Source organism: Curtobacterium flaccumfaciens pv. betae (genome assembly GCF_026241855.1).
Taxonomy (GTDB): domain Bacteria; phylum Actinomycetota; class Actinomycetes; order Actinomycetales; family Microbacteriaceae; genus Curtobacterium; species Curtobacterium flaccumfaciens.
The window spans coordinates 1,991,329-2,106,671 of the sequence record NZ_JAPJDC010000001.1; the positions used below are offsets into that span (position 1 = coordinate 1,991,329).

Genomic DNA, 115,343 nt, shown 5'->3' on the forward strand with positions numbered 1-115,343 from the left:
GGGCAGTGCGGGACCCCGATGCGCGCCCAGAGCAGACGCATGTAGTCGTAGACCTCGGTGATCGTGCCGACCGTCGACCGCGGGTTGCGGTTCGTCGACTTCTGGTCGATCGACACCGCCGGCGAGAGCCCCTCGATGAAGTCGACGTCCGGGCGGTCGACCTGGCCGAGGAACTGGCGCGCGTAGGCGGACAGCGACTCGACGTACCGGCGCTGCCCCTCGGCGAAGATCGTGTCGAACGCCAGCGAGGACTTGCCCGAGCCGGACAGGCCGGTGAAGACGACGAGCGAGTCGCGCGGGATCTCGAGGTCGACGTCACGCAGGTTGTGCACGCGCGCGCCGCGCACGCTGAGCGTGGAGGTGCTGTGCGGTGCGGTCCCGCCGGGGAGGTGGAGGTCAGCGGGCTCGCCGAAGGCGTTCCGGCCCGACGTCGAGGTACCGGGGTCAGAGGTGATGGTCATCGTCGTCGATTCTACGAAGCGGCACCGACATTCGGCCGGGATGGAGGGTCAGACGAGTGCGTCGAGAGCGAACGCGACACCGGATGCGCGCTCGCTCGCCGCCCAGAGCTGGGCTGCGACCGTCCGGTCGTGCGCCCGTGGTTCGGCCGCGACCACCGTGGCCGGGCCATGGAGCTGCATCCAGCCCGCCGGGCCCCAGTACTCCCCCGAGCGCACGTCCGCACCGACGGCAGCGTGCACGAGCGGCTGGGCGCCGACGTCCTTGCCCTGGGCGACGATGCGCTGCGCCGGGCGGATCCACTCGGGTTCGGGTCGCGTCGGGCTGACGTCCGGGCGGGCCGGGGACAGTCGGTCGAGCGACAGGCCGGGGTGTGCGACGACGCTCGACACGGACGACCCCGAGTCGGCCAGTCGTTGGGCGAGCTCGAAGCCGAACAGCATCACCGCGAGCTTGCTCCTGGCGTACTGGCGGTGACTCGAGTACCGACCGACCCCGAGCGGATCGGTCGCGTCGAGCTGTGCGAACCGGTGGGCGATCGACCCGAGGTGCACGACCCGGCCGGCTCGTCGTTCGAGCAGGGGCAGGACCAGGGCGGTCCACGCGAAGTGTCCGAGGTGGTTCGTGCCGATCTGCAGTTCGGTGCCCTGCGCCGTGCTCCCCTGCGTGGACGCCCCGACGACCCCGGCGTTGTTCACGACCGCGTCGACGCCGTCGGGTTCCAGCGCGGCGAGTTCGTGGGCGGCCGCGTCGACCGAGTCGAGGTCGGCGAGGTCGAGGTGGACGTGGGCGAGCGAGGCCCCGTCGACGTGCCGCCGGATGCTGCGCTCGGCGGCCTCCGCCCGGTGGCGGTCGCGCGTGGCCAGCACCACACGGTGCCCCGCCGCGGCGAGCTGCTCGGCGGCGTGGTACCCGAGCCCGGCACTCGCACCGGTCACGACGACCGTGCGGGCGCCGTCAGCTGACATGCCCGGCCGACTCCATCTGGCGCAGGGCCTTCTTCAGGTCCTGCACCTCGTCGCGCAGTCGCGCCGCGAGCTCGAACTTCAGCTCGGCCGCAGCCTGCAGCATCTGGTCGTTCAGGTCAGCGATGGTGGCACCGAGCTGCGTCGCGCCCTCGCCCGCGATGCCGCCGCGCTTGAGGTTCGGCGTGGGCGACCGACGGCCGTCACTGCCTGGGCGACCCTGCAGGAGGGCCTTCGTGTCGTCGTTCTCGCGCTGCAGGACCTCGGTGATGTCGGCGATCTTCTTGCGCAGCGGCTGGGGGTCGATACCCCGCTCCAGGTTGTAGGCGACCTGCTTCTCACGACGGCGATCGGTCTCCTCGATCGCGGTCTTCATCGAGTCGGTCATCTTGTCGGCGTACATGAGCACCTGGCCCGACACGTTGCGGGCAGCGCGACCGATCGTCTGGATGAGCGACGTCGACGAGCGGAGGAAGCCTTCCTTGTCGGCGTCGAGGATCGCCACGAGCGACACCTCGGGCAGGTCGAGGCCCTCGCGCAGCAGGTTGATGCCGACGAGCACGTCGTAGACACCCTGCCGCAGCTCGGTCAGCAGCTCGACGCGCTTGAGGGTGTCGACGTCGGAGTGCAGGTACCGGACGCGCACGCCCGCGTTCCCGAGGAAGTCGGTGAGTTCCTCGGCCATGCGCTTCGTCAGCGTGGTGACGAGGACGCGCTCGTCCTTCTCGACCCGCTGCTTGATCTCCTCGAGCAGGTCGTCGATCTGGCCGTCGCTCGGCTTGACCACGATCTCGGGGTCGATCAGGCCGGTCGGGCGGATGATCTGCTCGACCACGCTGTCGGTGACACCGAGCTCGTAGCGCCCGGGGGTGGCCGACAGGTAGACCTTCTGCCCGACGCGCTCGAGGAACTCCTCCCACTTCAGGGGGCGGTTGTCCATCGCGCTCGGCAGGCGGAACCCGTGCTCGACGAGGGTGCGCTTGCGCGAGGCGTCGCCTTCGTACATCGCGCCGATCTGCGGCACGGTGACGTGCGACTCGTCGATGACGATGAGGAAGTCGTCGGGGAAGTAGTCGATCAGGCAGTGCGGTGCTTCGCCCGGACCACGGCCGTCCATGTGCCTGGAGTAGTTCTCGATGCCCGAGCAGAACCCGATCTGCTCCATCATCTCGATGTCGAAGGTGGTGCGCATCCGGAGGCGCTGGGCCTCGAGCAGCTTGCCCTGGCCCTCGAGTTCGGCGAGCCGTTCCGCGAGTTCTTCCTTGATGGAGGCGATCGCCCGGTGCATCACGTCGGTGTCCGCGACGTAGTGCGAGGCCGGGAAGATCGACACGGCGGGCAGGTCGTCGATGACGTTGCCGGTGAGGGGGTGCAGCGACGAGAGCGCTTCGATCTCGTCGCCGAACATCTCGATGCGGATCGCGTGCTCTTCGTACATCGGGATGATCTCGATGGTGTCGCCGCGCACGCGGAACGTGCCCCGGGCGAAGTCGACGTCGTTGCGCTGGTACTGCATGGCGACGAACTTGCGGACGAGCTGGTCGCGCGAGATCGTCTGGCCGACGTGGAGCGCGACCGATGCGTTCATGTACTGCTCGGGGGTGCCGAGACCGTAGATGCAGGAGACGGTGGACACCACCACGGTGTCGCGCCGGCTGAGCAGCGAGTTCGTCGTGGAGTGCCGGAGCCGTTCGACCTCGGCGTTGACCGAGGAGTCCTTCTCGATGAAGGTGTCCGTCTGCGGGACGTACGCCTCGGGCTGGTAGTAGTCGTAGTACGAGACGAAGTACTCGACCGCGTTGTTCGGCATCAGGCTGCGGAACTCGTTGGCGAGCTGCGCCGCGAGGGTCTTGTTGTGCGCGAGCACCAGCGTCGGCCGCTGCACCTGCTCGATGAGCCACGCGGTCGTCGCCGACTTGCCGGTACCGGTCGCACCCAGCAGCACGACGTCGGTCTCACCGGCGTTGATCCGCCCGGCGAGTTCCGCGATGGCCGCGGGCTGGTCGCCACTCGGCGAGTACTCGCTGATGACCTCGAACGGACGCACCGCTCGGGTCGGTTCGATCGCAACACCCATGGGGACAACGGTAGTCGGCACCCCTGACACCGAGGCCCCCTGCTCGCCCTCGGCGTATTGTCCGCTGCAAGCAGGCTCCAAGGCGACTGATGGTGGCCGGGCATACCGTCCGATCCGTTCAGTCACCCGACTCCTTCCCGCTCCCCCGAAGAGGCCTCATGACCACGGCGACCCCGGCCGCACCGATCAAGGGCACCCCGTTCCGCGGACGCATCCGCGGGCGCGTGCTCGTCCTGCTCTGCTGCATGTACGCGATCTCGTACATCGACCGGACGAACATCTCGACCGCGCTGCCGCACATCACCGAGGAGTTCGGGTTCAACGAGGCGACCGCCGGCCTCATCGTCTCCGCGTTCTCGTTGCCGTACGCCCTGCTGCAGGTGTTCGGCGGCACGATCAGCGAGAAGTTCGGCCCGCGCAGGGCGCTCTTCGTCATCACGGTGATCTGGGGCGTCGCGACGCTCTGGACCGGGTTCGCGGTCGGCTTCTGGACCCTCTTCGCCGCACGTGCCCTGCTCGGGCTGAGCGAGGCCGCCGCGTTCCCGACGGCCACGCAGGCGATGAGCCGGTGGATCCCCCGCGACCGGAACGGCTTCGCGCAGGGCGTGGTGCACTCCGCGGCACGGCTCGGCAACGCCCTGGCGCCGCTCATCGTCGCCTGGGTGATCGGCGCGACGGGCAGCTGGCGCTGGGCGTTCTTCGCCACCGCGGTGCTGTCCCTGGCGTGGGCCGTCGTCTGGTTCGTCTGGTTCCGCGACAAGCCCGAGTCCGCGAAGGGCATCACGCAGGTCGAGCTCGCCGAGCTCCCGCCGGTCGAGACCCGCGCGACCCGTCCCCCGGTGCCGTGGCGGCAGATGGCGAAGCAGATCCTGCCGGTCACCTTCGTCGACTTCGGGTACGGCTGGACGCTGTGGGTGTTCCTCACGTGGCTCCCGACGTTCCTCAGCTCCATTTACGGCCTGGAGATCGGCGACTTCGCGCTGTTCACCACCCTCATCCTGCTGGCCGGTGTCGTCGGGGACACGGTCGGTGGGATGCTCAGCGACCGCATCATCCACCGCGGCGGGAACACCAGGAACGCCCGCCGGACCATCCTGGTGATCGGGCTCGGCGGCTCACTCCTCTGCCTCATCCCGCTCGTGATCGGGCAGGGCCTGCTCGTCGCGACGATCTCGCTGGCCCTGTCGTTCTTCTTCCTCGAACTCTGCAACGCCAACCTCTGGGCGATCCCGATGGACGTCGCGCCGCAGTGGTCCGGCACGGCCTCGGGCTTCATGAACACCGGGTTCGGCATCGCCGGTGTGGTCTCGCCCATCGTGTTCGGCCTGCTCATCGACGCCTCGGGCTGGCAGGTGCCCTTCGCGCTCTCCTGCGTCCTGCTCGGAGCCGCGGCCGTCGTCGCCTGGTTCATGAAGCCGCAGCGGCTGACCTCCACCGACGGCGTGCTCGAGATCGGCACCCCGAAGGCCGAGCAGCGCCCGGCCTGACGGGCGACGCGCGGAACGTGCGCCGGCCCTGGTGGTCCGCACGCGACGGCCGGGAGGCGCGGGTCGGGCCCGCCACGTGCCTCCAGGCCGCCCGCCCCGCGTCCACCGCCCCGCACGGCTGGTGCGAGGTTCCGGATTCCGTGGGACGGCGTCACCATCGCACCACGGACGGAACCTCGCACGAGAGCTGCGCGGTGCGCGCGGGCGCTCTGCGCGCGGGCGCTCAGCGCGCGGCGCGCCGCCCGACGTCGTCGGTCTCGCCGACGAGGGCGTCGTCCGGCTCAACCGGTTCCGGCGACCGCCGGGGCACCGTCGCTCCTGCGGAACGACGCGCCCGCGCCGCTCGCGACGCCCGCGAGGACAACGACGGCCGACCGGTCAGCGGCACGCTGAGCGGCGTCCACCGGAACAGCTCGGTCACCGCGACGGACAGCACCAGCACGAGCACGTAGGTGACGAGGGTGAGCCACGGCCGCGGCACGACCGCCTCGAGCCAGCTGTCGCCGTAGAGCAGGATCCAGATGACGAACGGGTGGCTCAGGAAGATGCCGAACGAGCGATCGGACGCGTAGTCGACGAACCGGGCGGTGCGGCTGCTGGGTCGCCGGCGGTCCGCCCAGGCGGCGCCGATCGCCAGGAACCCGACGAACACCGCGGTGCTCCAGACCACCTGGATCGGCTGCAGCGGTGTCCCCGCGGCGTAGAGGGACTGCCCGAGGCCGACCTGCAGCGCCCACACGCCGAGGGTGAGCCCACCGACGCCGGCGAAGGCCCACAGCACCGGACGCCGGTGGACCCGGATGAACCGCAGGAACGCGTCCGCGTGGTCGGCGGCGATCGCCCCTGAGACGATGAAGAAGACGTACGAGAAGAAGAACTGCTTCTGGTACCCCTGCATCCACGCGTCGCTCGCCGGGAAGTACTTGTACCCGGCGAACACCACCAGCTGGACCAGGAACGCCACGACCAGCACGGTGACGTGGTGCCCGCGGGTCCGGCGCACCAGCCAGACGATCACCGGCAGGAGCAGGTACACCTGCATCGTCACGAGCAGGAAGTACAGGTGGTACCACGAGGTGCCGGTGACGATGCCCTCGGCCGCGGTGCGCACCAGGTCCGGGACGTCGCCACGGCGGGTCGGGCTCAGCAGCCACGCCGCCGCGACGTAGACGAACGACCACGCCAGGTACGGCACGCCCACGAGCAGGAACCGCTTCGGCCAGAACTGCGCCATCGGCCGCGGCCGCAACGTGTAGCTGTACACGAGCACGAACGCGGTCAGCGAGAAGAAGACCAGCCGGGTGAAGTGCAGCAGGGCGAGCAGCGCGTTCAGCCCGACGTCGTCGGCGGCGGCGGTGTGGCTCGTGGTGTGCACCCCGATCACGCACGCGAACGTGAGGATGCGGAGCACGTCGACCTCGTACAGGTGCCGGGGCTTGCCCTCGGCCGTGCGCGTCGGCGTCTGCACCCCCGGCTCAGCGCCGATCGACGCCGGGGACACGCGTGCTGGTCGGTTCACGAGGGTCGGGCCATGGTCCGGACCTTCGCGCGCTGCACCTTGCCGGTGGGTGCACGCGGCAGGTCGGGCACGACGATGACCTCGACCGGTCGGCGGAACCGCGTCAGGTGCGCCTCGGCCCGGGCCACGAGGTCGGCCACGAGGGCTGCGTGGTCGACGGGTTCGTCGGGCTGCGGGATCACGTAGGCGATGGGGACCGCACCGAGCACGTCGTCGGGGCGGCCGACGACGACCGCCTCGAGCACACGTGGATCGCCGAGCAGGACGTCCTCGACCTCGGACGGGTAGACCTTCTCGCCACCGCGGTTGATGACGTCGTCGGAGCGCCCGGCCAGGGACACCCAGCCGTCGGCGCTCACGGAGCCGACGTCACCGGTGTGGAGCCAGCCGTCGGCGTCGAACCGCTCGGACGCACGGCCCCCGAGGTACCCGCGGACGATCCCCGCACCACGCACCCACAGGGCGCCGATCTCGTCGGCGGCCAGGAGCGAGCCGTCCTCGCCGCGGACCTGCACCTCGGACCCGACCGGCACCCCGACGGTCCCCGGCCGGGCCGGTTCGTCCAGCGGGGTCGCCGTGATCTGCGAGGCGCCCTCGGTCATGCCCCAGCTCACGACGAGCGGCACGTCGCCGAGGGCGGCGCGCACGGGATCGGGCAGCGGCGCCGACGCGCTGCGCACGAACCGCAGGCCCGACGGGAACTCGAGTGGCCCGGTCTTCGCCAGCACGGCCAGGACGGCCGGGACGGCGTTCAGCCAGGTGATCCGTCGTTCGGCGAGCAGGTCCCAGAAACCGGTGCGACGGAAGCGCCGGTCGAGCACCAGGGTCGCGCCGGCGACGAGCGTCGCGAGCAGCCCGACCACCTCGGCGTTGACGTGGAACAGCGGCAGCGAGTTGAACCCGCGGTCGTCCGGCACCAGCCGGTTGTGCCGCGCGACGGCCCGGGCGACGAACAGCAGCTGCGTCTCGGGCAGCTCGACGCCCTTCGGCGTGCCGGTCGACCCGGAGGTGAACAGCACGACGGACCCCTGACCCGGCGCGTGCGGGCTGTCGGCGGGCAGGTCGCCGTCACGGACGGCGGTCGGGAGGAACGTGGCGGGGTCGATCCCGCTGGCCGGCGCCCCGGGGACGGTCGCGTCCACCGCGCGGTCGGACACGACGATGGACGCGCCGCCGATCAGGTCGGCGAGACGGCCGGGCTCGGTGGCCGGCTGGCCGGTGTCGACGGGGATCGCCCGGAGACCTGCGGCGACGGCGCTCAGGTGCACGACCGCGAACGCGAGCGGGTCACCCACGTCGACCAGGACGGCACCCGACGGGGCGATGCCGATCGCGTCGAAGGTCCGCGACCAGGCGGTGACCGCGTCGTCCAGCGCACGGTACGTCAGGACGCGGTCGGAGCGAGCGTCCTCGAGGAAGTGGCGCTCGCCCCCGTCGGCCGCACGGGCCCGGATGAGCGAGCGCAGGTCGGGTTCATCGCGAACGGGCTGCACGCAGGAAGGCTATTGCGCGACCCTATGAGCGGTCGGAGGGAACAGCGGGATCTGTGGAGAACCGGTGCAGCATCCACTGCCAGAGCGGGAGCATCCGGGGAACGCCCTCACGGGTGAGCGGTGTCGAGTCCTTGATGATCAGGGAGTGCGCCTTGCCGTCGCCGCCGAGGTCGGTGAGGATCGCGTGCGGGTCCGCGCCGGCGAGGGGCGGGGTGGTGTCCGTCTCGAACGGCCCGGACACGCCACTCAGCCCGAGGACGTCCCACGAGCCGGTGATGCGGGGGCCGAACGTGTCACGGACGTCGTCGATGGCGTACATCCGGTCGACCGGTGTCCGGCCAGGGCGGTCCATCCACGCTGCGTGCGACGGCCCACGGGACTCGACGGGCGAGGAGAACATAAGCGCGCCGTGGACACTGCGGATGTGCGCGATGTACGCCGCCTCTCCGCCGCCCTGCGAGTGTCCGGCCACGACGACGTCGTTCCAGACGATGCGGTCGTCGCCCTGGACGAACCGCCCCCAGCCGCCGTCGGGGTCGTGGTCGTCGAGGTAGGCGACGGCGTCGCGGAAGCGCGAGACGATGGACCCGGCCGGACTGACCGCGCTGAACTCCGACGGCCGGGTGCCGTCGAAGCGGTTCCGCTGGACCATGCCGTAGCAGCGCGCGTCCGCCTCGCACGTGCCGGACAGCGTGCGACCGAGGTTCCAGTAGTCGAGGCCGAGCACGTGGTAGCCGTCGGCCAACGCGGCCCCGAGGAACCGCTGGTACTCGGCCGGACGGGCCCGGGTCGCGGGCAGGAACAACAGGAGCGGACCGTCGGCCGACGTGCGCGCGGCGAAGTCGTCGCGGTTCGGGGTGAGCCGCTCACCGTTCACCGTGCCGAGCCGGAACCGGTGGAACTCGCCGTCAGGACCGTGTTCGTCACCGGACGGCCGCTCGTGCGCCGCGACCCGGCCGTTGTCCGCCACACGCTGGGCACCGAGGACGTTCGCGGCGACGAGCGAACCGGCCCCGATCGCCACGAGGACGATCGCGGCGAGGACCAGCAGCAGACGGTGGCTCATGCCGTGATCCGCGCCCACACCTCGTCAGCGGAGCGGATCGTCTGCTCGAGCGTCCCGGTGGCGTCGACGACGTGGTCGGCGAGGGCGAGACGGTCGGCATCGCTCGCCTGGGCGGCGACGCGACGCTCGGCCTCGTCACGGGGCATCCCGCGGTGCTCGACGAGCCGTTCGATGCGCTGCGCCGCGGGGGCGTCGACCACCACGACCGCGTCGAACCGGAGCGGGCGCGAGCCGCGGGCCTCGGCGAGCAACGGCACGTCGTAGACCACCACGGCGTCGGGGTCGGCGGCCTCGGCGGCGTCGAACGCCTGCTGCGCGAGCCGCCAGACCTCGGGGTGCGTGATGGCTTCGAGGTCCTTCCGCGCCGCGGGGTCCGCGAACACGATCGACCCGAGCGCCGGCCGGTCGAGGGAACCGTCGGCGGCGATCACCGACGGCCCGAACCGCTCGGCGACCTGCGCCAGGCCCGGGCTGCCGGGTGCCACGGCGTCCCGCGCGAGTCGGTCGGCGTCGACCACGACGGCCCCCTGCTCGGTCCAGCGCCGGGAGACGGTCGACTTGCCCGCGGCGATGCCGCCCGTGAGTCCGATGATGTGCACGGCAACAGGGTAACGACCCCGATGCCCGGAAACGCCGGAAGCCCGGCACCCTGTCAGGGGTGCCGGGCTTCCGGTCGGGACGAACCGCTCGATCAGTTGTTGGTCGAGCTGAGCTTCTCGCGGAGTGCAGCGAGCGACGCGTCGTCGGCCAGGGGGCTTGCGCCACCCGTCTCGCCGGCGAACGACGAGGTCGACGACGACGAGGAAGCCGTGGCCGGGAGGTCGAAGCCACCCTGCGCCTCGTCGGCGATGGTCTTCGCGACCTGCGCCTTGTGGGCTTCCCAACGCGCCTGGGCGGCCGCGTACTGGCCCTCCCACTCGGTGCGCTGCGTGTCGTAGCCCTCGAGCCACTCGTTGGTCTCCGGGTCGAAGCCCTCGGGGTACTTGTAGTCACCCTTGTCGTCGTACTCGGTCGGCATGCCGTAGAGCGCCGGGTCGAACTCGTCGCTCTCCGGGTCCACGCCCTCGTTCGCCTGCTTGAGGCTGAGCGAGATGCGGCGACGGTCGAGGTCGATGTCGATGATCTTGACGAAGACCTCGTCGTTGACCGACACGACCTGCTCGGCGAGCTCGACGTGCTTGTTCGAGAGCTCCGAGATGTGCACGAGACCCTCGATGCCGTCGGCAACGCGGACGAAGGCACCGAACGGGACGAGCTTCGTGACCTTGCCCGGTGCGATCTGACCGATCGCGTGGGTGCGGGCGAAGACCTGCCACGGGTCCTCCTGCGTCGCCTTGAGCGAGAGCGACACGCGCTCGCGGTCCAGGTCGACCTCGAGGATCTCGACGGTGACTTCCTGACCGACCTCGACGACCTCGCTGGCGTGCTCGATGTGCTTCCAGCTGAGCTCGGAGACGTGGACGAGACCGTCGACGCCGCCGAGGTCCACGAACGCACCGAAGTTGACGATCGAGGACACGATGCCCTTGCGGACCTGGCCCTTGTGGAGGTTGTTGAGGAACGTCGTCCGGGACTCGGACTGCGTCTGCTCGAGGAGCGCACGGCGCGACAGGACCACGTTGTTGCGGTTCTTGTCGAGCTCGAGGATCTTGGCCTCGATCTCCTGGCCGAGGTACGGCGTGAGGTCGCGGACACGACGGAGCTCGATGAGCGAGGCGGGGAGGAAGCCACGGAGGCCGATGTCGACGATGAGACCGCCCTTGACGACCTCGATGACCGTCCCGGTCACGACGCCGTCGGACTCCTTGATCTTCTCGACGTCGCCCCACGCACGCTCGTACTGCGCGCGCTTCTTCGACAGGATGAGGCGGCCTTCCTTGTCCTCCTTCTGGAGAACCAGGGCCTCGACCTCGTCGCCGACCTCGACGACCTCGTTGGGGTCGACGTCGTGCTTGATCGAGAGCTCGCGCGAGGGGATGACGCCCTCGGTCTTGTAACCGACGTCGAGGAGGACCTCGTCGCGGTCGATCTTCACGACGGTGCCGGAGATGAGATCACCGTCGTTGAAGAACTTCAGGGTCTTCTCGACCTCGGCCAGGAAGTCATCAGCCGAACCGATGTCGTTGATGGCGACCTGCTTAGGAGCCTTGGTCGTAGTGGTTGTCATGTAGAGATTGCTCCGAACGGACATGAGTCGGGCCATGGCGTGCGGGGACTCGGCCCCCGTGGTGCACCGCCGTGGCGATTGATTGAGTGGCGCGGATTGCGCCGCACAAGTCTAACCGCACCGGCGGAGGCCCCACAACCGGGCGTGTCGACGGCGCGTCACCCGACCAGCGCGGTCCGGAGGGTGTCGAGGCCGATGCTGCCGAGCGAGAGCGCCCGGTGGTGGAACGCCTTCAGGTCGAAGTCGGCTCCCTCGCGCGCGGCGACCTCGTCGCGGATGGACTCCCAGACGCGCTGGCCGACCTTGTACGAGGGTGCCTGCCCCGGCCACCCGAAGTACCGGGCGACCTCGAACCGGACGAACGCCGGGTCCATGTTGACGTTCTGCCCCATGAAGTCGAGCGCGTACTCCCACGTCCAGCCGCCGCCGTCGGGGTTCGTCTTCTGCAGGTGCACGCCGATGTCGAGCACGACGCGGGCCGCACGCATCCGCTGCCCGTCGAGCATGCCGAGCCGGTCGCCGTCGTCGTCGAGGAACCCGAGCTGCTCCATCAGGCGCTCGGCGTACAGTGCCCAGCCCTCGACGTGTCCGGAGGACCCGGACAGCTGCCGGCGCCAGGTGTTCAGCTCACCGCGGTTGTAGACGCCCTGGCTGATCTGCAGGTGGTGTCCGGGGACGCCCTCGTGGTAGACCGTGGTCTTCTCGCGCCAGGTGCCGAACTCGGTGACGCCCTCGGGCACGGACCACCACATGCGTCCGGCACGGGAGAAGTCGTCGGAGGGGCCGCTGTAGTAGATGCCGCCCTCCTGCGTGGGGGCGATCCGGCACTCCAGGCGACGGATCGGGTCCGGGATGTCGAAGTAGGTCCCGGCCATCGCGGCGATCGACGCGTCACTCGTCTCCTGCATCCACCGCTGCAGCGCGTCGGTTCCGTGCAGGATCCGGGACGGGTCGGTGTCGAGCACCTCGATCGCCCGGGCGACGCTCGCGCCGGACTCGATGCGGTCGGCGATGCGCTCCTGCTCGTCCCGCATGCGCGCCAGTTCCTCGAGGCCCCACTCGTACGTCTCGTCGAGGTCGACGACCGCACCGAGGAACCGGCGCGAGTGCAGCTCGTAGGCTTCGCGACCGACGGCGTCCACCGGGGTGGCGAGCGGCAGCAGCTCGTGCTCCAGGAACTGCCCGAGCGAGCGGTACGCGGCCGAGGCGACCTGGGCTCCGCGGGTGAGCTCGGCGCGGAGCGTGTCCGGCACCGGCGAACCGTCGTCGAACGCGGCGCCGTCGGCGAGGCGCGCGAAGAAGCCGTCCTCGGCGCCGTTCCGGGCTGCCTGCTCGGCGACCAGGGCGACCTGGCGCTTGGCCGGGGTGACGTCTTCGCGGGTGCCCTCGAGCAGGGTCTCGCGGATGCCCTCGAGGGCGTCCGGCAGCGCGTGCAGCCGGCTCGCGATGTCCTGCCAGTCGCCCTCGGTCGCGGTCGGCATCAGGTCGATGATCTCGCGGACCGACTGCGCCGGGCTCGCGATGACGTTGAGGTCGCGGAGGTGCAGCTTGCGCTCGTACGACTCCTGCACCAGGTCCAGCTCGGCGCCGAGGTCGGCCTTCGTCACCTGGTCCACGGAGTCGACGGCGGGAGCGGCGTCGAGCGCACGCTTCGCACCGCGCGCGGCCTCGGCCATCGCGGCGGCACCGGCGGGCGAGGTGTCGCCGTACTCCCCCGTGCGCCCCGGGACGCCGATGTACGTGGCGGTCGTCGGGTCGAGGTCGACGAGGGTGGTGACCCAGTCCTCGGCGACGCGGTCGACGGCGGACGGCTGGCGGACAGGACGCTCTTCGCTCATGCCCCGACCCTACCGACCCGCGGGTCGGCAGGACCCCCGGGCCGCCCGGGTCAGTGGGCAGCGCTCTCCCAGTTCGGCCCCACGCCGACCGAGACGTCGAGCGGGACGCTCAGCTCGGCAGCGCTGCCCATTCGGGTGCGGAGGATCTCCTCCACACGCTCCTGCTCACCGGGTGCGACCTCGAGGATGAGCTCGTCGTGCACCTGGAGCAGCAGGTGGGACTGCAGCTCGCCCTCGCGCAGGTCGTCGGCGACCCCGAGCATCGCGATCTTGATGATGTCGGCGGCCGAACCCTGGATCGGGGCGTTCAGCGCGGCGCGTTCGGCGTTCTCACGCAGGACCCGGTTCGGGCTCTTCAGATCGGGGAACGGGCGACGACGACCGAAGATCGTCTCGGTGTAGCCGTCCTCGCGCGCCTGCTCGACGACGTTGCGCAGGTAGTCGCGCACCGCACCGAAGCGGGCGAAGTACTCGGTCATCAGGGTGCGGGCCTCGGACTGCTCGATGCGCAGCTGCTTCGACAGACCGAAGGCACTCAACCCGTAGGCCAGGCCGTAGGACATCGCCTTGACCTTGGTGCGCATCTCGTTGGAGACCTCGGACGGGTCGACGCCGAACACCCGGGCGCCGACGAAGCGGTGCAGGTCCTCGCCCTCGTTGAAGGCCTGGATGAGCCCCGGGTCGCCGGAGAGGTGCGCCATGATCCGCATCTCGATCTGCGAGTAGTCGGCGGTCACGAGCGTCGTGTACGGCTCGGCGACCGCGAACGCCGACCGGATCCGGCGTCCGACGGCCGTCTTCACCGGGATGTTCTGCAGGTTCGGGTCGGTCGACGAGACCCGGCCGGTGCTCGTTCCGGTCTGCTCGTAGCGGGTGTGGATGCGCCCGTCGACCACGGCGGCGTCGAGCGTGTCGACGATCTGCCGGAGCTTCGTGGCGTCGCGGTGCTGCAGCAGGAGCCCGAGGAACGGGTGCGGGTGCTGTTCCTGCAGGTCGGCCAGGCTCGCGGCGTCGGTCGAGAACCCGGTCTTGGTCTTGCGGGTCTTCGGCATCGCGAGCTCGGTGAACAGGACTTCCTGCAGCTGCTTCGGCGACCCGAGGTTGACCTCGTGCCCGATCTCGGCGAAGGCCTGCTGCGCGAGTTCGGCGGCGCGCTCCCCGAGTTCCTTCGACAGGCCGGTGAGCACCGGGCGGTCGATGCCGACACCGATGGTCTCCATGCCGGCCAGCACCGACACGAGCGGCAGCTCGATGTCGTCGAGGACCTGCAGCGAGGACGCGTCGATCCGGGCGCGCAGGGCCGTGGTGACGCGGAGCACGAACCACGCGTGCACCCCGACGTTGACCGGATCGGTCTCGGGGACCAGCTGGTTCGGGTCGGCCGTCGGCAGTTCTTCGCCGAGCTCCTGGTAGACGAGGTCGGACAGCGGCTGCCCCTGCTTGCCGGGCTGCGCGAGCCACCCCATGATCCGGGCGTCACCGGCGATGCCGTTCACGACGAAGCCGGCGGTGCCGAGCGCCTTGATGGCGGCCTTGGCGTCGTGGAAGTGCTTCGGGGCGTCGGAGGCGAACCAGGCCGAGAGCTGCTCGTAGTCCTTCGCGCCGCTGCCGCCCGGCACCAGCACGGCGTCGTCGTGGGTCGCGATGCCGATGGCGCTGAGGCGTCCGTCGATGACCTCGACCGCGACGCCGTAGCCGTTCGCCGCCTCGGTCGCGTTGCGGCGCTCGAGCCAGTAGCCGAGTTCTTCGTCGATCAGGGTCTTGACGGGCGGCGGGGTCGGCGCGCCGTCGGTGACGGTGCCCTCGGCCGCCGGCTCGGCGGGGTCGCCCGACCCGGCCACCTTGAAGACGCGGTCGAGCAGCGTGCGGAACTGCAGCTTGGCGAAGAGCTCGCGCACCGCGGTCTCGTCGACCGGGCGGAGCGCGACGTCGGCGGGACCGACGGGCAGCTCGACGTCGGTGACCAGGCGGTTGAGCCGGCGGTTCCGGATCGCCCGGTCCTGCTGCTCGCGCAGGTTGTTGCCGACGACGCCCTTGATCTCGTCGGCGTGCTCGAGGACGCCGTCGAGCGACCCGTACTGGGTCACCCACTTGACCGCGGTCTTCTCGCCGACCTTGTCGATGCCGATCAGGTTGTCGCTGGTCTCGCCGACCAGGGCCGCGATGTCCGGGTACTGGTGGGGCTCGATGCCGTACCGCTCGTAGACCTTGTCGCGGTCGTAGCGAGTGAGTTCGGAGACACCGCGGACCGACGGGTAGAGCAGCGTGACGTCGTCGTTGACGAGCTGGATCGAGTCGCGGTCACCGGAGACCACGTAGACCGTGAAGCCCTGGTCGGCGCCCTGCTTGGAGAGGGTCGCGAGGATGTCGTCGGCCTCGTAGTCCTCTTTCGTGACGGTGGTGATGCCCATCGCCTCGAGCGCCTGCTGCAGGAGCGGGATCTGTCCCTTGAACTCGGCCGGGGTCTCGGAGCGGGTGCCCTTGTACTCGGCGTACTCACGCGTGCGGAACGAGAACCGGGAGATGTCGAACGCCACCGCCAGGTGGGTGGGCTTCTCGCGCTGCAGGAGCATCAGCAGCATCGAGATGAAGCCGTGGATCGCGTTGGTGTGCTGCCCCTCGCGGTTCACGAAGCTGTCGACCGGCAGCGCGTAGAAGGCCCGGAAGGCGAGCGAGTGGCCGTCGATGACCATGAGGGTAGGCTTTGCGGAGTCCGACACCCGGACAGCCTACCGACGCCCGCTGACACGGAAGGTCGACGCAGACCGTGACCGACGACACCACATCGACCACGATCGATCCCCGCATCGACGAACGCGGCATTGGCGAGCTTGCCGAGAAGATGGGCATGGTCATCACCGAGCTCTCGGCCGAGCGCGCGGTCGGTTCGATCCCCGTCGAGGGCAACCGTCAGCCGGTCGGCCTGCTGCACGGCGGTGCCTACGTCGTCCTCGCGGAGAGCCTCGGTTCGATGGCCGCGAACGTGCACGCCGGGCCCGGCCGCTACGCCGTCGGCATCGAGCTCAGCGCCTCGCACTCCCGGAGCGCCACGAGCGGCATCGTCACGGGCACGTGCACCGCCATCCACCTGGGCGGCACGCTCACCACCCACGAGATCGTCCTGACCGACGACCAGGGTCGCCGGTGCTCCACCGTCCGGATCACGAACATGATCCGCGAGTCGCTGACCGACGGACCGACGGCTCAGTCCTCGGGCGGACGCTGCAGCAACAGGCGGGCGTCGCCGAACCCGAGCCTCCGGTAGAGCCGCTCGCCGTCCACGCTCGAGTGCACCGACGTCCGCTCCACGCCGAGTTCGTCGGCGAGCTCCAGCAGGGCCGTGACGAGCCGTCCGGCGACGCCGGAACCGCGCAGCTGCGGGTGCACGTAGACCGTCTGCAGCTCAGCGGCGAACCGGTCGCCGTCGACGTGCGGCGCCGGCGGTCGCGGGTTGACCGCCAGCCACGCCATGCCGAGCACCACACCGTCCCGCTCGGCGACGACGCACCGGTGCGACTCCCGGTGGTCGACCGCGAACTCCGTCATCGCACGGCGGTACTCGTCCGGCGTCTGCACCGGCGTGCGGCCGTCCTCGTCGACGCTCCACCGCCACCGCAGGTCGGCCACCGCCGGCATGTCGTCAGGCCGGGAGGCCCGGATCACCACGTCGTCCATGGCTCCAGCCTGCCAGGTGGTCGCGGCACACGCCCCGCCCCGGACGCAGGAACGCCGCCGACCCAGGGGGCCGGCGGCGTTCCGTGAGCGACGGTGGAGCGCTGGACTACTTCTTGGCGCTGAGCTGCTCGATGATCGCCTTCGCGACGTCGTGCATGGTCAGGCGGCGGTCCATCGAGGCCTTCTGGATCCAGCGGAACGCCTCGGGCTCGGTGAGGCCCATCTTCTCGTTCAGCAGGCCCTTGGCGCGGTCGACGAGCTTGCGGGTCTCGAAGCGTTCGACGAGGTCGGCGACCTCGGCTTCGAGCGTGATGATCTGCTGGTACCGCGAGAGGGCGATCTCGATCGCGGGGAGCAGGTCGTTCGGGGTGAAGGGCTTGACCACGTAGGCCAGCGCGCCGGCCTCGGTGGCACGCTCGACGAGGTCCTTCTGGCTAAACGCGGTCAGCAGGACGACGGGCGCGATGTGGTTCTTGGACAGCTTCTCGGCTGCGGAGATGCCGTCGAGCTGGGGCATCTTGACGTCCATCACGACGAGGTCGGGACGGAGGTCGGTCGCGAGCTGGACGGCGGTCTCACCGTCACCGGCTTCACCGACCACGTCGAACCCGTTGTCGCGGAGGATCTCCACGATGTCGAGGCGGATGAGCGACTCGTCCTCGGCGACGACGACGCGACGGGGTGCTGGTGCTGTTGCTTCTGTGTCACTCACGGACGAAAGCCTACTAGACGACGGAAGTGCCGTATCCCAGACCACGCAGATCGATCAGTCTGACGAGTGCTTGGTACGAGTGGCGGGACTTGAACCCGCACGCCGTGAGGCAGAGCATTTTGAGTGCCCCGTGTCTGCCGATTCCACCACACTCGCGAGGAGGCCAACACTACCAGCCCGACCCGCGCCTCCCGGCCCGTCGTCGACCGTCTCAGGAGCCCTCGAGCGCCTCGATCGCCGCCACGAGACCGGCCCGTCGCGGCGACCGCCGCGGCAGCACCGCGAGCAGCGCGCGGAGCACGAGCGCGTCGGTCGCACCGTCCGGGGTGCGCGCCCACGCGAGCAGGGCGTCGACGCCGCCGTCGGCGACGACCGACTCGCGGAACCGCAGCCGCACCAGGTCACGGACCGCGTCGACGCCGGGTGCGGCGGAACCCGGCAGGACCGGTCCGGCGTACCGGTCGACGGCCTGGAGGCGCGCCCCGCGTTCGAGCGCGGACAGCACGCCGTCGACGTCGGTCCGGACCCCGGTCACCCGGTACGGCCGCGACGTCACGGTCACGTCCGGCGCGTGCTGCGCGAGGAACCGTCGGAGCCGGACGACCTCGGCGCGCAGGGTGACGACCGAGCGCGGGTCTCCGTAGACCGCGGCAGCGAGGTCGGTCGCCGCGAGGCCGTCGGGGTGTGCGGCGAGCACGACGAGCAGTTCGGAGTGCCGGGCGGACAGCTCGACCCGGCGGTCGGCGATCCGGAGCACGGCGGTGTCGGTCCCGAGCACGGTCAGCTCGGCCGACGGCACGCGGGGCGTCCGCGCGCGTGGGCGGACCGCGGCCAGGGCCAGCTGGGCCTCGGCGGCGGCGACCGTGGCGGCGAGCAGCGACAGCGTGTGCCGCTCGACGGCGCGGTCGTCCCCCGTCAGGTCGAGCACCCCGACCGTGGCGCCGCTCGCGTCGTGCACCGGGACGGAGGTGCACGAGAACGGCTTGACGGCGTTCGCGTAGTGCTCGTCGGACCGGATCTGCACCGGGCGGTCCAGACGCAGTGCCGTGCCGGGCGCGCTGGTGCCGACGCGGTCCTCCGACCAGTCGGCTCCGGGGACGAAGCCCATGTCCTCGGCGGCGCGACGCGTGGAGCGGGCGCCGTCGACCCAGACGAGACGACCCGCGGCGTCCGCGACGGCGACGACGCACCCGGCCGAGCGGGAGTCTTCGAGCAGCAGCCGACGGACCACCGGCAGCAGGGTGGCGAAGGGGCCGTCGTGCCGTACGGCGTCGAGTTCGTCGTCGTCGAGGGCGAGGACCGGGGTGGCGTCGGGGTCGACCCGGGCGGACCGCTGCCACGACGCGGCGACGAGCGGGCGGAGCCGACCGGGTGCGCGCATGCGTCCTCCGATCGACCCACCCGCCGCTCCGTCGCGACGCGTGCGGTCAGCCTACGTCCGGGCCACCCGCGGGACCAGGCCGAGATCGGCGAGCTCGGCGTCGTCGATCATCCGCGACCGGGTGAGGAACCGTTTGCCCTCCGGGACCTCGACCGAGAACCCGCCGCCGCGACCGTCGACGACGTCGATCGTCAGGTGCGTGTACTTCCAGTACTCGAACTGCGACACCGACATGTAGACCTCGACCGGGTCCAGCCCGTCGACACGCAACGCGCCGAGCAGGACGTCCCCCGGGCCGGTCCGGAACATGCCGACGGGGTAGCACATCGGGCTCGAGCCGTCGCAGCAGCCGCCGGACTGGTGGAACATCAGCGGGCCGTGCCGGGCGGTGAGGGTGCCGAGGAGCTCCCCCGCCGCCGTCGTCACCGCGACGCGTGCGGTGTCGGGCATCAGAAGAAGCCCATCGGTCCGTCGGCGTAGGAGACGAGCAGGTTCTTCGTCTGCTGGTAGTGGTCGAGCATCATCTTGTGGTTCTCGCGCCCGATGCCGGACTGCTTGTAGCCGCCGAAGGCCGCGCCCGCCGGGTACTGGTGGTAGGTGTTCGACCACACCCGCCCGGCCTGGATGTCACGTCCGGCGCGGTAGAGGGTCGTGACGTCACGGCTCCACACCCCGGCGCCGAGCCCGTACAGGGTGTCGTTGGCCGTGGCGATCGCGTCGTCGTAGCCGCTGAAGGACGTCAGGGCGAGCACGGGTCCGAAGATCTCCTCCTGGAAGATCCGCATCGAGTTGTCGCCCTCGAACACGGTCGGGGTGACGTAGTAGCCGCCCGAGAGTTCGCCGCCCAGGTCCGCGCGTTCACCACCGGTCAGGAGCGTCGCACCCTCCTGCTTGCCGATGTCGATGTAGCTCAGGATCTTCTCGAGCTGGTCGTTCGACGCCTGGGCACCGATCATCGTCGACAGGTCGAGCGGGTGTCCCTGCTTGACGGCACGGACCCGTTCCAGGCCGTCGGCGACGAACCCGTCGTAGATCTCCTTCGCCACGAGTGCCCGGGACGGACACGTGCAGACCTCGCCCTGGTTCAGGTTGAAGAACGTGAAGCCCTCGAGTGCCTTGTCGTAGAACGAGTCCTTCTCGGCCGCCACGTCGGGGAAGAACACGTTCGGGCTCTTGCCGCCGAGCTCGAGCGTCACCGGGATGAGGCTCTGCGAGGCGTACTGCATGATCAGCCGCCCGGTGGTGGTCTCCCCCGTGAAGGCGATCTTCCGGATGTCCGGGTGCTGCGCGAGCGGTGCGCCGACCTCGATGCCGAAGCCGTTGACGACGTTGAGCACCCCGGCGGGCAGCAGGTCGCGGATGAGCTCGACGAGCACGTGGATGGACGCCGGGGTCTGCTCGGCGGGCTTCAGCACGACGCAGTTGCCGGCGGCGAGGGCCGGTGCGAGCTTCCACACCGCCATCAGGATCGGGAAGTTCCACGGGATGATCTGCCCGACGACGCCGAGCGGTTCGTGGAAGTGGTAGGCCACGGTGTCGTGGTCGATCTCGCCGGCGGAGCCCTCCTGCGCACGGATCGCCCCGGCGAAGTACCGGAAGTGGTCGATGGCGAGCGGGATGTCCGCACCGAGGGTCTCGCGGATCGGCTTGCCGTTCTCCCACGTCTCGGCGACGGCGAGCATCTCGAGGTGCTCCTCCATGCGGTCGGCGATCTTGTTGAGGATGACGGCGCGCTCGGCCGCGCTCGTCCGGCCCCAGGCCGGGAACGCCTTCCATCCGGCGGCGACGGCGCGGTCGACGTCCGTGGAGTCGCCGCGGGCGATCTCGGTGAAGACCTTGCCCGTGACGGGCGTCGGGTTCTCGAAGTACTGCCCACTGGCGGACGGCACGTACTCGCCGCCGATGAAGTGGTCGTACCGGGATCGGTACTCGACCAGGGAGCCGGGCTCGCCGGGTGCGGCGTAGCTGGTGGGCGAGGGTGCGATGGTCATGGTGGTGCCCTTTCGACGACGCTGTCGGGGCGCACGGGTCGCGCGCCTGCTCCGCACGGTACGACCGCGGGGGTTGCAGGTCGTTGCACGGTCCGGGGCTCCGACGGGTAGCGTGCTGGACACCAGCGCTGGCGATCAGGGAGGAGCGCTCGTGGATTCTCGTGCCGTCAGGACGTTCCGGGTGTTCGTCGTCGTCACCGCCGTCGTCGCCATCGCACTGGGCATCGTGGCCATCGTCTGGCCCCGCCCGTCGCTCGTGCTCGTGGCGCTGCTGTTCGGCGTGTACCTCGTCGTGGCCGGGGCACTGCGCGTCTTCGCCGCGGTGCGGGGCCACGGCACCCGCCCGGTGTGGCGGTGGACGTCCGGCATCGTCGGCGGCCTGGTCGCGGTGGCGGGGCTCGTGACGCTGCTCGACCCGGCGATCCCGCTCGTCGTCTACGCCGTGCTCGCCGGGGTCGGGTTCCTGATCGAGGGGGTCGCCGCGATCGTCGGCGGCTTCGTCGGCCACCCGGGATCATCTCGCGTCCCGACCGTCGTCAGCGGCGTGCTGTCGATCATCGGGGGCATCGTCGTGCTCGTCGCGCCCGGACTCGCGCTCACCGTCTTCATGGTCTTCGCGGGCATCGCGCTCATCGTCGTCGGGGCCGCGGCCCTGCTGCTCCTGCCGCCGCGGGCCGCCGTCCGCCGGTAGCCGCGGCGTGCCGCCGTCCGCCGCTAGGCCGACCCGGTGCCGAAGAGCAGCCCGAGTGCGTAGGTGACGATCGCCGCACCGAACCCGATGGCGAGCTGCCGGAAGGCACGCTTGCCGGGAGACGCTCCGCTCAGCACGCCGACGACGGCACCGGTGCCGAGCAGGGCGATGCCCACCAGCCCGCCGGCCACCGCGATCGCCGGCCACCCCTGCATGCCGAACAGGAACGGCAGCACCGGGATGATCGCGCCCGAGGCGAAGAAGCAGAAGCTCGACACCGCGGCGCTCAGGCCGGTGCCGACCGCCTCGTGGTCGTCCGTGACCGCGGTGGAACCGGTCGCCGGACGCCGCTCACCGATGCCGGACAGCACCTGTGCGGCGTGCTCGGTCGCCTCGGCCTCCGACATCCCGCGCGCCCGGTAGACCAGGGCGAGCTCGTTCGCGTCGACGTCGAGGTCCGACACCGCCCTGCCGGCCTCGGGGTGCGGCGCGGACGCCTCGAGCAGCTCGCGCTGCGACCGGACGGAGACGTACTCCCCCGCCCCCATCGACAAGGCGCCGGCCAGCAGGCCGGCGATGCCGCTCAGCAGCACGAAGTGCCGGTCCGCACCGGACGCGCTGATGCCGATGATGAGCGCCAGGTTGGACACCAGGCCGTCGTTCGCGCCGAACACCGCCGCCCGGAACGTGCCGGACAGCCGCATCCGGCCGCGGTTCGCGAGCCCGCGCACGACCTCGCCGTGGATCCGCTCGTCGGCGGCCATCCGCGCGGTCGCGTCCGAGTCGTCGGCGTACGGCGAGCGGTCCTCGGCGCGCTGCATGAGCGCGAGGACGAAGACCGACCCGAACCGCTTGGCCAGCACCGCGAGCACCCGGGTGCGCAGGCTCCCCCGCCGCGGCCGTCCGACGTCGTCGCCGAGCAGGTCGAGCCAGTGGTCGGCGTGCCGTCCCTCGGCCTCGGCCAGCGCGGCGAGGATCTCGCGCTCCTCGCCGGAACGGCGGGCGGCGAGGTTGCGGTACACGGCCGCCTCGGCACGTTCGTCGGCCAGGTAGCGACGCCAGCGGCGGACGTCGGCGCGCGGCGCCGGGGTGTCGGATCGGAGGCTCACAGCGACCATCCTGCCGCCTGCGGCCGACGTCCGGTCACCACCAGGGCCGTGGAGACGCGGCAGGGCGCGGACCGGAAGCGGTCGGTGCTGCTCGCACCGGGCCTCCAGTCCGCGCCCTGGTGGCGACGGATCCTCGGGATCAGTCCCGGACGTACGCCGGCGCGGCCTCGGCGTGGGCGTCGCCCACCCGGTGCACGCGCAGGTCGTTCGTCGAACCCTCGATGCCGGGAGGGGACCCGGCCGTCACGATGACGCGGTCGCCGGGGGCGGCCAGGCCGTTCTCGAGGAGGACGTCGTCCACCTGCGAGAAGAGCTCGTCGGTGTGGGTCTTCCGCTCCACCAGGAACGAACGGACACCCCACGTGAGGGCCATCCGGCGGCGCGTGGCCTCGTTCGGGGTGAAGGCGATGATCGGCAGACCGTGGCGCAGGCGCGACATGCGGCGGGCCGAGTCGCCGGACTCGGTGAAGACGCAGAGGTACGACGCCTCGGTGAACTCGGCGATCTCGACGGCGGCGAGGGTGATCGCTCCGCCGAGGGTGCGCGGCTTGGTGCCGAGCGGGGCGATGCGCTCGAGCCCGTGGTCCTCGGTGGACTCGACGATGCGCGCCATGGTGCGGACGGTCTGCACCGGGTACTCACCGACGCTCGTCTCACCGGACAGCATGACCGCGTCGGCACCGTCGAGGACGGCGTTGGCGACGTCGGACGTCTCGGCGCGGGTGGGGATCGGCGACGAGATCATCGACTCGAGCATCTGCGTCGCGACGATGACCGGCTTCGCCATGCGGCGGGACAGCTCGACGGCGCGCTTCTGCACGATCGGGACGGCCTCGAGCGGGAGCTCGACGCCGAGGTCACCGCGGGCGACCATGATGCTGTCGAAGGCGTCGATGATCTCCTCGAGGGCGTCGACGGCCTGGGGCTTCTCGACCTTGGCGATGACCGGCAGGCGCTTGCCCTCTTCGTCCATGATCTCGTGGGCACGCACGACGTCGCTCGCGTTGCGCACGAACGACAGCGCGATGAGGTCGGCACCCTGGCGGATGGCCCAGCGCAGGTCGGCCTCGTCCTTCTCGCTGAGCGCGGGGACGTTGACGGCGACACCGGGCAGGTTGATGCCCTTGTTGTTGGACACCGTGCCCGGGACGACCACCTCGGTGCGGACCCGCACGCCGTCGGTGTCGAGGACACGGAGGCGGACACGGCCGTCGTCGATGAGCAGCGGGTCACCGGGCTTGACGTCCTGCGGCAGGCCCTTGAACGTCGTGCCGCAGATCTCCTTCGAGCCGGGGACGTCCTCGGTCGTGATGGTGAAGATGTCACCGACCGCCAGGTCGTGCGGGCCGTCGGCGAACCGAGCCAGACGGATCTTCGGACCCTGCAGGTCGACGAGGATCGCGACGGGCTTGCCGAGTTCTTCGGCGGCACGACGGACGTTGACGTAGTTGGCCTCGTGGACGCTGTAGTCACCGTGGCTGAGGTTGAGGCGGGCGACGTCGACGCCCGCTTCGATAATCTCCTTGACGGTCTCGTAGTCCGACGTTGCCGGTCCGAGCGTCGAAACGATCTTTGCGCGTCTCAATGGATTCCTTCGTGGTGGTGGATGGAGCTTGGGTTTCCGCGCTGTGGGGCCGCGCGGAACGAAGCGAGGCCACCAGCACCCTACCGAGTGCTGGTGGCCTCGCGCTCACGGGAGCGTGAGCATCTGGTGGAGACGGTCCGCCGTCTGGCGGCGGCCCGACATCTGGTGCGCGTCCGACATCAGACGGAGATCGCCCGGTCGGTCGCCTTGACCGGTGCCGGCAGGATCGTGGAGCCCTCGAGGTACTCGTCGACCTGTGCGGCCGCGGCACGGCCCTCGGCGATCGCCCACACGATGAGCGACTGCCCACGACCCGCGTCGCCGGCGACGAACACGCCGGCCTCGTTGGTCGCGTAGTCGGCACGGCGGTCGAGCGCCCCGGAGACCGTGGTCGGCAGACCGAGCTGCGGCTCGATCGTGTCCGACTCGGGGCCGGTGAAGCCCATCGCGATGAGGACGAGGTCGGCCGGGATCTCCCGCTCGCTGCCCGCCTTCGGGACCCGTCGGCCGTCGAGGTACTCGGTCTCGGCGACCCGCAGTGCTCGGACCTCGCCGGCGTCGTTCGACAGGAACTCGACGGTGGAGGCGAGGAAGTGCCGCTCGCCGCCCTCTTCGTGGGCGCTCGTGATCTCGAACACGGTCGGGAACATCGGCCACGGCTGGTCGGACGGACGCTCGAGCGGCGGCTGCTTGCCGATCGCCAGGTTCGTCACGCTCAACGCGCCCTGGCGGTGGGCGGTACCGATGCAGTCCGCGCCGGTGTCGCCGCCGCCGATGACGACGACGTGCTTGCCCTCGGCCGTGATCTGGTTGTCGACCGTCGTGCCCGCGTTCGCCTTGTTCTGCTGGACCAGGTAGTCCATGGCGAAGTGCACGCCCTCGAGATCGCGCCCCGGGATCGGCAGGTCGCGCGGCACCGTGGCACCGGTGGCGACGACGACCGCGTCGTAGCGCGACTTCAGGTCGTCCCAGGTGATGTCCCTGCCGACCTCGACCCCGGCACGGAACCGGGTGCCCTCGGCCTGCATCTGGGCGAGGCGCGCGTCGATCTGGCGCTTCTCCATCTTGAAGTCCGGGATGCCGTAGCGGAGCAGGCCGCCGATGCGGTCGTCCCGCTCGTAGACGGCGACGGTGTGGCCGGCACGCGTGAGCTGCTGCGCGGCGGCGAGTCCGGCGGGGCCGGAGCCCACGACGGCGACGGTCTTGCCCGTCAGGCGCTCCGGCGGGTGCGGCGTGACCCAGCCGTTCTGGAACGCCTGGTCGATGATCGAGACCTCGACCTGCTTGATCGTCACAGGGGGCTGGTTGATGCCGAGCACGCACGACGACTCGCACGGGGCGGGGCAGAGCCGACCCGTGAACTCCGGGAAGTTGTTCGTCTCGTGCAGGCGCTCGATCGCCTGCCGGCCCTCACCGCGCCAGGTCAGGTCGTTCCACTCCGGGATCAGGTTGCCGAGCGGGCAGCCCTGGTGGCAGAACGGCACGCCGCAGTCCATGCAGCGGCCGGCCTGGCGCTTCAGGACACCGGACTCCTGCTGCTCGTAGACCTCTTTCCAGTCCATGAGCCGCACGGGCACGGGTCGCCGGGGCGGGAGTTCGCGTTCCTGGACCTTCAGGAATCCCTTGGGGTCAGCCACCGGTCACCTCCAGGGTTGTGATGAGCTCTGTCGATTCCGGACGTGCGTGACGGTCAGCCACCGGTCACCTCCATGATCCGATTCCAAACGATGTCACCGTCGGGGTCGAGCCCCTCGTCGACGGCCTGTCTGCGCGTCTCGAGCACCGCCGCGTAGTCGCGCGGCAGCACCTTGACGAAGTCGCTCAGGTCTCCGGACGCCAGCAGGTCGGACGCGAGCGTCGACCCCGTCTCGTCGGCGTGCCGGGTGAGCAGGTCGGTGACGATCTCGACGTCGGCGCTGTCGAGCGCCTCGAGCCGGAGTTCGCCGGACGCCAGGGCGTCGGTGTTGACGTGCTCCTCGCGGAGCCCACGGACGTACGCCGTCCCACCGGACATGCCGGCACCGAGGTTCCGGCCGGTCTCGCCGAGGATGAGCGCGAGCCCGCCCGTCATGTACTCGAGCGCGTGGTCGCCCACGCCCTCGACGACGGCCGTGGCACCGGAGTTCCGCACCAGGAACCGCTCGCCCACGATGCCGCGGATGAACATGCTGCCCTGGGTGGCGCCGTACCCGATGACGTTGCCGGCGATGACGTTCTCGGCGGGGTCGAAGCCCGAACCGGCGTCGGGGCGGACGACGATCTGGCCGCCGGAGAGCCCCTTGCCGACGTAGTCGTTGCTGTCGCCGATGAGTCGCAGCGTGATGCCCGCCGGCAGGAACGCGCCGAGCGACTGCCCGGCGGAACCGCGCAGCGTCACGTCGATCGAACCGTTCGGCAGACCGTGCTCGCCGTGTCGCAGGGTCACCTGGTGGCCGAGCATGGTGCCGACGGCGCGCTCGGTGTTGCGGATGGGCAGGTCGAGCGCGATCGAACCGCCGTGGTCGAGCACGTCCGCGGTCTGCTGGATGAGCTGCACGTCGAAGTGCTGGTCCAGCTCGTGGTCCTGCTCGCGGTGGTGGCGGCGCGGTTCGGCGTCGTCGAAGTGCGGTCCCTTGAGCACGGGCGCGAGGTCGAGCCCCGAGGCCTTCCAGTGCTCGACGGCACGGTCGACGTCGAGCGCGTCGGTCTGCCCGATGGCCTCGTCGAGGCTGCGGAAGCCGAGCTCGGCGAGGAGCTCGCGGACCTCCTGCGCGATGAACTCGAAGAAGTTCACGACGAACTCGGGCTTGCCGGAGAACCGCTTGCGGAGCTCGGGGTTCTGCGTGGCGACGCCGACCGGGCAGGTGTCCAGGTGGCAGACGCGCATCAGGATGCAGCCCTCGACCACGAGCGGCGCGGTCGCGAAGCCGTACTCCTCGGCACCGAGCAACGCGGCCACGACGACGTCGCGCCCGGTCTTCATCTGCCCGTCGACCTGCACGACGACGCGGTCGCGCATGCCGTTCAGCATGAGCGTCTGCTGGGTCTCGGCCAGGCCGATCTCCCACGGGGTGCCGGCGTGCTTGAGCGAGTTCAGCGGGCTCGCGCCGGTGCCGCCGTCGTGGCCGGACACGAGCACGACGTCGGCCAGGGCCTTCGTCACACCGGCTGCTACCGCACCGATGCCGGACTGGCTCACGAGCTTCACGTGGACGCGGGCGGCCGGGTTGGCGCGCTTGACGTCGAAGATCAGCTGCTTGAGGTCCTCGATGGAGTAGATGTCGTGGTGCGGCGGCGGCGAGATGAGGCCGACGCCCGCGGTGGCGTGCCGGGTGCGGGCCACCCACGGGTAGACCTTCGCCGGGGGCAGCTGACCGCCCTCGCCGGGCTTCGCGCCCTGCGCCATCTTGAGCTGGATGTCGGTGGCGTGCGTGAGGTACATGCTCGTCACGCCGAACCGGCCGGAGGCGACCTGCTTGATCGCGCTGCGGCGCTCGGGGTCGAGGAGCCGGTCGACGTCCTCGCCGCCCTCGCCCGTGTTCGATCGCCCACCGAGCCGGTTCATCGCGATGGCGAGCGTCTCGTGGGCCTCCTTCGAGATGGACCCGTAGGACATCGCACCGGTGTTGAACCGCTTGACGATCGACTCGATCGACTCGACCTCGTCGAGCGCGATGGGCTTCCGGGCGCCCTGCTTGAACCGGAACAGCCCGCGGAGCGTCATGAGCTGCTCGGACTGGTCGTCCACGGCGCTCGAGTACTCGCGGAAGATGTCGTACCGGCGGGCACGTGTGGCGTGCTGCAGGCGGAACACCGTGTCCGGGTTGAACAGGTGCGGCGGGCCCTGACGGCGCCACTGGTACTCGCCACCGATCTGCAGCCGCTCGTGCGAGAGCACGGCACCGTCCTGCGGGTACGCCTGGGCGTGCCGCTCGGCGTTCTCCTTGGCGATGACGTCGATGTCGACGCCGCCCAGGATCGACGAGGTGCCCGTGAAGTACTTGTCGACGAACTCCTGGCTGAGCCCGACGGCCTCGAACGCCTGCGCACCGGCGTAGCTGGACACCGTGGAGATGCCCATCTTCGACATGATCTTCAGCACGCCCTTGCCGAGCGCCTTGATGACGTTCTTGACGGCCTGCTCCGGGGTGATCCCGGGGATCATGCCGGCGCGGACCAGGTTCTCGCAGGTCTCCATCGCCAGGTACGGGTTGATCGCCGAGGCGCCGTACCCGATGAGGGTCGCCACGTGGTGGACCTCGCGCACGTCGCCGGCCTCGACGATGAGCCCGACCTTCATGCGCTGCTCGGTGCGGATCAGGTGGTGGTGGACCGCGGCGAGGAGCAGGAGGCTCGGCACCGGTGCCTGCTCGGAGTTGCCGTCGCGGTCGGACAGCACGATGAACTGCTTGCCGGACTCGATCGCGGCGTCGACCTCGTCGCACACGGCGGCGATGCGCTTCTGCATCGCCTTCTTGCCGGCGTCGACGCGGTACAGGCCCTTGATCGTGACGGTCAGGTGGCGACCCGACTCGGTCTCGAAGTGCTGGACCTTGGCGAGCTGGTCGTTGTCGATCACCGGGAAGTCGAGCGTAATCTGCTTCGCGTGCTCCGGACCGGCGGAAAGCAGGTTGCGCTCCGGACCGAGCCCCATCCCCATCGAGGTGATGACCTGCTCACGAATCGAGTCGAGCGGCGGGTTGGTCACCTGCGCGAACTGCTGCGTGAAGTAGTCGAAGAGCAGTCGCGGACGCTCCGACAGCACGGCGATCGGGGTGTCCGAGCCCATCGCGCCGAGGGGTTCGGCCCCCGCTGCCGCCATCGGGCGCAGCAGGATCCGGACCTCTTCTTCGGTGTACCCGAACGCGCGCTGCCGACGGGTGACCGAGGCCGGGGTGTGCACGATGTGCTCGCGCTCCGGCAGGTCGTTGAGGTTGATGCGGCCGGCTTCGAGCCAGTCACCCCAGGGACCCGAGGCGGCGAGTTCGCGCTTGACCTCGTCGTCCTCGATGATGCGGCCGGCCTCGGTGTCCACCAGGAACATCCGGCCCGGACGCAGGCGCCCCTTGCGCACGACCTTGGCGGCCGGCACGTCGATGACCCCGGTCTCGGAGCCCATCACGATGAGGCCGTCGTCCGTGACCAGGAAGCGTCCGGGGCGCAGGCCGTTGCGGTCGAGGGTGGCGCCGACGAGCGAGCCGTCGGTGAAGGTGATCGCAGCGGGGCCGTCCCACGGCTCCATGAGCATCGAGTGGTACTCGTAGAACGCGCGGAGGTCCGGGTCCATCCCGACCTGGTTCTCCCACGCCTCTGGCACCATCATCGACACGGCGTGCGGCAGGGTCCGGCCGGTCAGGGTCAGCAGCTCGAGGACCTCGTCGAACGAGGCCGAGTCGCTCGCCCCCGGGCTCACGATGGGCAGGAGCGGGGTCATGTCGCCGAGCAGTTCGCTCTCGAGCTGCGACTGGCGGGCGCGCATCCAGTTGCGGTTGCCGCGCACGGTGTTGATCTCACCGTTGTGGGCGATCGTCCGGAACGGCTGCGCGAGCGGCCACGACGGGAACGTGTTGGTGGAGTAGCGCGAGTGCACGATCGCGAGCTTCGACGCGAAGCGCTCGTCGCTGAGGTCCGGGTAGAACGGCTCGAGCTGGAGCGTCGTGACCATGCCCTTGTAGACCATGGTGCGGCTCGACAGCGACATGAAGTACAGGTCGTTGTCGTGCTCGGCGCGCTTGCGGAGCCGGAAGGCCTGGCGGTCGAGCGCGATGCCGCTCCACGAGGCACCGTGCACGTCGTGCCGGATGGAGGCGACGAACAGCTGCTCGAACGCCGGCATCGCGGCACGGGCGAGCGTGCCGAGGACCTCCGGACGCACCGGGACCTCGCGCCACCCGAGGACCTTCAGGCCCTCTTCGCGGGCGAGCCGCTCGACGGCACCCTTCACCGCGTGGCGCGCGTCGTCGTCCAGGGGCAGGTAGGCGGTACCGACGGCGTACTCCCCCGCGGCCGGCAGCTCGAAGGGCACGACGGCCCGGAGGAACTCGTCGGGCACCTGGCACAGGATGCCCGCGCCGTCACCGGTGCCCGCGTCGGAGCCCACGGCACCGCGGTGCTCGAGGTTCCGGAGCGCACCGAGTGCGGCGTCGACGATGTCGTGACCGGGTGTGCCGCGCAGGGTCGCGACCATCGCGAGTCCGCAGGCGTCCTTCTCGTTCGCCGGGTCGTACATGCCCGTGGCGTCCGGGATCGCGGAGAAGCGGCGGTGCGGCGGCACGAGGCTCGTCGGTGCCGAGGGCTGGGTTGGCTGGAGCGCCATGGGGAACCGTCCTCACGAGGAAGTGGAACAGGGACAGCGGTGGCCCGGTGGTGCGTTCCGCCCGAGCGGGCGGGACTGGTGCCCGTGCCCGCCGTCAGTGAGTTGCCCTGCCGGGCGGCGAGGTTGCTGGGCCCCGCTTGTGGCGGAGACCGTCTGGTGCTGCTGCTGGTGGTGCTGCACGTGACCGGTGGTCGTCGGGAGCGGGTGCTCCCACCACGGGATCAGCGAGTGGTCGTGACCGGTTCGTCGCTCGTGACGCCGTCTGCTGCGTCGTCGTCGTGCTCCGAGAAGGTGTCCTCGGAGTCTACAACGGAGGTCGGACGGGGCCCGCGACCCGGCAGGTACGGGCTCGGCTCCTTGCCGGTGTGCCGGCGGCTCTGCACCACGAAGATCAGGATGCCGATGACGACCGCGGTGAGGGCCACCCACACGTTGGTGCGGACCCCGAAGAAGGTCTCGCTCGTGTCGACGCGGATGGACTCGAGCACCGAGCGTCCGGCGCCGTACCAGATCAGGTACAGGCCGAGGACCTTGCCCCACTGCAGCGTGAACTTGCGCGCGAGGAACAGGATGACGACGACACCGAGGACGTTCCAGATGATCTCGTACAGGAACGTCGGGTGGAACAGCGTGCCCTCGGGCAGACCCTTCGGGAACGCGGCGTTGCTCGAGTCGATCTCGAGGCCCCAGGGCAGGCTCGTCGGCATGCCGAAGAGCTCCTGGTTGAAGTAGTTGCCCAGGCGGCCGAACGCCTGTGCGAGCAGGACGCCCGGCACCACGGCGTCGATGAACGACGTGAAGCGCAGGCCCACCTGGCGGCAGCCGATCCACGCGCCGACCGACCCGAGGATGAGCGCGCCGAAGATGGCGAGCCCGCCCTCCCAGATGTACAGGAAGGACAGCGGGTCGATGCCGGGGCCGAAGTAGTCGGACACGTGGGTGAACACGTGGAAGAGGCGACCGCCGATGATGCCGGCGGGCACGGCCCAGATCGCGATGTCGATGATGATCCAGCGCTCGACGCCGCGGGCGTTGAGTCGGCGGTTCGCCAGGACGACCGCGGCCACGATCCCGATCAGGATGCAGATCGCGTACGCGTGGATGCGGAAGTCGAGGGGCAGCGACCAGCCGAACGCGTCGCGCAGCCAGGCGGTCAGGTCGAAGTACTGCCAGGCGGTGCTCGGGCTCGGGATGCTCAGGAGGGGCATGGAGGTGCTGTCGCCTTTCGGAACTGACGGGGCGCGGTCGACGTGGCGTCGGCCTCGCTCACTGTAGCGCGGGTCGCGGGCCCGACAGGAACTGGACTAGCGGCGGCGGGCGCCGGTGGCGAGGTCGGCGGCACGGTCGGCCACACCCTGCACACCGAGGTCGGCCAGCGCGCGGACGAACGCGGACCCGACGATGGCGCCGTCGGCGTACTCGAGCACCTCGCCGACCTGCTCGGCCGTCGAGATCCCGAGACCCACGCAGGTGCGCTCGACCCCGGCGTCGCGCAGGCGCGACACCACCGTGCGTGCGGCGACGTCGACCCCGGCCCGGGCACCGGTCACACCCATCGTGGAGACGGCGTAGACGAACCCACGGCTGGCCTCGACCGCCTGGCGCATGCGCTCGTCCGACGAGGACGGTGCCGCGAGGAAGACCCGGTCGAGCCCGGTCCGCTCGGAGGCCTCGGTCCACGCGGAGGCCTCGTCGGGGATGAGGTCGGGCGTGATGAGGCCGGCGGCTCCGGCGGCGACGAGGTCGTCGGCGAAGCGGTCCACGCCGTAGCGCAGCACCGGGTTCCAGTACGTCATGACGAGCACCGGCACGTCGGCCCGCTCGGTGATCTGCTGCACGGCGTCGAAGACCTGTGCGACCCGGAAGCCGTTCGCCAGGCTCTCCTCGGCCGCCCGCTGGATCACGGGGCCGTCCATCACCGGGTCCGAGTACGGCAGGCCGAACTCGATGACGTCCACGCCGTTCTCGGCGAGGGCGACGGCTGCGTCGACGCTCGTCTGCAGGTTCGGGTACCCGGCGGGCAGGTAGCCGACGACGGCTCCGGCGCGCTCGGCGTTGGCGGTGTCGATCGTCGTGGCGACGGTCCGGTTCGTGGTCACAGCTGCACCGCGTTCTCGTCGAGGATGCCGAAGTAGCGACTGGCGGACGCGACGTCCTTGTCGCCCCGGCCGGACAGGTTCACGAGCACGACGCCCTCGGGGCCGAGCTCCTTGCCGAGCTTCATGGCACCGGCGAGGGCGTGGGACGACTCGATCGCCGGGATGATGCCCTCGGTCTGGCTCAGCAGGCGGAACGCCTCCATCGCCTCGGTGTCGGTGATCGGCTGGTACTTCGCGCGGCCGATCGACGCCAGGTACGCGTGCTCCGGTCCGACGCTCGGGTAGTCGAGTCCGGCGGAGATGCTGTGGCTCTCGATCGTCTGGCCGTCCTCGTCCTGCATCAGGTACGACTTCGCGCCCTGCAGCACGCCCTCGCGACCGAGCGTGATGCTCGCCGCGTGCCGACCGGTCTCGACGCCGTCGCCGCCGGCCTCGAAGCCGTGCAGCGCGACGGATTCGTCGTCGAGGAACGCCTCGAAGATACCCATCGCGTTCGATCCACCGCCCACGCAGGCCGCGACGGCGTCCGGCAGGCGTCCGACGCGGTCGAGGACCTGCTGGCGCGCTTCCTCGCCGATGACCTTGTGGAACTCGCGCACCATCTCGGGAAACGGGTGCGGACCGGCGACCGTGCCGAGCAGGTAGTGCGTCGACTCGACGTTGGCGACCCAGTCGCGCAGGGCGTCGTTGATGGCGTCCTTCAGGGTGCGCGAACCGGTCTCGACGGGGATGACCTCGGCGCCGAGCAGGCGCATCCGGGCCACGTTGAGGGCCTGTCGCTCGGTGTCCACGGCGCCCATGTAGACGACGCACTCCATGCCGAACAGTGCGGCAGCGGTCGCGGTGGCGACGCCGTGCTGGCCGGCACCGGTCTCGGCGATCAGGCGGGTCTTGCCGAGCCGACGGGCGACGAGGGCCTGGCCGAGGACGTTGTTGATCTTGTGGGAACCGGTGTGGTTCAGGTCCTCGCGCTTCAGGATCACCCGGGCACCACCGGCGTGCTTCGCGAACCGCGGCACCTCGGTGATGATCGAGGGGCGCCCGGTGTAGTCGCGCTGCAGCTCGTCGAGCTCCGCACGGAACGCCGGGTCGGCCCAGGCCTGGCGGAAGGCGGCCTCGAGCTCGTCGAGCGCGAGGACGAGGGACTCGGGGACGAAACGTCCGCCGAAGTCACCGAAGTAGGGGCCGTGCAGGTCGCGGAGTGAGGTCACGATGTGTCTCCCGGGACGAGTCCGACGCGGCCGGTGGGCCGCGTCGGACGGGTGGAACGTGCGGCCGCGGTCGGCGGCCTCGATGCGTGGGCGGTCCGGGCCGCCGGTCAGCGGCCCGGTGAGCCGGTCAGGCCTGGTCGGCGGCGTCGACGAACGACGCCAGGGTCGCGGCGGGGTCGTCACCCGTCACGAGCGCTTCGCCGACCAGCACGACGTCGGCGCCGGCTGCCCGGTAGTGGGCGACGTCGGCCGGACCGGAGACCGCGGACTCGGCGACCCGCACGACCCCGGTGGGGATGCGGTCGGCGAGCGACCCGAACAGGTCGCGGTCGAGCGAGAAGTCGGTCAGGTCACGGGCGTTGACGCCGAGGATGCGGGCGCCGGCGTCGAGGCCACGCGTGACCTCGTCACCGGAGTGCGCCTCGACCAGCACGCGCATGCCGAGTTCTTCGGCCAGGGTGTGCAGTTCGACCAGGCGGGCCTGGTCGAGCGCCGCCACGATGAGCAGCACGACGTCGGCTCCGGATGCCCGGGCCTCGATCACCTGGTACGGGTCGGCGATGAAGTCCTTGCGGAGCACGGGGACCCCGACGCGGGCCTTCACGGCTTCGAGGTCGGCGAGGCTGCCGAGGAACTTGCGGCCCTCGGTCAGGACGCTGATCGTCGAGGCCCCACCACGCTCGTAGTCGGCGGCGAGGGCAGCCGGGTCGGCGATCGCGGCCATCGACCCGCGGGACGGGCTGGCGCGCTTGACCTCGGCGATGATCTTCACCCGGCCACCCGGGCTCAGGAATGCGAGGGCGTCGAGCGGCGACGCCACCCGGTCGAGGTCGCGTTCGACGTCCGAGTACGGACGGTCGACACGACGGGCGGCGGCGTCCTCGAGCGCGCCCGCGACGAGGGTCTCGAGCACGTTCGGCATCGGGAGACCCCTACTCGCCGTGGTGCTTGGGGACGAACTTCGGACCGTCGACGCCGTAGCCGGCCTTCTTCATCACGCCACCGACGATGAGGCCGATGAGGACGACGCCAGCGGAGGCCCAGACGCCCCACGGCTGGTCGAACCAGAAGAACAGCGTGCCTGCCGCGAATCCGATCAGCATGATCACGACGGCGGTCCAGGCGGCCGGCGAGTGGCCTTCGCCGAGTTCTGCGGGCTCAGTGTTGCTCACGGTGCTCCTCGTTCTGCTCCGGCGTCGTCGGTCGAGCGACGCCCTGTCGATCCTACCGTGTCGTCACTCGGCGCCCCCGCGCCCGCGCCGTCGGCGGTGGTCGGGTCCACGCCCGCGCTCAGGTCGTCCCAGTCGACGACCGCGTCGCGCTGGACGGGTGCTGCTGCACGTGCTGCCGCGGCGGCTCCGGCGGTGGCGGCACCGTACTTCCGGCTCGGGCCGGGCCAGGCGCGCTGGACGACGATGACGACCACGCCGAGCAGCACGGCGAGCACGCCGCCCGCGATCCCGACGGCGGGCCACGGGCTCACGGAGACGCTCGACACGACACCGCGGACGGCGCCGAGGTCACTGACCCCGGCGACCTCGCCGACGGCACCGCGTGCGGCGGCGATGGGGTCGCCGAGGGCGGTGATGCCGCTGACGACCACGCCGAGGCCGAGCAGGATCTCGACGGCGGCGAGCACGATGCGCAGCACCCGTCCCGCGATGGTCATCGCCAGGAAGAGCGCGAGGCTCGCGATCGCCAGCGCGGTGTACTGCGGCACGACCGCCGCCCCGTCGGCCGAGACCGTCGAGGTGACGGCGGCACCCGCGTGCAGACGGACGGTGAACCAGGTCTGGGTCCAGGCGAGCATGATGACGCCGGCGACCAGCAGCCCGGCGACGACGACGATCGGACGCGAGCGCTTCACGAGCGGACCTCGCGCATCCGGTTGGCCGTGGCGACGGCACGCAGCGGGGCGGCGGCCTTGTTGACCGCCTCGACGTGCTCGGTCTCCGGGTCGGAGTCCGCGACGAGTCCGGCACCGGCCTGCACGCGGGCGACGCCGTCCTTGATCAGGGCGGTGCGGATCGCGATCGCCAGGTCGGCGTCACCGGCGAAGTCGAAGTACCCGACGACACCGGCGTACGTACCGCGCTTCGCCGGCTCGAGCTCGTCGATGATCTCGAGCGCACGCGGCTTCGGCGCGCCCGAGAGCGTGCCGGCCGGGAACGTCGCCCGGAACACGTCGATCGCCGAGGCGTCGGGACGCATCCGCCCCTCGACGCTCGAAACCAGGTGCATGATGTGGCTGAACCGCTCGACGGTCATGAACTCGGTGACGCTGACGGTGCCCGGCTCGCACACCTTCTGCAGGTCGTTGCGGGCGAGGTCGACGAGCATCAGGTGCTCGGCGCGCTCCTTCGGGTCGCCGAGCAGGTCCTCGCCGAGGTGGACGTCCGCTTCCGGGGTCGCACCACGCGGGCGGGACCCGGCGATCGGGTGCGTGATCGCGCGGTCGCCCTGCACCTTGACCAGCGCCTCCGGGGAAGCGCCGACGATCCAGAACCGCTCGTCGGCGGTGTCCGCGAGGGCGAGGAAGTACATGTACGGGCTCGGGTTCAGCGTCCGGAGCACCCGGTAGACGTCGAGCGGGTCGGCCGTGACCTCGTGGTCGAACCGCTGCGAGATGACGACCTGGAACACGTCACCGTCGCGGATGAAGCCCTTCGAGCGCTCGACGGCCGCCATGTAGTCGGCCGGGCTCGTGCGGTGGGTCGGGGTCGGCTCGGCGATCTCGAACGCCTCGGCGACGGTCGCGACGCTCGGCTGCACCAGGTCGCCCTGCATGCGGTCGAGGCGCTGCTGCGCGTCCGCCCAGAGGGTGTCCGCGTCGTCGGTGCCGTCGTTCAGCACGCTCGCGACCAGCAGCACGAGACCGGTGCGGTGGTCGAGCGCGGCGAGTTCGGAGACGAACGACAGGGCCTGTCCGGGGACGTCGAAGTCGGCCGGCGGCACGTTCGGCAGGTGCTCGAGCTGCCGCACGGCCTCCCACCCGATGAAGCCGACGGTGCCGCCGACGAGCGGCGGCGAGCCGGGCACCCGCGGTGTGGCCCAGCGCTCGTGCAACCGTGCGAGGACCTCGAGGGGGGCGCCGTCGAGCGACCCGACGGCGCGCTCGGCGTCGATGCCGGTGTCGATCCAGGCCGCACGGTCGCCCTCCTGCGTCAGGACGCCGAAGCTCCGCACGCCGACGAACGACCAGCGTGACCACAGGCCACCCTGACCGGCGGACTCGAGCAGGAAGGACCCGGGGCGGCCGTCGGCGAGTTTGCGGTAGACGCCGACCGGCGTCTCGCTGTCGCCGTACAGCGCGCGGACGACCGGCAGGACGCGGTGGTCGCCGAGCAGGCCGTCGAACTCCGGTCGGGAGGTCGTGTGCGGGGTCTCGGAGATCGTCGCGGTGGTCATCGGGTCGGCTCCACGGCCGTGTCCGCCGGCGCGGACATCGTCACGGGCGCGAGCGGGTCGACGTCGAAGCACCGGTGCGCACCGGTGTGGCACGCAGCCCCGACCTGCTGCACCGTGACGAGGAGCGTGTCGTCGTCGCAGTCCAGTGCAGCACCTCGGACGTACTGGGCGTGTCCCGACGTGTCGCCCTTGCGCCAGTACTCGTTCCGCGACCGCGACCAGAAGGTCACACGGCCTTCGGTGAGGGTGCGGCGGAGGGCTTCCCGGTCCATGTAGCCGAGCATGAGGACGTCCTTCGACGATTCCTCCTGCACGATGGCGGGGAGCAGGCCGTCCGCACCGAAGTGTGCGCGGTCGAGGACCGCCTCGGTGTCGGTGCTGGTGCTGTCGGTCATGAGGCTCCTAGCCTACGGCGGCGGATCAGCGGACGGTGTGGCCGGTCGCGCGGAGCGCGGCCTTCACGTCCCCCACGGTCATCTCGCCACGGTGGAAGACACTGGCGGCGAGGACTGCATCCGCTCCCGCGTCGACGGCCGGGGCGAAGTGCTCGACGCGACCCGCGCCTCCCGAGGCGATCACCGGGACGGACGAGACGGCGCGCACCGCGGCCACGAGTTCGAGGTCGAACCCGTTCTTCGTGCCGTCGGCGTCGATGGAGTTGACGAGCAGCTCCCCCGCGCCGCGCTCGACGGCCTCGCGTGCCCACGCGATGGCGTCGAGGTCGGACTCGGTCCGCCCGCCGTGGGTGGTGACCACGAAGCCCGACGGCATCCGGTCGGAGCGCTTGACGTCGAGCGACAGCACGACGGCCTGGGCACCGAACCGGTCGGCGATCTCGCCGATGAGCTCGTGCCGGGCGATGGCCGCGCTGTTCACGCCGATCTTGTCCGCGCCGCACTGCTGCAGCCGCGAGACGTCGTCGACGCTGCGGACCCCGCCGCCGACGGTGAGCGGGATGAAGACCTGCTCGGCCGTCCGGGTCACGGTGTCGTACATCGTCGCCCGGTTCTCGACCGTGGCGCCGACGTCGAGGAAGGTCAGCTCGTCGGCACCCTGCTCGTAGTACCGAGCCGCGAGTTCGACGGGGTCACCGGCGTCCTGCAGGTCGAGGAAGTTCACGCCCTTGACGACGCGGCCGCCCTTGACGTCGAGGCACGGGATGACCCGGACCGACACGCCACCGGGGGTCACAGGCGTGCGGCGTGGATCGGGCTGACGAGGATCGCCCGGGCGCCGAGGTCGTAGAGCGCGTCCATGATGAGGTTCGCGTCGTCGCGCGGGATCATCACGCGGACCGCGGCCCAGTCACGGTCGTGCAGCGGCGACACCGTGGGTGACTCGATGCCGGACGCCACCGCGGTCGCCTGCTCGAGCAGGGCCGTGGGGACGTCGTAGTCGAGCATCACGTAGCCACGGGCAACGAGGACGCCCTGCAGGCGTCGGCGGAGCACGTCGATGCCCGGGATGGTCTCGTCGGTGGAGACGAGCACCGCGGTCGACTCGAGGATCACCGGGCCGAAGATCTCGAGGCCCGCCTGCCGGAGCGTGCTGCCCGTCGACACGACGTCGGCCACGGCGTCGGCGACCCCGAGCCGCACGGCGCTCTCGACCGCGCCGTCGAGCTTCACGAGCGTCGAGCTGACCCCGTGCTCGGCGAGGAAGGCACCGACCAGGCCGGGGTAGCTCGTGGCCACGCGGACGCCGTCGAGGTCCTGCAGCGAGGCGAACCGACCGGGCGTGCCGGCGAACCGGAAGGTGGAGTCGGCGAAGCCGAGCGCGTCGACCTCGTGCGCCTCGGACCCGGAGTCGAGCAGCAGGTCGCGGCCGGTGATGCCGACGTCGAGCGCGCCGGACCCCACGTACGTGGCGATGTCCCGCGGGCGGAGGAAGAAGAACTCGACGCCGTTGCGCTCGTCGAGCAGGTGCAGCGCCTTCGGGTCGCGGCGGCCGGCGTACCCGGCCTCCCGCAGCATGTCGGACGCGGTCTCGGACAGGGAGCCCTTGTTGGGCACGGCGATGCGGAGCATCAGTGGGTCTGCTTTCTGTGGGGTCGTCGGCGGTCGTCGGTGCGCCGGGCGGCGCTTCCTACAGATGTCGCCAGACGTCCGCCGGGGTGAGCCCCTTGGCGACCATGAGGACCTGGAGGTGGTAGATCAGCTGCGAGATCTCCTCCGAGGTACGCTCGTCGCCCTCGTACTCGGCCGCCATCCAGACCTCGGCGGCTTCTTCCACGATCTTCTTGCCGATCTGGTGCACGCCGGCGTCCAGTTCGGCGACGGTGCCGGAGCCCTCGGGGCGCGTACGCGCCTTCTCGGTGAGCTCCTGGAACAGGTCGTCGAACGTCTTCACGGGGTCCAGGCTACCGGTCTCCGCCGACGCTGCCGACGCACCGTCCGGACGGGAGGCAGTGGTCGCCTCGGTGACGCCGGTGCGCTCCGGCGCTCCCCCGGTCACGAGCGCGCCCGAGCGGCGGCCTCGCGCAGGTCGGCGATGCGCGCGGCGGGTTCGCCGCCGTACACCGCGGAGCCCGCCACCAGGGTGTCGGCACCGCTCCGGACGGCCTCGGGCACGGTGTCGACCGCGATCCCGCCGTCCACCTCGAGCCAGACGTCGAGCCCGGACGCGTCGACGGCAGCGCGGGCGTCGGCGAGCTTCGGCATCACGGACGGCATGAAGGACTGGCCGCCGAACCCGGGCTCGACCGTCATCAGCAGGATCATGTCGTAGGCGTCGAGGTGGTGCAGCACCTGCGTGATCGGGGTGCCGGGCTTCACTGCGACGGCGGCCCGGGCACCGTTCGACCGGATCGCCGCGGCGGTCGCCACCGGGTCGTCGGCTGCCTCGAAGTGGAACGTGACGCTCGACGCGCCCGTCTCGGCGTACTTCGGCGCGTTGCGGTCGGCATCGGTGATCATCAGGTGCACGTCGAGCGGCACCGGCGACACCTGCTGCAGGCGCTGCACGATCGGCAGCCCGAGCGTCAGGTTCGGGACGAAGTGGTTGTCCATCACGTCGACGTGCACCAGGTCGGCGGTCTCGATGCGCTGGAGTTCGCGCTCGAGGTTCGCGAAGTCGGCGGACAGGATGCTCGGCGAGATGCGGATCGTCACCGGGCAAGCCTACCGGCGTGCCGTGGGCCGGGGCCTCAGTCGACGCGACGGAACAGCGCGATGAACATCGCGTCCGTCCCGATCCGGTGCGGCCACAGCTGCGCCGTGGCACCGTCCGCGATCTCGGGGTCGCGCGCGGCGACACCCCGGACGATCGTGGCGGTGTCGAGCTGCTCGAGCCGGTCCCCGTGCCGCCCCATCAGCGCGTCGACCTGGCCGCGGGTCTCGGCCAGGTGCGGCGAGCACGTCACGTACGCCAGGGTCCCACCCGGTGCGAGCACCCGGACGGCGGCGTCGAGCAGTTCGGTCTGCAGGGCAGCGAGCTCCTCGACGTCCTCGGGGAGCTTCCGCCAACGGGCCTCCGGCCGGCGACGCAGCGCGCCGAGCCCGGTGCACGGGGCGTCGAGCAGGATGCGGTCGAAGGTCATCCCGGTGCCGTCGCGGCCGTACCGACGGGCGTCGCCCTCGACGACCCGCACGTGGTCACCGAACACGCCGAGGGCGTTCCGCACGAGTCCGGCCCGGGCGGGCACGAGCTCGTTGGCGACCAGGGTCGCCCCGCCCTGCTGCGCCTCGGCGGCGAGCAGCGCGGCCTTGCCGCCGGGCCCGGCGCACATGTCGAGCCATCGCTCCCCCGCACGCACGTCCGACGAGCGGCTCAGCGCCAGCGCGGCGAGCTGCGACCCCTCGTCCTGCACGCGCAGGCGTCCGGCGGCGACGCCCGGCACGCGCGCCGGGTCGCCGCTGATGCCGCGGATGCCGACGGGCGACACCGGCGCGGCGTCCGCCTGCACGACGGGCTCGTCAGCCCGGACGGGAGGCACGGTGCCGGTCGCGCCGTCGGCCTCCGGTTCGTCGTCCGCGGGCACCAGGGCCGCGGGCACGTCGTCCGCACCGGTCGCGTCGGCGAACGCGGCGTCGGTGTCGTCGTCTGGGGAAGTGCGGGCGGTCGCGGTGGCGATGTCCTCGTCGGTGGCGAGTCCGGGCAGGGCCGCGAGCTGCACCCGGGGTGCGGCGTTGTCGGCGGCGAGCAGGGCGGCGAGCTCGTCGCGGGAGCGCTCGGCGGCCAGGGCGTCGCGGAGCGCCGAGACGACCCAGACGGGGTGCGACCAGCGGGTGGCGAGCAGGGCGTCCCCGGCGCGGCCCTCGGTGATCAGGGCGTCCCACTCCTGATCGGTGCGGGCGGCGATCTTGCGCATCACGGCGTTCACGAACCCGGTCGCGCGGCGGGCGCCGACCTCGCGGGCGAGTTCGACCGTGGCGTCGACGGCGGCGTGCGTCGGCGTGCGCATGGCGAGCAGCTGGTGCGCACCGAGGCGCATCACGTCGAGGACGTCCGCCTCGATGTTCTCGGCCCGGCGACCGGAGGCCAGCGCGATGATCACGTCGTAGCGGCCGAGCATCCGGATCGACCCGTAGGTGAGCTCGGTCGCGAACCCGGCGTCGCGGGCGGTGAGCCCGGCGCGGCGGATGCGCGTCGGCAGCAGCAGGTTCGCGTAGGCGTCGTCCACCTGCACGGCGCGGAGCACGTCGAACGCCACGCGGCGGGCACTCGCCGGACGCGGGCCGCGGCGGGCGCCCTGGGGCTTCGTCTGGGGGCTCATGCGAGGACCTTCCCGTCCAGTTCGCCGAGGCCACGGGCCCAGGCGGCGGCGTCCATCGCCTTCTTGCCGGCCGGCTGCACCTCGAGCAGCACCAGCGGGGTGTCGGCGGTCCCGACCAGCAGCCGACCGCCGTGGAGTGCGAGCGCACCCGGCGCGAGCGACGGGGCGGGGTCCTGCGTGCCTCCCGGCTCCGTCCTGCTGCGGAGCAGCTTCACGCGGGTCTCGCCCAGGTGGGCGTACGCGCCGGGCTCGGGCGTGACCCCGCGCAGCCGCGCGTGCACGACGGTGGCGGGCGCGGCGAAGTCGATGCGGCCGTCGTCGATCGTGAGCTTCGGGGCGACCGTGGGCTCGCCGGACTGCTCGGTCGCGACGGCGGTGCCGTCGGCGATGGCGTCCACGACGTCCGCCACCACGTCGGCGCCGACCTCGGCCATCGCCGCGAGGACCTCGCCCGAGGTCGCCTCGGGGTCGATCTCGAAGGGCGGCGCGGCGTAGACCGGGCCGGCGTCGAGCGCCTCGACCAGCTGGAAGACCGTGGCGGCGGTCCGGGTGTCGCCGGCCATCACCGCACGCTGCACGGGAGCAGCACCGCGGTACGCCGGCAGGTCGGAGAAGTGCAGGTTGATCCAGCCGTGCCTCGGGGCGTCGAGCGCCGGGCGGCGGAGCAGTGCACCGTAGGCGACGATCACGCCGAGGTCGACGTCGAGGTCCGCGATCCGGGCGGTGACGGCGTCGTCGACGCGCGAGGCCTCGATGACCGGCAGTCCGAGCTCCGCGGCCACGACGGCCACCGGGGTCGGGGTGAGGACACGCTTGCGGCCCTGCGGGGTGGCCGGCCGCGTGAGCACCGCGACGATCTCGTGGTCGGACGCCGCCAGACGGCGGAGGGTGGGGACGGCCGCAGCGGGGCTGCCGGCGACGACGAGACGCATGGGCTCGATCCTCCCACGCCGAGGGGCCCACCCGACCCCGACCGCCTGTCCGGAGCACGCGGTGCTCGGCACAGCCTGTGCACCAGCAGAGCGTGGGCTGCGTACGTTCTGGCGGTATCGACGGAAGGAGCACCATGACCGACCGAGACCTACCCATCCCGGACTTCGACCACGTCCCGCTCGGCAACCTGACGGAGCACCTGACGGCCCTCGACCGCGAGCAGCTCGAGGTGCTGCTCGACCACGAGAACGCCCACGGTGCACGGTTGCCGGTGCTGGAGCGGATCCGTCACCGGATCGAGGCCCTGGACGGTGGTGCGGAGCCGACCGGTTCCGTGCCGGAGCACCTCCCCGAGACGTCTGCGGGGGCTTCGGCACCAGCGGACGTCACGCCGGCCACCGCCGGTCCGACGATCAACCCGCCGTCCCACGGCGTGCCCACCAACCCCGCGCAGCCGCGCTGAGATCAGGAGACACCATGAGTGACGTCACCACCGCCACCAACCGGTACGCCGGTTCGTCCGTCCAGAAGGCCGCCCTCGTGGTCGGCATCGTGTTCCTGCTCGTCGGGATCGCCGGGTTCGTCCCCGGCATCACGACCGGTGACCTGGCCGGGGCCGGACACGAGTCGATGGGCATGCTGCTCGGCATCTTCCAGGTGTCCGTGCTGCACAACATCGTGCACCTGCTGTTCGGCGTCGTCGGACTGCTCGCCGCCAACCGTGCCTCCGGTTCGCGGATGTACCTGGTGATCGGCGGGATCGTCTACTTCGTGCTGTGGATCTACGGCCTGTTCACCGCCGGCCACAGCTCGGGTGCGAACTTCGTCCCGCTGAACAACGCCGACAACTGGCTGCACCTCGTCCTCGCCATCGGCATGGTCGCCCTCGGCGTCGTGCTGCCGCGGGAGCGTCGCCGGCCCGCCAACGCCTGACCGACCCGCACCAGCCGGTCGCCGCACGGCGGCAGACCCCGAACGACACCGCCGACGTCCCACGACGTCGACGGTGTCGTTCTGCGTCGTGCAGCAATCGGGCCCGCCCGGGCCCGACGGCGTCAGACCTCGGAGAACGGTTCGGCGTCGTCCAACCGCACCCGCAGCGTCGGAGCGGCCCGTCGGCGGTTGCCGCCCTTGAGCACCCGCCGGGTCGACGAGCGCCGGATGACCTCGGCCTTGAGCGTGGCGGCGACCTCGGCCCCGTGTGCGTACGGGAACCGCACGATCGCCCGGACCGTGCCGGGCAGGGCGTCGTCCTCGACCGGGACCGGGCCGAGCACCGGACCGACGACGGCGTCGCCGAGCGCTTCGACCGCCGCGGTGACGGCTTCGTCGGTACCGGTCATCGTCGCCACCCGGACCGCCGGCGGGAAGTGGAGTTCGCGGCGGTCCGTCAGCTCGTCGTGCGCGGGTCCGTCGAGTCGCCACAGGGCCATCGCCGAGGCCAGCCGCCCGCCGATCCCGACCAGGTACACCTCGGCCCCGGGAGACGACTTCGCCGCCGCGTTCGTCCAGAAGCGCAGGACGTCCTCCTGCACGCGCAGCCCCTCGCGGGCGAGCATCTTCTCACCGTCCAGCAGCAGCACGCAGGCGTAGCCCCCCGGCACCGACGGCTCGGCCCCACGGGTGGCGACGACGACGGACGGGCGGGCGGGGACCTCGTCGAGCGGGCGCGAGCCGTCGGCGACGACGATCCGGGTGCCGGGGAACGCCCGCCCGAGTTCGTCGGCGGTCCGTTGCGCTCCCTGACCGACCGGCTTCACGGTGCCGTTGCCGCACGTCGGGCAGCGGAACCCGACGGCCAGCGCGCCGCAGAAGCGGCACTGGGGCGTGGCGCCACGGTGCGGGCTGCCGAGCGGCCCGCCGCAGACCCGGCAGTGCGCGCGTTCGCCGCACTCGGCACAGACCAGCCCGGTGCCGAAGCCCGGGCTCGCGACCTGCACCAGGACGGCACCGTGCTGGCTGGCCTCGCGCGCGGCACGCCACGCAGAGCTCGGTATGCGCGCCTGCGCGGCGAACCCCTCGGCCCCGGTCTGCTGCACGGTGGGGATGACCTTCGGGGTCTTCACGCGGTACGGCGCGACGTCCTGCAGCCAGTGCAGCTCGACCAGGCGCTGCACATCGGTGCTGCGCGCGTGTGAGACGAACAGCAGCGCGGCACCGGACTGGGCGGCCCGCACCAGGGCGACGTCGCGCGTGTGCACGTAGGGCGCCCGCTGCTCGATGAACGAGGCGTCGCCGTCGTCCCACATGGCGATCAGGCCGAGCTCCGTCGCCGGTGCGTACATCGCCGTGCGGTTGCCGATCGCGACCACCGGGTGCGTGCGGGCCTGCAGCAGTGCCTTCGCGCGCTGCCCGTTCGTCTGCTTCGCGTCGAAGCGCACCACCCGCTCCGGCGGCAGCACGGCGAGCAGGGCACGCTCGAGGTCGATGACGTCGCGGAAGTCCGGAACGGCGATCACCGCGGACTGCTCGGCCGCCACCGTGTGCGCGGCCGCCTGGGCGAGCGTGGCGGCCCACCCCGGGACCCAGACCAGCGCGTCCGCGTCACCCATCGCCACGGGCTGGGGCACGGCGGCGACCGCAGCGCGTCCGTGCTCCGTCACCACGGCCTCCAGGACGCCGTCGGCGTAGCCGGTGACGGGCGGGGCGATCACCGGCGGCGGCGACCACGCGGTGTCACGGGCGAGCCAGGCCTTCTCGGCGCGCACCTGCCGCGGGGGCACGGCGAGGCGCAGGACGTCGGAGGCGACCCCCGCGGCCCGGTCGGCGACGGCACGCGCGAGGGTCCAGATCTCCGGCGCCAGGACGGGCACCGGGGACAGGACGGCCTCGATCTGGCTCAACTCACCTGGGTACTCACCCTCGGTGACGATCTCGACGACGTAGCCGTCGGACATCCGTGCCCCGGTGCGCAGCGGCACCTTGACGCGGACCCCCGCGACGCAGTCGTCCTCGAGCTCGGCCGGTACCCGGTAGTCGAACAGACGGTCCAACTGCGGGAGCGGCGAGTCGAGGACGACGCGCGCGACGGTGGTCACGCGGTGCTTCAGACGGTCGCGGCGACGAGTCCTGCGGCGGCGCGGAGTTCCTCGACACGGTCGAGCTGCTCCCACGTGAACCCGGGGAGCTCGCGGCCGAAGTGGCCGTAGGTCGCGGTCTGCGCGTAGATCGGTCGGAGCAGGTCGAGGTCGCGGATGATCGCGGCCGGACGCAGGTCGAACACCTGGCGGATGGCGGCCTCGATCGTGGCGTCGTCGACGTGTCCGGTGCCGAAGGTCTCGACGTAGAGCCCGACGGGCTTCGCACGGCCGATCGCGTACGCGACCTGCACCTCGAGCCGGTCGGCGAGCCCCGCGGCGACCGCGTTCTTGGCGACCCAGCGCAGCGCGTACGCCGCCGAACGGTCGACCTTCGACGGGTCCTTGCCGCTGAACGCGCCGCCACCGTGACGGGAGGCCCCGCCGTAGGTGTCGACGATCACCTTGCGGCCGGTGAGCCCGGCGTCGCCCTGGGGGCCGCCGATCTCGAAGCGGCCGGTCGGGTTCACGATGACGTCGACGTGCGACGAGTCGAGGTCGACCAGGTCGAGGACCGGACGGATCACGTGCTCGGTGATCGCGGCGGTGAGCTCGTCGAGCGTGACGCTCGGCGAGTGCTGCGTGGAGAGCACGACGGTCTCGACGGTCTTCGGCACGACGCCGTCGTACCCGATGGTGACCTGGGTCTTGCCGTCCGGGCGCAGGAACGACAGCTCGCCCGACTTCCGGACCGCGGCCAGGCGCTCGGCCAGGCGGTGCGCCAGCCAGATCGCGACCGGCATGTACTCGGGGGTCTCGTTCGTCGCGAAGCCGAACATGATGCCCTGGTCGCCGGCGCCCTGACGGTCGAGCGGGTCGACCGCACCGGTGCGGGAGTCGAGCGACTCGTCCACACCCTGCGCGATGTCCGGCGACTGCGCACCGATCGAGACCTCGACACCACAGGTGGCACCGTCGAACGAGACGTCCGACGAGTTGTAGCCGATCCCGGTGATGACGTCACGGACGAGCTTGGGGATCTCGACGTAGCCGGAGGTCGTGACCTCGCCGGCGACGTGCACGAGCCCGGTGGTCACCATTGTCTCGACGGCGACGCGCGCGTTCGGGTCGACCGTGAGCAGTGCGTCGAGGATGCTGTCCGAGATCTGGTCGCAGATCTTGTCGGGGTGCCCCTCGGTCACCGACTCGGACGTGAAGAGGCGGAGAGCAGCTGCAGTCACCGGGATCAGTCGGTGGGCTGCTGCTGCTTGGTGACGGTGAGCTTGTCCTCGTTGATCTCGTGGAGCGCGACGGACAGCGGCTTGTCGTCGATCGTCGAGTCGACGAGCGGTCCGACGTTGTCGAAGAGCGAGCCCTCGTGCAGGTCGGCGTAGTAGTCGTTGATCTGGCGGGCGCGCTTGGACGCGAAGATGACGAGCGCGTACTTCGACTCGACTTTGCTGAGCAGGTCGTCGATGGGCGGGTCGATGATGCCCTGGGGGTTGGCCATGGTGTCTCCTCGAAGTCAGTGCACCCGTCAGGGCGCAGAGAACAAGTCTACGACCTCACGTGCCGCGGTGCCGACATCGGAGTTCACGATCCGCACGTCGAACTCGTCCTGGGCGGCCAGCTCGACCTTCGCGGTCTCGAGGCGACGCGCTTGTTCCTCCGCGGATTCGGTCCCGCGGCCGATGAGCCGGCGCACCAGTTCCTCCCACGTCGGGGGCAGCAGGAACACGAGCACCGCCTCGGGCATGGCGTCGCGGACCTGCCGGGCGCCCTGCAGGTCGATCTCGAGCATGACCTTCTCGCCGGCGTCGAGCGCGCGGTCGATCGGCGGGCGCGGGGTGCCGTAGCGGTACGAGTTGTGAACGGTCGCCCACTCGAGCAGCTCGCGGTCGCGGATCATGCGGTCGAACTCGTCGTCGTCCACGAAGTAGTAGTGCACGCCGTCGACCTCGCCGGGGCGCGGCTTCCGGGTGGTGGCGGAGACGCTGAGGTTGACGTCCGGGTAGTGCTGTCGGATGTGCGCGCTGACCGTGCCCTTGCCGACCGCGGTGGGTCCGGCGAGCACGACGAGCTTCGAGGCACCACGCTTGCGACCGCGGGCGGCGAGCCAGTCGGCCAGGGCCGCGCGCTGCCGGGTCCCCAGGCCACCGAGGCGCTTCGACGGTGCGATCCGCAGGGACCCCATGATCGCCTCGGCTCGCGCGGGGCCGATGCCCGGCAGGCTCACCAGCAGGTCACGGACCCGCAGCGAGCGTTCCGCCGAGGTCGTCTCGACCAGCGAGTCGTCCCACGCAGCACGGGCGACGTCGAGCGCGGAGCGCTCCCCCGACGCGATCGCGGCCTTCACCGCGGCCCGGGCGCGTCGCGCGGCCACGGCGGCCTTCGCCGCGGCGACGCGGTCGACCTCTGGCGGGGTGCGGTGGGCGGGCAGGCCCTCGTGGTCGTCGGTCACGCTGCCGCCGCCAGTGCGCTGCGGATGCGATCGGCGCGGTCGGCGACGAGCGCCGCGGCACCGTCCGGACCGTCGGTCAGCAGGCCGCGCGACTCGCTCACGAGCACCTGCTCGGCACGCGCGCCGTACAGCGCACGGAGGTCCTCGATGCGAGCGCCCTGGGCACCGAAGCCCGGTGCGAGGACCGGCGCGGTGCCGATCGCGTCCGCGTCGATGCCGAAGTCGTCGAGGTGAAGGGTCGCGCCGAGCACGAGCCCGACGTCGCCGAGGGCCTGATCGCCCACGGACCGGTTGTCGTCTGCCACGTCCAAGACGATACCGGCCGCGACCGTCCGGCCGGTACGCGGTCCCTCGGCGAGCACCGCGGTCTGCAGCACCCGGGCCTCGGGGTTGCTCGTCGCCGCGAGCACGAAGACCCCGGCACCGTTCCGGCGCGCGACGTCGATCGTGCCCCGGAGCGAGCCGTACCCGAGGTACGGCGACACGGTCATCGCGTCGGCCGCGAACGGCCCGTCGCGGTCGAGCCACGCGAGCGCGTAGTCGTCACCGGTGGTCCCGATGTCGCCCCGCTTCACGTCGGCGACGACCAGGAGGCCCGCATCGCGTGCCCGGCGGATCGTCGCGTCGAGCGCACGGTAGCCCGCAACCCCCGCCGCCTCGAAGAAGGCGACCTGCGGCTTCACGATCGCCGCGCGGCCGGCGGCCGCGTCGACCAGCGTCGCGCCGAATGCCGTGAGGCCCTGCTCGTCGCGGGCGAGCCCCCACGCCGCCAGGGTGGCGGCGTGGGGGTCGATCCCGACGCAGAGCGGTGAACGCTCCCCCATGGCGGACGCGAGGCGGTCGCCGAAGGAGGCCGGGCCTCCCGACCGGGGCGTGTCCACGATGGCAGCCGTCACCAGGTCGCGCGCTCGCGCGCGTAGTCCTGCAGGCTGCGGACGTTGAGCGGCGAACCGATCGTCTCGATCGCCGCGACGGCCGCCCCGATCTGCGCGATCGTCGTGAACAGCGGCTTGTCCGCCGCCACCGTGGCGGCGCGGATCTCGTACCCGTCCGCACGACCGGCGGCACCCGACGGCGTGTTGATGACGATGTCGACCTCGCCCGTGGCGAGCAGGTCGACGACGCTCTCGCCGCCCTGGCTGTACTTGCCGACGATCCCGACCTCGATGCCGTTGCGGCGGAGGATCTCCGCCGTGCCCTCGGTCGCGATGATCGTGAAGCCGAGCTGCTGCAGGCGGTGCACCGGCAGCACGATCGCGCGCTTGTCGGTGTCGGCGACGCTCACGAAGACCGTGCCGCTGGTCGGCAGGCCGCCGTACGCGGCGTCCTGCGACTTGAGGAACGCCCGCGGGAAGTCGCGGTCGATGCCCATGACCTCGCCGGTGGAGCGCATCTCGGGGCTGAGCACCGAGTCGACGACCTGGCCCTCGCGGGTGCGGAAGCGACGGAACGGCAGCACGGCCTCCTTCACGGCGACCGGCGACTGCGCGGGCACGAACGCGCCGTCACGCTCGGGCAGCATGCCCTCGGCGACGAGCTCGGCGACCGTGGTGCCGGTCATGATGCGGGACGCGGCCTTGGCCAGCGGGATGCCGAGCGCCTTCGAGACGAAGGGCACCGTGCGGCTGGCGCGCGGATTCGCCTCGAGGACGTAGAGCACGCCGGCGCCGATGGCGAACTGCACGTTGAGCAGGCCCTGCACGCCGATGCCGCGGGCGATCTTCTCGGTCGCGTCGACCACGCCCTGGATCTCCGCGCGGCCGAGGCCGACCGGGGGCAGGGTGCACGCCGAGTCGCCGGAGTGGATGCCGGCCTCTTCGAGGTGCTCCATGATGCCGCCGATGTACAGCCGCTCGCCGTCGAAGAGCGCGTCCACGTCGATCTCGACGGCGTCGTCCAGGAACCGGTCGACCAGCAGCGGGAGCTCCGGGCCGATGATCGCCTGGTCGGCCATCCGGTCGAAGTAGTCCGCCAGCGACGGGGAGTCGTACAGGATCTCCATGCCGCGCCCGCCGAGCACGAACGACGGGCGGACGAGGACGGGGTACCCGATCTCCTCGGCCACCGTGGTCGCGCTCGCCAGGTCGTGGGCCGTGCCGTTCCGCGGTGCGAGCAGACCGGCGGCGTCGAGGATGGCGGAGAACTGTCCGCGCTCCTCGGCCGAGTCGATTGCGGTCGGGCTGGTGCCGAGGATCGGGATGCCCGCGGCCTCGAGCGGCTTCGCCAGGCCCAGGGCGGTCTGACCACCGAGCTGCACGACGACACCGACGAGCTCGCCGGACGCGGCCTCGGCCTCGATGACCTCGAGGACGTCCTCGGCGGTCAGGGGCTCGAAGTACAGGCGGTCCGAGGTGTCGTAGTCGGTCGACACGGTCTCGGGGTTGCAGTTGATCATGATCGTCTCGAACCCGGCGGCGCTCAGCGCGAAGGACGCGTGCACGCAGGAGTAGTCGAACTCGACGCCCTGCCCGATGCGGTTCGGGCCGGAGCCGAGGATGACGACCTTCTTGCGGTCGCTCGGGACGACCTCGGTCTCGGTGTCGTACGACGAGTAGTGGTACGGCGTCAGGGCCGGGAACTCGCCGGCGCAGGTGTCGACCGTCTTGAAGACGGGCCGGATGCCCTGGGCGTGCCGCTCGTCACGGACCTGCTGCTCGGAGACCGGTGCCGCGTCCGAGCTGCGCAGGCTCGCGATCTGGATGTCGCTGAAGCCGTGGTCCTTCGCCCAGCGCAGGGTGTCCGCGTCGAGGGACTCGGCGGCCCGGACCTCGTCCGCGACCTCGTTGATGAGCACGATCTGGTCGATGAACCAGGGGTCGATCTTGGTGGCCTCGAAGACCTCGTCCGCGGTGGCGCCCGCGACCAGGGCCTGCTGGACCGTCACGATGCGACCGTCGGTCGGGATCGACGACTTCGTCAGCAGGGCGTCCTTGTCGAGCTCGGCCGCCGGGGTGTCCCAGTGGAAGCTCGACCCGCGCTTCTCGAGCGAGCGCAGCGACTTCTGCAGTGCGGTGGCGTAGTTCCGGCCGATGGCCATCGCCTCGCCGACGCTCTTCATCGTCGTGGTGAGGGTGGCGTCGGCGGCCGGGAACTTCTCGAACGCGAACCGCGGGGTCTTCACGACCACGTAGTCGAGCGTCGGCTCGAAGCTCGCCGGGGTGACCTTCGTGATGTCGTTCTCGATCTCGTCGAGCCGGTAGCCGATGGCGAGCTTCGCCGCGATCTTGGCGATCGGGAAGCCCGTGGCCTTCGACGCGAGGGCCGACGAGCGGGACACGCGGGGGTTCATCTCGATGACGATGACGCGGCCGTTGGACGGGTCGACGGCGAACTGGATGTTGCAGCCGCCGGTGTCGACACCGACGCGACGGATGATGTCGATGCCGATGTTCCGCATGTTCTGGTACTCGCGGTCGGTCAGGGTCAGCGCGGGGGCGACCGTGATCGAGTCACCGGTGTGGACACCGACCGGGTCGACGTTCTCGATGGAGCAGATGACGACGGTGTTGTCGTAGTTGTCGCGCATCAGCTCGAGCTCGTACTCCTTCCAGCCGAGGATGGACTCCTCGAGCAGGACCTCGGTCGTCGGGCTGGACTGCAGCCCGTCGCCGACGAAGCGGACGAGTTCGGCCTCGTTGTAGGCGAAGCCCGAGCCGAGGCCGCCCATGGTGAAGGACGGGCGGACGACCAGCGGGTACCCGAGGTCCTTCGCGAACTCCTTCGCTTCTTCGAGCGTGTGCGCGATGTGGCTGCGGGCGACGTCGGCGCCCGATTCGAGCACGAGCTCCTTGAAGAGCTGGCGGTCCTCGCCGCGCTGGATCGCCTCGACCTTGGCACCGATGAGCTCGACGCCGTGCTTGGTGAGGATGCCGGCCTCGTCGAGCGCGATGGCCGCGTTCAGGGCCGTCTGGCCGCCGAGGGTCGGCAGGACGGCATCCGGCTTCTCGATGCGGATGATCTCCTCGAGCGACGCGTTCGTGATCGGCTCGATGTAGGTCGCGTCGGCGAAGTCGGGGTCGGTCATGATCGTCGCCGGGTTCGGGTTGACCAGGATGACCCGGACGCCCTCGGCCCGGAGGACGCGGCACGCCTGGGTGCCGGAGTAGTCGAACTCGGCGGCCTGACCGATGACGATCGGGCCGGAACCGATGACGAGGACGGAGTTGATGTCTGCGCGCTTGGGCATCAGTTCGCTTCCTTGGTGATGTCTGCTGCGGGGGTCGTGGCATCGGCGGTGGCCGCGTCGAGCGGCTCCCCGTCGCGACGCTCGCGCACCATGTCCGCGAACCGGTCGAAGAGGTACATGCTGTCGTGCGGTCCGGCGGCGGCCTCGGGGTGGTACTGCACGCTGAACGCCGGCACGTCGAGCGCGCGGAGGCCCTCGACCACGTTGTCGTTCAGCGAGTAGTGCGAGACCTCGACCCGACCGAACCCGGCCGGGGACTCGAGGACCTCGCCGAGGGGTGCGTCGACCGCGAAGCCGTGGTTCTGGCTCGTGATCTCGACCTTGCCCGTGGTCGTGTCGAGCACCGGCTGGTTGATGCCGCGGTGACCGAAGGGCAGCTTGTAGGTGCCGAAGCCGAGCGCGCGGCCGAGCAGCTGGTTGCCGAAGCAGATGCCGAAGAACGGCCGGCCGGTGCGCAGGCTGTCCTGCAGCAGTTCGACCTGCGCGTCCGACGCGGCGGGGTCGCCGGGGCCGTTCGAGTAGAACAGGGCGTCCGGTGCGAGGGCTTCCAGCTCCGGGGCGGAGATGTCCTGCGGCACCACGTGCACCTCGAAGCCGCGGGCGGCGAGGTACCGGGTGGTCGAGGCCTTCACGCCGAGGTCGAGCACGGCCAGGGTGCCGATCTGCTCGCCCTCGGCGGGGACGACGTAGGTCTCCGGGGTGGACACGACCGCCGAGAAGCTCGCGCCGGCCATCGTCGCCTGCGACACGACCGCGTCCAGCTGCTCCGACTCCGGCAGTGCCGCGTCCGCACCGCTGAAGACGCCGCCCTTCATGGCGCCGGCGTCACGGATGCGGCGGGTGAGCGCGCGGGTGTCGATGCCAGAGATACCGACGATGCCGTCGCGCACCAGGTGGTCGTCGAGCGTGGCGTTCGCACGGTGGTTCGACACCACGCGACTGGGGTCGCGCACGACGTACCCGGCCACCCAGATGCGACGGGACTCGGGGTCCTCGTCGTTCACGCCCGTGTTGCCGATGTGCGGCGCGGTCTGCACCACGATCTGTCCGGCGTAGGAGGGGTCGGTCAGCGTCTCCTGGTAGCCGGTCATGCCGGTCGCGAAGACCACCTCACCGAGCGTGCGCCCACGGGCGCCGTAGGCCCAGCCGTCGTACCGGGTGCCGTCTTCGAGGATCAGGACGGCCCGTTCGCGTGTCATGCTTTCTTCCCTTCGCCCGCGGTTCGCGGAGCATCGGCCGCAGTCGCCTGCGGCCCGGTCTCGGTCAGTCCCTGCAGGGCGTGCAGCGCGGCTGCGTCGCCCTCCGGGAACCGGAAGTAGGTGTCCAGGTCCGTCGCACCTGCGGCGCCGGTCGCCGTCCATCGCAGACGGACCAGTCCCCCGGGTTCGACCACTCGGTCGATCGCCCACGTGGAGCGGTCGGCGCCGCGGACCGCGTCGCGCACGATCCAGCGGTCGTCGGTGCCGGCGAGGCGCATCACCACGCCGGTCGCGTGGACCGTCACCCCGCCGCGGCCGCGGAACCCGAGGCCGCCTGCGGTGATGCGTTCCAACGGCTGGTCGGCACGGGTCGTCGCGACGGTGAACCCGTCCCACGACCCGACCAGAGGTGCCAGATCGGCCGGTACCCGGACCGGAGGCACGGCTTCCGCCTGCTTCCTGGTCCGCGTCCGCCAGGTGCGCGCCATCGCCACGAACAGGGCGGCGACCGCGAGCAGGATCACCGCGCCGAGGAGCCAGCGCTGGGCGTCGCCGCTCATGCGCGCGCCCCCGTCCGGAGCGCCGCGGCGTGCGCCGCGATCGTCTCCGCGTCGACGACCTGGCCGTCGAGCACCGTCGCGTACCCCTGGTGGAAGGTGGCGACGACCCGGCCCGGCAGCGTCATGCCGAGGTACGGCGAGTTCTGCGACTGCCCGGCGAGGTCGGTGACCGCGAACTCGCGACTGGCCGACGGGTCGTAGAGGGTGATTTCGGCGGGGGCGCCCGCGGCGATCCGCTGCCCGTGCCCCTCGACCTGGCCGATCCGCGCCGGTGCCTCGGACAGCACCCGCGCGACGTCGGCCCAGTCGAGCCGGCCGTCGTCGACCACCGCGGCCTGCACCACGCTCAGCGCGGACTCGAGGCCGACCATGCCGTTCGCAGCGGCGGGCCACTCGCAGCACTTCGCCTCGGCGGTGTGCGGTGCGTGGTCGGTCGCGACGATGTCGATGGTGCCGTCGGCCAGGGCCGCGCGGAGCGCCTCGACGTCCTCGCGGGCGCGGAGCGGCGGGTTCACCTTGTAGCGGGCGTCGTACCCGGGGGCACCGTCGTGGCCGGCGATGAGGTCCTCGGTGAGCACCAGGTGGTGCGGCGTGACCTCGGCCGTGACGTCGATGCCGCGGGACTTCGCCCACCGGATCACCTCGACGCTGCCGGCCGTCGAGACGTGGCAGACGTGCAGGCGTGCTCCGACGTGGTCGGCGAGCAGGACGTCGCGGGCGATGATCGCCTCTTCCGCGACGGCGGGCCAGCCGGCGAGGCCGAGCTCCGAGGACAGTCGGCCCTCGTTCATCTGCGCGCCGATGGTCAGCCGGGGCTCCTGGGCGTGCTGCGCGAGCACCCCGCCGAAGCCCTTGATGTACTCGAGTGCGCGGCGCATGAGCAGCGGGTCGGCCACGCAGGAGCCGTCGTCCGAGAAGACCCGGACCTTCGCCCTGGACGTCGCCATCGCGCCGATCTCGGACAGGTGCGTGCCCTGCAGCCCTTGTGACACGGCGCCGATCGGGCGGACCGTCACGTAGCCGGCGTCGTCCCCGAGGGCCTGGACCTGCTCGACGACCCCGGCGGTGTCCGCGACGGGGCTCGAGTTCGCCATGGCGTTGACGGCGGTGAACCCGCCGGCAGCCGCGGCACGCGACCCGGTGAGGACCGTCTCGGACTCCTCGTGGCCGGGCTCGCGCAGGTGCGTGTGGAGGTCCACGAGACCGGGCAGGGCGATGAGGCCGTCCGCGTCCACGGTGGTGGCGCCGGCCGTGTCGAGACCGGTCCCGACCGCGGTGATGCGCCCGCCCTCCAGACGGATGTCGGCACGCGAGCCGTCGACCAGCTGCGCGCCACGGATCAGGTGAGCGGTCATGCGGCGGACTCCTTCGCGTCGGTGCCGTTGCCGGCGCTGCCCGTCAGGGCGAGGTAGAGGACGGCCATCCGGACCGAGACGCCGTTCTCGACCTGCTCGACGACGGTCGAGCGGGGGTCGTCGGCGGCGACACCGGCGATCTCGAGCCCGCGGTTCATCGGACCGGGGTGCATGATCAGCGTGCGCTCGGACAGCCGCCCGAAGCGCGCCGCCGTCAGGCCCCAGTGCCGCGTGTACTCGCGCGGGTTCGGGAAGAAGGCGTCGTTCATGCGTTCCTGCTGGATGCGGAGCGTCATGACGACGTCCGGGTCCTCGGCCAGGGCGGTGTCGAGGTCGTGGTGCACCGCGGCGCCGAACGGGGTCGGGGTGGCGGGCAGCAGCGTCGGCGGCGCGGCGAAGGTCACGCTCGCCCCGAGGGTGCGGAGCAGCCACGCGTTCGACCGGGCGACCCGGCTGTGCAGCACGTCGCCGATGATCAGGACGCGCACGCCGTCGAGGCCCTGGCCGCGTGAGCCGGCGCCGTGCAGTCGGCGGCGCATGGTGAAGGCGTCGAGCAGCGCCTGCGTCGGGTGCTCGTGGGTCCCGTCACCGGCGTTGACCACGGGGACGTCGATCCAATCGGCGTCGGCGAGCACCCGCGGGGCGCCCGAGGCACCGTGGCGCATGACGATGCCGTCGATGCCCATCGCGCCGAGGGTCTGCACGGTGTCCTTCAGGGATTCGCCCTTCGAGACGCTCGAGCCCTTCGCGGCGAAGTTCAGGACGTCGGCGGACAGGCGCTTCGCGGCGGCCTCGAACGAGATGCGCGTGCGCGTGGAGTCCTCGAAGAACAGGTTCACCACGGTCTTGCCGCGCAGGGCCGGGAGCTTCCGGACCTCGCGTGTGTTGACCTCGGCCATCTCCTCGGCGACGTCGAGGATGTGGACGGCCTGGTCGCGGGACAGGTCGGCGGTGGAGAGCAGGTGCCGCATCACGCCACCCCCTGCTCGATGAACACGGTGTCGTCGCCGTCGGTCTCGGCCAGGTGCAGCGTGACCCGCTCGTCGGACGCGGTCGGCAGGTTCTTGCCCACGTGGTCCGCACGGATCGGCAGCTCGCGGTGGCCACGGTCGACGAGCACGGCGAGCCGGACGGCACGCGGCCGTCCGATGCCCTGCAGCGCGTCGAGCGCGGCACGGACGGTGCGGCCGGAGTAGAGCACGTCGTCGACGAGCACGACGACCTTGCCGTCGATGCCGCCGGCGGGGATGACCGTCCGGTGCGGCGCGCGACCGATGCCGTGGCCGAGGTCGTCCCGGTGCATGGTGACGTCGAGCGTGCCGACACGCTCCGTCCCGATGCCGCCGGCGGCCGAGGACCACTCCGGCTCGATGCCGGCCAGGATCCGGCCGAGGCGTTCCGCCAGGACGGCGCCGCGGGTCGGGATGCCGAGGAGCACGAGGTCCGAGCCCCCGTGGTTGGCTTCGAGGATCTCGTGCGCGATGCGTGTCAGGGCACGCGTGATGTCGGGCTGTTGCAGGACCGTTTTGGTTCCCACGTCGACCCCCTTCCCCGCCTCACTGGACGGCATTAAAGGATGCTGACGTGGTCAACCCTACCGGGACTCCTGGTCTCCTGCGACCGTCCGACCGGACGGTGCGCGACCGCCGGCGACGGCCCCGAGCACGCCGTTGACGAAGCCCGCCGAGTCCTCGGTGGACAGCGACTGCGCGAGCTCGACCGCCTCGGCGATGGCGACGGCGTCGGGGACCTCCGGGTTGAACCGGAGCTCCCAGACGGCCATCCGCAGGATGCAGCGGTCGAGGACCGGCATCCGGGCGATCGACCAGCCCTGGGCGTGGTCGACGATGACGGAGTCGATCTCGTGACGGGCGTCGTCGACGCCGGTGACGATCTGGCGCGCGTAGTCCCAGCTGGAGGCACGCTCCGGCTGGTCCAGGTGCCGGACCGTCTCGGTGGCGAGCACGTCCGCGATCGGCAGTTCGCGCACCTCGGCCACGTACAGCATGTCGAGGGCGCGCTTGCGGGCCTTCGAACGAGCACTCATACGGTCAGCGCCTAGGAGTTGACGCGGCCGAGGAAGCTGCCGTCGCGCGTGTCGATCTTCACCAGGGTGCCGCTCTCCAGGTACAGCGGGACCTGGATGCGGTGGCCGGTCGCGATGATGGTCGCGTCCTTGGTGCCACCGGAGGAACGGTCGCCCTGCAGGCCGGGCTCGGTCTCGACCTCGGTGACGATCGACGTCGGGAGCTCGACGTACAGCGGGTTGCCCTCGTTCATCGCGATGGTGACCATCGCGGACTCGAGCAGGTAGTTCTTGGCGTCGCCGACCACGGTCGCGGAGACCGGGATCTGGTCGTACGTGTCGGTGTCCATGAACACGTAGGAGTCGCCGTCCTCGTAGAGGAACTGGTAGTCACGACGGTCGACGGTCGCGGTGTCGATCTTCGCGCCGGCGTTGAACGTGCGGTCGACGACCTTGCCGGAGACGACGTTCTTGAGCTTCGTGCGGACGAACGCGCCGCCCTTGCCCGGCTTGACGTGTTGGAACTCGACGACCGACCACAGCTGGCCGTCGATGATGAGAACGGCGCCGTTCTTGATGTCTGTGGTACTGGCCATGAGTCGTCGGTGTCCCGTTCGGTCGTGTTGTGAAGTGTCCTCGGGCCGCGGACGGCCCCGGACGAGTGTAGCGGACGCCCGCCCGGCGGCCGGAGCGGTGCGCGCCGCGGTCAGCGTCGCCGTCGGGCGAGCCAGGCGTCGATCGCCGCCCAGCCGAGCAGCACCACCGCCGCTCCCCCGAGCAACCCGCCCGCGACCCCGGTGGACAGGGCCGCCGTCGGTCGCGCCGGCAACGACAGGTAGACGATCGCAAGGATCCCCGCCCCCGCGCCGAGCAGCACGAGCAGGATGCGCCGGATCATGCCGGACACGAGCTGCCGGTCGCGGCTGTCCGCGAAGAGCCGGATGTTCACCGTGAACCGTCCGGTCTCGATCGCCTCCCCGATGCGGTCCACCCGGCGGGGCAGGCGTCGGGCCGCCGACACGACGCCGAGCAGTTCCTTCGCCGCGAGGTCCCGGAGCTTGCCGGGCCGGAGCTGGTCGGTGATCTGCTCCCGGGCGAGTCCGCGGGACTCCTCGAGCAGGTCGAACGACGGTGCGAGCGTGCGGAGGGTGCCCTCGAAGATGGCCAGGGCGCGGGCCGCGGCGACGAAGTCCGGCGGCGGCTTCAACCGGTACCGCCCGAAGACCTCGACCGCGTCGTCCACGGTGTCGACACCGATGCGCGCACCCGGGCCGAGCTCGTCCGCGACGAAGCGGGCGATGTCCCGACGGAAGTCGGGCTCGTCGTGCGCATCGCGCACGGGTGCCATCCGCAGGACCGCATCGGCGATCCGCGACGTGTCGTCCTGCAGGTAGGCGGCCAACAGGTCCTGGACCGTGTCCCGGAGACCCGGGTCGAGCCTCCCGACCGATCCGAAGTCGATCAACGCGGGCCCGTCGGGCAGCACCAGGACGTTCCCCGGGTGCAGGTCCGCGTGGTACAGGCCGTCGAAGACGACCTGGCGCAGGAAGGCGCGGAGGATCGCGCGCATCGGCGCGTCGAGGTCGCGCTCGGAACGCTCGGCGCGGATCGCGCTGAGGGTGTCGCCCTCCAGGAACTCCATCACGAGCACACGCCGGCCGGACAGGTCCGGGTATGGGTCCGGGAACCGGACCTCGTCCGGACGCGCGCTGCGGGCCTGGGCCGCACGCAGCGCCGTGAGGTTCCGGAGCTCGGAGACGAAGTCGACCTGCCGGATCAGGTCGTCCGCGTACTGGCCGGCGATGTCCTCCACCCCGACCTGCCGCGCCTCGGTCGACCACCGGGCCATGAACCGGACGACCCGCAGCGCGATGTCGACGTCGCGGCGCACCGCGGCGTCGATCCCCGGCCGCTGCACCTTCACGGCGACCGCGGTGCCGTCGGGCAGCCGGGCGCGGTGCACCTGCGCGATGGACGCCGCTGCGACGGGCACCGGGTCGAAGGTCGCGAAGACCTGGTCGACCGGGGCACCGAGCTCCTGCTCGAGGAGCGCACGGACCTCGTCCGCCGGCGCCGCCGTGACGTTCCGCTGCAGGTGTGCGAGTCCCTCGGTCCACTCCTCGGGCAACAGGTCGTCGCGGGTGGAGAGCAGCTGGCCCATCTTCACGAACCCGCCGCCGGCTTCCTCGAGCGCCCGGCGCAGGTGCTCGGCCTGGTCGCGACGCAGGTCCGAGGTGGCCGGGTCGTGCGAGAAGTCGAGACGACGGAACGGCACCAGGTGGTGGCGGCGGGCGATCGAGAGGAGTTCGGTGAAGCGTCGACCACGGGAGCGCAGGGTGCCGGTGTCGGCATCGCGCGGGCCGGAGAGGTCGCTCAGTCGGGGTGGGGTGGGCACGCCCGCCAGTCTGCTCCCCGGTGCTGGGTCCGCAGCGTGCGGGTGGCCCGGTCCGTCGCGTCGCTCCGTCCTCCTCCACAGCCGGGAGGCCCGGCGCGGCTTCCACAGGTCGGCGCGGGCCCGGCGCGGGGCTCGGTCCTGGAGCGGACACTCGTGCCGTGGAGACAGCACTGATCGCGGCGTGCATCGCCGCCGGAGCGGCGATCGTCGCCGCCGTCGTCAGCTGGTTCGGGGCGTGGCCTGGCATCGGTTCGCCTGGGTCACCGTCTCGACGCCTGTCACCTGGTGGTGGCGCAGGACGCGACGGGTCCTGCGCTGACCGGCGTGGCTAGACGCCGACCTCCTGGTAGGCGGTGAAGAGCAGGTGGTCCTCGGGCCCCTCGAGCACGACGGGCTTGCCGACGCCGTCCAGGATGATGAACCGCAGCATGCCGGCACGGGCCTTCTTGTCGCGGCGCATCGTGGCGAGCAGCCCCTGCCACCGACCGACACCGTACGAGGTCGGCAGGTCGAGCGACTCGAGGATCGCCCGGTGCCGGTCGACCGTGGCGTCGTCCAGGTGGCCGGTGAGTCGGGCGAGTTCGGCGGCGAACACCATGCCGACCGACACCGCCGCCCCGTGGCGCCACTGGTACCGCTCGGCGTGCTCGATCGCGTGCCCGAGGGTGTGCCCGTAGTTCAGGATCTCGCGTCGGCCCTGCTCGGTGAAGTCGTCCGAGACGACCTCGGCCTTGAGCGCGATGGCGAGCTCGACGACCCGCCGGAACTCCGGCGTCGTCGGGTCGGTCACCCGGTCGACGTCGGCCTCGACGATGTCCAGGATCTCGGGCACGGCGATGAACCCGGCCTTCACGATCTCCGCGAAGCCCGTCAGGATCTCGTTGCGCGGCAGCGTGCGGGCGAGGTCGAGGTCCACGACGACGGCGCGCGGGGCGTAGAAGGCGCCGACCAGGTTCTTGCCCTCGTTCGTGTTGATGCCCGTCTTCCCGCCGACGCTGGCGTCCACCATGCCGAGCACGCTGGTCGGGACGGCCACGTACGGCACACCGCGCAGCCAGGTCGCGGCGACGAAGCCGGCCAGGTCGGTGACGGCACCGCCACCGAGGCCGATGACCGCGTCGGTGCGGGTGAAGTCGGCCTGCCCCATGATCTGCCAGCAGAACGCCGCGACCTCGACGCGCTTGGCGCCCTCGGCGTCGGGGACCTCGGCGATCAGGGCTTCGAGCCCGGCCTCGACCAGCAGCGCCCGGAGCTCGTTCGCCCGGGCACCGAGCGTCGGCGAGTGCACGATGAGGACCTTGGCGACACGCGGGCCCAGGATCGCGGGCAGGGCGCCGAGCAGGTCCGTGCCGACGGCCACCGTGTAGCCGTCGTCACCGCCGGCCCGGATCTCGGTGGTCCCGGCGGGCAGGGTCGACTCGGTCACGGTGCTCCTTCGGTGCTGGTGGTGCTGCTGGTCGTGCTGCCGGGCGCGGCGGTGGTGCCGCTGCGCTCGGTGGTGCCGGCGTCGCTGCGCTCGGTGGTGCCCGCGTCACTGCGCAGCCATGTGACGACCTCGTCGACCACGCGGGACATCGGCCGGCGGGACGTGTCGACCACGACGTGCGCGAGCTCGGCGTAGGTGGCGGCCCGCTCGTCCATGATCGTCTGCCAGGCGTCGATCCCGCCGTTCGCCAGCAGGGGCCGGTCGGACCCGGCGATGCGGTCGGCGACGGCCTCGGGCGACACGGTGAGCAGGACGATGCGCGCCCCGCCCAGGGCCTGCCGGGTGTCCGCGTGGGTGACGGCTCCCCCGCCCACGGCGATCACGCCGCCGGTGGCGAGCGCTGCCCGGACGGCCTCGGCTTCGAGGGCGCGGAACGCCGGCTCACCGCGGTCGGCGAAGATCCCGGGGATCGGTCCGTGCTCGCGCACGATGACCCGGTCGGTGTCCGTGAACGGGACGCCGAGGGCCTTCGCCACCCGCTTGCCGACGCTCGACTTGCCGGCACCCATCGGGCCGATGACGACCACGGGCGCGTCGGCGCGTCGGACGTCGGTGCTCACAGGTCGGTCGAGGTCGCCGATGGTTCGGTCCGGCGCGTCCGCAGGGTCTCCGGGATCGCCGCGAGGTAGGCGTCGAGGTTGCGCTTCGTCTCGACGACGTTGTCGCCGCCGAACTTCTCGAGCACCGCGTCGGCGAGCACCAGGGCCACCATCGCCTCGGCGACGACGCCCGCCGCGGGCACGGCACAGACGTCCGAGCGCTGGTGGTGCGCCGAGGCGTCCTCACCGGAGACGACGTCCACGGTGTGCAGGGCGTGCGGGACGGTCGCGATCGGCTTCATGCCGGCGCGGACCCGCAGCACGGTGCCCGTGGACATCCCACCCTCGGTCCCACCGGCGCGGTCGCTCGTGCGGTAGATCTCGCCGTCCTCGCGGTACAGCTCGTCGTGGGCGGCAGAGCCCCGGCGCCCGGCGGTCGCGAACCCGTCGCCGACCTCGACGCCCTTGATGGCCTGGATCCCCATGATCGCCGCGGCAAGGCGGGCATCGAGCCGGCGGTCCCAGTGCACGTGCGAGCCGAGGCCCGGCGGGACGCCGTAGAACAGCACCTCGACGACGCCGCCCAGGGTGTCGCCGTCCTTCTTCGCGGCCTCGACCTCGGTGACCATCCGTGCGGAGGTCTCGGGGTCGAAGCAGCGCAGCTGGTCCTCGTCGAGCCGGTCCACGTCGTCGGGCAGCGGCAGCTCCGTGCCGTCCGGGACCCGGACGGTCCCGACCTGCAGCGTGTGCGCCACCGAGCGGATGCCGAGTTCGGCCAGGAACGACTTCGCGACGGCGCCGAGCGCCACACGGGCAGCGGTCTCGCGGGCGCTCGCACGCTCCAGGATCGGGCGGGCCTCGTCGAAGCCGTACTTCTGCATGCCGACCAGGTCGGCGTGACCCGGACGCGGTCGGGTGAGCGGGGCGCTCCGCCCGCGGGACATCTCGGTCGACTCGATCGGCTCGGGGTTCATGACCTCGACCCACTTCGGCCACTCGGTGTTGCCGATGCGGATCGCGATGGGGCTGCCGAGCGAGTAGCCGTGCCGGACGCCGCCGGACACGTGCAGCTCGTCCTGCTCGAACTTCATCCGCGAGCCACGGCCGTAGCCGAGCTTGCGGCGCGCGAGATCGGCACGGATGGACTCGAACGACACCGGGACACCCGCGGGCAGGCCCTCGAGCATGGCGATCAGTTCGGGTCCGTGGGACTCACCAGCAGTCAACCAACGAAGCATGCGGCAATCCTCCCACAGCGCACCGCCGTGCGACGTCGCCGTCCTACTGGTAGTCGGGGTGCGCCCGGAGCCACGCTTGGAACTGCTTCACCGCGACGAGGTGCTCGTCGTAGGTGTTCGAGAACACCGTCTCGCCGGTTTCCAGGTTCACCGTCACGAAGTACAGCCACTTGCCCGGGGCCTCGTTCGTCACGGCCTTGATCGCGATGTCACCGGGGTTCGAGATCGGTGCCGGCGGCAGCCCCTCGTGCACGTACGTGTTGTACGCGTTCGACTCGTCGGCCCGTTCGGCGTCGGTCGTCGTCACGGTGTGCGTGTTGCCCGTGCCGTAGGCGACGGTGGCGTCGGACTGCAGGCGCATGCCCTGGTCGAGGCGGTTCTGGAACACCCGGGCGACCTTCGGGTAGTCGGCCGCGAGGCCGGCTTCCTTCTGCACCAGCGACGCGAAGACGATGGTGCGCTCCTGGTCGGCCTCCTTGACGCCGGCGGCGGACAGGCGCTCCTTCATGGTGTCGACCATCGACTTGAAGTACTGCTCGGCGGTCCAGCCCGGGTTGATCGGGTAGGTCGCGGGGAAGAGCCAGCCCTCGAGCGTCGTGACGCCGGACGGCAGGTCGTAGGCCGACAGGTCCTTCGCGGCCGCGTCGACCTCCTGCTTGGTCAGGCCGGCCTTCGAGACCATCCCGGCCTCGATGTCGGCGAGTGCGGTGCCCTCCGGGATGATGATCGACGCCTGCACGCGGTTCTTCGTGTCCTGCAGTGCCGCGAGCGCGGACTTCGAGCTCATCTGCTTCTTCAGCGCATACGAACCGGGCTGGAACTGCACGTCCGGCGAGGCCAGCAGGAGCTTGTAGAACACCTTCGAGTCCTTGACGACGCCGCTGCGCTGCAGCGTCGCGGCGACGTTCTCGCCGATGTCGCCCTGCTTGATGGTGATGGTCACCTTCGAGGTGCCGTCGCCGGTGTAGTCGTCGGGCTCCTGCGCGCCGCTGATCGCCGCGATGAGCTGCTGGAACTTGGGGGCGGCGAAGGTGTACGCCCCGACGCCGGCGGCGAGCACCACCGCGACGATGACGAGTCCGGCGACGAGCGGTCCGCGTCGGCGCTTCGGCCGTGGCTCCCGGGGCGGCCTGGAGGCGCGGCCTCCCCCGCCTCGTCCCCCGCGGCCACCGCCTCCCGCGGCGCCACCGCCGCCGGTCACGTCACCGTCGTCCGTCCCGCCGGCCCCGGATCCGCCGCCCGCAGCGGTCGCCGCGGGCTCGGTCGGCAGCTCGCCGGTCAGCAGTGCGGCGACCTCGGGGTGCAGGTCTTCAGGACGGGTGGCGATCGGCGCGTCGGCGGGTGACGCGGGGCGTTCGTCGCGTGCGGCTGGCGGGGAATCGGTGGTCCGCTCGGGGACCGGCGACTCGTCGGTCGCTGCGACGCGGGCTCGTTCGGCCTCGAGGGCTCGGGCTTCACGTCGGGACATCGGAGGCGGCGGCGGGGTCACCTGACCAGCGTCGTCGCGGTCATCGGTGCCTGTCGTGCGGTCGGAAGTCGCCTTCCGCCGCTCGGCGTCGTTGCCGGGCGCGATGATCGCGTTCCAGTCCAGATCGTCTGCCAACGTCCTCGGTCTCTCGGTCGGGAACTCCACCTGGGCACCGTCGTCCTCGCAGCTGACGACGAGAGCACCCATGTGCGGTACCGGGCAGCCCTGTCAGGGAAGCGTGGCGCCCGGAGGGGCACCGGCACTGCGCTCGTGGTCGAGCGCGTGTTGCAGAATGATAACAGCGGCTGCTTGGTCGATCACGGCCCGGGACTTCTTCGTGTTCTTGCCGGCCTGGTGCAGCCCCCGCTGGGCCGTCACGGTCGACAGTCGTTCGTCGACCAGGCGCACCGGCCGACGCGCCGCGATCCGGGCGGCGAAGACACGGGCGTCCTCGGTGGAGGCCGTGTCCCCACCCGACATCGACAGGGGCAGCCCGACGACGACCTCGAGCACGTCGTACTCGTCCGCGAGCTCGAGGATCCGCCGGAGGTCCGTCGAGTCGTCACGACGGACGGTCTCGACCGGCGTCGCCAGCAGCCCGTCGCGGTCGCACACGGCGACCCCGATCCGGGCGCGTCCGACGTCCACGCCGAGGCGATGCCCGGACCGGATGCCCACGGTCAGCCCGCGAGCCGTGCAGTCACGGCACGCAGCGCCGCGGGGAGCGCGGCCGCGTCGGTCCCGCCGCCCTGCGCCAGGTCCGGCTTGCCGCCGCCACCGCCACCGAGCACGCCGGCGGCCTCCTTCGCGAGGGGGCCCGCCTGCACGCCCGCAGCACGAGCGGCGTCGTTGGTCGCGACGATCACGATCGGCTTGCCACCGACGACCGCCCCGAGCACGACCACGGCCGCGCCGTCACCGAGCTGGCCCCGCACGCCGGTGGCGAGCGAGCGCAGGTCGTCGCCGGACTGCAGGCCGTCGACCGTCTCGGCGACCACGGTGGTGGCACCGACGGTCGTGGCGTTGCGGGCGATGGCCGGCACGCGCTGCTGCAGGTTCGCCGACTCGTACTCGGCGAGCTTCTTCTGGGCGGACCGGAGGTCCTCCATCAGGTTCTGGACGCGGGCCGGCAGGTCGGCACGGGGTGCCTTGAGCGCGCTGGAGAGCTGCGACACGATCGTGCGCTCGACGGCGAGGTCGCGGAACCCCTCGAGCCCGACCAGTGCCTCGACGCGGCGGTTCGTCGAACCGACGCTCGACTCCCCCACCAGGTTGACGAGCCCGATCTGCGCGCTCGAGGCGACGTGCGTGCCACCGCAGAGCTCGCGGGACCACGGGCCGCCGATGTCGACCATGCGGACCTCGGCGCCGTACTTCTCACCGAACAGGGCTTGTGCCCCGAGGGCCTTCGCCTCGTCGATGGGCAGGATGCGCGTGGAGACCTCGAGGTCGGTGCGGATCGCGGTGTTCACGACCTCCTCGATCTCGGAGCGCGTCTCGAGCGAGACCGGCTGCGACCACGAGAAGTCGAGGCGCATGTAGCCGGACTTGTTGTACGAACCGGCCTGCAGCGCCTCCGGCCCGAGGATGTCGCGGAGGGCCGCGTTGACCAGGTGCGTCGCGGAGTGCGCCTGGGTCGCACCGCGGCGGTACTCCGCGTCGACGACGGTGCTCGCGGCGTCGCCGACTCCGACCTCACCGGAGCGGACCTGCACGGTGTGGCTCCACAGTCCGGAGACCGGTCGCTGGACGTCGAGGACCTCGAGGTCGAACCCGTTGCCGACGATCGAGCCCTGGTCGGCGTCCTGGCCGCCCGACTCGGCGTACAGGGAGGTCTCGCCGAGGATGACCTCGGCGATGTCACCGGCGACCGCACGGTCGACGCTCACGCCGCCGACGATGATGCCGAGCACGCGCGTCTCGGCCTCGAGCGCGTCGTAGCCGAGGAACGTCGTCTCGCCCTTCGCCCGGAACGCGCTGTACACGCTCAGGTCGGCGATCGCGGTCTTCTTGCTCTTCGCGTCGGCCTTCGCCCGGGCACGCTGCTCGGACATCAGGGTCTCGAACGCCGTGCGGTCGACGTGGACGCCGGCTTCCTCGGCCATCTCCATCGTCAGGTCGATGGGGAACCCGAAGGTGTCGTGCAGCAGGAACGCCGTGTCGCCGCCGATCGACGGGGCGCCGTCCTGCTTCGCGCGCTCGACGGCGACGTCGAGGATGGTCGTGCCCTGTGCCAGGGTGCGGAGGAAGGTCTCCTCTTCCGCGTAGGCGATGCGGGAGATCCGGTCGTAGTCGGACGCCACCTCGGGGTAGGCGTCGCGCATGGCGTCGCGGGACGCCGGGAAGAGCTCTGGGAACGTGGGGGCCTCGACACCGAGCAGGCGCATCGCACGGACGGTGCGACGGAGCAGCCGACGGAGGATGTACCCGCGGCCCTCGTTCGACGGGCTCACGCCGTCGGCGATGAGCATCAGCGAGGAACGGACGTGGTCGGCGATGACGCGCATCCGCACGTCGTCCTCGTGCACGGCACCGTAGCGCCGGCCCGAGATATCGGCCGCACGGTCGAGCACCGGGCGCACCTGGTCGATCTCGTACATGTTGTCGACGCCCTGCTTGATGAAGGCGACGCGCTCGAGCCCCATGCCGGTGTCGATGTTCTTGTTCGGCAGCTCGCCGGTGATCTCGAAGTCGTACTTCGACCGCACGTCGGCGATCTGGTACTGCATGAAGACGAGGTTCCAGATCTCGACGTACCGGTCGTCGTCCGTCGCCGGGCCGCCGTCGATGCCGTACTCGGGGCCACGGTCGAAGAAGATCTCCGAGCAGGGACCCGCCGGTCCGGGCTGTCCGGTCGACCAGTAGTTGGTGTCCTTGCCGAGGCGCTGGATCCGCTCGTCGGGCAGCGAGGAGTGCTGCTTCCAGAAGCCGATCGCCTCGTCGTCCTCTTCGTAGACGGTGACCCAGAGGTCGTCCGGCGAGAAGCCGAGCCCGCCGTCGGTCTCCGGCTTGGTCAGGAACTCCCAGGCGAACTGGATCGCCTGCTCCTTGAAGTAGTCGCCGAACGAGAAGTTCCCGTTCATCTGGAAGAACGTGCCGTGGCGAGGGGTCTTGCCGACCTCTTCGATGTCGTTGGTGCGGATGCACTTCTGCACGCTCGTCGCCCGCGGGAACGGCGCCGGGATGAGACCGGTCAGGTACGGGATGAACGGCACCATGCCGGCGACCGTGAAGAGGAGCGACGGGTCGTCGGAGACGAGGGACGCGGACGGGACGACGGTGTGGCCGCGGTCACCGAAGTACTGGAGCCAACGGCGGCGGATCTCTGCGGTCTGCATGGTGCTTCCTGGGTTCAGGTCGTGGGTGGAGGAGGGTCGTGGCTGCTCGGTCGGGGCGCTCAGACGTCGGTACGGAGCTCGGCCTCGCGCGACCGGTAACCGTCCGCGACGGCTCCCGCGAAGGCCTTCGTCTTGGCGTTCACCTCGGCGAAGAGCCGGGCGCCACCGGAGGTCTGGGCGACCCGGTGTGCGACGGCGAACCCGATGACGATGCCGACGGCGACGAAGAACAGCTGCTTCACGGTGCCTCTCCCTCTGCACCCGGGCGGTGCATGCCCGGACAAGCTTAGTCGCCGGTGCCGGAACGCCGAACGGCGGGTCGCCCTCGAGAGGACGACCCGCCGTTCGGGTGTGATCAGTGGATCAGCGAGCTGCGTAGTACTCGACGACGAGCTGCACTTCACAGGTCACGGGGACCTCGGCGCGCTTCGGGCGACGCACGAGGCGGGCCTGGAGCTTCTCGATCTCGACCTCGAGGTAGCCCGGGACCTTCGGGAGGACTTCCTGGTGGCCACCGGCAGCGGCGACCTGGAAGGGCTCCATCGACTCGGACTTCGCCTTGACGTGGATCAGCTGGCCCTCCTTGACGCGGAAGGAGGGGCGGTCGACGAGCTTGCCGTCGACCAGGATGTGGCGGTGCACGATCAGCTGACGGGCCTGCGCGGTGGTGCGGGCGAAGCCGGCACGGACCACGAGGGCGTCGAGGCGCTGCTCGAGGAGCTCGACCAGGTTCTCACCGGTCAGGCCCTTCGTCTTGCGGGCCTCTTCGAAGACGATGCGGAGCTGCTTCTCGCGGATGCCGTACTGGGCGCGCAGACGCTGCTTCTCACGGAGGCGGACGGCGTAGTCGCTGTCCGCACGACGGCGCGTACGGCCGTGCTCACCGGGCCCGTAGGGGCGCTTCTCGAGGTAACGGGCAGCCTTCGGCGTCAGCGGGATGCCGAGTGCGCGCGACAGGCGGGTCTTGCTGCGGGTACGTGACTTGGTAGACACAGGGTCCTTTTCTCTGTTCGAACTGAATACTCACCGGAGGCCGGGCACGCGAGTGCCGGTGGCCCCGACGACGGGATCCAGAGGGATGAGCCTGTGGGATCGGACGGCTACAGTCCGAACCTCTGCCCCCGTACCACCGGAGTGGCACTCTGTCCTCGACGCAGCCGTGCTCGAGGACCAGGACGTAGGCCCGGCAATGCTAGCAGCATCGGGGCGGGCGCAGAAGCACCGGCGCTAGTGGCCGCGTGTGATCTTCCGGAGTCGTTCGAGCCGCGGCCCGACCTCGCGCTCGTAGCCGTTGGCCGTCGGCGTGTAGTACTCGGTGCCCTCGAGTGCGTCCGGCAGGTACTGCTGCTCGGCGACCCCGTGCTCGGCGTCGTGGGAGTAGACGTACCCCTTGCCGTGCCCGAGGCGCTTCGCCCCGGCGTAGTGCGCGTCGCGCAGGTGCATCGGGACCGTGCCCATGCGCCCCGCCTTGACGTCGGCCATCGCCTGGTTGACCCCGTTGTAGGCGGCGTTCGACTTCGGCGCCGTCGCCAGGTAGACGACCGCCTCGGCCAGCGGGATCCGCCCCTCGGGCATCCCGATGAGCTGGACGGCCTGGGCCGCCGCGACCGCGATGGGCAGCGCCTGGGGATCGGCCATGCCGATGTCCTCGGACGCGGAGATGATGATCCGGCGCGCGATGAACCGGGAGTCCTCGCCGGCCTCGATCATCCGGGCGAGGTAGTGCAGGGCGGCGTCGACGTCGCTCCCCCGCACCGACTTGATGAACGCGCTGATGACGTCATAGTGCTCGTCACCCTGTCGGTCGTAGCGCAGCAGGGCCCGGTCGACCGCAGCCGCGACGGTGTCGGCGTCGACGACGGGCACGGTGTCGTCGTCCTCGTCCTGCGCGGCGGTGGCCGACGCCGCCGCGGCCTCGAGCGCCGTGAGGGCACGTCGAGCGTCACCGGACGCGAGGCGGATGATCGCGCTGCGGGCTTCGTCGCCGAGGACGACGGCACCGCCGAGCCCGCGGGGGTCCTCCACAGCGCGGTCGACGAGCATGCCGAGGTCGGGATCGGTGAGCGGTTTGAGCGTCAGGAGCAGTGAGCGGGACAGCAGGGGCGAGATGACCGAGAACGACGGGTTCTCGGTGGTGGCGGCGATCAGGATGACCCACCCGTTCTCGACGCCGGGCAGCAGGGCGTCCTGCTGGGCCTTGCTGAACCGGTGGATCTCGTCGAGGAACAGCACCGTGGTCGACCCGTACAGGTCGCGGTGGGTCAGCGCCTTCTCCATGACCTCGCGCACGTCCTTCACGCCGGCGGTCACGGCGGAGAGCTCGACGAACTCGCGGCCGGACTGCCTGGCGATGGCCTGCGCCAGCGTGGTCTTGCCGGTGCCCGGCGGTCCCCACAGGATCACGGAGACCCCGCCGGGGTTCTCACGCGTGCCGGTGGCGAGCTGCACCAGGGGCGAACCCCGGCCGAGCAGGTGCTGTTGACCGGCGACCTCGTCGAGGCTGGTGGGGCGCATCCGGACGGCGAGCGGGACGGAACCCTGCGCGAGACCGGCGCGACCACCCGTGGTGGGCGCGTGCATTCCCGAACGATCCGCTGCCATCCTGCAATCGTAGGCCGGTCCACCGACGCAGGCCGCGCCTCCCGGCTGGTGACGGCGACCGTTCGGCTACGCTCGTTGCACACTGCGACGAGAGGGCAGACCAGCACCGTGGCACCGAAGAACCCAGCGCGTGACAACCGTGAGGCGCGCGAGCGCCTCCGCCTCTACCAGGCCCGCCAGGGCCTCCACGAGCGGCAGCGACGCCGCCGCGTGCGGGACAACCTGATCGGCGCCGGTGCCCTCGTCCTCGTCGCGGCCCTCGCCACCGGGTCGCAGCTCGCCTTCGCCGGATCGCGGGGGTCGGACGCCCCGGCCCCGAGCGCCTCCGCGTCGTCGACGGCCACGCCGTCGGCCAGTGCCACGGCCGGCAACACCGGCGACGTGCCGAGCAAGTCGATCGCGAAGGGCGCGACCTGGACCGGCACCCTCACGCTCAACAAGGACATCGACCTCGGCATCGAGCTGGACGGCGCGAAGGCGCCGCAGGCCACGAGTGCCGAGATCTCGTTGATCCGTGAGCAGTTCTACAACGGCACCACCTGCCACCGGCTCGCCGACAGCGACGGACTGAAGTTCCTGCAGTGCGGCTCCGCGAACGGCGACGGCACCGGCGACGCCGGCTTCGAGTACGGCCCGCTCGAGAACGTGCCGGAGGACGGCGTCTACGAGAAGGGCACGATCGCGATCGCACGGTCGGACTCCCCGTACTCGCAGTCGACGCAGTTCTTCATCGTCTACGGGGACACCACGCTCGACGGCTCGACTGGCGGCTACACGGTCGTTGGCAAGGTCACGAGCGGGCTGTCCGAGCTCGAGTCGAAGATCGCCGCGAAGGGCATCGCGTCGCCCGGCAGCGACGGCACCGGCGAGCCGAAGGTGGCGACGAAGATCACCGACGCGACCATCGCGGAGCAGAAGTAGTCCACAACCCGTCGCACCGGTCGGGCGGCGGAGCCCGTCCGTGCAATAGGCTGACGACCTGACCGTGCCGACGGTGACGTCGGCGATGCACGACCACGATCGAGGCGAGACCTGTGGGATCTGACGAAGCAACGACCTGGGGGCGGGTCGACGAGAACGGGACCGTGTACGTCCGGTACGAAGAGACCGAACGTGCTGTCGGTGAGTACCCGGACGCCACCCCCGAAGAAGCCCTCGCCTACTTCGCGCGGAAGTACGCCGACCTCGAGGGGCAGGTGAAGATCGCCGAGCAGCGCGTCCAGCGCGGTGCGTCGGCGAACGACGTCGCCCGGACGGTCGAGCACCTGACCGCCCTGGTCGCCGACGCGCGCGTGGTGGGTGACATCAAGTCGCTCGAGACCCGCGTGGGCGCGCTCACCGAGCAGCTCGGCTCGCTCACCAAGGAGCAGGCGGAACAGGCGCAGCAGGCGCTGCAGGACGCCCTGGCGCACCGCACCGCCCTGGTCGAGGAAGCCGAGGCACTCGCCGCGGTGGACCCCGCACGCGCGCAGTGGAAGCAGATCACGGCCCAGCTCGACGACGTGTTCGCGCGCTGGCAGCAGCACCAGCACGACGGGCCGCGGATCCCCAAGAACGAGGCCAACGACCTCTGGAAGCGGTTCCGCGCAGCACGGTCCACCGTCGACCAGCACCGTCGTGCGTTCTACTCCGAGCTGGACGCACAGCACCGTGACGCCCGGACCCGCAAGCAGGAGCTCGTGGCGCAGGCCGAGGCCCTCGCACCCCGCGGCTCCGATGCGATCCCGGACTACCGCCAGCTCCTCGACGACTGGAAGAACGCCGGGCGTGCAGGCAAGCGGCACGACGACGCACTCTGGGCGCGCTTCAAGGCCGCCGGAGACGTCCTGTTCGAGCAGCGCCACGCCGAGAGCGCAGCCGAGAACGAAGAGTTCTCCGCCAACCTCGAGGCGAAGCAGACCCTGCTGACCGAGGCCGAGCCGCTCCTGCAGGCGACCGACCGGGTCGCCGCGCGCAAGACCCTCACCGGCATCCAGCGCCGCTGGGACGAGATCGGCAAGGTGCCCCGCGGTGACGTCCGTCGGGTCGAGGACCGCCTGCGTGCCATCGAGGACCACGTCCGTGGGCTCGAGGACGCGCACTGGAAGGAATCGAACCCGGAGCGCAAGGCCCGTCAGAACGGCCTCGCGAGCCAGCTGGAAGACGCGATCGGCAAGCTCCAGTCCGAGCTCGCCGCGGCGCAGGCCACCGGCGACGCCCGGAAGATCAAGGACGCGCAGGAAGCCCTCGACGCCCGCAAGATCTGGCTCGACGCCCTGGGCGGCTGAGCCTCCGCACCACGAACGACGCCCCCGTGACCGAACGGTCACGGGGGCGTCGTCGTACCCGGGGGCACCAGCGGGCGAACCAGGCCAGCGTGCCGGCAGGTCAGACCGGAGCGGGCAGTCCGAGCAGCAGTCGGATGTCGAGGTCGTCCTGCCGCATCTGCGCGGCGAGCTCGTCCATCGACGAGAACTTCACCATGCCGCGCACGTACGACACGAACAGCACCGAGATCCGATCGCCGTACAGGTCGATGTCGACATCGAGCAGGTGCGCCTCGATCTGCTTCGCCGGCACGCCCTCGAACGTCGGGTTGTTGCCGACCGACACCGCTGCCGGGTAGACAGTGCCGTCGTGCAGCACCCGGGCGGCGTAGACGCCGTCGGCGGGGACGAAGCCCTCGCACGCCGGGTCGAGGTTCGCGGTGGGGTACCCCATCGCCCGGCCGCGCTGGTTGCCGTGCACCACGACGCTCCGCACGGCGTGCTCCCGCCCGAGGAGTCGTGCAGCCTCGGCGACGCGACCCTGGCCCAGGAGCTCCCGGATCCAGGTGGAGGACACCCGGCGCTCACCGTCGGGTCGGACGTCGTCGATCAGGTCCACGTCGTCGATGAGCTCGACCGTGAACCCGTGCTGCTCCCCCAGGGTACGCAGCAGCGCGACGTCACCGGCGCCCTTCGCGCCGAAGCGGAAGTCGCTGCCGACGAAGACGAGCCGGGCGTGCAGGGTGTCGACGAGGATCTCGGACACGAACGCCTCGGGCGACTTCGACTGCAGTTCCTGGTCGAAGCGGAGCAGCAGGGTGGCGTCGACCCCGGCGTCCTCGAGCAGTTCGCGGCGCTGCGCGGTGCTCGTCAGGGCCGGCGGGACGTGCGGCGGGTCGATGACGTTGAGTGGGTGGCGGTCGAACGTGACCACGGTGGCCACGAGGTCGTGCTCGCGGGCGGCACGCTCGAGGTGTGCGATGACGGCACGGTGCCCGACGTGCACGCCGTCGAACTTGCCGATGGTGACCGCACTCGGCCCGAACCCGTCCGCCACGTCGGCGGTGTCCTCGTAGAACTGCACGGTGGCGCCTACTCGCTCGCCGGGGCGGTGGACGAGGACGCAGCCGGTGCCGTCGACTCGGTGACGGCGGTGCGGTGGTGCTTGCGGAGCCACCAGAGCCCGGCGATCGGCAGGACGAGCGGCGCGAAGGCGTAGCCCATGCCGTAGTACGACCAGATGGTGTCGTCGGGGAACAGCTGGCGGTCGAACAGCGACAGGGTGCCGATGACGAGCACGCCGGTCATCTCGAACACGATCGTGACGCAGGCGACCCGGTACCAGAACCGACCGGGCACGATGAGGGCGATCATCGCGACGATGTAGACGATGGCAGCGATGGCACTGAGCGTGTAGGCGAACGGTGCGAACGAGAACTTCTCGATGATCTGCACGACGCTGCGTCCGGTCGCCGCCAGCGCGAGGATGCCGTACACGGCGATGAGGACGCGGCCGATGCCGGTCGCGAGTGAGGATCTGGTCGCCATTGCACCGATTCTACCGACGCGCGGCTCCGTGCATGACCTCCGGCGTCAGTTCAGCGCGAACCAGATCTGGTACATCCGGTAGACCATCACCGCGACGGTGAAGGCACCGGCACCGAGCACCACGGTGCTCCACTTCGTGCGGTCGATCAGTGCCCACACGACCGCGGCTGGTGGGACGAGCAGCACCGACACGGCGTACACCCCGAACTCGAGTGCGTTGCCGTCGGGCGGACTGCCCGTCGCCGGCAGCACGATCGAGATGACGCCCTGCACCAGGAGCAGCAGTTCGATGAGCACGAGGGCGCCGACGGTGTAGTCGTTCGGCTTCCAGCCGACGAACCCCACGACGACCGCGAAGAGCCCCACCACCACGGCGAGCACCAGCTGCACCCACATGTACCACTCGATCACGCGCGGGCTCCGGTCTGCGAGGAGGACGACGCACCGGGCGTCGGGAAGTTCGTGATGACCCGGAGCAGCCCACGGCGGACGGAGACGAGGCCGACCAGCCGGTCGTCGGACGCGGTGACCGCTGCCACCGGACCGTCCGAGTCGGGGTGCTCGGCCGCGACGCGCTTGCCGTCGGTGAGGTCCTTCGCCGAGGCTGCGTCGAGGGTCACGGACGAGAAGAGTCGCCGGGCGATGTCCGCCGGACGTGCGAGCGCGGCGCGGACGTCGACGGCGTCGTCCTCGAGGTCGATGGCGTCCTGCACGTCGAACGGTCCGACGCGGGTCCGCCGGAGCGCGACGAGGTGTGCCCCGGTGCCGAGGGCAGCGCCGACGTCACGGGCGAGCGCGCGGACGTAGGTGCCCGACGAGCAGGTCACGACGACGTCGAGGTCCACCACGGCGACGTTGGTGCCGTCGACGGCGACGGTCCGCTCGTTCCGCGTCGTCACGTCGAACTGCGAGACGGTCACCGTGCGGGACTTGAGCTCCACCGCCTCGCCCTTGCGCGCCAGGTCGTAGGCGCGGCGCCCGTCGACCTTGATCGCACTGACCGTGGACGGGACCTGGTCGATCACGCCCCGCTGTGCTGCGACGGCGGTCTCGACGGCGTCGTCCGAGACGTCGGCAGCGGCCACACCGACAGCAGCGGTCGGCGTGCCGTCGGCGTCGTCGGAGTCCGTCGAGACGCCGAGCCGGATGGTCGCGGTGTAGGTCTTGTCGAGGCCCACCAGGTGCGTCAGCAACCGGGTGGACGGCCCGATGCCGAGCAGCAGCAGCCCGGTGGCCATGGGGTCGAGGGTCCCGGCGTGGCCGACTTTCTTCAGGCCGAGGCGCCGTCGGGCGATGGAGACCACCCGGTGGCTGGAGATCCCCTGCGGTTTGTCGACGAGGAGGATGCCGTCCGGCGCGGTTTCGAGCACCAGGCGAGATTACCAGCGCCGGTCAGCAGGCGTCGTTCCACTCGCGGCGGGGGTGCTCGGGATCGGTGACGTCGAGCACGGCGGAGGCTGCGATCTTCACGTCGGCGCGGCGCTCGAGCCGACCGGACTCCTGCTCCACCCACAGCGACCAGCGCCACAGGGTGAGCACCCCGGGGGCCAGGACGCCCCGTCCGTGCACGATCAGGACACCGTCACCGGCTCCGGTCGTGCGGAAGGGCGTCACCAGGTCGGACCGCAGCGTGTCCTGGTCGGCGGACGGCGCGGCGGCCGCCATCGCGGAGACCCCGTGCTGCTCGAAACCGGTGACGAGCGCGGCCGCGACCCGTTCGAGGTCGGTGCCGTCCTGCCCGTCGACGCCGATGACGGTGCGGTTCGTGCCGACCTGCGCAATCGCCTCTGCGGCGATCGCAGCCATCGTGTCGGTCTCTTCGGGTGCCCAGCGTGCCATGCGTTCACCGTAGGCTGTCGAGGTGAACGCGAGTCGGGCCTCCAGACCGCATGTGGACAAACCGACCGCGCGACGCGGTGTGCAGGAGCCGGCCACGCCGGAACGGCCCGACATCGCGACCCAGCTGATCGCGTGGTTCCGGCAGCAGGCGCGGGACCTGCCGTGGCGCCGCCCCGGCTTCCCCGCGTGGGGGACGCTCGTCAGCGAGATCATGCTGCAGCAGACGCAGGTCGCGCGCGTGATCCCCCGTCTGGAGGCGTGGCTCACCCGGTGGCCAACGCCTCGCGACCTCGCGGACTCGCCGCCGTCCGAGGCGGTGCGCGCCTGGGACCGGCTCGGCTACCCGAGGCGCGCGCTCGCGCTCCACGCGGCGGCGACCGCGATCGCGACCCACCACGGCAACGTCGTGCCGCGCGACGTCGACGCGCTGCTCGCACTGCCGGGCATCGGCGACTACACCGCGCGGGCCGTCGCGGTCTTCGCGTACGGCGACCGGCACCCGGTCGTGGACGTCAACGTGCGCCGTGTGCTCGCTCGTGCGGTCCTCGGCCAGGGCGAACCCGGGCCGGCGAAGGCGAAGCAGGACCTCCCGCTGATGGAGTCCGTGCTGCCGGCGGACCGCGACGACGCAGCCGCCACGAACGCGGCCGTGATGGAGCTCGGCGCGCTCGTGTGCGTGTCCCGCTCCCCCGCGTGCGATGCGTGCCCGATCGCGGACCGCTGCGCGTGGCGTGCGGCCGGGTACCCGGAGCACGACGGGCCGCGGGCTCCGCGGCAGGCGAGGTTCGCCGGCAGTGACCGCCAGGTGCGTGGCCTGATCATGGCCGAGCTGCGCGCCAGCGACGTGCCGGTCACCCGGTCCGAGATCGAACCGGTGTGGCCGGACGCCGACCAGCGCGACCGGGCGCTCGCGTCGCTCCTGCGTGACGGACTGGCCGTCGGGGACGACGCGAGCGGCTACCAGCTGCCCGGGATCTAGGAACGCGGCTCGGCGGAGCCGTCGGTCTCGGCGGCGTCGTCGGTGTCGTCGTCCTCGTCGCGCTTGTACGGGTCGGCGTCGCCGGCGTACGTCGCGCCGACCGAGGCTGCCCGCACCTGCTCGTCGCGCACCTGGGCCTGCACGAGCAGGTCCTCCATGTGCGCCGAGGTCTCGGGCAGGGCGTCGGCGATGAACTCGAGCGACGGCGTGAGCCGGGCGGTGATGTTCTTGCCGACCTCGGACCGGAGCATGCCGGTCGCGGCCTTGAGCGCCGCGGCGGAGTCCGCACGCTCCTCGTCGGTGCCGTACACGGTGTAGAAGATCGACGCGTGCTGCAGGTCACCGGTCACACGGACGTCGGTGATCGTGACGAACCCGAGTCGCGGGTCCCGCAGACCCTTGTCGAGTCGACGTGCGACGACTTCCTTGATGCGGTCCGCCATCTTGCGTGCGCGCTGCGGATCGGCCATTGGGTGCCTCCTGAGGCAGTGGCGGGACACTTCCCGCCGGTGGTCCTGCGTGGGAAAGGGGTCGGGCCCCGGCCTCCCACACGGGGAGGCCGGGGCCCAGAGGAGTCACGCGATCAGTCGCGCGGCTTCTCGACGAGTTCGGTCGTCTCGACCTCGTCGCCGATCTGGATGTCGTTGAACTTGCCCAGACCGATACCGGCTTCGAAGTCCGTGCGGACCTCGGTCACGTCGTCCTTGAAGCGACGCAGCGACTCGATGGCCAGGCCATCGGCGATCACCACACCTTCGCGGATGACGCGCGCCTTGGCGTTGCGCGTGATCGTGCCGGAGCGGACGATGACACCCGCGATGTTGCCGAACTTCGAGGAACGGAACACCTCGCGGATCTCGGCGACGCCCGACTGGACCTCTTCGTACTCGGGCTTGAGCATGCCCTTGAGGGACTGCTCGATGTCGTCGAGTGCGTTGTAGATGACCGAGTAGAAGCGCACGTCGATGCCTTCACGCGCCGCACGTTCACGGGCCTTGACGTCCGGACGGACGTTGAAGCCGATGACGATGGCGTTGTCGATCGTGGCCAGGTCGATGTCCGACTCCGTGATCGCACCGACACCGCGGTGCAGGATGCGGAGCTGAACGCTGTCGTCGACCTCGATGTCCAGGAGCGACTGCTCGAGTGCCTCGACGGCACCGGAGACGTCACCCTTGATGATGAGGTTGAGCGACTCGACCTTGCCCTCTTCGAGCGCACGGGTGAAGTCCTCGAGCGAGATGCGCTTGCGCGACTTCGCCAGCAGGGCGTTGCGCTCGGCGGCTTCACGCTTCTCGGCGATCTGACGAGCCGTGCGGTCCTCTTCGGTGACGAGGAAGGTGTCACCGGCGCGGGGCACCGACGACAGACCCTGCACCTGGACCGGGCGGCTCGGCGTCGCGGCCTTGACCGCGACCCCGTTCTCGTCCGTCATCGCACGGACTCGGCCGTAGGCCGTGCCCGCCACGATGGCGTCACCGACGTGGAGCGTGCCGGACTGGATGAGGACCGTGGCGACTGCACCGCGACCCTTGTCGAGCCGGGCCTCGATCGCGACACCACGGGCGTCCTTGTCGGGGTTCGCACGCAGGTCGAGACCGGCGTCCGCGGTGAGCAGCACGGCGTCCAGGAGCTCCTGGATGCCGATGTTCTGCCGCGCCGACACGTCGACGAACATGACGTCGCCGCCGTACTCCTCGGCCACCAGGTTGTACTCGGTGAGCTGCTGGCGGACCTTGGCGGGGTTCGCGCCTTCCTTGTCGATCTTGTTGACCGCGACGACGATCGGCACACCGGCCGACTGCGCGTGGTTCAACGCCTCGATGGTCTGGGGCATGATGCCGTCGTCCGCCGCGACCACGAGGATCGCGATGTCCGTCACCTGGGCACCACGAGCACGCATGGCCGTGAAGGCCTCGTGACCCGGGGTGTCGATGAAGGTGATCGGGCGGTCGATGCCCTCGTGCTGCGCGACGATCTGGTACGCACCGATGTGCTGGGTGATGCCACCGGCCTCGCCCTCGACGACCTTCGAGTTGCGGATCGCGTCCAGGAGGCGGGTCTTGCCGTGGTCGACGTGACCCATGACGGTGACCACCGGCGGCCGCTGCTGCAGCACGTCGTCGTCTTCGTCCTCGAGTTCTGCGTCGAGGTCGATGTCGAAGCCCTCGAGGAGCTCCTTGTCCTCGTCCTCGGGCGAGACGATCTGGATCTTGTAGCCCAGCTCGTCACCGAGGACCTCGAACGTGGCCTCGTCCAGCGACTCGGTCGCGGTCGCCATCTCACCGAGGTGGAACAGCACCGTCACGAGGTTGCCGGGCATGGCGTCGATCTTGTCCGCGAAGTCCGAGATGCTCGCACCACGACGGAGTCGGACGACCGTGTTGCCGTCGCCGCGAGGGACCTGCACACCGCCGAGCGACGGTGCCTGACGCATCTCGTACTCGGCGCGCTTCGTCCGCTTCGACTTGCGGGCACGGCTCTTGCCGCCACCGCGACCGAACGCACCGGCGGTACCACCACCGGGGCCACGACCACGGCCACCGCCACCGGCGGGACGCGGGCCGCTGAAGGCCGGACGCGGGAAGCCGCCACCGGCACCGCCGCCGGCACCCGGACGGGCACCGGGGCCGCCACGGCCACCACCCTGGCCCGGGCGCTGCCCGAAGCCGTTGGGACGGTTGCCCTGACCGGGACCACCCGGACGCGGAGCACCCGGACGGGGCGTGCCCGGACGCGGGGGCTGCGGACGCGGGATGCCACCGCCACCGGCTGCGCCGGCGGCCGGCCGCTGGCCCATGCCCTGGTTGGACGAGTACGGGTTGTTGCCGGGGCGCGGCGGGCGCGAGCCCATGCCCTGGTTCGACGAGTACGGGTTGTTGCCCGGACGTGCACCGGGCTTGGGGCCACCCGGCTTCGGACCGGCGGCCGCGGGAGCCTTCGGGCTGGTGCCCGGCTTCACGGCGTCGGACTTCGGCGCCGCGTCGGTCGTCCCGCCAGCCTCGGCGGCCTGCTGCTCAGCGGCCTGCTTCTCGGCGCGGGCCTTCTGCGCTGCCTCGGCCTCGGCCTGTCGCTGGGCGACGGACTTCGGTGCGGCCGGCGCGGGCACGTCGGCAGCGGGTGCTGCCGGGGCCTCGGGCTCGGGAGCCGGTGCCGGACGGACCGGACCCGGACGGGGGCCGCCGGGCTTGGGTGCACTCGACTTCGGCGCGCTGGCCTTGGCGGGTGCGCTCGGCGCGGAGGCCGAGGCGGCGGGCTTCGCCGCGGGGGCGCCGTCTGCCTGGAGGGCGGCACGGAGCTTCCGTGCCACGGGGGGCTCGATGCTCGAGCTGGCACCCCGGACGAACTCGCCGAGCTCCTTGAGCTTCTCGAGTGCGGTCTTGCTGTCGACGCCGAGTTCGCTTGCGATCTCGTGTACGCGTGGTTTAGCCACTGTTCTCCTTCACGGGTCCCACCCCGTGAAGGGGCAGGACTCAATGGATGACGGGTCTCATTTCGAGCCGCTCATCAGTTGTCCATAAGCCGTTCAGCCTGTTCTGTCATGTCCGGGCGCTCGGCCGGTTCCTGTGGGAGACCGACGATGTGGTCGAGCACCGCGGACGTGTCGGGATCGCGATCCAACCGGAGCGCACGGCGGAAAGCCCTGCGCTTGACGGCCAGATCGTAGGCATCGACGGTCGGTGTGAGCCATGCTCCCCGCCCCGGCATGACTGCCTTCGGATCCGCCACGACACGACCGTCGCTCAGGGCGACGACTCGGAGGAGGGAGGATCGGGAAGCGCGACGACGACTGCCGATGCACGTTCTGACGGGAACCACTCTACTCCTTGCCTCGGACGTGCGCGATCCGGCGCGCCCTCGCAGGGCGCGCCGGGAGCGAAATCGTCCTAGTCCTCGCCGTCCAGGATGGAGTCCGGCTGGATGTCGATGCGGGCACCGGTGAGCTTCGCGGCCAGGCGGGCGTTCTGCCCTTCCTTGCCGATCGCGAGCGACAGCTGGTAGTCCGGCACGAGCGCGCGGACGGCCTTCGTCGAGGCATCGAGCACGAATGCGCTCGTCACCTTGGCGGGCGACAGGGCGCTCGCGACGAACGACGCCAGGTCGGACGAGTAGTCGACGATGTCGATCTTCTCGGCACCGAGCTCGTTCGTGACGGCCCGGACACGTGCGCCGAGCTCACCGATGCAGGCACCCTTCGCGTTCACACCGGGCTCGTTCGCCTTGACGGCGATCTTCGTGCGGTGTCCGGCCTCGCGGGCGAGCGAGGTGATCTCGACGACACCGGACGCGATCTCCGGGACCTCGAGCGCGAAGAGCTTCCGGACCAGGCCTGGGTGCGTGCGCGACACGATGATCTGCGGGCCCTTGTTGCCACGGGCCACGCTCGTCACGTAGACGCGGATGCGGGAGCCGTGCGTGTAGGGCTCCCCCGGCACCTGCTCTTCGGGCGGCAGGATCGCCTCGATCGTGCCGAGGTCGACGTGTACCATCTTCGGGTTCGGGCCCTGCTGGACCACGCCCGCGACGATGTCGCCTTCCTTGCCGCGGAACTCGCCGAGGATCTTGTCGTCGCCGATGTCGCGCAGGCGCTGGTTGATGACCTGCTTCGCCGCGAAGGCCGCGATGCGACCGAAGTCGCTCGGCTGGTCGACGGCTTCACCGATGACGGTGCCCTCGTCGTCGAGCTCGGGGACGTAGACGCTGACCTCGCCGGACTTGCGGTCGAGCTCCACACGCGACTGCGCGTGGGCCGGCTCGCCGTTCTCGTCGGCGTGCTTCTGGTAGGCGGTCAGGATGGCAGATTCGATGATCTGGACGAGCTCGTCGAACGGGATCTCCCGCTCGCGCTCCATGAGTCGCAGGACTGCGAGATCGATCTTCACCGAGGTGCCTCCGTATTCAGATGAGTCGCTCCTGCGGGGTGGAACTGCGCAGAAGTCGGCCACAAGCGTACCCCAGAACCAGGAGGCGGACAGGAGGCCCGTGGCGGCGTCGCCACGGGCCTCCTGTCCATCAAGGGTCGCGTCTAGATCGCGCGGACCGCGTCGAGCAGGTCGGCCACCGGCACGTCGCGGCGGTCGCCCGTCGCCCGGTCCCACAGCTCGACGACGCCCTCGGCGGCGCCGCGGCCGGCGACGACGACGATCGGTATGCCGAGCAGCTCGGCATCGCGGAGCTTCACGCCGGGCGACACCTTCGGGCGGTCGTCGTACAGCACGTCGAACCGCTCGCCCTCGAGCTCGGCGACGACGGAGGACGCCAGCTCGTAGGCGACCTGGTCACGGCCGGTGGCGACGATGTGCACGTCGAACGGCGCGACGTTCTTCGGCCAGACCAGGCCCTTCTCGTCGTTGTGGGACTCGGCCAGGATCGCGAGGATGCGGGTCACGCCGATGCCGTACGAGCCCATCGTGACCGTGGCGAGCTTGCCGTTCTCGTCCTGCACCTTGAGACCGAGCGCCTCGGCGTACTTCCGACCGAGCTGGAACACGTGCCCGATCTCCATGCCGCGCGCGGTCTCGAGCGGGCCGGAGCCGTCCGGGGACGGGTCACCGGCGCGGACGTCGGAGACCTCGACGACACCGTCGGCCACGAAGTCACGGCCGGCGACGAGGCCGGAGACGTGCACGCCGCGCTCGTTGGCGCCGGTGATCCAGCTCGTGCCGTCGACCACACGGGGGTCGACGAAGTAGCGGAGGCCGGTGGCGCTGTCGGCGCCGAGGACCTGCGGGCCGATGTAGCCCTTCACCAGGCCCCGGTGCTTCTTGAAGTCGTCGTCGCCGGCGGCCTCGACCTCGGCCGGGGCGAACGACACCTCGGCGCGCTTCAGGTCGACGTCGCGGTCACCGGGCAGGCCGACGACCACGACCTCACGAGTGCCGTCGAGGTGGGTGAGCGCGAGGACGACGTTCTTCAGCGTGTCGGCCGCGGTCCACGGGGCGCCCTCGCGCGGCGCGACCTGGTTCGCGTGGGCGACGAGCGTGTCGATCGTCGGGGTGTCCGACGCCGGCAGCAGCACGGGCTCGGGCTGACCCTCGATCGGCAGCGACTCGGGAACGGGGGTGACGTAGGCCTCGACGTTGGCCGCGTAGCCGCCGGCGCTGCGGACGAAGGTGTCCTCGCCGACGCCGATCGGGTGCAGGAACTCTTCCGACTTGGAGCCCCCCATCGCGCCGGCGTCGGCCTTGACGATGACGTAGTCGAGGCCGAGGCGGGCGAAGATCTTCTCGTACGCGTCGCGCATGACCTGGTAGCTGCGCTCGAGGCCCTCGTCGGTGAGGTCGAACGAGTACGCGTCCTTCATGGTGAACTCGCGGCCGCGCAGGAGTCCGGCGCGGGGCCGGGCCTCGTCGCGGTACTTGTCCTGGATCTGGAACAGCGTCACCGGCAGGTCCTTGTACGACGAGTACAGGTCCTTCACCAGGAGCGCGAACATCTCCTCGTGCGTGGGGGCGAGCAGGTAGTCGGAGCCCTTGCGGTCCTGCAGGCGGAACATGCCGTCGCCGTACTCGGTCCAGCGGTTCGTCGCCTCGTACGGCTCACGCGGCAGCAGCGCCGGCAGCAGGACCTCCTGCGCGCCGGCGGCGACCATCTCGTCGCGGATGATCGCCTCGATCTTGGCGCGCACCCGGAGTCCGAGCGGCAGCCAGGCGAAGATCCCCGGGGACTGGCGACGGACGTACCCGGCGCGGACGAGCAGCTTGTGGCTCGTCACCTCGGCGTCGGAGGGGTCGTCGCGGAGCGTACGGAGGAACAGATGCGAAAGCCGTGTGACCACGGGGCAAGCCTAGTGGCGGCGGACAGGGAGCGGTGGTCGCGCCTACGGCGCCATGATCACCTGGGGCGTGCCCGTGGCGGCGGCCGGACCCATCTCGTCCGCGATGCGGTTCGCCTCGTCGATGAGCGTCTGGACGATCTCGGCCTCCGGCACGGTCTTGACGACCTGGCCCTTGACGAAGATCTGCCCCTTGCCGTTGCCCGAGGCGACACCGAGGTCGGCCTCGCGCGCCTCGCCCGGGCCGTTCACGACGCAGCCCATGACGGCGACGCGGAGCGGGACGGTCATGCCCTCGAGCCCCTTCGTGACGTCGTTCGCGAGCTGGTAGACGTCCACCTGCGCGCGACCGCAGCTCGGGCAGGAGACGATCTCGAGCTTGCGCTCGCGCAGGTTGAGCGACTGCAGGATCTGCAGGCCGACCTTGACCTCTTGCGCAGGCGGGGCGGAGAGCGACACACGGATGGTGTCGCCGATGCCCTCGGCCAGCAGGATGCCGAACGCGGTGGCGCTCTTGATGGTGCCCTGGAACTCCGGGCCGGCCTCGGTCACGCCGAGGTGCAGCGGCCAGTCACCGGCGGCGGCGAGCTGCCGGTAGGCCTTGACCATCACGATCGGGTCGTTGTGCTTGACCGAGATCTTGAAGTCGTGGAAGTCGTGCTCCTCGAACAGGGAGGCTTCCCACACGGCGGACTCGACGAGCGCCTCGGGGGTGGCCTTGCCGTACTTCTGCAGCAGGCTCGGCTCGAGCGATCCCGCGTTCACGCCGATGCGGAGCGAGACGCCGGCGTCCTTGGCGGCCTTGGCGATCGCGCCGACCTGGTCGTCGAACTTGCGGATGTTGCCCGGGTTGACGCGGACGGCCGCACAGCCGGCGTCGATCGCCTGGAAGACGTACTTCGGCTGGAAGTGGATGTCGGCGATCACGGGGATCTGCGACTTCTTCGCGATGATCGCCAGCGCGTCGGCGTCGTCCTGCGTGGGCACGGCGACCCGGACGATGTCACAGCCCGAGGCCGTGAGTTCGGCGATCTGCTGCAGCGTCGCGTTGATGTTGGTGGTCTGCGTCGTGGTCATCGACTGCACGGACACCGGGGCGTCGCCGCCCACGAGCACCTTGCCGACCCGGATCTGCCGCGACTTGCGACGCGGAGCGAGGGTTTCGGGGGACTTGGGCATACCGAGGTTGACTGCGGGCACGTGAGCACTCTACGCGCTCGGTCTGACCGTGCCGGGTCCGGTCCCCGTGCGTCCGTTCAGAGCTCCCTGACCGAGTCCACGACCGTGATGAGCGGGGCGTAGAGCCGCATCACCGCGAGCGCATGGTCGTGGTCCTCGTCGGTCCCGCCGGCGCAGGCGTCGGCCACGACGGTCACCGTCGCACCGGCGTCGGCCGCCGCCAGCGCGGTCGACAGGACACAGCAGTCGGTCGAGACCCCCGTGAGCACCAGGTGCGGGTGGTCGCCCACGACGGCCTGGAGGCTCGTCCCCCACTTGCCGAAGGTCGGTTCCGTCACGACGGGGTCGTTCCGGTCCGCTGCCGCCGACGCGAACGGCTCGGTGAGCGCGTACAGCGGGTCGGCGTCCGGGACCAGTGCGAAGGGCCAGTCGCGGTAGTACGGCACCCACGCACCCTCGGGCTCCGCCGGAGCCACGAAGCGGGTGAACACCGTGCGGCCCGTGAACCGCGGCAGGAGTCGCTCGATGCCGGCACCGGCGTGGTCGTACCGCGGGGCGGCCCACGGGTTCTCGCCGGTGAAGACCTGCTGCATGTCGATCACGACAAGCCAGGCGTCGTCGGGGATCTCCGCGCTCATCGCAGGTCGTCCGGGGTGGCGAGTGCTTCTTGGCGGCGGATCGAGCCGCGCGCGAACAGCAGCGTGCCGAGGAACCCGACGACCAGGGCGACGAGGACGCCGAGGTTCGCGTAGGCCCAGGGCCCCTCGCGGCCGCCGAGGCCGAACGGGCCGAGCAGGTAGCCCTGCCACGTCAACCACGCGGGCGACGAGAGCGTCACGAGTCCCCAGCCCAGGGCCGTGCCGACCAGGACCAGCGCGATCGCGCCCCACCGGACGTCACCGTAGCGGCCGCGACGGTCGTCGAGCTCGGACTCCGCGTAGGCGCGTCGGCGCAGCAGGACATCCGCGACGAAGATGCCGGCCCACACCGCGATCGGCACGCCGAGGGTGATCAGGAACGCCTGGAAGGGCTTCGCGAAGCTGGTCGCGAAGAAGGCGATGTACACGGCGCCGGCAACCATGAACGCTCCGTCGACCCCGGCGGCGACCGGCCGCGGGATCTTCACGCCGACGCTCAGCAGCGCGAGGCCCGACGAGTAGATGTCGAGGACGGCTCCCCCGACGAGCCCGAGGATCGCCACGATCGCGAACGGGATGAGGAACCAGATCGGAAGGATGGTGGTGAGCGCGCCGATCGGGTCGTCCTGGATGGCAGCGTTCAGGTCCGGCGACGACCCGGCGAGCAGGACCCCGAACACCACGAGGATCGCCGGGGCCAGCGCGCCGCCGAAGGTCGTCCACCCGACGACCCCACCGGTGGACGCAGCCCGCGGCAGGTACCGCGAGTAGTCGGCAGCCGCGTTCACCCAGCCAAGGCCGAAGCCGGTCATCACCAGGACCAGGGCCCCGATGACCTGCTGACCGCTGCCGGCGGGCATCGCGGCGATCGCGGCGAAGTCGATGGAGGGCACCGCGAGCACGATGTAGACGACGGTGAGCACCCCCGTGATGACCGTGATCAAGGTCTGCAGGCGCATGATCACGTCGAAGCCCGCAACGCCGGCCCCGACCACGAGCGCGGCGACGACGACCAGCGCGACGACCTTCGTCAGCACCCCGCCGTCCCAGCCGAGCTCGGTGAAGACCGTCGAGGTCGCCAGGACCGCCAGGGCGGCGAGCGACGTCTCCCACCCGACGGTGAGGATCCAGCTGAGGAACGAGGGCACCCGGTTGCCCCGCACGCCGAACGCCGCACGGCTCAGCACCATCGTCGGCGCGGAGCCGCGTTTGCCGGCGATCGCGACGACGCCGCACAGCAGGAACGAGAACACCACCCCGATCACCGAGACGATCGTCGCCTGGGCCAGCGAGATGCCGAAGCCGAGGACGAAGGAGCCGTAACTCAGGCCGAGGACGGAGATGTTGGCGGCGAACCACGGCCAGAACAGCCCCCTCGGGGTGCCCTTCCGGTCGGACTCGGCGATCACGTCGAGCCCCTGGCGTTCGACGGCGCGAACCTCGGGCGGGTTCGTGGCGGCTGTGCTCATGCGCTGAGCGTAGTGGCTCGGCAGCCCTACCCGAAGAGGTTCACCGGACGAACGATGTCGGCGTAGATGAGCAGGGCGCTCATGCCCGCCAGCAGCACCACGACCACCATCGTCAGCGGCATCGTCTTCGCCAGGTCGATGGGCCCCGGGTCCGCCTTGCCGACGAGCTTGAACGACCGTCGCTTGATCGCCTCCCAGAGCGCACCGGCGATGTGTCCACCGTCGAGCGGCAGCAGCGGCACCATGTTCAGCACGAACAAGCCGATGTTGAGCGAGGCCAGCAGCCCGAGGATCGTGTACGCCTTGTCGACCACGGGGACACCGCTCATCGACGAGACCTCGCCGATCGCACGGCCGACGCCCACCACCGACACGGGGCTGTCCTGCGACCGCTCCTGGGCGCCGAACGCGGCGTTCCACACCGCGACCAGGCGCTGCGGCAGGTCGATGATCAGGTGCGCCGACGCCGCGATCTGGGCGCCGGTCGCGGGCAGCACCTCGGCCGGGGACTGCCGCACCAGGGACTGCCCGATGCTGACGCCGACCACGCCGACACGCTGGGTCTTCGTGGTGCCGTCGTCGTTCTTGACGACCTTGCCCTCGGCGTCGTAGACGTCGCGGGTGGCGGTCGTCGGGGTGATCTCGAGGGTCTTTCGGGCACCGTCGCGCTCGACCACCACGGTGACCTGCTCACCGGCGGACTCCTGGAAGACCTCGGAGACGCGGGTGATCGTGGGGTCCTGCTCGCCGTTCACCGAGAGCACGACGTCACCGGGCTCGATGCCGGCCTGCTTCGCCGGGGACACCGCGTCGCCGGGCGAGCACTCGGTCGTCTGGCTGTTCGGCAGCACGCACCCGACGCTCGACGTGAAGGTCGTGGTCGGCGCCCCGAACCCGCACAGCAGCACGCCGAACAGCACGATGCCGATCACCAGGTTCATGGCCGGGCCCGCGACCATGACGATGATCCGCTTCCACGGCGTCAGGCGGTAGAAGGCACGGGAGTCGTCGCCACCGGAGTCCGCGATCTGTTCGGCGCTGGCCTGGCGGGCGTCCTGCACGAACGCGCCGTACATGCCGGTGTTCGTGATGGCGTTCGCCCGGCCCGAGGCGCGCGGCTTGAGCATGCCGACCATCGAGATGTACCCACCGAGCAGGATCGGACGGATCCCGTACTCGGTCTCACCCCGCTTGAACGACCACATCGCCTTGCCGAAGCCCAGCGAGTACTGCGTCACCTTGACGTTGAAGAGCTTCGCGAAGGACAGGTGTCCCAGCTCGTGGAGTCCGATCGAGACCAGCAGGCCGATGATGAAGACGACCACGCCGAGGACGAAGAGCAGGACGGATTCGACGGTCACCGGGAAAGAGTACGGGACTGATTCCATGACGGAGCCGAGCGCCGTCTGAGAGGCGAGCTGGGCCTCCCGTCCGTCGCCGTCCGCGGTCTGCCGCCTCCGCGTCGGACGGGAGGCGCGTCTCGCGTCAGCGGGTCAGCGCGCGGTCCGCAGCGGTGCGCGCCCACTGCTCCGCCGCGAGCACGCCGTCGAGTGACGGCTCCCCCGCGGTGTGCTCCTCGACGATGCGCTCGACCGTGTCGACGATGTCCAGGAAACCGATCGCACCGGCGTGGAACGCGGAGACGGCCTGCTCGTTCGCGGCGTTGAACACGGCCGGGAACGTCCCACCCAGCTCGCCCACCCGCTTCGCGAGGGCGACGGCGCCGAAGGCGTCCTGGTCGAGGGGCTCGAACGTCCACGTGCTCGCGGTCGTCCAGTCGAGCGGCACGCCGACGCCGGGCACCCGGTCCGGCCAGGCCAGGCCGAGTGCGATCGGCAGGCGCATGTCCGGCGGCGACGCCTGGGCGATGGTGGAACCGTCGACGAACTCGACCATCGAGTGCACGATCGACTGCGCGTGCACGGTGACGTCGATGCGGTCGTACGGCACGTCGAAGAGCAGGTGGGCCTCGATGACCTCGAGCCCCTTGTTCACCAGGGTGGCGGAGTTCGTCGTGACGACGAGCCCCATGTCCCAGGTGGGGTGCGCCAGCGCCTGGGCAGGGGTGACGTCGCGGAGCTGCTCGCGGGTGCGCCCGCGGAACGGACCCCCGCTCGCGGTGAGGACGAGTCGCTGCACCTCGGTGTCGACGCCGGAGCGGAGCGCCTGCGCGATCGCGGAGTGCTCGCTGTCGACGGGCACGATCTGCCCGGGCGCCGCGGCCTGCTGCACGAGGGAGCCGCCGACGATCAGGCTCTCCTTGTTCGCCAGGGCGAGGGTGGCACCGCTCTCGAGTGCGGCCAGCGTCGGACCGAGCCCGACCGAACCGGTGATGCCGTTGAGCACGACGTCGGCCTCGACGCTCCGGACGAGCCGTTCCGAGTCGGCCGCGCCGAACGCGGTGTCGCGCACGCCGAAACGGGCGGCCTGCTCGGCGACGAGGTCGCGGTTGCTGCCCGCGGTGAGGCCGACGACCTCGAACCGGTCGGGGTTGCGGGCGACGACGTCGAGCGCCTGGGTGCCGATCGAACCGGTGCTGCCGAGGACGACGATGCGTCTGCGGGCCGGACCAGTGCTGCCGAGGCCGCCGTCCGTCACGATCAGCCCTTGGCGAGGATGTCGACCACGAAGACGAGCGTGGCGTTCTTCGGGATGCCCGAGCCCTCCTGCGGGTTGGCGCCGTAGGCGTCCTCCGGCGTGGCGACGATCAGGACCTGCGAGCCGACCTTCTGCCCGACGAGCCCGGTGACGAAGCCCTTGATGAGCGCGCTCTCCGACACGGTGAAGGTGGTGGGGACGCCCTTCGACCACGAGGAGTCGAACTCCTTGCCCGTGTCGTAGACGACGCCCTTGTACTGCACGAGTGCGGTGTCGCCGTCGGCGATCGCGGAGCCGTCGCCCTGCTTGAGCACCTCGACCGTGGTCTTCGTGGGCGCCTTCACGCCGTCGGGGATCGTGATCTCCGGCTCGCCGCTCGACTTGTCCGTGACCGTGGGCAGGGCCGGGTCTTGGTCCTTCGGGGTGCCGTTCGCCTTGGTGGGGGTCTGCGCGACGACGTCGGCGACGACCACGATCTCGCCGCCGGTGTTGAAACCGAGTGCCGAGGACTGTCCGACCGCGGCGATCCGGTCGCCCACCTTCGAGCAGGCGAGGAGTGCGCCGAAGCCCGACCCACCGACGGACAGGACCTGCGGGTTGCCCTCGTCGAAGCCGACGGTGCCGAGCTTCTTGGCGTCCGACGTCTTGTACACGCTGTAGGACACCTGCGCGTAGTCGCCCTCGTCGAGCGCCGCGCCCTTGCCCTTTACGAGCCGGGTGGCCTGCGGCGTCTTCGCGGACAGGCCAGAGGCGAACTTGACGGTCGGGGCCTTCGTCCCACCGAACGACCCGGTCGCCTCGACGGCGTCGGAGGCCTTGCCCGGGTCGGGGCAGGAGGTGATCGCCGAGGCCGTGGCGCTGGCCGACGGGGTCGGCGAGGCCGAGGACCCGTTCGAACCGGAGCCGGAGCAGGCGGCGAGTCCCAGCACGACGGCGGGGACGATGGCGATCGGGAGCAGGCGGAGACGCTTCACGAGGACCTAGTCTGCCCCACCAGTCGAAGAGTCCCCTGCCAATGACGCAGGTCGGACGACCAGCTGCGGCTCGTGGTGCACCGGGAACGCCACGGAGCGCGCGATGAAGCAGAGCTGGTTGGCGGTGACGTGTGCGGCTTCGGCGTCCGCGACGCGGTCGGCCTCGAGGATCGTGACGACCGGGTGCAGGGTCGCCTCGGTCAGTTCACCCGAACCGTCACGGTTCAGGCGGAGCGACGCGGTCGCGGTGTCCTGGTAGTCCACGACGGTGAAGCCCTTCGTGACCGCGACGTGCAGGTAGCTGAGCATGTGGCACTGGGCCAGCGCCGCGACCACCATCTCCTCGGGGTTCCAGCGGTCACGGTCCCCGCGGAACGTCGGGTCGGCGGAGCCGGGGACGTCCGGCTTGCCCGTCGCCGAGACCACGTGTTCGCGGCCGTAGTCGCGGTACCCGGACGTGCCGGTCCCGCGGTCGCCGGTCCAGCTGACGGAGACCTCGTAGGAGTGGTCGTGCACGGGTGTGCCCCTTCGCCTTGGCTAGCATGGCGGCATGACGGTGAGCCCCGAAGTCCGCAGTGATCGCCATCCTCTCACCGCCGACGGTTCCGTCGAGCTGGCGGTGCTCGAACGCTCAGGGTTCGACGAGAGCCGACACGTCGGCGCCGGCGTCGTCGTCGACGCGACCGGCACGGTGATCGACTCCGTGGGTGACGTGACGGCGAGCATCTACCCGCGTTCCACCATGAAGCCGTTCCAGGCCCTGGCGGTCCGACGCGCCGGCGCGCTGTTCTCGGACGAGGAGCTCGTCCTCACCACCGCGAGCCATGCCGGGACCGCGGCGCACCAGGCGCTCGCCCTGCACATGCTCGAGTCCTTCGACCACGTCGAGGCCGACCTCGGTTGCCCGCCGGACATGCCGTTCGACCGCGGCACCGCCCGCACGATGGACGGACCCCGCCGACTGGCGATGAACTGCTCCGGCAAGCACGGCGGCATGCTCGCGGCATGCCGGGTGAACGGGTGGGACGAGGCCACCTACCTCGACATCGAGCACCCACTGCAGCAGCGGGTGCGTTCCGTGGTCGAGGAGTACACGCACGAGACCGTCGACCTGGTCGGCACGGACGGCTGCGGCGCCCCCGTGTTCCCGCTGACCCTGACGGGGCTGGCACGCGGGTTCGCCGGTGTCGTGGCACGGGCCGACGACGACTCCGCCGCGCTGACCGACGCGGTCCTGGCGCACCCGTGGGCGATCGACGGTGTCGGGCGTGCGAACACGGTCACGATCGAGCGGCTGCAGGTGCTGGCGAAGCTCGGTGCCGAGGGCGTCATGGTCATGGGGTTGCCCGGCGGCGCGGCGGTGGCGGTGAAGGTGCTCGACGGCTCGCAGCGGGCCGGCACCCTGGCGGCACTTGCCCTGCTCGAGCGGAACGGGCTCGTCGCGTCCGACGGCGTGGCCGAGGTGCTCGCGGCGACCGGTGAGCGGGTGCTCGGCGGTGGCGTCCCCGTCGGTACGGTGCGCGTCGGTGCCGGGCTGCGCTGATCCGTCGCGGGTGCTGATCCTCGGTCGGCGCTGATCCTCGGTCGGTGTTGTCCTTGGCGCTGGTCATCGGTCCGCACGGACGGGGTCAGGGGCGAGGACCGGCAGTGCCGGGAACACGCGGACGACCCCGTGGCCGTCGAGTCGACGGACGGAGCAGCCGTACCGCGAGACCTCGACGGTGACGTCCCGGTGTCGGGGCGCTGCTCCGAGTCCGGGGACGAGCACCACCGTGCCGTGCGGTCGGCCGTCGGCGCCCATCCACACCGCGACCGAGGTCCCCGACGGGAGGGTCTCCACTGACGGCGCGCTCGAAGTGGTCGGGGCCGGATCGTCGCTGCGGGAGCCCGCGGCGTCGAGGAGTCCTGGAGCGACGGCCCACCGCAGATCGTCGTCGGCGTGGACGGCAGCGGCGCGGAGCTGCTCGGCGAGCCCACGGAACACCGCGACGGCGAGTGCTCCGGCCCCGACGACCACGATGTGGGAGCCGGCGTCGACGCGGAGCAGGTTGCCGCCCGGCCCGTGCCCGAGGACGACTACCGCGGTGCCGTCATCGTCCTCGGGGGTCGTGCCCGTCGGCTGCGCCGGCGAGCCGAGGGGATCGGCCGCGACGGGCTGGTCCGGCGCACGCGGCGCAACGACCTGGGCCGGACGGGTTCCGGGATCCGGCAGCGCCGATCGGTGCAGCACCACGTCGACCAACGCGCAGCACGCGCCCGCGCCGAGCAGGACGCTCTGCCCGGCGCCACTGATCGGCGCGAGGACACCGGCCACGACCAGCGCGACCGCTGCCCCCACGATCACACAGCGGGCGGCGAAGCGGGACATGTCCCCATCGCACCAGGGACGAGGGGCCCAGCGCTGGTCCGCGACGGGATCTGTGGAGAAGTCGCCTACTGCACGAGGAAGAACTGCTCACCGATGTCGACGCGCGCACCACGCTCGACGCGGTACCGCCGACCGGGCTCGCAGCGGCGGATCGATCCGTCGATGTGCCGGACCACCGTGCCGTTGCCGGAGAACCGGTCGGAGACCCACAGGTCGTCGCCGTCGCGGCCGAGCTCGAGGTGGGTCTTCGACACGGACTTGCCCGGATCGTGCACGGTCAGCAGGTCGTCGTACCGCTCCCCCGGCTGCGGTCGTGGCAGGCGGCCGAGCAGACCGGTGCCGTGCACCCCGAGCCGTTCACCCGTGCTGAAGTGCAGGACGAACGGCGCCCGGGTCGGGGTCTTCGCGACGATGCGGGTCTCGTCGACGTCGTCGTCGGGGTCGTCGGGCTCATCGGCTCCGGCGTTCGACTCCGACGGGCTCGCCGGCGGGAGCGGCAGCGCGGGTCCGGTCGCTCCCGGGATCGGGGGCAGCGGCGCAGCCAGGGGCGCACCGGGCGCGGTGGCGGACGGCGCGGAGGACGGGACGGTCGCGGAACCGGGCACCGGCGGGAGCGGGGCGCGCGGTACGGCGGACGCCTCGGGCTCGCTGACCGGGGCAGCGTGCGCCCGCCGGGCGCGACGGCCCGAACCGGACTGCTCGACCCCGGCGCGGACCGGCTCGTCGTCCACCGGGACCTCGTCGTGCGGCTCATCGCCCTGCTCGTCGTGCGCAGCGAGTTCGTCGGCGCTGTTCTCGTCGGACTCGTCCGAGCCCGCGGGGTCGGACGAGCCCCCGGCCGGCTCGTCCGCATCGTCGGCCGTTCCGGACGTCTCGGTGCCGTCAGGCCCCTGGGTGCCGTCAGACCCCTGGGCGCTGTCAGATCCCTGGGTCTCGTCGGAGCCCTCTGCTGCCCAGTCGGGTCGGGTCATCGGCAAGGGCATGACCGGGCCGGTGAAGGCCGCGGTGACCGCCGGGCGGACGGCTCCGCACTCGCCGCAGAAGATGTCGTCGGGCTCGAGCCGGTTGCCGCAGACGTGGCAGATGGTCGTCTCGTGCATGCCGGGGGTGACGAGCGGGGCCGGACGCGGCGGCCGTCGGTCGATGAGCGGCTCGACCACGGCGGTGTCCCCGGGCTGCGGGGGCGACATGACGGCGGGCTGGTCATCGGCGGCACTCGTCTCCGACGCCGCCACGATCACCTCGTCGCGCTCCGGCTCGGAGCCGGCCTGGGCATCCTGTTCGCCCTGTGGGTCCTGTCCGTCCTGTGGGTCCTGTCCGTCCTGTGGGTCCGACGCAGGAGCCGCGGTGCCCTGCTCGGCGGCCGGGTCGGCGGGTGCTCCTGGCACCGGCGGAACGACCGGCTCGGACGGCCTCTCGGCAGCCGGGGTACCACGGCCCACCCACCAGGACGGACCGGCGGGTGCCGCTGGGGGTGCGGTGGCGGCCGGCGTTGCCCACACGGGCAGAGCGGGCTCCGCGGTGTGCGGGGGCGCGACGGGCTGCTGCGCCGTCTGCTCAGGGCCCGGCGTCGCGGCATCGCGCACCGGGGCGGCGGGCGTCGCCGCGCGACCCGGAGCCGGGGCGATGCGGGTGCGCTCGGGGTCGTCAGCGTCGAGGAGCTCGGACGGGTAGGCGTCGGGGTCGAGAGCCGGCTCCGGATCCGACTGGCCCGGCGCGCCCGACCAGTCCCCGAGTCCGGATCCGGCGCCGTGCACGTGGGAGGGCGCCTGGCGCGGCGCGAAGTCGTCGGGACGCTGCACCGGCACGGGTGCCGGCGGTTCGGTTCCACGGCGGTCGGCACCGGTGAGCCAGGCGCGGGTGGCGGGGTCGAGCGTGGCTTCGGGCAACCAGGCGTCGGAGGCCGGGTCGGACCGTCGGCCGTGGGCGTCGGGCTGCTGCAACGGTGGCGGCGGTGCCTGTTCGACGGGGGTCGGCGCGACCGGGCGACGGCTCGCCGCGGCGGTGACCGCGCGTCCGCACTCACCGCAGAAGATCGCCCCGTCCGGGAGCATCGATCCGCAGTGTTCGCATCTGATCACGTGGTGCCTCTGTCCTCACTCGGCCGTCCACGACGCTCGTCCGGCCTCTGGACATCGTAGTCGCCGTGCCCCGACGCAGCCTGGCCGTCGGTTCCACGACGGGACCGTGCCGTCGGACGACGCCCGGCTCCCCGCAGCGACCGGAGCGACACGGCGGTGCGGAACCGCTCCCGCCGGGTCCGCCCGGTCCGGAGCGAACCGATCGCGTCGTCCGTCGCCGCCCACATGCGATCGGCGGTGGACTGGTCGGCATCGCTCGGACCGAACACCGCACGGTCGGCCAGCGCCGCGAGTCCGGTCCCGCCGTCGCCCGGTGCACCGACGACGGCTTCACGCCGGGTGGCGGATCGCCGTACGTCGTGCCCACGGTCGAGCAGCGCGTCGCGGTACTCGTCCCAGGCGCCGACGATGCGACCCCGGTGCGTGGTGGCGTTCCGCCGTCGTCGCCGTCGCAGTCGCTTCAGCAGCACGATCACGGCGAACGGCAGCAGGACGAGTGCGACGACGCCGAGGGTCCCGAGGGCCCAGGGCAGCACCGCGAGCAGGATCCGGAGCCAGAGCGGCTGCACCGGCGGCGTGTTCCGGTCACTCTCCGGAGGCGTCTGCTGGTCCTGGTCCTGCTGGTCCACCGGGGGCGGCGGCACGACCGTCTCCGGACGGGTCACCGGCTGCGGGGTCTGCTGCTGCTCGTCCGGGATCTCGCGCACCTCGGGGTTGGGGTTGAGCATCACCCACCCCCACTGCGCGGTGTCCACCTCGATGCGGGCCGTGACGTCGGACCCGCGGAAGGTCGTCGTCCCGCCACGCGCTGCGGTGCCGTCGCTGCCCGAGTCGCCCCCGGCGGTGAAGCCCATCACGACCCGCGCGGGGAACCCGATCTGGTCGGCCATCAGCGCGGCCGCCGCGGCGTACTGTTCCTGGTCCCCGATCATCAGGGGCGCGGTGAGGAGCTCCTGGACACGGTCGGCGCCGTGGCCGGACCGGCTCATCCGGTCGTCACCGACACCGTGACTGACGTACCCCTTCCGCTGCAGTGCCTGCACCGCGGCGAGGAGCTTCGCACCGGGTGCCGAGACGTCCTTCGTCGTCGACTCCACGGTGTCGCGCACGGCGTCGGGGACGTCCCGTGCGGTGGGGACCGCTGCGCTCCCCGGCCGCGCGGTGGCCAGCTGCCGTTCCGTCGGCTGGTCGGGCAGCACCGCCGTCAGGTCGTAGGACGTGCCGTCCCCCACTCCGCCGACCACGGCGCCGGTGCCGGTCGATCCGTTGTAGAAGAACGCGCCGCGCTCGTCGTCGGCGTCCTGCCCGGTGAACTCCACGCGCTCCAGGTCGCCGACCGTCGGCAGCCACACACCGCGGTACCCGTCGACCGTCACACCGACGTCGACCGTGGTGCCCCGGACCCCACGGACGTCGACCGAGGTCGGCACGCGTTCGAAGGTGCCCGAGCCCGCCGAGCCGTCGGCACCGCCGACCCGGTAGACCACGCCGTCGTAGGTGTCGAGGGTCGCGATGCGGACGAACCCGCCCTCGGGCAGGCCGGTCACCCGGAGCTGGGTCGCGTCCGAGGCGGTGGATTCCTCGTAGGCGCGGAACCCGCTGAGCGGACTGACGTAGTCGCGGGGGTCGAACGGCTTCACGACGTCGGTGCGCGCGACGATGCGGTCGCCGGAGGGCGGTGCGACCAGGCCGAGCCCGGTCGCGACGACCGCCGCGGCCACGATGGTGCCGGTGCCCACGAGCGCGGGTCGGACGATGGACCGTGCGACCGGCACACGGGAACCGATGGTGGTCGCCACGGCGACCGCGCGACGCGCGTGCCGGACCGTCAGCGCCCAGACGAGGGCGAGGCCGACCAGGACGACCGCCGTCACGATCGACGTGTCGAGCCGGCTCGGCCCGACGACCACGCCCACCGCGAAGAGCACCAGTGCCGGGATGCTCGCGAGTTCCTGCCTGGAGGCGCGGGTCGCCACGCTCACGGCGGTCACCGTCGCCACGAGCAGCGTCACGAAGTAGGGCACGAGGAGCGCTTCGTAGGAACCCACCGGAAGGCTGATGGTCACCAGCTGCTTCCAGCCGAGGGCGACGCCGGCGAAGAGGTCGAGGAGTCCGTGTCCGGTGGGCAGCAGGCCGTTCGCCTGGCTCGGCACGGCGGCGGGGACGCCGGTCAGCGTGAACGCGGCGACGGTCGCGATCGCCACGACGGCCATCGGGAGCCGGAGCAGGGTGCCGAGGAGCGCGACGACCGTCCCGATCACGATCGCCGTGACCGCGGCGGTGATCATCGCGCCGTCCCGGTACACCGGCCACCAGGACGTGCTCGCGACGGCCAGCAACAGCCAGACCGCCAGTGTGCCGCCGGCGAGGCGGAACGGGACGAGCCGGCGGGCATCGCGACGGTCGGACCGTCGGGTCGAGCGTCTCGCCCGGTCCGGGGCCGGGGTGGTCACGGGTGCGGCGCTCATGCTGCCGACGCCGATCGGTGCAGGGCGTGCCGGAGGTCGTCCAGGTAGCCGATGGTCATCACCGTCAGACCCGCGACACGCAGGAACCGCGGCTGAGCCTCGGGCTCGCAGATCACCGCGACGACCTCCACCCCGACGGGGAACCGCGTGGCGGCGAGTCGGAGCGCGGGCAGGCCGACGGTCGAACCCACGACGAGGAACGCGACGGAGATGCCGTCGGTGTCGCTCCCCACGATCCGGGAGACCTCGGCGATCGGCAGGCACGCGTCGGCCAGGCCGACCGAGGCGAAGTCGTCGAGCAGGCGCGTCGGCGTGACGGTGGGGAGCGTCCGGACGGCGTACACCGCACGCTTCGCGAACTCCGGCGTGCGCTGGGACACCACGACCGAGACCTCACGGCCGTCACGGATCGCCCGCGCGCCGAGGGAGGCGGCCGCGCTCACCGCGAGCTCGAACTCCTCGTCGTCGGCGAACTCACCGCGGGCGATGCCGAGCGCGACGACGAGGTGCGAGCGACGGGTGTCCTCGAACTGCCGGACCATGAGCGCGCCGGACTTCGCGGTCGACTTCCAGTGGATGGTGCGCGGGTCGTCGCCGGGCATGTACTCGCGGATGGCGTGGAAGGCGATGTCCGCGGGCGACAGGTCCGTGGTCGCCTGCCCCTCGAGGTCACGCACCAGCCCGGTACTCGTCGACGGGATCGCGATGGTGCGCGGGTGCACGATGACCTGCTCGCGGGCGGTCCAGACGAGTTCGCGGCGGACGAGTCCCACGGGGTCGGCGCGGACCCCCGTCACGGGCCCGACGTCGAGCACCCCGCGGCGGAGCGTCGGGACGGGGACCTGCCGCTCGAAGTCGCCGTGCGGCCCGATGGCCGGGATCGCGACGTCGACCAGACCGGATCCGACCGGCACCTCGACGGTGGTCGGCACCGACGGCAGGCGCGTGGGGTTCTCGGCCGTGATGATCACACCGGCGTCATCGCCGACCGCCACACGGTGCTGCGGGAGCCGCATCCGGATCACCAGCCGTGACCGGCCGATCAACGCCACCGCAGCGACCACCGCGAGCACCGCGCCGGCGAACCCGACGACGACGATCTCCCGCAGACCGAAGCGGTAGCCGGCCACGAACGCGACGAGCGTCAGCGCGGCGACCGTCCACCCGAGCCCGGTGACGACGGACGAGACCTCGCCCCAGAGACGCAGGACGAGCCTCCAGGCCGTTGCCCAGAGCCGGACGATCCCGATGACCGCATCCGCTGCGACGCCCTCGCGGTCACCGACGATCCGCGTCCGGACGTTGGTCATGCCGGTGACCGTCCCCGTGCGCTCGTACGCCGTCGTGCCACGACGCGACCGCGTCGAGGACGGACGGCGCGAGCGCGTGGAGACGGACCGGCGGTCCGTCACGTCGTGACTCGGTCGGCGGGCGGCGGGGTCTCCACCAGGAGCTGCGCGATGACGCTCGGTGCGCTGACGCCGTCGAACTCGGCCTCGGCGTCGAGCACCAGGCGGTGCGCGAGGACCGGGACGGCCAGCGCCTTCACGTCGTCCGGTGTGACGTAGTGGCGACCGCTCAGCGCCGCGAGGACACGGGAAGCACGGATCAGGCCCATCGCCCCTCGGACGCTGACGCCCAGCCGGACCTCGCTCGCGGAGCGGGTCGCGTCCACCAGGCGGGCGACGTAGTCGGCGATCACGGCGTCGACGTGCACGGTGCGCGCCAGGGCGGCCATCTCCGTGACGGTCGCGGCGGGCACGACGCTCGCCAGCGGGACCGACGCCGACGGAGCCGACGAGGTCTCGAGGATCTTCACCGTCGCCGCGTGGTCGGGGTAGCCGATGGAGGTCTTCATCAGGAAGCGGTCGAGCTGTGCCTCGGGCAGGCGGTAGGTGCCGGCCTGCTCGATCGGGTTCTGGGTCGCGATGACCATGAAGGGCGCGGCGAGACGGTGGTTGACGCCGTCGACCGTGATCGCGGACTCCTCCATCGCCTCGAGCAGCGCGGACTGGGTCTTCGGGCTCGCACGGTTGATCTCGTCAGCGAGCACGATGTTCGCGAAGACCGGTCCGCGGTGGAAGTCGAACTCCTGCGTCCGCTGGTCGTAGACACTGATGCCGGTGATGTCGCCCGGCAGCAGGTCGGGGGTGAACTGGATGCGGTTCGTGGTGCCCTGCACGCTCTGCGCCATCGCTCGGGCGAGGCTCGTCTTGCCCGTTCCGGGAACGTCCTCGAGGAGCAGGTGCCCCTCGCTGAGCATCGCCGTGACCGCGAGGCGGATCACGAACGTCTTCCCGAGGAGCACCTGCTCGACGTTGGTCACGATGCGGCCTGCGACGTCGGCGAACCAGGTGGCCTGCTCCGGGGTCATGCTCATGCGGGATGGTCCTTCGGTCGTGGCGGGAGGGCGGCGTTGGCGGGTCGGGGCGGCGGGGATCAGCCGCCGGGGGTTGGTTCCGGGGCAGGCTGCTCGGGAGCGGGAGCGGGGGCATCGGCAACCGGGAAGGCCTCGGTGGGCTCACCCTCCTGGGACAGCTCGGACCCGTCCGCTGTCCTGACGGTCGCGCGGACCTTGACGGAGCTGGCACCGACCGGAGGGGTCGGAGCGGTCTCCCCTGCGTTCCAACTGTCGGTGCCGACGAACACGTTGCCGCCCTCGTCGAGGAACCAGTCGGCGGTGAACCGGACCGTGCCACCGCCGGGACCCGAGACCACCAGCGGCTTGCCCTGCTGCGCCGCGGTCACGGCCACACGGGTGTCGAAGGCGGCGGCGGCACCGGTCCAGGACTGGTCGTCCGTCGTGCAGAACGTGCTCCCTGGTCCGCCGCACGCGCGGAGGACCAGCTGCGAGGAGACGTTGCGACCGCCCGTCCCAGGAACACCCGTCCACGTCTGACCCGGCTGCAGCCTGACCGTCTGTCCGCCGGTGTCGAGCTGGTAGTGGTCCACGCTCCGCGACGGTGCCGTCACGGAGACGTTCCAGAGGTTGGTGCTCGTCTGGGTCGTCCCCACGTCCGGCCGGTTCGTCCCCGACGGACGCTCGTAGGTCACGGCGTCGACGTACTCGACGTTGCAGAAGAAGCCGTTGGAGACGGTGACGGCGTACCGCGTCGAGCCGCCACCGACGCCCGAGTCACGGGCCGGACTCGAGCTGCCGATCGAGTTCGAGGACGGGGCCGCGCAGTCCACGTTGCCGGATCGGAACACGGCGTACCGGAGACCGGAACCGCCAGCGGCATCGCCAGCGCTCCAGCTCACGGTCACGGTCGAGCGACCCGACGAATCCGCCTGGTCGCCGGCTACCGCCTGGAGGTTCGTCGGCTTGCCCGGCGTCCCGACCGCGCTTCCGGTTGCGGACGCGGAGTTCCACTGCACGACGGTGCCGTTGCGGTCTGCGGCGTTCCGGGCCGACACGGTGACCGTGTACTGGGCGGCACTCTGGGCACCGGTGAACGAGGTGCTCGTAGCGGTGCCGGTGTTGCGGGTGTCGGACAACCCCGGACCCTCGATCGTCACGACGTAGTTGTCGACCGCGCTGCCGTTGTTCGGCGCGGACACCTTGCCCCACTTGACGTCGAGCTGGTTCGGCGTCGACCTGCTGGGCGTGACCGTGATGCCCTTCGGCGGTGCCGGCACGAAGTCCGCACTCATCGGACCCGAGCGGGCCGAGGGCTTCGAGTCACCGATCGCGTTGGTCGCCACGACCTGGAACCGGTAGGACTCCTTCGGGTCGAGGCCGGTGACCGTGCACACCGTCGCGGTCCCGCAGTTCTTCGAGACACCGTTGGTCCCGACGACGCGATAGCCCGTGATGGGCGAGTTGTTGCTCTGCGGGGTCGCCCAGGTCAGCGTGGCCTGACCACCGTCGTAGGAGCCGGTGCGGGTGGGCGCCCCCGGCGCGTCCGGGACGTCCTGCACCGAGATCGTGACGTCGCCCCAGACGTACCGGTCGGGGTCGTTCGTGGCGTCCGCCACCTGGTACTGCAGGTGCGCGTCGCCGGGCTTCGCGGTTCCGGCGACCGCGACCTGCAGACGCGAGCGATCACCGCTCGGCGTGACGGTGACACCCTTCGGGAGTCCGCCGGACAGACCGCGGATGTTCACGACGCGCAGCCGCTCGCCGGGGAACGGGTTGGTCGGCTGGTCGTTCGTCAGCACGTCGAGGGTGGTGGTCGCCCCGCGCTTCGTGACCGCGCGGTCGGCGCCCGGCTGGACCACCGGCCGGGTGGAGCCGACGACGCCCACGGCGACCGTGCCGGCACGACCGGCGTTGGCGTCGTCCGCGACGCCGATCCCGATCGACGCGGTGGTGTTCTTCTTCGCGGTGTCGGCGACTGCGATGGTGAGCTGCTGCTTCGCGATCGACGCGGTCGTCCCAGCGGCCGGCCGGCCGACGATCGAGTACCGGAGCTCCGGCAGGTCCTTCGGGTACGGGTAGTCGGTGAGCTTCGTCAGGTCGATCTTCCGCGTCTCGCCCGGCTGCATCTCGATCGAGGAGCCCGCGAACGCCGGCGGCTGGTTCGACCGGGGCGTGACCGTGATCGGGAGCACGAGGGTGGCAACGCGGCCCTTGCCGCCGTTCGCCGACGAGCCGTCGGTGACCTCGAACGAGATCGACGCCTTGCCGTAGTAGAGCTTCGACGACGTGAACTGCAGCGTCGACGAGTCCACCACCAGGCTCTGCCCGTTCGCGTGGGTGGCCTTGACCGTGCCGCGGTCGGTGATCTTCGCGGTCTCGCCGTTCGCCGTCACGACGAAGTCCTGCAGCGGGATGCGGACCGTGGCCTCGCTCTTCACCGTGACCGCGCCGGCGCTGCGGTTGATCTGGGGCAGGGCGTCGTCGAAGCCCGGCACGTTGATGAAGCCGTAGGAGACGATGTCCGGGTGGTCGAGCCGGGCGACCGAGAACGGGATCACCTGCGAATCGTCGGTCAACCGGACCGTGATGCGGCCGTCGCCGGTGGGCGTCGCCGTGTCGCCGTAGCCGGGGACGACCCCGACCCGGAGGTCGGCCGCGGTGCCCTCGGCGAAGAAGACGTTGTCGAGCACGTCGACGGTCACGCTCTTCCGGCGGAGGATGTCCTGCAGGTCGAGGGTCGTGTCGTCGACCTCGGGCCGGAGCGGCTGGGCGTCCGGGTCGACGGTCACCGTGAGGAAGGTCGTGCTCGATCCCCCGCTGCTGTTCGCGACGGTGTAGAGCACGGCGTAGTCACCGCGCTTCGCCGACTTCGGGGGCGTGACGCGGATCTGCTGCTTCCGGAGGATCTTCGCGGTGACGTCCTCGGCCGTCGGCTCGGCCTGCGCGACGGTGAGCTGCCCGCCCTCGGGGTCGGAGTCGTTCTGCAGGACACGAACCGTCACCGAACCACCGGGACGGATCGTGACGTGGTCGGCCTCGGCCACGGGGTTCGAGGCCTGCTCGGCGCGGGGTGCGATGCCCACCCGCACGGTGCCGGACGCACGGGCCCCGAGAGCGTCCACGACCGTGTAGGTGAACTCGTCGGTACCCGCCGAGTAGTCGCCGGCCTCGTAGGTCAGGGCGTCCGAGGCGACGTCGGCGACCGATCCCTTGTCGGGGTTGGAGCCCACCCCGACGAGCTGGACGGAGTCGCCGTCCGGGTCGATCCCGTTCAACGGCACGCTGATCCGCACCGACGACCCGGCGACCACGCGCGCGGTGACGGTCTGCGGGACCGGCGGGTTGTTGGTCGCGGCGTCACGCTCGCGCACCGAGATCGACACGGCGGCATCGGCGTACTGGCCGTCGGGGCCGGCCACTCGGTAGACGGCGGTGTAGTTGCCCGGCGTCTTCGGGGCGAGGTAGCGCAGGTGGTCACCGGAGACGAACAGCAGGCCGCCGTTGCCCGGCACGTTCTGCACCAGTTCGGGCTGGAGCGTCAACGGTTCGCCCTCGGGCTGGGTGTCGTTGCCGAGCACGTCGATGTTCGCGACGTCTCCGACGCGCACGGTGGCGGTGTCGGGCTGCGCGACCGGAGGCTGGATGCGGTCGGGCTTCGGGATCTCGACGACGGTGATCGTGCCGGGGGACGACGCCAACCCGTTCGTCTCCGTGTACCCGAACGAGACCGGACCGTCGAGCGGCGCCGTGAGCGTGACGCGGACCTTGTGCTGGTCGAGGATGCTCGCCTGCACCCCGCTGCCCCGTCCGGGTCCGTCGAGCGCCGTCACGAGCAGCACCCCGCCCGCCGGGTCGATGTCGGTCGCGGTGACGTCCGTGTCCTTGGTGGACAGGGTGTTGACGAACACCGTCTTCGGCGTGGTGATCGGCGCCGTCGAGGCGTCCGGTGGCGCGAGGACGGTCACCCGGACGATGCCGCTCGACGTCTTCACGCCGTCGGTCACCGTGTACTCGAGCTGGTGGTCGCCCGCCCGCTCCCCCTGCACCCGGAAGGTCCCGGCGTCGTAGCTCGGGGTGACGGTGAGCCCGGATGCCGACGACACGCTGGTCAGTGTCACGGTGCCGTTGCCACCACGCACGTGGTCGAGTGGCTCGACCGTGAAGGCCTTGCCGGCGTACCCGGACACGGGGAACGGGTCGGCGCGCAACGGGACGGTGCCCTGCTTGGCCACCCGCACCGTCACGGCGCCCCGGCCGTCAGCGCGTCCGTCGCTCACGACCAGCTGCACCGACCGCTCACCGGTGCGGCCGCTGTCGTTCCGGAAGTCGAGCAGGCCGTCCGGTGTGGTGGACACCCGGTCGCCGTTCGACGCGGTGGCCGACTCCAGGTACACCGGGTCGCCGTCCGGGTCGATCCAGTCACCGAGCACGTTCGAGACCACGTGCCCGTTCTGGACGACGTCGGCCGAGGTGTCACGGACCTGCCGCGGCGCCTCGTTCTCGCTGTCGGGGCGCACGCGGATCCGGACCGTCGCGGTGTCCGATCCGCCGTTGCCGTCGGTGATCGTGTACGGGAACGTCACGGTCCCGGTGGCGCGCGGCGACAGCGTGACCTGCAGACGTTGTCCGTCACCGACGATCGCGACGCGGCCGGCGGACTTCGAGATGGTGCCGACCTCGCTCACGATGATCGGGTCACCGTTCGGGTCGTAGTCGTTCAGCAGGACCGGGAGGCTCGTGGTGCGTCCCGGACGAGCGCCCAGATCGTCGTCCACCGCCACCGGCGGCTTCTGGTCCTTGTCGACCTCGGGGTCGTCGTCGGAGACCTGCTCCTGCTGTTGCTCGTCGTCCTGCTTGATCAGGTCGGCCCAGTTGTCGATGAGCTGACCACTCCGGTCGATCGCCCAGGATCGGCCGCTCGTCGGGTCGTTGGCGACCACGGTGTCGCCGTTGTGCAGGATCTGCAGTTCGCTCGTACCGCCGGTGCTCGCCAGCCGCTGCAACGCGCTGCCGTCGCACGTGTCGATCGCCTGTCCGCCTGCCCACGCGGCGTACGTGCAGGAGCCGTCGACGTAGGGCCGCGCGGCTCGTCCGGACACCTCGAGCGCGGTGGCGTCCACGGTGCCGGAGGCACTGACGCGGACCAGGCCCGCCGTGCCCGCGACCGTGACCTGGGCCGTGGTGTCCGACGACCGCTGGAGGGCCGGCGACGACCCCACCCGGTCGCCGAGCTCGACGGTGCGCCCGTCGACCGACAGGGCACCGCTCGTGCGGTCGAGCACGGCGAGGTGCCCGTCGAACGTGGCGACCTGGAAGTCGTCGCCCCGGTCCATGTCGACCTTCCACCGTTCGGCGACGGTGAGTGTCGTGCCGACATCGACCAGCGACGCCGTCCCGGTCTTCGCGGAGTAGACCGCGACGTGGCCGTCGGAGGCGTCGAAGACGGTGTCGGCGCCCAGGGTCAGGTCGGCCTTGGCCGACGCGTCGAACTCGGCGAGGTCGCTCGCGGGGGTCGACCAGAGCTCACCCGTGTCCGCGTTGCCGATGACCGCGGTGTCGCCCGCGAAGAAGACCTGCGGCGTCCCGGCAGGCAGCGTGATCGCATCACCCACGGTGGCGTCGGCGACGTCGACCCGGGCGACCGTGCCCTTGGTCTCGTCGACGCTGTAGACGGTGGAGCCGCGCTGCAGCACGGACAGGTCGTCGCTGGCCGTCTCGACCGCGGTGTTGAGCTGCAGGATGCCGGTGTTCGCCCGGCCGACCGCGCCGTACTCGGCCGAGGGCACCCAGACGGTGCCGTCACCGAGGTCGACGCGTTGCGTGTGGTACCCGGTGGAGACGATGGCCGTGGTCGCGACGACGGCGGCGACGAGCACCGAGGCACCGGTGGTCACGGCTGCGGAGCGGTGCTTCGCGAGGAGGGCGCGGATCACCCGGCGCTCCCGATCGTCGCGCACTTCTGCGCGCTCGCAGCACCCGTCTTGCCGTCGCGGTTCACCGCGACGGCGATGCACTCCTCGTCGCCGCGTTCACCGGAGACGACGAACGTCGTGCCGGTCTGCTGGCTCGAGGACCCGTTGGACGAGATGACGTACGTGTCGCTGCTGCGCAGCCCCGGGTCGGTCCAGCTGAAGGACACGGACTGCGGCGACGGCTCGGCACGGACCTCGGCCACGACCGGGATCGCCCCGGCGCCGAGCCGACCGACGACGACGACCGTGGCGATCGCGAGGGCCGCGACCACGACGACGGCGAGGGACGTCGCCCAGACCAGGGTCGAACGGGTCCGGCGACGGGCACGGGTCACGGACCCGGTGCGGTGCACGGTGCCGACGCTGTGCGAACCGCCGGCCACGACCCCGCCCTGCACCGCGCGGCGGGTCCGACGACGCGCACCGACCCGGGTGGGTGGCTGCAGCTCACGGATCACGGTGCGGTCGCCGTGCTGGGTGGGCGTCGAGATAGCCCAGGCCTCGACCGCGACGTCGGCGGACGTCTGCGGGATGCCGAGCTCGGCCTCGACCTGTTGGAACCCACGCACGAGTTCCATCACCGTCGCGGGGCGTCCCTGCGGCTTGCGGGAGAGCGCCGAGGCGAGCAGGCGCTCCAGCGACGGCGGCACGTCGGTGCGACCGGTCGGCTTCACGCCGCCCTTGTCGATCCGGTGCATCAGGTCGTTCGCACCGTTCTTGCCACCGCGGACCTCGAACGGGCTGCGCCCGGCGAGGAGCGAGTACACCGTCGCCGCGAGTGAGTACACCTCGGACTGGATCGTGCCGCGCGACTCGTCGATCAGGACCTCGGGCGCGGACCACGGGATCGACATGCCGATCGGCTCGTCGGGGTCGCTGCCCCCGATCGTCGCGGCGATGCCGAAGTCGGAGAGCACGGGGTTGCCGTAGGCCGTCAGCAGGATGTTCGAGGGCTTGATGTCGCGGTGCAGCACGCCCTCACGGTGTGCGGTCTCGAGCGCCGAACCGATGCGGATGCCGATCGACAGCACCTCGGACACCGGGATCGGTTCGCGACGGTAGCGCTCGCTGAGGGACGACGAGCAGAGCTCCATGACCAGGTAGGGACGGCCGTCAGCGGCGACGCTGGCCTGGAAGACGGTGAGGATCGACGGGTGCGTGCTGAGCCGGGCCATCAGGTTGGCCTCGGCCTGGAACATCTGCCGGACGCGGTCGTCGACGACCTCGTCCAGCAGCACCTTCACCGCGACCTGTCGTCGGGGCATGTCCTGTTCGTAGAGGAAGACGTCGGCGAAGCCACCGGACCCGAGGACGTGGACGGGACTGAAACCGCCGATCACGGGCGGGTTGGACGGCAGGCGTCTCGCCATGGTCCTCTCCTCCCCCGGCCGAGCGGCCAGCTCTCTCGACGTGGCCATGTCATTGTACGAAGCGTGGGTGACGGACATTCCGCACGCCGATCCCCCACAGCTCGACGCGTTCCCCCAGTTCGGGGGCCAGTCAGTGCCTCGGCAGCGTGTCCTCGAGGTCGCCGTCGTCCGGTGCGGCATCGACCTGCAGCACCACCACGGTGACGTTGTCACGACCGCCGGCCACGACGGCGTCGCCCACCAGACGCTCCGCCAGGTCCTGCGCGCCCGGCTCACGTGCCGCGATGCGCGCGATGCCGGCGTCGCCGAGCTCCTTGGTCAGCCCGTCGGAGCAGACGATGTAGCGGTCACCGGCTCGCAGGGGCAGGGTCCACCAGTCCGGTGCCGGCGGTTCGCCGAAGCCGACCGCACGCGTGATGACGTTGCTGTCCGGGTGCTGCTCGGCGTCCTCGGCACGCAACAGACCGGCGTCCACCATCTCCTGCACCACCGAGTGGTCGACGGTGACGCGGCGGAGCACGCCGTCCTCGATGCGGTAGGTGCGGGAGTCACCGACGTTGAACACGAGCGCTGCGGGCTGCCCGAGCGAGGCCACGAGCGCGATCCCGGTGACGGTGGTGCCCGCGCCGATGGCGTTGCCGCCGGCTGCGCGCTCGATGTCGGCGGTCGCGAGGAGCAGTGCACGCTGGATGCCCTGGCGCGTGGTGAACGGTTCGGCCGTCACCTGTTCGAGCCGACGCACGACCGCGTCGCTGGCGCGGTCCCCCGCGAGGTGCCCGCCCATGCCGTCGGCGACGACGAAGAACGGCGCGCCCACGATGTAGCTGTCCTCGTTGTGGTCACGCCGTCGACCGACGTCGGTCGCGGCTCCCCACGAGAGCGTCAGGGTGGCGCCGTCGGCTCCGGGGACGTCGATGGCGTGCGCAGTGGCTGCTCGGCCGAGTTCGGTCACGTGTCAGGATCGCTCTCTGGTGGGTCGGGGCGTGCCGTGTGCTGTCTGATCGGAGGGCCACGGGGGAACCGGAGGCAGCCCCTCTGCCGGTGCGACCCGGAGGTACGGCGAGAGGACCTCGATGGCGTTGCCGTCACCGATCTCGACTACCGTACCCGTCAGCGCCACGATCGACGCACCCGACGCCATGCGGTAGGCGGGCGCACCGGCCGGGCGGACGACGGTGCCGTTCGTGGACCGGAGGTCCTGCACGACGACGGCTTCGCCCTCGGCGTGCATCCGGACGTGGGACGACGACACCTGCCCGTACGCCGACCGCACGGTCACGAGTTCGGGCTGCGGACCACGGGTGACGCGGGGCAGCGACGGCCGGCGGCCGATGACCACCGGGTGGTCGAGCCGGAAGGTGCGGTCGCCGATGCGGATCGAGGGCACGCGTGCCGCGGGTGCGGCGGGTACGGACGGGACGGCCGGGAGGCCCGGGGCAGCACCCACGAACGGGCCCGCTCCGGCGCCGGGACGCGCCGGCACCCGGACGACGGTGTCCTCCGGATCGACGTCGTCCACCGCTGCCGGCGCCTGGGCGGGTGCACCGACCGGGGGCCGGATGACCGTGTCACCGAGGACCCCGTCGTCGGACCCGGGGTCGGAGTCGGGGTCGGAGTCGGGACCGGCTCCGGGGAGGACGGGACCAGCGCCGCGGATGACGGTGTCACCGACGGCGTCCGCCGTCCGGTCGCCCGCCGGCGATCGTCGGGGTCGCCGGATGACGGTGTCCTCGATGTCGTCGTCGTACAACCGGAGCCCTCCCAGTGTGGTCTCCCCCACCGTAGACGATCCGGTCGACCCCACGTCATCGACGCTCCCACGACGGCCCGCTGCCCGCGACGACCGAACGCAGGACGAGCCCCGCGAGCGGGTCGTCGACGCGCGTCTCGAGGGCGTACCGGGCACGCGTCTCCGCCCGGGCCCAGGACCCGAGCGCCCACGCGCACCAGGCACCGAGCGACAGGGCACCGGCGGCACCCGACGATCCGTCGAAGGGGCCGTCCTGCGCCCGCCACACCCGCCACGCGTCGGCGCACCGGTCACCGGCGAGCCGCACGCGGGCACGATCGGGAGCCGGGCCGAAACCGTGGAGCGCCGGTGGTGTCGGGTCGGCGAAGGGGTCGAACACCCGGATCGACCGCGGGTCCGGCGTGCCCTGCGCCGCGATGAACGGCACAAGGGCCATCCGGGGCGCGAGTGCGCCGCACGCGGTCACCACGGCCGTCGCAGCCGCCGTCGACAGGTCCGCACGGCCGGGCGCGACCAGCGCGGCCGCTGCGGCGGGGAGGGTGACCGCCGCGGCGATCTCGCGAGGGAAACGGACTGCGGAGCCGGGGCCGGACTGTGCCGTGAGAGGGATCATGCACGCCATCGAAGCGTGCTGCGGGCCTCCAGGCAGGGGCGCCCCGGCCATCTGTGGACCGGAGCTGCCCCACCCACGCCTGTGGAGGACGAGCCGGCGGAACCCGCTCAGGCGGCGACGGGCTCCAGGCTCTCGGCGACCAGGTCCCAGCCGCCCTCGTTGCGTTCGACCACCACGCCGTTCGCCGCCGCCCAGACGACCAGGTCGTCCATGCTGCCGATGCTCGCGCCGGTGCGGGCGAGCAACGCCACCAGGCGGCCCTTCGCGGTCTTGTTCCAGTGGTTCAGTGCACGACGACGACCGGAGCCGTCAACGCTCACCACCCGTGGTGTGACCGCTCCGGACACGGGGCCGAGCTGCCGGTACCCCTCGGACCGCAGGTCGAGCACCAGGCCGTCCGCACGGGTCAGCAGCGAACGGGTCGACACCGTGGGCCAGTGCGCGGCCAACCGGATCGAACCGAGCCGCGAGTCGTGCGACAGCCGGTACGCCGGGATCGGGTCACCGGCGCCGATCGGGCCGAACATCGCGGACTGCACGATCACGTGCTCCGCCCACCACGCACGGGTCGCCGCGTCCGCGTCCTGCACACCCAACGGGTCGTAGAGGACCCCCGTGTACCGCTCGATCGCGGGCATGGTGCCCGAGTTGTCGAGCTCGAGGTTCCGGAGGCGCTCGGCGATGGACTTCGGACCGAGCTTGAGTGCCGTCCTGGCCGAGGACTCCTCGGAACTGACGAAGCGGGCCGCGGTGATCACCGCGGCCCGCTCATCGGCCAGTTCCGGGAACGAGAGTGCACGCAGATCGAGCGTGCGGCTCGTGTCCCCGCCCTCCCGCTTCGTCTCCGAAGGCGGGAGCAGGACGGTCAGTCCGGTCAGGACGCCAGCGCGGCCTGCCGCGCGACGATCGTCACCGTGTCGTGCTCGACCGACAGGAAGCCGTCCTCGGCGTCGACCGCGACGGTCGACCCATCGGCCCGCGTGATGCGGACCTGACCCTGCGCCAGGATCGCGAGCATCGGCTCGTGTCCGGCGAGGATGCCGATCTGGCCCTCTGTCGTCCGTGCGACGACCATGGTGGTGTCGCCCGACCAGACCTCGCGGTCAGCCGAGACGACGCTCACGCTGAGACCCGCCATGTCAGCGGTTCTCCTTCTGGATCTGAGCCCACTTCTCTTCCACGTCGTTGATGCCACCGACGTTGAAGAACGCCTGGGTCGCAACGTGGTCGAACTCGCCGTCGGCGATGGCGCGGAAGGACTCGATGGTGTCCTTGAGCGGCACCGTGGAGCCCTCGACGCCCGTGAACTTCTTCGCCATGTAGGTGTTCTGCGAGAGGAACTGCTGGATACGACGAGCGCGCTCGACCGTGATCTTGTCCTCTTCGGAGAGCTCGTCGACACCGAGGATGGCGATGATCTCCTGCAGTTCCTTGTTCTTCTGGAGGATCTGCTTGACGCGCGTGGCCGTCTCGTAGTGGTCGGCACCCAGGTAGCGCGGGTCCATGATGCGCGACGTCGACGCCAGCGGGTCGATCGCGGGGTACAGACCCTGCGACGCGATCTCACGGGAGAGCTCGGTCGTCGCGTCGAGGTGCGCGAACGTGGTGGCCGGAGCCGGGTCGGTGTAGTCGTCAGCCGGCACGTAGATCGCCTGCAGCGAGGTGATCGAGTGACCACGCGTCGAGGTGATGCGCTCCTGGAGCACACCCATCTCGTCGGCGAGGTTGGGCTGGTAGCCCACGGCGGACGGCATGCGGCCGAGCAGCGTCGAGACCTCGGAGCCGGCCTGCGTGAAGCGGAAGATGTTGTCGATGAAGAGGAGCACGTCCTGCTTCTGGACATCGCGGAAGTACTCCGCCATCGTCAGCGCCGACAGGGCCACGCGGAGACGCGTTCCCGGCGGCTCGTCCATCTGGCCGAACACGAGGGCCGTCTTGTCGAAGACACCCGCCTCTTCCATCTCACCGATGAGGTCGTTGCCCTCACGGGTGCGCTCACCGACACCGGCGAACACCGACACACCGCCGTGGTCCTGCGCAACGCGCTGGATCATCTCCTGGATGAGGACGGTCTTGCCGACGCCCGCACCACCGAAGAGGCCGATCTTGCCACCCTGCACGTACGGGGTGAGGAGGTCGATGGACTTGATGCCGGTCTCGAACATCGAGGTCTTGGACTCGAGCTGGTCGAAGGCCGGGGCCTTGCGGTGGATCGGCCAGCGCTCGGTGATCTCGAGCTTCTCGTCCGTGTTGAGCACGTTGCCGAGGACGTCGAAGACCTTGCCCTTGGTGACGTCGCCGACGGGGACCGAGATCGGAGCGCCCGAGTCACGGACCTCCTGGCCACGGACCAGGCCGTCGGTTGGCTTCAGGGAGATGGCACGGACGAGGTCGTCGCCGAGGTGCTGCGCGACCTCGAGGCCGATCTCCTGCGACGAGTCACCGATGGTGATGGTCGTGAACAGGAGGTTGTACATCTCCGGGATTGCGTCGTGGGGGAACTCGATGTCGACGACGGGGCCCGTGACACGGGCGATCCGGCCGACACCGGGCGCCGACGACGTCTCGACCGCGGTGGTTGCGGTGTCGGTCATGGCTGGTGCCTTCCTGAGGGTGGGTATCTGTCCGCGAACGACGCGAACTACTTCTTCTTCGACGAGAGGGCGTCGGCGCCGCCGACGATCTCGGAGATCTGCTGGGTGATCTCCGCCTGACGCGCGTTGTTCGCGAGTCGGGTGAAGTCACGGATCAGCGAGTCGGCGTTGTCGCTGGCCGCCTTCATCGCCTTCTGACGCGCGGCGTGCTCGGAAGCAGCCGACTGCAGCATGGCGTTGAAGATGCGGCTCTCGATGTAGACCGGGAGCAGCGAGTCGAGCACCGCATCGGCGTCCGGCTCGAACTCGTAGAGCGGCAGGGGCTCGTTGCCCTCGGGCTCGTCGATGCCCTCGACGACCTCGAGGGGCAGCAGGCGAACGACCTGCGGCTCCTGGGTCGCCAGGCTGATGAACCGGTTGAACACGATGTGGATCTCGTCCACGCCGCCGTCAGCGGTGTCCTGGAGGAACTTCGCCACGACGGCGTCGCCGATCTCCTTGGCCGTCGAGAACTCCGGCTGGTCGGTGTTGCCGACCCACTGCTGCTCGGACGGACGCTCACGGAACGCGAAGTACCCGACGGACTTGCGGCCGACCAGGTAGTAGACGACGTCCTTGCCCTCGCTGCGGAGCAGGGAGGCGAGCTCCTCGCCCTGCTTGAGGACGTTCGTGCTGAACGCACCGTTCAGGCCGCGGTCCGAGGTGAAGAGCACGACGGCTGCACGGGTCGACGACTCCGGCTCGGTGGTCAGCACGTGATCGACGTTCGAGAACGTCGCCACGGCCGACACCGCACGGGTGACGGCCCGCGAGTACGGACCGGACGCAGCCATGCGGGCCTGCGCCTTCTGGATCCGCGACGCCGAGATCAGCTCCATGGCGCGGGTGACCTTCTTCGTGGTCTTCGCCGACTTGATCCGCTGGCGGTAGACCCGGACCTGCGCTGCCATCTACCGACGACCCTTGACGATCTGCTCCTGGTCGACGTCCTCGGCGTCAGCCGCGTCGAACTGCTCGGAGCCGAGGGTCTTGCCGTCGCTCGTCTGGAAGCTCTTCGTGAACTCGTCGATCTGCTTGTCCATCTCGGCGACGGTCTCGTCGCTGAGCTGGTTCGTCTCGCGCAGGGTCGTGAGGACGTCGGAGTTGCGACGCAGGTGGTCGAGCAGTTCGGACTCGAAGCGGAGCACGTCCGGCACCGGGACGGTGTCGAGCTTGCCGTTCGTGCCGGCCCAGATCGAGACGACCTGCTCCTCGACCGGGTACGGCGAGTACTGCGGCTGCTTGAGGAGCTCGGTCAGACGCGCACCGCGCTCCAGCTGACGACGCGAAGCCTGGTCGAGGTCGGACGCGAACATCGCGAACGCCTCGAGCGAGCGGTACTGCGCCAGCTCGAGCTTCAGCGTGCCGGAGACCTTCTTGATCGACTTCACCTGCGCGTCACCACCGACGCGGGACACCGAGATGCCCACGTCGACGGCCGGACGCTGGTTCGCGTTGAAGAGGTCCGACTGCAGGAAGATCTGGCCGTCGGTGATGGAGATGACGTTCGTCGGGATGTACGCCGAGACGTCGTTCGCCTTGGTCTCGATGATCGGCAGACCCGTCATCGAACCGGCGCCGAGCTCGTCGGACAGCTTCGCGCAACGCTCCAGCAGACGGGAGTGCAGGTAGAAGACGTCACCCGGGTAGGCCTCCCGGCCCGGCGGACGACGCAGGAGGAGCGACACCGCACGGTAGGCCTCGGCCTGCTTCGACAGGTCATCGAAGATGATGAGGACGTGCTTGCCCTGGTACATCCAGTGCTGGCCGATGGCCGAACCGGTGTACGGGGCGAGGTACTTGAAGCCGGCCGGGTCAGAGGCCGGAGCGGCGACGATGGTGGTGTACTCCATCGCACCGGCGTCCTCGAGCGCACCCTTGACGGAGGCGATCGTGGAGCCCTTCTGACCGATGGCGACGTAGATGCAGCGGACCTGCTTCTCCTCGTCGCCGGACTCCCAGTTGGCCTTCTGGTTGATGATCGTGTCGATCGCGATGGCCGTCTTGCCGGTCTGGCGGTCGCCGATGATCAGCTGACGCTGACCACGGCCGACGGGGATCATCGCGTCGATGGCCTTGATGCCGGTCTGCAGCGGCTGGTGGACCGACTTGCGGGCCATGACGCCGGGAGCCTGGAGCTCGAGGGCGCGACGGCCCTCTGCGGCGATCTCGCCGAGACCGTCGATCGGGGCGCCGAGCGGGTCGACGACGCGACCGAGGAAGGCGTCGCCGACGGGGGCGGAGAGGACCTCACCCGTGCGGGTGACCTCCATGCCCTCCTCGATGCCGCCGAACTCGCCGAGCACGATGGCGCCGATCTCGTCTTCGTCGAGGTTCTGCGCCAGGCCGAGCGTGCCGTCCGCGAAGCGGATGAGCTCGTTCGCCATGACGCCGGGGAGACCCTCGACGTGGGCGATGCCGTCACCGGCGTCGGTGACGTGCCCGACCTCGGCCGTGGAGGCCTTCGTCGGCTCGTAGTTCGAGACGAAGTCCTTCAGGGCATCACGGATCTCATCGGGGCTGATGGTGATGTCTGCCATGGGATTTTCCTTGTGGTTTTCCGGGGCCCTTCGGCTCCGAGAGGGTGACGCTGCCGGACTCGGCAGTTCCCGTTGTGGACTTGGGGAGGAGCGGCTTCGACCGTACGCCTAGCCGGCGAGCTGGAGCCGGAGCTCCGAGAGTCGCGTGGACACGGTGCCGTCGATGACGTCGCCGCCGATCTGCACCCGGACCCCGC

Annotated in this window: 98 protein-coding genes and 1 tRNA gene (2 of these 99 only partly in view); 9 read left to right on the forward strand and 90 right to left on the reverse strand. The window is 71.1% G+C overall.

The features are described from left to right. The 3 genes in view from uvrA to uvrB are tightly spaced (at most 48 nt apart) and all read right to left on the reverse strand, a layout consistent with a single transcriptional unit that may run on beyond the window. On the reverse strand, positions 1 to 461 hold the start of the coding sequence (gene uvrA, locus ORG17_RS09450) for an excinuclease ABC subunit UvrA (RefSeq protein ID WP_250892085.1). Its footprint begins 2,581 nt before the window's first position; 461 of the gene's 3,042 nt are visible here — the first part of the coding sequence; the start codon lies at positions 459 to 461; the stop codon falls past the left edge of the window. 48 nt (positions 462 to 509) lie between these two features. Beyond that, entirely contained in the window at positions 510 to 1,427 is a 918-nt protein-coding gene (locus tag ORG17_RS09455; RefSeq protein WP_214526210.1) for an SDR family NAD(P)-dependent oxidoreductase, read from the reverse strand. Further along, complete coding sequence (gene uvrB, locus ORG17_RS09460; RefSeq protein ID WP_027465695.1) at positions 1,417 to 3,489, reverse strand: excinuclease ABC subunit UvrB; 2,073 nt, start codon at positions 3,487 to 3,489, stop codon at positions 1,417 to 1,419. Before uvrB ends, ORG17_RS09455 begins: the two co-directional genes overlap by 11 nt. Before the next feature lie 170 nt (positions 3,490 to 3,659). On the opposite strand from uvrB, the gene ORG17_RS09465 reads away from it, so the two are divergent. Next, positions 3,660 to 4,988 (forward strand): MFS transporter, encoded by a 1,329-nt coding sequence (locus tag ORG17_RS09465; RefSeq protein ID WP_214526209.1) that lies wholly within the window; start codon positions 3,660 to 3,662, stop codon positions 4,986 to 4,988. Positions 4,989 to 5,211: 223 nt separating this feature from the next. Here ORG17_RS09465 and ORG17_RS09470 read toward each other — a convergent pair whose 3' ends face one another. The 7 genes from ORG17_RS09470 to polA all read right to left on the reverse strand — a co-directional run bounded on the left by ORG17_RS09470 (position 5,212) and on the right by polA (position 15,764). After that, positions 5,212 to 6,507 (reverse strand): acyltransferase, encoded by a 1,296-nt coding sequence (locus ORG17_RS09470; protein ID WP_214526208.1) that lies wholly within the window; start codon positions 6,505 to 6,507, stop codon positions 5,212 to 5,214. After that, positions 6,504 to 8,000, reverse strand: a complete 1,497-nt coding sequence (locus ORG17_RS09475; protein ID WP_214526207.1) for a class I adenylate-forming enzyme family protein — start codon at positions 7,998 to 8,000, stop codon at positions 6,504 to 6,506. The genes ORG17_RS09470 and ORG17_RS09475 overlap by 4 nt, the downstream gene beginning before the upstream one ends. 22 nt (positions 8,001 to 8,022) lie before the next feature. Then, a complete protein-coding gene (locus ORG17_RS09480; RefSeq protein ID WP_214526206.1) occupies positions 8,023 to 9,066 on the reverse strand; it encodes a BPSS1187 family protein in 1,044 nt (347 codons plus the stop codon). Continuing rightward, the gene (gene coaE, locus ORG17_RS09485) at positions 9,063 to 9,665 is read right to left on the reverse strand and encodes a dephospho-CoA kinase (RefSeq protein ID WP_214526205.1); all 603 of its coding nucleotides are present in this window, start codon (positions 9,663 to 9,665) and stop codon (positions 9,063 to 9,065) included. The genes ORG17_RS09480 and coaE overlap by 4 nt, the downstream gene beginning before the upstream one ends. Positions 9,666 to 9,757: 92 nt before the next feature. Next, positions 9,758 to 11,233: a 30S ribosomal protein S1 gene (gene rpsA, locus ORG17_RS09490; protein ID WP_027465699.1), complete on the reverse strand. Its 1,476-nt coding sequence runs from the start codon at positions 11,231 to 11,233 to the stop codon at positions 9,758 to 9,760. A 158-nt stretch (positions 11,234 to 11,391) separates the two neighbouring features. Continuing rightward, positions 11,392 to 13,071, reverse strand: a complete 1,680-nt coding sequence (locus ORG17_RS09495) for a DUF885 domain-containing protein (protein WP_173033952.1) — start codon at positions 13,069 to 13,071, stop codon at positions 11,392 to 11,394. Positions 13,072 to 13,121: 50 nt separating this feature from the next. Next, positions 13,122 to 15,764 (reverse strand): DNA polymerase I, encoded by a 2,643-nt coding sequence (gene polA / locus ORG17_RS09500; protein WP_250892108.1) that lies wholly within the window; start codon positions 15,762 to 15,764, stop codon positions 13,122 to 13,124. A 74-nt stretch (positions 15,765 to 15,838) separates the two neighbouring features. Between polA and ORG17_RS09505 the strand changes: the two genes are divergently transcribed. Then, positions 15,839 to 16,336 (forward strand): PaaI family thioesterase, encoded by a 498-nt coding sequence (locus ORG17_RS09505; protein ID WP_301565213.1) that lies wholly within the window; start codon positions 15,839 to 15,841, stop codon positions 16,334 to 16,336. Here ORG17_RS09505 and ORG17_RS09510 read toward each other — a convergent pair. The 6 genes from ORG17_RS09510 to exaC all read right to left on the reverse strand — a co-directional run bounded on the left by ORG17_RS09510 (position 16,276) and on the right by exaC (position 20,830). Continuing rightward, entirely contained in the window at positions 16,276 to 16,746 is a 471-nt protein-coding gene (locus ORG17_RS09510) for a GNAT family N-acetyltransferase (RefSeq protein WP_027465703.1), read from the reverse strand. The two genes, ORG17_RS09505 and ORG17_RS09510, sit on opposite strands and share 61 nt — an antisense overlap. Before the next feature lie 106 nt (positions 16,747 to 16,852). Continuing rightward, entirely contained in the window at positions 16,853 to 17,458 is a 606-nt protein-coding gene (locus tag ORG17_RS09515) for an ANTAR domain-containing response regulator (protein ID WP_017887240.1), read from the reverse strand. A 71-nt stretch (positions 17,459 to 17,529) separates the two neighbouring features. Beyond that, a tRNA-Leu gene (locus ORG17_RS09520) sits at positions 17,530 to 17,614 on the reverse strand. A gap of 55 nt (positions 17,615 to 17,669) precedes the next feature. Beyond that, the gene (locus tag ORG17_RS09525; RefSeq protein ID WP_214526203.1) at positions 17,670 to 18,839 is read right to left on the reverse strand and encodes a helix-turn-helix domain-containing protein; all 1,170 of its coding nucleotides are present in this window, start codon (positions 18,837 to 18,839) and stop codon (positions 17,670 to 17,672) included. Positions 18,840 to 18,890: 51 nt separating this feature from the next. Continuing rightward, positions 18,891 to 19,289, reverse strand: coding sequence for a DUF779 domain-containing protein (locus ORG17_RS09530; protein WP_214526202.1), 399 nt, complete (start codon positions 19,287 to 19,289; stop codon positions 18,891 to 18,893). Then, on the reverse strand, positions 19,289 to 20,830 hold the full coding sequence (exaC, locus tag ORG17_RS09535; protein WP_214526201.1) for an acetaldehyde dehydrogenase ExaC: 1,542 nt from the start codon (positions 20,828 to 20,830) through the stop codon (positions 19,289 to 19,291). The genes ORG17_RS09530 and exaC overlap by 1 nt, the downstream gene beginning before the upstream one ends. Positions 20,831 to 20,981: 151 nt before the next feature. Here exaC and ORG17_RS09540 point away from each other — a divergent pair, with 151 nt between their 5' ends. Continuing rightward, positions 20,982 to 21,521 (forward strand): HdeD family acid-resistance protein, encoded by a 540-nt coding sequence (locus ORG17_RS09540; protein ID WP_173033968.1) that lies wholly within the window; start codon positions 20,982 to 20,984, stop codon positions 21,519 to 21,521. 23 nt (positions 21,522 to 21,544) lie between these two features. Here the strand turns inward: ORG17_RS09540 and ORG17_RS09545 are convergent, their stop codons facing one another. From ORG17_RS09545 to fmt, 18 genes are all read right to left on the reverse strand, one after another. After that, complete coding sequence (locus tag ORG17_RS09545; protein ID WP_027465716.1) at positions 21,545 to 22,639, reverse strand: VIT1/CCC1 transporter family protein; 1,095 nt, start codon at positions 22,637 to 22,639, stop codon at positions 21,545 to 21,547. 130 nt (positions 22,640 to 22,769) lie between these two features. Continuing rightward, entirely contained in the window at positions 22,770 to 24,215 is a 1,446-nt protein-coding gene (pyk, locus tag ORG17_RS09550) for a pyruvate kinase (protein WP_017887208.1), read from the reverse strand. Positions 24,216 to 24,394: 179 nt separating this feature from the next. After that, positions 24,395 to 25,852 carry a glutamate synthase subunit beta gene (locus ORG17_RS09555; protein WP_214526200.1) on the reverse strand — a complete coding sequence of 486 codons (1,458 nt, stop codon included), beginning with the start codon at positions 25,850 to 25,852 and terminating at the stop codon, positions 24,395 to 24,397. Between the two features lie 53 nt (positions 25,853 to 25,905). Continuing rightward, entirely contained in the window at positions 25,906 to 30,510 is a 4,605-nt protein-coding gene (gene gltB, locus ORG17_RS09560) for a glutamate synthase large subunit (RefSeq protein WP_372443656.1), read from the reverse strand. 221 nt (positions 30,511 to 30,731) lie between these two features. After that, positions 30,732 to 31,718: a prolipoprotein diacylglyceryl transferase gene (lgt, locus tag ORG17_RS09565; RefSeq protein WP_214526199.1), complete on the reverse strand. Its 987-nt coding sequence runs from the start codon at positions 31,716 to 31,718 to the stop codon at positions 30,732 to 30,734. Between the two features lie 96 nt (positions 31,719 to 31,814). Further along, positions 31,815 to 32,609 (reverse strand): tryptophan synthase subunit alpha, encoded by a 795-nt coding sequence (gene trpA, locus ORG17_RS09570; protein WP_027465720.1) that lies wholly within the window; start codon positions 32,607 to 32,609, stop codon positions 31,815 to 31,817. Continuing rightward, complete coding sequence (gene trpB, locus ORG17_RS09575) at positions 32,606 to 33,820, reverse strand: tryptophan synthase subunit beta (RefSeq protein ID WP_071244754.1); 1,215 nt, start codon at positions 33,818 to 33,820, stop codon at positions 32,606 to 32,608. Before trpB ends, trpA begins: the two co-directional genes overlap by 4 nt. 127 nt (positions 33,821 to 33,947) lie before the next feature. Beyond that, positions 33,948 to 34,733, reverse strand: coding sequence for an indole-3-glycerol phosphate synthase TrpC (gene trpC / locus ORG17_RS09580; RefSeq protein ID WP_214526239.1), 786 nt, complete (start codon positions 34,731 to 34,733; stop codon positions 33,948 to 33,950). Between the two features lie 19 nt (positions 34,734 to 34,752). Beyond that, on the reverse strand, positions 34,753 to 34,992 hold the full coding sequence (locus tag ORG17_RS09585) for an HGxxPAAW family protein (RefSeq protein ID WP_017887200.1): 240 nt from the start codon (positions 34,990 to 34,992) through the stop codon (positions 34,753 to 34,755). Continuing rightward, positions 34,989 to 35,687, reverse strand: coding sequence for a Trp biosynthesis-associated membrane protein (locus ORG17_RS09590; RefSeq protein WP_110858960.1), 699 nt, complete (start codon positions 35,685 to 35,687; stop codon positions 34,989 to 34,991). Before ORG17_RS09590 ends, ORG17_RS09585 begins: the two co-directional genes overlap by 4 nt. Further along, positions 35,684 to 37,228, reverse strand: a complete 1,545-nt coding sequence (locus ORG17_RS09595) for an anthranilate synthase component I (RefSeq protein WP_214526198.1) — start codon at positions 37,226 to 37,228, stop codon at positions 35,684 to 35,686. Before ORG17_RS09595 ends, ORG17_RS09590 begins: the two co-directional genes overlap by 4 nt. Further along, the gene (gene hisI, locus ORG17_RS09600; RefSeq protein WP_110864563.1) at positions 37,225 to 37,623 is read right to left on the reverse strand and encodes a phosphoribosyl-AMP cyclohydrolase; all 399 of its coding nucleotides are present in this window, start codon (positions 37,621 to 37,623) and stop codon (positions 37,225 to 37,227) included. The genes ORG17_RS09595 and hisI overlap by 4 nt, the downstream gene beginning before the upstream one ends. 25 nt (positions 37,624 to 37,648) lie before the next feature. Beyond that, complete coding sequence (gene hisF, locus ORG17_RS09605; protein WP_301565212.1) at positions 37,649 to 38,404, reverse strand: imidazole glycerol phosphate synthase subunit HisF; 756 nt, start codon at positions 38,402 to 38,404, stop codon at positions 37,649 to 37,651. An 11-nt stretch (positions 38,405 to 38,415) separates the two neighbouring features. Next, positions 38,416 to 39,255: an ATP phosphoribosyltransferase gene (gene hisG / locus ORG17_RS09610; protein ID WP_027465727.1), complete on the reverse strand. Its 840-nt coding sequence runs from the start codon at positions 39,253 to 39,255 to the stop codon at positions 38,416 to 38,418. 58 nt (positions 39,256 to 39,313) lie between these two features. Further along, complete coding sequence (locus ORG17_RS09615; RefSeq protein ID WP_027465728.1) at positions 39,314 to 39,577, reverse strand: phosphoribosyl-ATP diphosphatase; 264 nt, start codon at positions 39,575 to 39,577, stop codon at positions 39,314 to 39,316. A gap of 101 nt (positions 39,578 to 39,678) precedes the next feature. After that, the gene (gene rpe, locus ORG17_RS09620; RefSeq protein ID WP_110864565.1) at positions 39,679 to 40,338 is read right to left on the reverse strand and encodes a ribulose-phosphate 3-epimerase; all 660 of its coding nucleotides are present in this window, start codon (positions 40,336 to 40,338) and stop codon (positions 39,679 to 39,681) included. 35 nt (positions 40,339 to 40,373) lie between these two features. Next, positions 40,374 to 41,942: an RsmB/NOP family class I SAM-dependent RNA methyltransferase gene (locus ORG17_RS09625; protein WP_250892083.1), complete on the reverse strand. Its 1,569-nt coding sequence runs from the start codon at positions 41,940 to 41,942 to the stop codon at positions 40,374 to 40,376. Continuing rightward, the gene (gene fmt, locus ORG17_RS09630) at positions 41,939 to 42,874 is read right to left on the reverse strand and encodes a methionyl-tRNA formyltransferase (RefSeq protein WP_214526196.1); all 936 of its coding nucleotides are present in this window, start codon (positions 42,872 to 42,874) and stop codon (positions 41,939 to 41,941) included. Before fmt ends, ORG17_RS09625 begins: the two co-directional genes overlap by 4 nt. A gap of 134 nt (positions 42,875 to 43,008) precedes the next feature. On the opposite strand from fmt, the gene ORG17_RS09635 reads away from it, so the two are divergent. Next, positions 43,009 to 43,338, forward strand: a complete 330-nt coding sequence (locus ORG17_RS09635; protein ID WP_110858967.1) for a hypothetical protein — start codon at positions 43,009 to 43,011, stop codon at positions 43,336 to 43,338. Positions 43,339 to 43,352: 14 nt separating this feature from the next. Then, positions 43,353 to 43,808 (forward strand): DUF4383 domain-containing protein, encoded by a 456-nt coding sequence (locus ORG17_RS09640; protein ID WP_071403720.1) that lies wholly within the window; start codon positions 43,353 to 43,355, stop codon positions 43,806 to 43,808. Positions 43,809 to 43,930: 122 nt separating this feature from the next. On the opposite strand, the gene ORG17_RS09645 is transcribed toward ORG17_RS09640, so the two are convergent. From ORG17_RS09645 to ORG17_RS09755, 23 genes are all read right to left on the reverse strand, one after another. Beyond that, positions 43,931 to 45,913 (reverse strand): primosomal protein N' family DNA-binding protein, encoded by a 1,983-nt coding sequence (locus ORG17_RS09645; RefSeq protein ID WP_214526195.1) that lies wholly within the window; start codon positions 45,911 to 45,913, stop codon positions 43,931 to 43,933. A gap of 8 nt (positions 45,914 to 45,921) precedes the next feature. Beyond that, a complete protein-coding gene (gene metK, locus ORG17_RS09650) occupies positions 45,922 to 47,133 on the reverse strand; it encodes a methionine adenosyltransferase (RefSeq protein ID WP_110858970.1) in 1,212 nt (403 codons plus the stop codon). A 5-nt stretch (positions 47,134 to 47,138) separates the two neighbouring features. Continuing rightward, entirely contained in the window at positions 47,139 to 47,402 is a 264-nt protein-coding gene (rpoZ, locus tag ORG17_RS09655) for a DNA-directed RNA polymerase subunit omega (RefSeq protein ID WP_017887186.1), read from the reverse strand. A 27-nt stretch (positions 47,403 to 47,429) separates the two neighbouring features. Further along, positions 47,430 to 48,353, reverse strand: a complete 924-nt coding sequence (gmk, locus tag ORG17_RS09660) for a guanylate kinase (RefSeq protein WP_232536487.1) — start codon at positions 48,351 to 48,353, stop codon at positions 47,430 to 47,432. Next, a complete protein-coding gene (gene pyrF, locus ORG17_RS09665; protein ID WP_301565211.1) occupies positions 48,350 to 49,234 on the reverse strand; it encodes an orotidine-5'-phosphate decarboxylase in 885 nt (294 codons plus the stop codon). Before pyrF ends, gmk begins: the two co-directional genes overlap by 4 nt. 11 nt (positions 49,235 to 49,245) lie before the next feature. Continuing rightward, positions 49,246 to 52,539, reverse strand: coding sequence for a carbamoyl-phosphate synthase large subunit (gene carB / locus ORG17_RS09670; protein ID WP_214526194.1), 3,294 nt, complete (start codon positions 52,537 to 52,539; stop codon positions 49,246 to 49,248). Then, positions 52,539 to 53,738 carry a glutamine-hydrolyzing carbamoyl-phosphate synthase small subunit gene (gene carA, locus ORG17_RS09675; RefSeq protein ID WP_214526193.1) on the reverse strand — a complete coding sequence of 400 codons (1,200 nt, stop codon included), beginning with the start codon at positions 53,736 to 53,738 and terminating at the stop codon, positions 52,539 to 52,541. The genes carB and carA overlap by 1 nt, the downstream gene beginning before the upstream one ends. Beyond that, the gene (locus ORG17_RS09680) at positions 53,735 to 54,298 is read right to left on the reverse strand and encodes a PH-like domain-containing protein (RefSeq protein WP_214526192.1); all 564 of its coding nucleotides are present in this window, start codon (positions 54,296 to 54,298) and stop codon (positions 53,735 to 53,737) included. Before ORG17_RS09680 ends, carA begins: the two co-directional genes overlap by 4 nt. Next, the gene (locus ORG17_RS09685) at positions 54,295 to 55,653 is read right to left on the reverse strand and encodes a dihydroorotase (RefSeq protein WP_214526191.1); all 1,359 of its coding nucleotides are present in this window, start codon (positions 55,651 to 55,653) and stop codon (positions 54,295 to 54,297) included. The genes ORG17_RS09680 and ORG17_RS09685 overlap by 4 nt, the downstream gene beginning before the upstream one ends. Then, a complete protein-coding gene (locus tag ORG17_RS09690) occupies positions 55,650 to 56,624 on the reverse strand; it encodes an aspartate carbamoyltransferase catalytic subunit (protein WP_027465742.1) in 975 nt (324 codons plus the stop codon). Before ORG17_RS09690 ends, ORG17_RS09685 begins: the two co-directional genes overlap by 4 nt. Next, positions 56,624 to 57,223, reverse strand: coding sequence for a bifunctional pyr operon transcriptional regulator/uracil phosphoribosyltransferase PyrR (pyrR, locus tag ORG17_RS09695; protein WP_250892082.1), 600 nt, complete (start codon positions 57,221 to 57,223; stop codon positions 56,624 to 56,626). Before pyrR ends, ORG17_RS09690 begins: the two co-directional genes overlap by 1 nt. A 24-nt stretch (positions 57,224 to 57,247) precedes the next feature. Beyond that, positions 57,248 to 57,700: a transcription antitermination factor NusB gene (nusB, locus tag ORG17_RS09700; protein ID WP_027465744.1), complete on the reverse strand. Its 453-nt coding sequence runs from the start codon at positions 57,698 to 57,700 to the stop codon at positions 57,248 to 57,250. Positions 57,701 to 57,711: 11 nt separating this feature from the next. Next, positions 57,712 to 58,275, reverse strand: coding sequence for an elongation factor P (gene efp / locus ORG17_RS09705; protein WP_027465745.1), 564 nt, complete (start codon positions 58,273 to 58,275; stop codon positions 57,712 to 57,714). Positions 58,276 to 58,385: 110 nt separating this feature from the next. Next, positions 58,386 to 60,074 (reverse strand): ABC1 kinase family protein, encoded by a 1,689-nt coding sequence (locus tag ORG17_RS09710; RefSeq protein ID WP_214526189.1) that lies wholly within the window; start codon positions 60,072 to 60,074, stop codon positions 58,386 to 58,388. A gap of 328 nt (positions 60,075 to 60,402) precedes the next feature. Further along, positions 60,403 to 61,500 carry a 3-dehydroquinate synthase gene (gene aroB, locus ORG17_RS09715; RefSeq protein WP_214526188.1) on the reverse strand — a complete coding sequence of 366 codons (1,098 nt, stop codon included), beginning with the start codon at positions 61,498 to 61,500 and terminating at the stop codon, positions 60,403 to 60,405. After that, complete coding sequence (locus ORG17_RS09720; protein WP_214526187.1) at positions 61,497 to 62,120, reverse strand: shikimate kinase; 624 nt, start codon at positions 62,118 to 62,120, stop codon at positions 61,497 to 61,499. The genes aroB and ORG17_RS09720 overlap by 4 nt, the downstream gene beginning before the upstream one ends. Further along, a complete protein-coding gene (gene aroC, locus ORG17_RS09725) occupies positions 62,117 to 63,337 on the reverse strand; it encodes a chorismate synthase (RefSeq protein ID WP_214526186.1) in 1,221 nt (406 codons plus the stop codon). Before aroC ends, ORG17_RS09720 begins: the two co-directional genes overlap by 4 nt. 43 nt (positions 63,338 to 63,380) lie before the next feature. After that, positions 63,381 to 64,940: an endolytic transglycosylase MltG gene (gene mltG, locus ORG17_RS09730; protein WP_250892081.1), complete on the reverse strand. Its 1,560-nt coding sequence runs from the start codon at positions 64,938 to 64,940 to the stop codon at positions 63,381 to 63,383. Positions 64,941 to 65,033: 93 nt separating this feature from the next. Further along, entirely contained in the window at positions 65,034 to 65,477 is a 444-nt protein-coding gene (gene ruvX, locus ORG17_RS09735; protein WP_214526237.1) for a Holliday junction resolvase RuvX, read from the reverse strand. Positions 65,478 to 65,485: 8 nt separating this feature from the next. Continuing rightward, on the reverse strand, positions 65,486 to 68,143 hold the full coding sequence (gene alaS / locus ORG17_RS09740; protein WP_214526185.1) for an alanine--tRNA ligase: 2,658 nt from the start codon (positions 68,141 to 68,143) through the stop codon (positions 65,486 to 65,488). Between the two features lie 59 nt (positions 68,144 to 68,202). Beyond that, the gene (locus tag ORG17_RS09745; protein ID WP_214526184.1) at positions 68,203 to 68,385 is read right to left on the reverse strand and encodes a hypothetical protein; all 183 of its coding nucleotides are present in this window, start codon (positions 68,383 to 68,385) and stop codon (positions 68,203 to 68,205) included. 121 nt (positions 68,386 to 68,506) lie between these two features. Continuing rightward, positions 68,507 to 69,136 (reverse strand): 30S ribosomal protein S4, encoded by a 630-nt coding sequence (gene rpsD, locus ORG17_RS09750; RefSeq protein ID WP_017887166.1) that lies wholly within the window; start codon positions 69,134 to 69,136, stop codon positions 68,507 to 68,509. 234 nt (positions 69,137 to 69,370) lie between these two features. After that, positions 69,371 to 70,723 carry a replication-associated recombination protein A gene (locus tag ORG17_RS09755; RefSeq protein ID WP_083404133.1) on the reverse strand — a complete coding sequence of 451 codons (1,353 nt, stop codon included), beginning with the start codon at positions 70,721 to 70,723 and terminating at the stop codon, positions 69,371 to 69,373. Positions 70,724 to 70,852: 129 nt separating this feature from the next. On the opposite strand from ORG17_RS09755, the gene ORG17_RS09760 reads away from it, so the two are divergent. Both ORG17_RS09760 and ORG17_RS09765 read left to right on the forward strand, forming a co-directional pair. After that, on the forward strand, positions 70,853 to 71,665 hold the full coding sequence (locus ORG17_RS09760) for a peptidylprolyl isomerase (protein ID WP_138803580.1): 813 nt from the start codon (positions 70,853 to 70,855) through the stop codon (positions 71,663 to 71,665). A gap of 113 nt (positions 71,666 to 71,778) precedes the next feature. Beyond that, the gene (locus ORG17_RS09765) at positions 71,779 to 73,011 is read left to right on the forward strand and encodes a DUF349 domain-containing protein (protein ID WP_214526183.1); all 1,233 of its coding nucleotides are present in this window, start codon (positions 71,779 to 71,781) and stop codon (positions 73,009 to 73,011) included. A 100-nt stretch (positions 73,012 to 73,111) separates the two neighbouring features. Here the strand turns inward: ORG17_RS09765 and ORG17_RS09770 are convergent, their stop codons facing one another. The 5 genes from ORG17_RS09770 to ORG17_RS09790 are packed head-to-tail and all read right to left on the reverse strand — an operon-like array spanning position 73,112 to position 76,377. Beyond that, complete coding sequence (locus ORG17_RS09770; protein WP_111053969.1) at positions 73,112 to 74,074, reverse strand: bifunctional riboflavin kinase/FAD synthetase; 963 nt, start codon at positions 74,072 to 74,074, stop codon at positions 73,112 to 73,114. 8 nt (positions 74,075 to 74,082) lie between these two features. Next, a complete protein-coding gene (locus tag ORG17_RS09775) occupies positions 74,083 to 74,538 on the reverse strand; it encodes a hypothetical protein (protein ID WP_214526182.1) in 456 nt (151 codons plus the stop codon). 45 nt (positions 74,539 to 74,583) lie between these two features. Continuing rightward, complete coding sequence (locus ORG17_RS09780) at positions 74,584 to 74,949, reverse strand: hypothetical protein (protein ID WP_214526181.1); 366 nt, start codon at positions 74,947 to 74,949, stop codon at positions 74,584 to 74,586. Next, on the reverse strand, positions 74,946 to 75,908 hold the full coding sequence (gene truB / locus ORG17_RS09785; protein ID WP_214526180.1) for a tRNA pseudouridine(55) synthase TruB: 963 nt from the start codon (positions 75,906 to 75,908) through the stop codon (positions 74,946 to 74,948). Before truB ends, ORG17_RS09780 begins: the two co-directional genes overlap by 4 nt. 22 nt (positions 75,909 to 75,930) lie before the next feature. After that, positions 75,931 to 76,377 carry a hypothetical protein gene (locus ORG17_RS09790; RefSeq protein WP_214526179.1) on the reverse strand — a complete coding sequence of 149 codons (447 nt, stop codon included), beginning with the start codon at positions 76,375 to 76,377 and terminating at the stop codon, positions 75,931 to 75,933. A 52-nt stretch (positions 76,378 to 76,429) separates the two neighbouring features. Between ORG17_RS09790 and ORG17_RS09795 the strand changes: the two genes are divergently transcribed. Next, complete coding sequence (locus tag ORG17_RS09795) at positions 76,430 to 77,356, forward strand: HhH-GPD family protein (RefSeq protein ID WP_372443657.1); 927 nt, start codon at positions 76,430 to 76,432, stop codon at positions 77,354 to 77,356. On the opposite strand, the gene rbfA is transcribed toward ORG17_RS09795, so the two are convergent. The 12 genes from rbfA to ORG17_RS09855 form a co-directional block, all read right to left on the reverse strand. Then, a complete protein-coding gene (gene rbfA, locus ORG17_RS09800; RefSeq protein ID WP_071244776.1) occupies positions 77,353 to 77,826 on the reverse strand; it encodes a 30S ribosome-binding factor RbfA in 474 nt (157 codons plus the stop codon). The two genes, ORG17_RS09795 and rbfA, sit on opposite strands and share 4 nt — an antisense overlap. Positions 77,827 to 77,939: 113 nt before the next feature. After that, positions 77,940 to 80,789: a translation initiation factor IF-2 gene (infB, locus tag ORG17_RS09805; RefSeq protein WP_176708893.1), complete on the reverse strand. Its 2,850-nt coding sequence runs from the start codon at positions 80,787 to 80,789 to the stop codon at positions 77,940 to 77,942. A 74-nt stretch (positions 80,790 to 80,863) separates the two neighbouring features. Beyond that, positions 80,864 to 81,175 carry a YlxR family protein gene (locus ORG17_RS09810; protein ID WP_031259737.1) on the reverse strand — a complete coding sequence of 104 codons (312 nt, stop codon included), beginning with the start codon at positions 81,173 to 81,175 and terminating at the stop codon, positions 80,864 to 80,866. A 68-nt stretch (positions 81,176 to 81,243) separates the two neighbouring features. Then, on the reverse strand, positions 81,244 to 82,239 hold the full coding sequence (nusA, locus tag ORG17_RS09815) for a transcription termination factor NusA (protein ID WP_214526178.1): 996 nt from the start codon (positions 82,237 to 82,239) through the stop codon (positions 81,244 to 81,246). A 143-nt stretch (positions 82,240 to 82,382) separates the two neighbouring features. Continuing rightward, positions 82,383 to 84,134, reverse strand: a complete 1,752-nt coding sequence (locus ORG17_RS09820; protein WP_214526177.1) for a proline--tRNA ligase — start codon at positions 84,132 to 84,134, stop codon at positions 82,383 to 82,385. Between the two features lie 42 nt (positions 84,135 to 84,176). Continuing rightward, positions 84,177 to 85,331 (reverse strand): flavodoxin-dependent (E)-4-hydroxy-3-methylbut-2-enyl-diphosphate synthase, encoded by a 1,155-nt coding sequence (gene ispG / locus ORG17_RS09825; RefSeq protein WP_173034028.1) that lies wholly within the window; start codon positions 85,329 to 85,331, stop codon positions 84,177 to 84,179. Positions 85,332 to 85,387: 56 nt separating this feature from the next. Further along, the gene (locus ORG17_RS09830) at positions 85,388 to 85,948 is read right to left on the reverse strand and encodes a cysteine hydrolase family protein (protein ID WP_214526176.1); all 561 of its coding nucleotides are present in this window, start codon (positions 85,946 to 85,948) and stop codon (positions 85,388 to 85,390) included. Next, positions 85,945 to 87,417, reverse strand: a complete 1,473-nt coding sequence (locus ORG17_RS09835) for a purine-cytosine permease family protein (RefSeq protein WP_214526175.1) — start codon at positions 87,415 to 87,417, stop codon at positions 85,945 to 85,947. The genes ORG17_RS09830 and ORG17_RS09835 overlap by 4 nt, the downstream gene beginning before the upstream one ends. Positions 87,418 to 87,443: 26 nt before the next feature. Continuing rightward, positions 87,444 to 88,778, reverse strand: coding sequence for a M50 family metallopeptidase (locus ORG17_RS09840; RefSeq protein WP_214526174.1), 1,335 nt, complete (start codon positions 88,776 to 88,778; stop codon positions 87,444 to 87,446). A gap of 124 nt (positions 88,779 to 88,902) precedes the next feature. Beyond that, positions 88,903 to 90,015 (reverse strand): 1-deoxy-D-xylulose-5-phosphate reductoisomerase, encoded by a 1,113-nt coding sequence (gene dxr, locus ORG17_RS09845; protein WP_214526173.1) that lies wholly within the window; start codon positions 90,013 to 90,015, stop codon positions 88,903 to 88,905. A 2-nt stretch (positions 90,016 to 90,017) separates the two neighbouring features. After that, complete coding sequence (locus ORG17_RS18340) at positions 90,018 to 90,989, reverse strand: FKBP-type peptidyl-prolyl cis-trans isomerase (RefSeq protein WP_071244781.1); 972 nt, start codon at positions 90,987 to 90,989, stop codon at positions 90,018 to 90,020. Between the two features lie 6 nt (positions 90,990 to 90,995). Then, positions 90,996 to 91,505, reverse strand: a complete 510-nt coding sequence (locus ORG17_RS09855; protein WP_027465770.1) for an OsmC family protein — start codon at positions 91,503 to 91,505, stop codon at positions 90,996 to 90,998. Positions 91,506 to 91,539: 34 nt separating this feature from the next. Between ORG17_RS09855 and ORG17_RS09860 the strand changes: the two genes are divergently transcribed. Then, positions 91,540 to 92,532 (forward strand): asparaginase, encoded by a 993-nt coding sequence (locus tag ORG17_RS09860; RefSeq protein ID WP_214526172.1) that lies wholly within the window; start codon positions 91,540 to 91,542, stop codon positions 92,530 to 92,532. A gap of 63 nt (positions 92,533 to 92,595) precedes the next feature. Here the strand turns inward: ORG17_RS09860 and ORG17_RS09865 are convergent, their stop codons facing one another. From ORG17_RS09865 to ORG17_RS09940, 16 genes are all read right to left on the reverse strand, one after another. After that, on the reverse strand, positions 92,596 to 93,357 hold the full coding sequence (locus ORG17_RS09865; RefSeq protein ID WP_214526171.1) for a hypothetical protein: 762 nt from the start codon (positions 93,355 to 93,357) through the stop codon (positions 92,596 to 92,598). Between the two features lie 65 nt (positions 93,358 to 93,422). Then, positions 93,423 to 95,438 carry a zinc-ribbon domain-containing protein gene (locus tag ORG17_RS09870; RefSeq protein ID WP_348522467.1) on the reverse strand — a complete coding sequence of 672 codons (2,016 nt, stop codon included), beginning with the start codon at positions 95,436 to 95,438 and terminating at the stop codon, positions 93,423 to 93,425. Then, a complete protein-coding gene (locus tag ORG17_RS09875; RefSeq protein ID WP_214526170.1) occupies positions 95,435 to 97,906 on the reverse strand; it encodes a transglutaminaseTgpA domain-containing protein in 2,472 nt (823 codons plus the stop codon). The genes ORG17_RS09870 and ORG17_RS09875 overlap by 4 nt, the downstream gene beginning before the upstream one ends. After that, a complete protein-coding gene (locus ORG17_RS09880) occupies positions 97,903 to 99,216 on the reverse strand; it encodes a DUF58 domain-containing protein (protein WP_232750176.1) in 1,314 nt (437 codons plus the stop codon). The genes ORG17_RS09875 and ORG17_RS09880 overlap by 4 nt, the downstream gene beginning before the upstream one ends. A gap of 98 nt (positions 99,217 to 99,314) precedes the next feature. Continuing rightward, positions 99,315 to 100,286: an AAA family ATPase gene (locus tag ORG17_RS09885; protein WP_214526168.1), complete on the reverse strand. Its 972-nt coding sequence runs from the start codon at positions 100,284 to 100,286 to the stop codon at positions 99,315 to 99,317. A gap of 59 nt (positions 100,287 to 100,345) precedes the next feature. Beyond that, positions 100,346 to 106,201, reverse strand: a complete 5,856-nt coding sequence (locus ORG17_RS09890; protein WP_214526167.1) for an Ig-like domain-containing protein — start codon at positions 106,199 to 106,201, stop codon at positions 100,346 to 100,348. Beyond that, the gene (locus ORG17_RS09895; RefSeq protein ID WP_250892079.1) at positions 106,198 to 107,610 is read right to left on the reverse strand and encodes a serine/threonine-protein kinase; all 1,413 of its coding nucleotides are present in this window, start codon (positions 107,608 to 107,610) and stop codon (positions 106,198 to 106,200) included. The genes ORG17_RS09890 and ORG17_RS09895 overlap by 4 nt, the downstream gene beginning before the upstream one ends. A 130-nt stretch (positions 107,611 to 107,740) precedes the next feature. Then, positions 107,741 to 108,562, reverse strand: coding sequence for a PP2C family protein-serine/threonine phosphatase (locus ORG17_RS09900; protein ID WP_017885739.1), 822 nt, complete (start codon positions 108,560 to 108,562; stop codon positions 107,741 to 107,743). Positions 108,563 to 108,565: 3 nt separating this feature from the next. Continuing rightward, a complete protein-coding gene (locus tag ORG17_RS09905; RefSeq protein WP_214526166.1) occupies positions 108,566 to 109,390 on the reverse strand; it encodes an FHA domain-containing protein in 825 nt (274 codons plus the stop codon). A gap of 25 nt (positions 109,391 to 109,415) precedes the next feature. Further along, positions 109,416 to 109,973 (reverse strand): hypothetical protein, encoded by a 558-nt coding sequence (locus tag ORG17_RS09910; protein ID WP_173034056.1) that lies wholly within the window; start codon positions 109,971 to 109,973, stop codon positions 109,416 to 109,418. A gap of 107 nt (positions 109,974 to 110,080) precedes the next feature. Continuing rightward, complete coding sequence (locus tag ORG17_RS09915; protein ID WP_308113410.1) at positions 110,081 to 110,851, reverse strand: YaaA family protein; 771 nt, start codon at positions 110,849 to 110,851, stop codon at positions 110,081 to 110,083. Further along, complete coding sequence (locus tag ORG17_RS09920; RefSeq protein ID WP_027465776.1) at positions 110,848 to 111,111, reverse strand: F0F1 ATP synthase subunit epsilon; 264 nt, start codon at positions 111,109 to 111,111, stop codon at positions 110,848 to 110,850. The genes ORG17_RS09915 and ORG17_RS09920 overlap by 4 nt, the downstream gene beginning before the upstream one ends. A gap of 1 nt (position 111,112) precedes the next feature. Beyond that, a complete protein-coding gene (atpD, locus tag ORG17_RS09925) occupies positions 111,113 to 112,567 on the reverse strand; it encodes a F0F1 ATP synthase subunit beta (protein ID WP_017885744.1) in 1,455 nt (484 codons plus the stop codon). 47 nt (positions 112,568 to 112,614) lie between these two features. After that, positions 112,615 to 113,517: a F0F1 ATP synthase subunit gamma gene (locus ORG17_RS09930; RefSeq protein WP_027465777.1), complete on the reverse strand. Its 903-nt coding sequence runs from the start codon at positions 113,515 to 113,517 to the stop codon at positions 112,615 to 112,617. After that, positions 113,518 to 115,146, reverse strand: coding sequence for a F0F1 ATP synthase subunit alpha (gene atpA, locus ORG17_RS09935; RefSeq protein WP_027465778.1), 1,629 nt, complete (start codon positions 115,144 to 115,146; stop codon positions 113,518 to 113,520). Positions 115,147 to 115,254: 108 nt separating this feature from the next. Next, positions 115,255 to 115,343: the 3' end of a F0F1 ATP synthase subunit delta gene (locus ORG17_RS09940; RefSeq protein ID WP_027465779.1), read on the reverse strand. Its footprint extends 706 nt past the window's final position; 89 of the gene's 795 nt are visible here — the last part of the coding sequence; the start codon falls outside the window, past its right edge; its stop codon occupies positions 115,255 to 115,257.

Bases quoted from the DNA above. Each gene is read 5' to 3' on its own strand.
- ORG17_RS09455 (WP_214526210.1), bottom strand. From the start codon at position 1,427: ATGTCAGCTGACGGCGCCCGCACGGTCGTCGTGACCGGTGCGAGTGCC.
- ORG17_RS09465 (WP_214526209.1), top strand. From the start codon at position 3,660: ATGACCACGGCGACCCCGGCCGCACCGATCAAGGGCACCCCGTTCCGC.
- ORG17_RS09480 (WP_214526206.1), bottom strand. From the start codon at position 9,066: ATGAGCCACCGTCTGCTGCTGGTCCTCGCCGCGATCGTCCTCGTGGCG.
- rpsA (WP_027465699.1), bottom strand. From the start codon at position 11,233: ATGACAACCACTACGACCAAGGCTCCTAAGCAGGTCGCCATCAACGAC.
- ORG17_RS09495 (WP_173033952.1), bottom strand. From the start codon at position 13,071: ATGAGCGAAGAGCGTCCTGTCCGCCAGCCGTCCGCCGTCGACCGCGTC.
- polA (WP_250892108.1), bottom strand. From the start codon at position 15,764: ATGGTCATCGACGGCCACTCGCTCGCCTTCCGGGCCTTCTACGCGCTG.
- ORG17_RS09510 (WP_027465703.1), bottom strand. From the start codon at position 16,746: ATGGACGACGTGGTGATCCGGGCCTCCCGGCCTGACGACATGCCGGCG.
- ORG17_RS09525 (WP_214526203.1), bottom strand. From the start codon at position 18,839: ATGCGCGCACCCGGTCGGCTCCGCCCGCTCGTCGCCGCGTCGTGGCAG.
- ORG17_RS09530 (WP_214526202.1), bottom strand. From the start codon at position 19,289: ATGCCCGACACCGCACGCGTCGCGGTGACGACGGCGGCGGGGGAGCTC.
- exaC (WP_214526201.1), bottom strand. From the start codon at position 20,830: ATGACCATCGCACCCTCGCCCACCAGCTACGCCGCACCCGGCGAGCCC.
- ORG17_RS09545 (WP_027465716.1), bottom strand. From the start codon at position 22,639: ATGGTCGCTGTGAGCCTCCGATCCGACACCCCGGCGCCGCGCGCCGAC.
- gltB (WP_372443656.1), bottom strand. From the start codon at position 30,510: ATGGCGCTCCAGCCAACCCAGCCCTCGGCACCGACGAGCCTCGTGCCG.
- lgt (WP_214526199.1), bottom strand. From the start codon at position 31,718: ATGCCCCTCCTGAGCATCCCGAGCCCGAGCACCGCCTGGCAGTACTTC.
- ORG17_RS09595 (WP_214526198.1), bottom strand. From the start codon at position 37,228: ATGACCACCGCGACGATCTCCGAGACCCCGCACACGACCTCCCGACCG.
- hisI (WP_110864563.1), bottom strand. From the start codon at position 37,623: ATGACCGACAGCACCAGCACCGACACCGAGGCGGTCCTCGACCGCGCA.
- hisG (WP_027465727.1), bottom strand. From the start codon at position 39,255: ATGCTCCGCATCGCCGTGCCCAACAAGGGCTCCCTGTCCGAGACCGCG.
- ORG17_RS09625 (WP_250892083.1), bottom strand. From the start codon at position 41,942: ATGAGCCCCCAGACGAAGCCCCAGGGCGCCCGCCGCGGCCCGCGTCCG.
- fmt (WP_214526196.1), bottom strand. From the start codon at position 42,874: ATGCGTCTCGTCGTCGCCGGCAGCCCCGCTGCGGCCGTCCCCACCCTC.
- ORG17_RS09635 (WP_110858967.1), top strand. From the start codon at position 43,009: ATGACCGACCGAGACCTACCCATCCCGGACTTCGACCACGTCCCGCTC.
- ORG17_RS09640 (WP_071403720.1), top strand. From the start codon at position 43,353: ATGAGTGACGTCACCACCGCCACCAACCGGTACGCCGGTTCGTCCGTC.
- rpoZ (WP_017887186.1), bottom strand. From the start codon at position 47,402: ATGGCCAACCCCCAGGGCATCATCGACCCGCCCATCGACGACCTGCTC.
- carB (WP_214526194.1), bottom strand. From the start codon at position 52,539: ATGCCCAAGCGCGCAGACATCAACTCCGTCCTCGTCATCGGTTCCGGC.
- carA (WP_214526193.1), bottom strand. From the start codon at position 53,738: ATGACACGCGAACGGGCCGTCCTGATCCTCGAAGACGGCACCCGGTAC.
- ORG17_RS09680 (WP_214526192.1), bottom strand. From the start codon at position 54,298: ATGAGCGGCGACGCCCAGCGCTGGCTCCTCGGCGCGGTGATCCTGCTC.
- ORG17_RS09685 (WP_214526191.1), bottom strand. From the start codon at position 55,653: ATGACCGCTCACCTGATCCGTGGCGCGCAGCTGGTCGACGGCTCGCGT.
- ORG17_RS09690 (WP_027465742.1), bottom strand. From the start codon at position 56,624: ATGCGGCACCTGCTCTCCACCGCCGACCTGTCCCGCGACCAGGCCGTC.
- pyrR (WP_250892082.1), bottom strand. From the start codon at position 57,223: ATGCCGTCCAGTGAGGCGGGGAAGGGGGTCGACGTGGGAACCAAAACG.
- nusB (WP_027465744.1), bottom strand. From the start codon at position 57,700: ATGAGTGCTCGTTCGAAGGCCCGCAAGCGCGCCCTCGACATGCTGTAC.
- efp (WP_027465745.1), bottom strand. From the start codon at position 58,275: ATGGCCAGTACCACAGACATCAAGAACGGCGCCGTTCTCATCATCGAC.
- aroC (WP_214526186.1), bottom strand. From the start codon at position 63,337: ATGCTTCGTTGGTTGACTGCTGGTGAGTCCCACGGACCCGAACTGATC.
- alaS (WP_214526185.1), bottom strand. From the start codon at position 68,143: ATGCAGACCGCAGAGATCCGCCGCCGTTGGCTCCAGTACTTCGGTGAC.
- ORG17_RS09755 (WP_083404133.1), bottom strand. From the start codon at position 70,723: ATGCACGCGCCCACCACGGGTGGTCGCGCCGGTCTCGCGCAGGGTTCC.
- ORG17_RS09775 (WP_214526182.1), bottom strand. From the start codon at position 74,538: ATGGCGACCAGATCCTCACTCGCGACCGGCATCGGCCGCGTCCTCATC.
- ORG17_RS09790 (WP_214526179.1), bottom strand. From the start codon at position 76,377: ATGGCACGCTGGGCACCCGAAGAGACCGACACGATGGCTGCGATCGCC.
- rbfA (WP_071244776.1), bottom strand. From the start codon at position 77,826: ATGGCCGATCCGCAGCGCGCACGCAAGATGGCGGACCGCATCAAGGAA.
- ORG17_RS09830 (WP_214526176.1), bottom strand. From the start codon at position 85,948: ATGAGCGCGGAGATCCCCGACGACGCCTGGCTTGTCGTGATCGACATG.
- ORG17_RS09835 (WP_214526175.1), bottom strand. From the start codon at position 87,417: ATGAGCACAGCCGCCACGAACCCGCCCGAGGTTCGCGCCGTCGAACGC.
- ORG17_RS09860 (WP_214526172.1), top strand. From the start codon at position 91,540: ATGACGGTGAGCCCCGAAGTCCGCAGTGATCGCCATCCTCTCACCGCC.
- ORG17_RS09865 (WP_214526171.1), bottom strand. From the start codon at position 93,357: ATGTCCCGCTTCGCCGCCCGCTGTGTGATCGTGGGGGCAGCGGTCGCG.
- ORG17_RS09875 (WP_214526170.1), bottom strand. From the start codon at position 97,906: ATGAGCGCCGCACCCGTGACCACCCCGGCCCCGGACCGGGCGAGACGC.
- ORG17_RS09880 (WP_232750176.1), bottom strand. From the start codon at position 99,216: ATGACCAACGTCCGGACGCGGATCGTCGGTGACCGCGAGGGCGTCGCA.
- ORG17_RS09885 (WP_214526168.1), bottom strand. From the start codon at position 100,286: ATGAGCATGACCCCGGAGCAGGCCACCTGGTTCGCCGACGTCGCAGGC.
- ORG17_RS09895 (WP_250892079.1), bottom strand. From the start codon at position 107,610: ATGGCGAGACGCCTGCCGTCCAACCCGCCCGTGATCGGCGGTTTCAGT.
- ORG17_RS09910 (WP_173034056.1), bottom strand. From the start codon at position 109,973: ATGATCCCTCTCACGGCACAGTCCGGCCCCGGCTCCGCAGTCCGTTTC.
- ORG17_RS09920 (WP_027465776.1), bottom strand. From the start codon at position 111,111: ATGGCGGGTCTCAGCGTGAGCGTCGTCTCGGCTGACCGCGAGGTCTGG.
- atpD (WP_017885744.1), bottom strand. From the start codon at position 112,567: ATGACCGACACCGCAACCACCGCGGTCGAGACGTCGTCGGCGCCCGGT.
- ORG17_RS09930 (WP_027465777.1), bottom strand. From the start codon at position 113,517: ATGGCAGCGCAGGTCCGGGTCTACCGCCAGCGGATCAAGTCGGCGAAG.
- atpA (WP_027465778.1), bottom strand. From the start codon at position 115,146: ATGGCAGACATCACCATCAGCCCCGATGAGATCCGTGATGCCCTGAAG.